Genomic DNA, 115,343 nt, shown 5'->3' with positions numbered 1-115,343 from the left:
TTTCCTCACTTGTTTCCCTCACTTGTTTCCCTCACTTGTTTCCCTCACTTGTTTCCCTCACTTGTTTGTGTCCCTCAATTGTTTTCGGATGAAGTCAAACTATCCGCAAGAGTGCTATGTCCCTCACTTGTTATGAACTATCCCCGAGAGTGCTGTGTCGCTAACTTCTTTTTTTATCCGCGAGAGTGCTATGTCCCTCACTTGTTCCGAGAGTGCTGTGTCCCTCAATTGTTTTCTGGTGTCCCTCAATTGTTTTCTGCTTGGGTGCCGTCTTGGTCTGCCGGAGTTAACAGAGCACCGAGGACGCCGACTTCGATGGAAGACGCAATGAATCGGGCGCTGCCATCAACCATCGCAAAATTAGCTCCTGCGATGTGCGCCGATCCCCAGTTGTCTCGGTAGGGAATGCCTACCAAGTCCGGCACGATGAGCTTTCCACGACGAACCGTTCCGTTGCTCCCGCCGATCCAGATCGGCTCATCCCAGTACCAGGAAGAGGGCGTTTGCACAGTGGGATCGTAGGCCTTCTCGCCGATTGCAATGGTATTGCTCAAGCCGTCTTGGACGTCGCGGAATCGCTTCCAGTGGGGGCGATCTGTCATCAACCACTCATTGCCTGCGTAATCCGTTTTCGCGAGGATCAAACCACCTGATTCGTATTCACCATGCAGGTCATTGACCGTAGCCGTGGGGGTCCGGTCGGAACGAGACGGGCACCCGTAAATGGGAATGTTCGCGACGGGGCGTGTGCCATCGTGCAGGTTTCCCAATTCGAGTTGTGGGAGAATACTGTAGGTCCATGGTCCAGTTTGCATCTGGCCGACTCGCTTCGGGTCGCCGACTCCCCACAGTAGCATCTCGCTTGCGTTGCGTTCGAACGTCGATGGTTGAATCGCCGGTCCACCCAGCAGAGACAAATCATTGCCGGACGCTGGGCCGCCGTTGGGAGGGATCAGACTGAATGACGCATGGAAATTCTGCACGGCTAAAATCTGCTGTCGCATTCGATTCAAGCAGTCCAAGCGTCGAGCTGCTTCCCGACTGCTCTGGACGGCGGACAATGTTAACGACACCAACAAACCGACAATTGCGATCACGATCAAAAGTTCGATCAGCGTAAACGCATCTCTTCGCATACACATCTCAAAAGACCTTTCGTTGGAGTCACTGTGGTGAATCTTCTTCTGGAACACGCCGAATTTCCAGGATGGCATTTAGGTTCTCTCGGCACTGCTGCCCGCTGACTTTGTAAACCAAATAGGCGCCGTGAATCGAATCGACGGGGGTTTGATGCCACAGCCATTTCTCATCACTCCTCAGGCTCAGCGATGTTTGGCTGACAATCAGCCAGCAGTCGCCATCAGGTATCGCTGGCAAAACAGAAGTCATCTGCACGGAGGCTGTCGTGTCCGAGCGCGCCCATTCATCGCGTGCCAGGGTATCGGTCACCAAAAATGCCGGCCTGTCACCAGGATGCTGGTGCAACCAATCCTCCATATCGTAGCGTGACTGCTCCCAGTCGGTGGCATCGTTGTAGAGATAGCGGAAGCCTTGCGACGATCCACCCACAGCTTGGTTGAAAAATGGCATCCAGTCCGGTGCCACGCGCACTGAGGCTGACACAGACAACAAGCAGCCGAAGATTGCCAAACCACGCATCAGGTTTGAAATCGCATGCGTTCGCCGCGATATCGTCTCGCGATCTGAGAACGCATTGGCGACCGAGACAAACAGAAACGGGTAGGCCGGGATGACATAGCGAACCTGTTGTCCAATCCCGGATTTCACCGAAATGACGAACAGGATCAACATGGCTGAGGTTGTCGCGAGCGCGATCGATTGGTCGAAATGTTGAAATCGGCGAACTGTGGCAACCAGTCCCACGCCAATCGCCAACCATGTCCCCACAGGGAGCTTGACCATCATCGAATAGAGGTAAAACCACCACCAACTTCGCGAATGATTGCTGCCCCAAGCATAGGACGAAAGACCGCGATCAAAGTCATATTGTTGGCGGTCAAGCCCCAGAAGGTACTGGGCAGGAACCAGTGTCGGCAAATTCGCCAAGAGAGTTCCGCGGAACCGATTGCCCGTCAACGACGGAACCGGTTCGCCTTCCGGGCTAAGTGTGTCCGAAAAAAACCCATGCTCTCCGAGCGGTTGCAAGACGCCAGCGAATCGATAGGGAAGACAAACAATCAGCCAGCAGATCGCGAGGCACACGCTGGACTGGTAGAGCGTCGCTTTCCATTGATTGGTACGAGTGGTGATCAGAATCCACATTGCGAAGAGCGGTACCAACAATAACGCAGTGAACTTGCAAATCAATGCGATTCCAAAGGCCACTGCCAAGCCAGCAGCATGGATGATTGTCCGGCTCTGAATCCATTTGGTGAATAAATAGGCTGATGCGACCATCATCACGGCGACGGGAACATCGTTTGTGATCAAAGATCCATGGCTCAGAACCTGAGGCTGAAAGGCCCACAAGATTGCGGCGCATAGACCTCCGATGCGGTTGCTGAGGTCCCGGCCCCACAGATAACAAACTACCGTCCCGACGAGTGCGAAAACACTGACCAGCAATCGGCCTTGAAAAAGAGTCGATTGAAAGTCGTTTGGATGTTGCAAGAACAAACGGCGACCAGCAAGAAATTCAGGACGATCGGGAGGCTCCCAGTCTGTTCGATCCAAATCGTTCAGCAAGGACGAGCGTGACGCTGGAAAAGTGCCCAGCCCGCGAATCAGCGGTGGGTTGACATTGAATAGCTGAACATCGCCGTATTTCCAATAGGCGAGGCCAGCAAAGAAGTGGCCGAATTCGTCATGCACGGGTGAAGACCGGTAGGCGTGCCATCCCAAACAAGCAGATTGAAGCGACAGCAGCACCACCATCAAAGCGACTGGCCAAGTTTGCGCGACCCACCGATTGAGTATCCCGCTAGTCGACAATCTCAACTCCAAATTGTGCCAGCATCGGAGTCCTCTGGGTCGACACTCTGCCGCTGTTGTCCCTGATGCTCACATGAATATTCAATTCGAATTAAAAATCCACGAAATTTTTCTCATCCGACGTGAGCGTACTTCGTGGTGACTTGAATTATGCCTCCAAAACCTACGGCGCATGCTTCGGTCGCATGAGTCTTAAAATGCCCGATTGACTCTCCAGTTTGAATCCAGTTTGCCCTAAAACGCATCATCATTCAGCCCGAATGCTCTTGTAGACCTTGAAACCGATCAAACTCACCAAAATCATGAGTATCAATGCATTTACCCATGTCCAGAGCGACCAGCCAATCGCCGGCAACCCTAATTTCTGGGTGGTCAGGATGTAATCTTGAATCGCCTTTCTCTCATCCGAACTAAATGGGATGCGAAGGATCTTGTCCCGGGTTCTGTCTGTGAACGACGTGCCTCGGGGCCAGTTGGGGAACCAATCTGCTGCGCGGGCCGGCGTTTCGAAATCCTCGACCGAAATCAATTCGTACTCCCACGTGCATCCGATGTCCCTCTGACTGCCCTTCGCCGGAAATCTCTGCTGGTTGTATGTCGCAATCTCGGTGACCGGCCGATATTCTTGCCTGTCGCTCGAAGCAAAGATCGTCAAGTATTCAGGAGCATCCAATGTAATATTGGTCAGGGTGCCATCGCTCTCGTCCAACGCCTTCGCCCGCGACTCAACGCAAGTTCCAAAGGGAGGGTAGTCGATTTCGCGCGAATCAATCTCATCAAACGAGTATGGAAGTTTAGGAACCGAACCTCCTGAACATCGATAACGACTCAAGCCGGTCAATAATTCAAAAAAAGGATCGAACGTAAGCAAGCGGGCTGAATTTTGGGCACTGACAGCACCATCATGGTATGAGCCCTGGCTGTGCTCGTCGAATAAGTTGTTCTCCCAACTCCGACTTTCCTTTCCGTTGAAGGCGTACCACTTCCAAATAACTTGATCGTCCTCATAGATTGGGATGCCTGGATTCTCAATCTTGTAGGCAATGTACACGGGAAAGATGCCGCTGCCGCGATAGGGCTTGCCAATGATCAGTTCGCGTTCCGTTTCCGCCAGCAAGTCTACTCGTTTCCCTTGCAGCTGAATTGGCGGCGATGTTTTCGAATCAAAGACGCAACGGACTCGATAAAGGTATCGTTTGCCCGCAAACCAGTCCTGGTGGGTCATTGCGTCGTATCGGGCTGCTTTCTCCTCGGTCGTCAACGGACGACCATTCTCGAAGTCCGTTGCGTGAACCGTTGAGCAAGCAAACACGCATCCAAAGATTGCCAATGCAAACAAGGCACAGAGCCGCGTCAAACACAAGAGATCCCGTAGCGTAGTGTTGGACATGATGTCATCCTTAAATAATTCATTGCCTAAGAACCGCAACGGGTCACTCAGCCGTATCCCGAGATCCAGCTGCTGCGGATGCCCATCCCACCCTCCACGCAAGTTGGACATTGGCGACAAGCCGAGCCACAACCTAGAAAGCGGCTCTCATCATCTTCAGTCATCCTCGGAAATGCGAATACGAGATTTGAATACGCAAACGACCGAAGCAACCTACCCCCCCCCCTGATGCGTTGTCAACAAAAATCTCTCCGGATTTTTCTCTTTCAATGTCCGGAGGAGGCGGTGCGTTTACCACCGGCTATTATCATTGAGATCCCATCGGGATGGCGGAGGCGATCCCGATTGAATGGACCAACGCAGAAATCGGCTATGCTCTGTAGCGTGGTATGACGCTCACCTAAGTCGCTCCCACCGAGAAGCAGTTTTCAGATGAGAGCCGGAGGTCGCTGCAATGCAGCGAACATTCGGTAACCGAAATCCAAATCGGAAGCGGACCCTCGGGTGGGGTCGAAGGCCAAGCTGGATCACAATGAGTTGCACACTCGCAGCAGTGCGAGCCATGCCAGCGACGGCTTGCTGGGCCGTCCAGTTAATCGCTCCAAGTAATCCGCTTTTCTGAAATGCAATTCACGCTCCGCTCGCTCATTCGTTTGACTGTGGTTGCCTCGCTGCTGTTCGCATTTGCCCAACGATGTACTCGGGACGTCCATCCCGACGCGTTGATTGTCGTCATGATCGTGTCCATCCCGCTGGCGTTGTTTGGCCTCTTGCTTCTCACGCAATCGGCGTTCTTGGCGTTTTCAATGTGGGCGACCTCGGTTGAGGACTTGCATCATCTAAGCAATGCTCGCAACTGTGCCCGCATGACCGGAGGTGGCCTCGTCGCGATCACACCTGCTGCTTATTCAGTCGCTATGTTTTTGCGTGATTTATAGAGGCTATCCACGCCATCCATACCAACATTTCCACCTTGGCCTGCGCATTCGCGTCGCGGAGTTTCCGAACAGACATCATCAACGAGTGATCCTCCACGTGGTTTTCGCTGAGCCCCACGCGTGGCGGGAGACGGGCCTTCGGATGAGCTGGATTCCGCTAAGATCACCGGTGTTCTCACTTCATCTCGTCGTCTCATAACCCTGAGCTCCACACACTCACGTAAAAGAAACTGACGTCTGCAAATATCACTGTTGAGCAGACATGAACTCATTGTTCGGTATATTAGTTGACGGGTGTCGGCCCCGGTTCCCTTAACGCATCGCGTTTCGGGGGAAGAAACCGGGGCTAGCGTCCACCGGCTGATCGAGTGATGCCAAATGACATCACCCTCCGTCTCTGTCTCCATTCGAAGCTCCTTTTCATGCGTTATCTCGCCCTCTCGGCTGGCTTGCTCTGCACCATGCTCGCCCCCACGGCGTCCGTTGTAGCGGCAACCTCTCAAAACCAATATCAATCCTATCCTGCGGTCGTCGAAATCCGCGCGGGCATTTCTTGGCCGACCGGTCAGGCATTGCCGATCTTCGCGACGCCTGCGCCGCAACTCGATGCTGTCCCGATCGGTGCCCTATCTCCCGACGAGCAGCTAACGTTCTCAGCCTTGCAAGGCTACGTCAACAAGCAGCAGCCACGGATCTACCTCGCTGATTTACGCGCCGAAGAGGGATCAAAAACCTGGCCGCAGACAAGTACCGTGGCGTTGGGGAAAATGAGTTTTTTTGATGCGAGCTCGAGATACGACCTGATTAAGAAATACGCAAGCGATTTCAATGGCGTGGTGTTGTATGACACCACACGAAGTCCACACTACCGCAATCTGGCGGGGACGGTCGCAGGCCTCTCCGGTGCACTGCCCGTGACCACGGAGGTGCTCGAGCGGATTCGCGATCAAGGCATGAACCCCAACGTCGCCGTCGACCTAACCGAACTGGAGTTCACCTCGCCGATTGAGATTTACAACTATCTTTACGATCGCTATTGGGGCGACTGCACTCGGCGACTCATCGTCAGCGCCCGCCCTGATGATGAGGGCGGAAACTTCCATCACACCCGCGATATCGCCACCGCGTGCGGTGCGGCCGTTGTTTGGTTGGACGGGCGGATCCCCGCCGAGCGTGATGTGATGCGAAAATTTTACGGCGACATGACCGCTGGAGATGCCATCGCATTGGGGTGGTATGCCAGCGAGCGTTCTGGAATTACGACCGCCTCGGAGTTTGGTATTGGCACCCTGCCTGCTGACTATTACAGCAACTCCAGCATCTTCTCCGGCACCAATCATCAAATTCAAATTCCCGCGGTCCCCTCAAAGCCGCAGCTTGAAAACAAAGTCTACATCGCAGTCTTCATTAGTGACGGAGACAACATCCAGTACACCCAGCATGCGATGCGGCGGCGCTGGGATGCGAGTTCCGACGCACGCGCACAGCTGCCATTGAACTGGACGATCGCTCCTGGACTCGTCGACATCGGACCTGGGATCTTGAATTACTATTACAGCACAGCCACTCCCAACGATTGTTTTGTGACCGGCCCGTCTGGCATGGGATATGCGATGCCCGTGAACACGCTGACCGAACCGGGTGCGCCTGTTGGGATATATTTGAAGGATTCCGATCGAATGGAGGGGTACGCCCGTCTGAGCGAAACGTACTTGCAGCGATCAGGATTGCGGGTGATTACGATCTGGGACAACGCCAACGAAATGCAACGCGCAGCCTACGAGCGCAACTGTCGCAATCTGTATGGCGCCACCGTCCAGAACTTTCGTGATGTCCCGAGCGTGCGGGGAAGCGTGGAGGGAGATCGCGTGCGATTCGAAAAACTCGTGATCCCTTACGCCGGATCGATCGAGCATCTGGAGTCTTCGCTGCAGCATGAACTAGGCGATTGGGACGGCACAGGCCCATTGTTTCTCGCCTATCAAGTCGATGTGTGGCATGAACTGAAACCCGATCGAATTGTCGAAATCGCCTCGCGTCTCGACGAACGCTTTCCGAGCGCGGTACAGTTCGTTCGGGCTGACCATTATTTCAATCTGTTTAACGAGGCCCACCAGCTACCGTGGAACCTCTGTATGTCAGCGGCCACGATGGCCAGCGATCATGGTTCCACCGACCTTGGCGGCACCGTGACCGATGGCACACCAACAACCATTTGGACCGCATCGGCTGATGCCGCCGCTGCGGCTCCACCCTGGTTGCAGCTGGATCTCGGGTCCGCGCACAGCATTCATCGCTGGGTTATCCGGCACGCGGGAGAACACGGATTGAACCGAGACAGGAACACGCGTGACTTCACCTTGCAGGTGAGTCAAGATGGCCGGGCGTGGCAGACGATTGACACCATCCGTGGCAACACCGCCAACGTCAGTGACCTGGAATACTCTCCAGTAGACGCACGTTACATTCGCATCCTGATTGATAATCCGGGCGCCGATTCGATTGCCCGGATCGCTGATATCGAAATTTATGGTCAGCGAGTACAGCCGTAGAAGCCAAATCGATCGAGTCCTATTTCTGAAGCTGCTACGCTTTGGCTTCGCAATCAGCATCATCTCTGCACGCTAACATCATGCCGCTATCATTTCGTCGGGCTCGACCTTCCCGCGATCGCGAGGTCCTGAAAAATGAATTGATTCTGAAGGAGGCTCATGTCATTGAGACAATCGCCCGCCTGCAGGTGCGGATCAGCGAACGGTTTCCCGACAGCGGACTATGCGGTCTATGTGGCGACCTACTCAATGTGGCGCGGCGAGCTTCGGAGCGTTCCACCAAGATCGGACGCCCCATTATCTGGATTCGTGTCAGCGGCTACACACTCGCTGTCTCGTCAATCATTTTGTTGATTTGGTTTGCAGCGTACTGGGCATCCGGTCACCGGATCGAAATTCGTGAAACTTCCGAATTGGTTGCGACAGTCGAAGCAGGTGCGAATGTGCTGTTGCTGTTCGGCGCGACACTCTACTTCCTGATTTCTCTGGAAAAACGGATCAAACGACGACGAGCCCTGTCGGCGATCCACGAACTGCGCTCGATCTGCCACATCATTGACATGCACCAGTTGACGAAAGATCCCGAGCGGGTGCTGCAAAAGTTTCAAGGCACGACCAATTCACCCCAGCAGCAAATGACGCCCTTGGAATTGAACCGTTATCTGGATTACTGCAGTGAGATGCTGTCGCTGACAGGCAAGATCGCGGCACTTTATGTGCGTGATTTTGACGATACCGATTCGGTTGCCTCGGTGAGTGATGTCGAGCAGCTCAGTACCGGACTGTCACGCAAAATCTGGCAGAAGATCATGATCCTCGAACAGTCAATTCATCGCCTCCCAGCGACGGGCGACGCGGCAATCAGAGGCGAGTCGGATGCAAACCACGAAGAGCCGGAAAGCGAATCCACTGAGGACAACCGCACCTCGGCCCAAGACTGTCAGTGACAAACGCGACTGATTCTAATTCAGGCAATCTTAGCTCGCGTGTTCGACGTGCGACTGCAAGTGCTTTCCAATGCCCTTGAGTCGAAATGCCAGAGTGATCATCACGACGCCAGCGATCGCGGCAAAGACACCGATAATACGCACCATCGTCAACCCGAACATGAAAGGCGCCATCAAGAGCAGTCCGCCGAAGATGATGGATAGGATACCGCTGAAAATATACCAACCGACACCGTTGATCTCGCGATGATCACGAATCGCTGCCACGATTTCGAGCACACCGCTGAAGATGGCCGAAAACGCGATCATGTAGATGATCACGACCGTGGTCATCCCGGCGACGAGCACGGGATGGGCAAACACCAGAATTCCCACCAGGACTGCGATGACGCCTCGCAGAATCGTCCACCCACGCGATGGCACTTCGCCCACAATCCCAGCGGCCACTGCGATCACCCCGTCAAAGATCAGAAAGAATCCCATGACTTGCGCGAGGGCTGCGATGGTGATTTCAGGTTGCACGAGTGCGTAGATCCCGAGCACGATTAAAAAGATACCACGCAGCAGGGGTAACCACCAAATCTTACTCAGAGCACCGACAATTTCGCGAGCAGAGGGATGGTCGCCCATCGCAGGTGACGGGGACGATGGGGGAGTTGTCGGTGGTGTCGATGAGTCAGTCATGAGAGTTGCTCTCGTAGGGATCTGGCGGCTAGAAAAGGGTCCACTCCTGAGACACTGGAGTCGAACATGCAGTGTACTTGAGCAAAGGGTAGGTCGGGAACTGGGTTGGCTGGCTTAAGAATCCTCGCCGTCACTCCGCAAAGTTTCATCCCCTCGTGAAGCAGCGTCGATCGTGTCCTGGCGAGCCTGCTCTTCCTTGCGAACATTGACACCGTGCGGATCAAGCCACAGCGGAGCAAGCATGTCGCCCTGCCATTCTTCATAGAGCGAGGATAGGCGTTGCACGCTCTCTGGATCTTGCTCAGCGAGATCATGCCGTTCCCACGGATCCGACGCGAGATCGAAGAGCAGGTGACGTCCCTTGAAAACGCTATAGACCAGTTTGTCGTTGCCATCGCGAACGGCGTATCCAAACTCATCGTCTCCACACGCGTAACGCCAGAACAGTTGCCGGTGAGGTTCCCCCCGTGCTTCGCCACGCAAATAGGGAAGCAGATTGACGCCGTCGAGCTTCGTGCCGGGCGTCGGGTTGACCTCTGCGGCGGCCAGGATGGTGGGAAAAATATCGAGAGCGGTGACCGGCTTGCCATAGTGTTGATCGGCCGCGATCTGCCCAGGCCACGCCACACAAAACGGCACCCGAATACCTCCTTCGAACAGCATCCCTTTGTGTCCGCGGTAGGGAAAGTTGACTGCATGTTCGGCGCGTCCGCCATTGTCGCTATAGAAAAAAACGAGAGTGTCCTGCTCAATCCCGCAATCTTTCAACGTGGTCATCACCCGGCCGATCCCCTCATCCATCGCCGCTACCATGGCGCCATAGACTGCCCGACCTCCATATTCAATGTGCTGTGTCTTCTCGAGATGTTCGCGTGTGACCTGATCGGGACCATGCGGAGCATTGTAGGCGAGGTATAGAAAAAACGGATCCGTTGGCTCGCGGCGAATAAATTCGACTGCGGCCCTCGAAAAATCATCCGTTAGATACGTCAATTCTGTTTTTGGGACGGGAGCTCCATTCCGCAAAACCCCCCGGAGTGGAAACCGCTTTCCGACGTCACCCCAATAGTTCATGCCTCCACCTGAGAAGCCAAACCACTCATCGAATCCTCGCTCAAGCGGCCAAAACTGCTCCTCATCGCCGAGGTGCCATTTCCCGATCGCAGCGGTGCGATACCCACTCATTCCAAGCAAATCGGAAATCAGGGTTTCAGTAAGTGGGAGACCGTCACTACCGCTATTTCTCGTCGAATTCGGGTTGCATTCGTGACCAAATCGCTGCTGATAACGGCCCGTCAGCAAACCCGCTCGACTCGGACTGCAATAAGGATGCGACGCGTAGCCCTGGTCGAAGACGACGCCTGAACTTGCCAAGGCGTCTAAGTGCGGGGTCGGAATTTCTTTACAGCCGTTGAATCCGACATCACTGAATCCCAGATCGTCGGCAACGATCACGATGACGTTGGGACGTTCCGCTGCGAACAGGTCAATGGGGAGTGCCAACAACACCGCCGACACCACTGCAAACCGCGCGAACATGCTTCGAAATACCATTGTCGTTTACCAGTTCAGTTTCGATTCGAGATTCTCTATCGTACCTGATGCAGCGTCCACGTGGTTGACGCGGTGAAGCATCTGTTCGGTCCATCCGTTGGGATCGTGTTTGGGAGGGCAGGTAACCCACTGCACACAGAGATACGGTGGCAGAGCGTTTCCCCATGGTAAACCCGGATGGACCGTAAAAGTCCGGTGGGCCGACCGCTCGTTGATCACCGAACCTATGGGCGATTTCGATATGGTAGAATTGAAGACGCGTCTTACAGGCACATCAACTTAAAAACGTCATCGACATCTCTCCTCCCATCCGCTCAAAACCAGCCAATCACGTGGCGTGAACATGCTAAAGCAACGCATCCGAGTGCATTCAACTTTGTCGGTAAAGCCACTGCTCATCCTCATCGCTGCCAGTTTGCTGACGGCTGGTCGCCCAGCAAACGCGGATTCCCAGCACGCGGATTCAAAACCCAATGTCCTGATCATCACAGTGGATGACATGAGCGCCGATTCGCTCGGTGTCTTCGGCTGCCAACTAACGGACACCTCACCAAACATCGACACGTTGGCAAAGCAGGGAATGCGATTCAGTCGAGCGCATGTCGTCGTCGGCAATTGCTTCCCGTCTCGCAATGTGATGTGGTCTGGACTCTTCCCTCACAACACCGGCGTCGAGGGTTTTTATCAGGTCCCCGACGCGAAGCATCTTCATTTGGCCGATTTGATGAAGCAAGCAGGGTATTACACTGGTATTCAACACAAAGTGTCGCACTCGACACCGTATATTCCCTACCCGTCATGGGACGTCAATCTCGACACTGATCAGGATGGCAAGAAACGCGATGTCAAGGCGGCAAGATCCTACTATGACGGAGCGAAGCAAGGAATCCAGGCAGCACACGACGCAGGCAAACCCTTCTGCCTGGTCATGAATGTGGCTGATCCTCATAAGCCATTTTATGCCGAGGGAAAAAGTGGAGCCACGGTCCCCGACGACAATAAACCCTCGCGCGTGTTCACACCGGATGAAGTGCCAGTTCCAGGGTTTCTATTTGACGACCCAGTCGTCCGCAAAGAGTTATCCCACTATTACTCAAGTGTGCGCAGAGCCGACGACTGTGTTGGAGCAATACTCGAGGCGTTGAACGAGTCGAGGAAGCGAGACCAGACCATCATTCTGTTTCTCTCCGACCACGGCATGCCATTACCCTTTGCCAAGACACAGGTATATCACCACAGTTCGCGCACGCCACTGTTCCTAATCGTGCCGGGTATGACGAAGGCAGGCACGATTGACGGGACGCACATGATCTCGGCGGTAGATCTGCTGCCGACATTGCTTGAGCTCACTGGCATTGAGCATCCAGGACGAATGGATGGTCGCTCGTTTGCGCCGCTACTGCGAGGCGAGAGCCAAGACGGTCGCGACTACGTTGTTAAAGAGTACAACGAGAATGCAGGTGGATCACGTGACCCCATGCGATCGATACAGACGGAGCAGTACCTCTACATCTTCAATCCCTGGTCCAACGGCACGCGTGTGATGGCTACTGCCACGACCGGCACGCCGACCTACCGCCGCATGGCAGAACTAGCAAAGTCTGATACGAACATCAGTGCCCGTCACGATCTCTATCGACATCGCGTCCCAGAAGAATTGTATGACATTCAGAGCGACCCCAATTGCGTGAACAACCTCATCGGGTTGGCAGAGTATCAACCCGAACTTGCTCAGCTCACCACCACACTCGAACAGTGGATGATCCGTACGGAAGATGGGATGCTTTCCGTTTTCCAACATCGTGACGACGCGAAAACGCGCGAAGCATACGTGGTCGCACAGGAACAGGAGGCTGACGCGCGCAGGTCCGGGAAACGGAAAAATGCGAAGTCAGCGTCCGCTGCGAATCGCAATGACATCAATGCGGTACCTCCACACAAGCGAGTGAACTACATTTCATTTGCTGAACCCGCAGCGGACTTCCTTGCCAAGCAAGCCACCGTTCGTATCGAACATAGGCTGCCTAGCAACCTCGGCGAACAGGTTTTGACGGTGACCTTAAAAGGTGGCCCCAATAACGCGCGTCTCGATCGGAAAACCATCAAAATCAGCGGTGAGGGAACAGCCAAAATCGAGTTCGAAGTTCCAGACAATATTGCTGGCAGGGTTAGCTTCGCGGCATTTCTCGGTGAAGAATTCCAGAGCAGCCTGCAGCATATCAAGTCGAATATCCAGGCGAGATAGACGAGTCACCGTAACGCACAGCGATCGAGTATGCTGGGATCGGCTGGCCAGTCAGATAGCGATTCAATGGTGCCGCTGGCCATACCTGCTCAGCGTTTCTTCGTCTTGCGTTTACCCACGATCGAGGACTGATTCTTGGCAAAGCCAGCTTGGTTGCGTTTGTCGACCAGTTGGCGGTGGAGCTTCTCCAGTACGGCGGCGTATGCCGGGTTCTCAGCCTGGTTCGTAAATTCTCCAGGATCATTTTTCAGATCGTAGAGCTCGGTCCCCTGATCGCCAAAGCCCCATTGAATCAATCGATATTCGGCCGTACGAATGGACTCACCCCCGCTGCGGCTAATCGTGAATGCCTTGTCCTTCGTCCACGCAGGGGAGTTCGTATCGAGCAGGAGCGGCTTCAGACTTTGTCCTTGCAAGCCTTCTGGGTCGGTGATGCCCGCTAATTCGGTGAGGGTTGGATACAAGTCAACGAGTTCCGTAATCTTGGTAGTTCCTTGGCCGTGCTCAGCCTTCAGCCAGGGCACACTGACAATGAAAGGAACACGGGTGGCTTCTTCAAATAGATGTTGCTTCTGGAATTTGTGGTGATGTCCAAGTAAATAGCCATGGTCACTGCTGAACACCACAATGGTGTTATCGTCTAATCCGTTCGCCTGCAGCGCAGCCAAAACGCGACCGACCTGGGCGTCCATGTAAGAGATACTGGCGTAGTATGCTTCCAACAGCCCCTTGTGCAGTTCGGGCGTAACGCCGTAGGTGGAGCTATTTCGTTTGTAATTACGAATGATGCCTGGAACATCATCGAGATCATCCGCAGGCACAACCGGCGCCACCATGCTCGCTCGGTCGTACCGGTCGAAATACAATTTCGGCGCGACCAATGGGACGTGCGGACGGACGAAACCAACGGCCAAAAAGAACGGCTTGTCCTTCACTCTCTCCAGCACCTCGATGGCACGGTCGGCAGCCATCCCGTCGGCATGATCACTGTCGCCACCCGAGGCGATGACCCCAGTAAAACTCTGTGATCCTTGATCTTTGGGAGACCAGTTCGTCAATTCTCCCGGAGCGTGTTGCTCGAGCGCTTGGATATTAAATACTTCGTCCCATGAAAACGGATCATCTCGCTCGGCGGTGCCGGCAATGATCTCAGTGGGAATGCCCATGTGGTAGATTTTGCTGACTCGTACGGCATGGTAGCCACTGTTGCGAAATGCCTGCGAGAGGGTCACCACGTCAGGCATATTTCCACGCAAGGTGCCGTCATTGCCCAGGGTTAAGTTTGAGTACGGATACAATCCTGACATTAACGAAGCACGCGATGCACCACAAACAGGATACTGGCAATGCATGTTCTCAAACTTCACGCCTCGCTCGGCCAGGCGATCCAGATTCGGCGTTTTACACTGCGGGTGCCCAAACGCACTCAGCGATGTATTCAAGTCATCGGCGATCAAGAATAGCACGTTCGGCTTCGCTGGCTCGGCCCTGGCAAACGCCATCAACGCCATTGCGAAAAAGGCCGTGATCGTTAGACAAAATCGAATCATCGTTCGCGCAACGTGCATTGGAGTTGGAATTGTTTAGAGCATCTCAATCCGTTTTGAGACCACGCATCAAATTTCAGCAGGTCAAACGGGACACGACAGGCTTGGTTTCGCCAGTCTATCGCTACGAGCCAACTCGCACAAATCGAGACTGAGAGTTCACTCACGCCAATCGCTTAGGGCACGAATGAAATAGAGCTTGAAATCGTCTAGAGTTTTTCGAGTTCGGCTTGAGTTAATTCACCATTTTGGTCGGTATCAAGTCGATCGAAAATTGACCCCGCTGCGTTTTCATTTTGGGGCATCCGTTGGCGGACTTCGGATTTCGTGATCACTCCATCCCGATTCACGTCGAGTCGACGCAGCATTACGGCACTGCGATTTCCTCGATCGGCCCGCTCACCTTTCAAAGCCTTCCGATCGGCCGCATCGCCTGGCGTCACGCCGGGCAAATAGTACTCGACGTAGCCAACTTGCATCTCATCATAGGTTTGAGGGCCCCAACCAACGTCTCTTGTGGGGTCCGGATTCGCGGGGTTCTTTTCACTGTTGTCGTACCACGAGGTAAATTGAATCGTATCACCGGCATGCAATTGCAATGGATCTCGATAGCGGTAGAGCAACTGCCAATTAAAATCATATCGCGGAACGTCCAACAACGTAGTCGTTTCATTGTCGCGAATAAGCTCGTAGCGGGCGGCCTTTCCGCGCAGGTGCATGTGGGGCAGAAAACCCAGCACGCGTGCGTCCGCTGGGATCGGCAACTTAGCGACCTCGGGATGATTATCGGCGCCTGCTGGAATCTTGATCTTGTCGTTAAAAATCCCGGTGACTTTGACCTCGTGCTGGGGCGGTTCCTTGGCAAAAACCAGCCCGATTCTCGTCTCGTCCGTCGTCGCCGTGCCGTTGGGCGTGTAGTGCATCTGAAACAAGAGCTTGGCATTTTTGGGAATGCGTTTTGCAAATCCGTCGGGATAGATAAGCGAGCTGTTGCCCGGGACATAGATCCCCCAAAAACCGTCGCGTTCGCTGTGCTCCTGCCCAACGCCTTGTACAAAGACGAGAACGTGGTGCACGACACTACGATTGCCCGGTTGCACTTCAATTGCCTGCACCCACTTATCCTCGCTCAGATCCGTTTGTACATCAACGTACTTGTACGGCATCACACCGGTGGCCTTGACGGACTGCGGCTCGGCGAACTGGTAGACGGCGTCTGGTTGCCCGATCTGCCAATCACTGGGGAACTCGCGAACCTGTGGCGCGTCACGCTGATCACCCTCGGGCATCGGACCAGCAAGCCATGCCAATAAATCACGCTTGTCGACTTCGGCGAGCGAGCAATCGTTCACCCATGGAGACAATGCATCGCGATCAGCGGACTCCGAATTAGCGGCGAACCAAGGGGGCATGATATCGCGCTGAACGACTTGTTCGATCATGCCCGCATGGGCATCGACATCCTCATACGTAGTCAACGAGAATGGAGCGACACCCCCTTCGCGATGACACTCGACGCAGTTCTGCTGAACGATTCGGGAGATGCGGTTGTGGTACGTCAAATCGCTGCTGGCGTGCTGGTTGGACTTACTGGCCAGTGCACAACCGGGCGCCACCGTGGCCGAAATAAGAGGCGAGACGTTGGTCTCAATCGCTGCTAAAGCGTCCGCGAGATAACGACGCCGAGGAGCTTCGAGGGAGTAACCAAATCCGTACTGATCATCGACAGCTCCGTGGTATACGACGGTGCGATGACTATCGACGACGATCACATCCGTTGTGGTCAAGGCGCCGATGCGAGCGGCGAATTCTCCTTCGGAATCGTGGCCGTAAACGACATGCTCACCGAAGCGTGCAGCGGCTGCGTTCATGTCGTTCGCTTTGTCCGTCGCGATCGGATTGACGATCATCCATGCCACATCGTCGCCTGCGTTCTTAGAGAGTTCCTCCAACGTCGGCAGATACTTCTTGCTGAGCGGGCAGCTCGTACTGGTCATCGCAATAACAGTAGCTCGGTGCTTCGCAACAATCTCACCGAGCCGATGCACGTTTCCAGAAATATCCGTTAAGCTCGCATCAGGAATCAGCTTGCCAACCCCGTGGCTTGCACCCTTGAGAGGTTGTGGCCCCTGGCGAATAGACGCCGCGTGCTGTCCAGACGCAACCGGCTCCGCCGCAGTCGTCCAATCTGTAGTTGCAATGAGAGCAATCATCGCCACCAAAAGGTTCGTGCGTGTCATCATCGTCAGTTCTTCTCGTCAGCGTAAAAAGGGAGAACACTGCTGTTGAGCTGCGTGCAACCAAGCTCGAAATCAGCATTACAGGCTACACAATATAACTCCACGACGGTTTCAGCGGACCGGAGTCCGTACACAGAGATACAAAACGATTCGGTACGATGATACCATCTGGATGTACAATTTGCAAAAAGCTACTTCGCGATACCGCGTCATCGCTGATGTCGCCTAATTGACGCGAGGAATGACTCGTGCCTAATTTGACGAAGTTCCATACGGTAGCTTTTTTTAACCCCAAAAAGGTGAAGTCATGAAAACGCACCCACGTCCCTATCAGGGATTTACACTGGTCGAATTACTGGTGGTGATCGCCATCATTGGAGTCCTCGTTGGCTTGCTACTGCCTGCCGTTCAAGCAGCACGCGAAGCGGCACGCAGGATGAGCTGCAGTAACAATTTCAAGCAACTCGGGTTGGCTCAGCACAACTATCATGCTGCGTACAACAAATTACCTCCTAACGGCACAGGCACAGGGCCTGAGGACGGAGGTACAGGCAACCAACGAGCGCTCTCAGCGTTACCTGGCTTGACGCCTTTCATGGAACAACAAGCTCTGTGGGAAATGTTTGCCAACCCACTTGCCGCCGAGCCTGGCGAGTCACCAGACAATCCACTCGCAAACGGGTCGTGGCCTCCGTTTGGCCCGCGAACATGGCTGGATTTGAACGAATACGATCCTTGGCAAACTCAGGTAGGAACCCTTCGATGTCCTTCTGATCCAGGCATGTCCGCGCTCGGACTCGGAACCACTAACTATGCATTCTGTCTTGGCGACGGTATTTTGAGGGTTGATTATTCGCCCACATCTCAATACGCGGATCGCGGAGTTTATCGAGGGCTATTCATGCGAAATGAGCCCAAAGGCTTCCGAAGTATTCTCGATGGACTGAGCAACACAATCTCAATGGCGGAGATCTGCACCGATTTGGGTGATCGGCAGGTCAATGGAAGCGTTGCTGATGGCACAAACTTCCCTTCTAGTGGCGTGACAGGGATGGGTACGTCAACCGCTTTGTGCGACGCCATTCGTGATCCCGCGCGACCAAATTTTGCCAAGGCTGGTATTTCACTGTGGAGCAACGGTGGAGGCTCTCGTGGCAGTCGTTGGTACGACTGCAAAACCATGCTCACGGGCTTCACGACCGTGATGCCTCCAAATTCACCAACGTGTGTGCTTGGTTGGGGAACAGCTTGGCGGAGTGGCATCTTTAGCGCCGCAAGTCACCACCAGGGCGGTTGTCACGTCCTAATGGCTGATGGCGCGGTTAAGTTCATCACCGAATCGATTGAGTCTGGCAATCAAGAGGCCGACAGTATCGCAAAAGATTACAACAACATTGGTCAAGCAAGTCCCTATGGATTGTGGGGTGGTTTGGGAACCATTGCGTCGCGAGAAACCGTCTCGCTACCATAATGTTTGCAACAATCAACGTTTAACATTAGCTTCACTATCATCTTGCTTATCTCCCCAATACCAAATTTATAAATTGTTGAATCAATGAAATTAGTTTTATCTTACTTCCCATTCGCACTAACACTCTCTTTAATCGTTTGCATGCTTGGATGTAGCTCATCGAATGAATCGGCCAAGCTAGAGACTCCCGATGGCATTGACTGGGAGGCGATTGAATCCCAGGGTAGTCAAATGGCTACCGACTCAGCGAAAGGTGAATAACGGGACGACCTCCATGCCGCACCTAGAAATCCAAGAATGCCCCTTGAGACGCGCGGCATATTTGCGAGCCGTCACATCACTGAAATCGTTCTCCATATGGCCGACGATGTCTTCGATCACCGCATCGTGAACGCTCCTTGGTTCCCTTGAGAGCGAGGACGTAATCGGCTGTGGCGTCGACGATTTTCGCGGCGATATTTTCTTGGCATTCCGCGGCATCAACCGTGACCACGGAATCTGCGATGGAGTTCCATTGGGGAGTTGAAGGCGATCGGTCAGTCAGTCCTCATTGCCCCCTAGCCCAAACCCCGATTACCTTGGGGCCTTCTGCACCAGCGATGACTGCCATCATGTTGATGACGATCATGTCTCCGAGAAGGTGCCGCTGATTGATACGCGACGGAGGATCAGGCAGCTCGGCAACGTCTTGAATGACAGGATCAACTTCAAACTCATGCGTATTTTCCTTGGCCAATTGAGCACTGCCTGCGATGGTTTTTGGATTAGGGAATCAACGAAACCATGATCGCAAAAGCAACCCGCTCGCGCTCCCCCAGAATGCGCAAAGTGCGAGTCCGGCCCGCTTGTATAATAAGGTGGTGGACATGTGCGTTCTTTCGAAAGATTGCTCGAGAGATATCCCTGATATAATGACATGTCAACGCTTTTCTATTCACACACGGTACTTTTAGCATCTAACAGTCCTGCGCACGCTCCAGTCGGATAATCCATTGATTTCACGATAGGCTCTCAATCGTTTCCTAGCTCAGTGTCAACGCCAATCGGGCGAGGATTTCGCCGCATTGAATGTCGCGAAGCTGCATATGCTTACGCCAAGGTGCCGGACTTTATTATAGCATGTTGATACAAAACGCTTCAGTCTGATGATGCTAATACTGTGTATCATAAGCCAAAACTTCACCCACACCGAGTCACCGCCAATGGCACTCTTCTTGCAATTTTTAGCCCTGCTGCTGTTATTGGCCATGTCGCGGTAGTACTGCGGCCAGGCTGTGACTATCGAAACCGTTTCTGCTTTCAAAGAATGAAACCACATGTACCATCGATCGAGATTTTCAAGACACTCCCTGATTGGATTGCTGGTCATGGCCAGCCTTATCTTATCGCCCGTTTTAACATTCGCCGGGCCACCGCGTGGCGTTGATTGTGAGGCTGCCGAGTTGCTGCCCAGATCGATCGTCGCCTGTGCGGAGGTGTCCGATTTGGGTGCTGTCTTGCACACGGTTATGAATCATCCGTTGCGAGCCCAACTCGACGCAATTCCTGCCTATGACGTGTTCATGCAATCGGGAGCTGCTGGGCGGTTGCAGATGGCCTTGCGTGCCTTTGAAGCGAGCATGGGAAAACCATGGCAACAGGCACTCGATACGCTGACTGATCGTGGCGTTACGCTCGCACTGGATGCTTCGGACGGTGGCGCTGCCATCCTTATTCATTCATCCGACGCAGAACTCTTGGAACGCTTTCGCGGTTTTGTGCTGGCTTTGCGGCAGATGCAAGGTGCAACTGCAAAACAGGGTGACTACCGAGGCTTCGTGGCGGATATGGTGAGCGATCAATTGAAGATGGTGCGGATGCACGACTGGATGTTGCTGACCAACAATGCGGAACTTGGCAAGACGATCATTGACCAGTATCTCGATCGAAACGGCGAGACCTTGGTGTCGAACACAGCCTATGTGGCGGCATTGAGAGATTTTGATGCGGGCGAAGCAAAGCACTGTGTTGCAGTGGCTTTTCTTGACGTCAAGACCCTACGCGACGCGGGTGTTGCCAACAAATTCAACAAAGAGAAAACTGACAATCTTGCGGGCGAAGTTGCTTTGGGCGGCGTGTTGGCAAACATTCGTCATACACCGTATCTGACGGGTCAATTGCATCTCAGCAACGATGGCTTGTCATTGCGGCTCGCCTCGCCACACCAACGTGATTGGGAACCTCCTCGCGAATACTTTTTTGGTGAGCCGGAGCTTGCTGCGGCTCCATCTCTTTTGAATGTACCCAACCGATTGTTCGCGCTGTCGACCCATCGCGACCTGTCTCAAATGTGGCTTCGTGCCGGTGATTTGGTCTCGGATCGAGCCACCGACCAACTCGCGGTTGCCGACACGACACTGACAACATTCTTCTCAGGCCGCGATTTTGGGGAAGACATTCTTGGATCGTTCGCCAGTGACGTGCAGATTGTCGGTATGGAACAAGACTTTTCGGACGTGCTTCCGCAACCGGCCATCAAGTTGCCGGCATTTGCGATGCAGTTTCGGATGAAGAATCCGGAAGAGACACAACCCGAACTTCGTCGCGTGTTCCAGAGCTTCATCGGCTTCTTAAATGTTGTTGGCGCACAAAACGGACAACCACAACTGGACCTTGGTATGGAATCGATTGGTGACACACAACTCATCACGGCCAGTTATGTGCCCGATCGAGACAAGCGAGAAAGCCTCGACGCGAAGATTCAGTTTAACTTCTCGCCGACCATGGCATTCGCTGACGAACGAATCATCCTTTCCAGCTCGCTGGCGCTCGCTCGCGAGATGACGAAGACAGACAGCACGATCGAAGCGGCGGCAGACGCAGGCGATTCCAATACGAACGGCCAGCTGGACGCAACAACGCTGCGCCGCATCCTGGACACCAATCGTTCGCAATTGGTTGCTAACAACATGATCGAAAAAGGGCACAGCAAAGAGGCAGCCGAAGGTGAAATCGGCTTGCTACTCGAACTGCTTGGGTTCTTCCGCGGCCTTCGCCTCAATCTGGACGTCGCAGAGTCTCAGATGTCGTTGAATCTGGCCGTTGATCTACTGACCGAGGCGGGTACCCAACAATGATTGGCATGCAATCGATTGACCCAGCCTGGGCGTGGCAACCGTTTATCCCAACGCCCCAGCTACCTTGGGATCGCTCATCAGTTGCGCACTTATATCGCCGGGCGGGGTTCGGTGCCGATTTGATGAGCACCGATGCAGCGGTCGAACAAGAACCAGCCGAAGTGGTCAGCGAATTGATTTCGGGAAGTCCCGATCCAACCGACTTTCGTTCCACTGCCGATGCCCTTGCACAGGCGACTCTGGCTGGCGGTGATCCAGCAAATCTGTCGGCAGCGTGGGTATATCGCCTGCTATACACCCCCAACCAACTGCTTGAGAAGACAACGCTGCTTTGGCATGGACATTTCGCGACCGGGGCGGAGAAGGTTAATGACGCCAGAATGATGTGGAATCAAAACCAGCTTTTGCGAGATCATGCATTGGGTGATTTTGGCGCGATGACAATGAAAATTTCGCAAGATCCCGCAATGCTGATCTATCTCGATTCGGCAATCAATCGCAAGGCTCATCCGAACGAGAACTTCGCCCGCGAATTGATGGAGCTGTTCTGCTTGGGGGAAGGCAACTACAACGAAATGGACGTCCAGGAACTCGCACGCTGCTTCACTGGATGGGAGATCAAGAACAAGAAGTTTCGCAAGAATCGTTACCAACATGATTCTGGCGAGAAGACGGTGCTGGGGCAGAACGGCAATTTCGACGGCGAAGATGGTGTGCGAATCGTCTTGGAGCAGCCTGCTGCCCCCCAGTTTATCGCTCGCAAACTGGTTCGGTTCTTCGTCAGTGATGAACTGAATCCGTCGGATGCGATGCTGCAACCGCTAGCGGATTTGCTGCGTGAACATGATTGGCAAGTGGCGCCGGTAGTTAAGCGGATCCTCGCCAGCAATTTGTTCTATTCGTCGGTTTCGGTCGGTCACAAAATTAAGTCACCTGTCGAATTGGTGATGGGTATGCTTCGCAGTTTTAAGGGAACGACCAATGCCCAGCTGGTCGCGAAGGGCTTGCGGAACATCGGCCAAGGCTTGTTCTACCCGCCCAATGTGAAAGGCTGGGACGGAGGCCGGGCGTGGATCAATTCGTCGACGTTGCTCGGTCGAGCCAATTTGATCGCTGATATTTTAGAAAGCGATGCGACTCGATTTGAAGGCAAGAGTCTTTCCAACTACCTACGTGGTCAGGATGTGCGAACGACCGACCAAGCCATCGATCACTTCGAGCAATGTTTGCTTGCTGTGCGATTAGACGACGCAGCCAAAGCTCAGCTGCGTAAAACTGCGGCGTCGCATCAGGGTGATGAGGAGCGGCGAATGCGTTCGCTATTGCATGCCGTGACTTCTCTACCCATTTGCCAACTCGCGTGATTTCAAAGGCGTACCGATATGCTCATTTCTACAAACCAGAATCGAAGAGAATTCCTGCGATCGTCCGTCGGCGGCACTGCCGCGATTGGGATCGGCGCGGCATTGCCAAAGTGCTTCGCTGAGGCCGCGGCCGGTGGTAATAGCAAGGGTGAAAGAATACTCGTTGTTGTCCAGATGTCCGGCGGAAATGATGGATTGAACACCATCGTTCCCTACACTGATGACGACTATCGGTCGGCTCGCCCCAAGCTCGCGATTCCCGCTAGCGAAGTATTGAAATGCGATGACGATAGTGGTTTGCATCCGTCTCTGGTTGGCATGCACGATCTATTTCAAGACGGCCAGTTCGCCGCCGTTCGCAGTGTCGGTTATGAGCAGCCAAACCGTTCCCATTTCGAATCGATGGACATCTGGCACACCTGCCGACGCAAGAACGAACCACGTCCCGACGGATGGCTCGGTCGTTTCTTGGACCAGCAACCCTTGACGGCTGGCGGTGATGTTCCTGCGCTGCATCTCGGCAGTGAGCAGCAACCAGCAGCGATTGCGTCGACTAGTACCCGCGTACCCACGGTGAAGGAATTGGCGGAGTTTCAACTACGTGGCAACAACAAGCAATCGCTTCGTGAGTTGCTGGGCAGTCGTCCGCCGACTAGCACGCCAAGTGACAACGAACTGTTGAATTTTCTGCAATCAAGTACGACATCAGCGATTGCGGCGAGCCAGCGAGTGAGCGAGGCGGCATCAAGTTACAAGAGCGAGGTGAAGTATCCTGAAACCGAACTCGGCAACAAACTCCGCGTCGTCGCTCAATTGATTGACGCGGGATTGACCACCCGTATTTACTACGTCCAACACGACGGATTCGATACGCACGCTCAGCAAGCTCAATCGCACAGCATCTTGTTGCGGCAATGGAGTGACGCGGTCAGCGCTCTGATTCGCGACCTAAACAATCACGATCACGGAGAGCGAGTTTGCGTGATGACGTTCAGTGAGTTCGGCCGTCGCGTTGCAGAGAACGCCAGTGAAGGAACCGATCACGGTGCCGCCGGCCCGATGTTCCTGTGCGGTGGCGGGGTCAAAGCGGGAATCATCGGCAAACATCCGAACTTGACTGATCTCCAGGACGGCGATCTGAAGCACGAATATGACTTCCGCCAAGTCTATGCATCCGTGTTGAAAGATTGGCTCGGCACCGATCCGGCGCCCATTCTCGGCAGACGATACAACTCGCTGCCGCTGTTTGCTTAGACGTTTCTGAACCACAGAGGCATGAAGGGACACGACATGAAGGGACACAGAGAGCTCTTCATGGCTTGAACTCTGCGTCCCTCGGTAGCTGACTTTTTCGCCGCTGCACAATCTTCGAGAATTAAACGTGGAATTAGCAATCCAAACCGAGCACCTCACCAAGATTTATAGTGGGCGTGTGATCGCGGTGAACGACATGACATTAAGCGTACCCACCGGAGCCGTCTATGGATTGCTTGGACCGAACGGTGCAGGAAAGACGACGACGCTCCGTGTGTTGCTCGGCTTGCAACGCCCCAGCGCCGGTACTGCGAAAGTGTTTGGGCATCCTTGTGGCCCCAACGCGACCAATATTCGCGCAATGATCGGCTACCTTCCAACGCACCCGGTACTGCCCGGCCATCTGTGTCCGATCGAATACCTGGAACTGCTTGGCAAGCTCTGTCGACTTCCTCGACAGATCCGCAAGCCGCGATTGACGTCACTTTTACGCGCCGTCGGATTGCTCAGTGCAACGGATCGCCGCATTCAGACGTTTTCAACTGGAATGCGAACTCGACTGGGGATCGCTGCATCGCTATTGGCCGATCCACCCTTACTGATATGGGACGAACCCACCGCCGGGCTCGACCCCGCAGCCCGGCGATTCACACTGGACTTAATCCGCGATTTGGCCAAATCTCGCACAGTCATGGTCGCAACCCATATTCTCAGCGACATCGACCAGACCTGTGACCATGTTGGTGTGATGCACGAAGGCCGAATGATCTTCAGTGGTTCGATGCAAGATATGAAACAGCGTTTGCGACGAGACGACTTTTGTTTAGAGCTGAACGGCGACAGTGAAGACATCCGGCAACTGGCAGAGGAAGCTGCGCAGGTGCATGGCATAGAGATCGAACCACATGAACAAAATACGGTGCTGGTAAAAATCACTGAGGGCTGCAGTCGCGCCGGAGTGATGGCAGAAATCCTCCGACTCGTCGATCAGAGCAAGCTCACACTCCAAGGAATTCGGTCAACGCAGAACGAAACCGAATTTGCTTACCTCCAACTTTTGCAACAGGACAGTGACAATGGGTTTCGGCGGTTTGATCTCCAATCTCCCCTCCAAGAGCATGCCGCTAAGAGCGATCTTCACGTATAAACTTCAAGGTCTATGGAAGAGCTGGCTAATTCGTTCGTGGTTGATTGCCACGGTACTGGTGACATTTTTAATTGTCACGACTAACTGGGCTGTGACTCCAACGGCACCCATGATCGCAATGCTCTTGTTCCCATACCTAGTTTTTCCCTGGTTCTTGGTTGCGTTGTTACTGGGCCTCAACCCGGTCACCGGATCTCGTTTGGAAGCATTGTCGGACGGTATCCTCAGCAGACCGGTTACGAGACTGGAGTACCTACTGGCATCATGGTCAGCACGAGTCACGGCGGCTCTGGCCGTTTTATTCGTAGGGATCGTGCCAGCGATTTTAATTGTTTCATTGGCCGATCGTCCTGCCTCCACTGACGATCCTGTGACATCGTACGGCGTCGTTGCGTCGCTCGCCGTGGTCGCGATGGTCATCACATTCTTGGTATCCATTGGCTACTTTGCTGGCACCGCATTTCGCAGTTCCATGTTTGCTGCGGCTGCACTCATTTTCATTTGGATGCCGGTAAATCTTATCTTGCACACCTTCTCTCTGGAAGAGTTTTCCCCAATCAGCTTGAACCAATCGCTACCGACACTACTGAGAACACCTTGGCATGACCATGACGCGAACGCAGAGGTGAAACTGACAGGTGGAGAAGACATGCAAGCCGCAGCGGATTTCTTGAGTGTATTGATCGGCAGTCGTCCTGCCGTGACGAAGCGAGATCCAGCATTTTACAAGCGTGGCGACTATAAGGATTTTTCGCTAGGGCGAGTGATAATGGGATATGGTCTCCCAACTCTGACCGCGCTTGCTTGTACCACGATCCTGTTTTACCGTCGTGATCTATAGGTCCGTGATCTTCAGAATCAGTTCGTCGTGTCATCGTTGGCTAACTTCAGCTAGATTCTGCGAACATTCCGCGCAGCATGTGCTTGCTCACGGGCACTGGTGACGATGAGGGCTGTCACTCGCCGGCTCAACTCATTCAATGGAAACGAGGGTACCTGTGTCACGCTTAATCACATTTGTCGGCTTTCTGCTCATCAGCATCCCTGCATTGCCATTCTTGGAGGGCGCCGAGACTGAACCCATGGCGGCCGATTCTGTCTACTTCTCAATCGACGTCGGACATCTCATCGAGAATTTTGACAAGTCTCACATCGTTTCAGACCCTAAAATGCTCGAGGCGTCGTTCCATCAAATGGAGACGACTCCCCGCGTGGTGGTGCCGCCTGGAGTGGAAGCCTATCTCTTGGAGCCACAGGATCGCAATAATGAGTATGCCGGGTATCAAATTATTGGACGCAAACCGCCGGGCGTTGCCGTCGATGGACAGTTCTACGTTTTGCGTCGACACCCAGAGCAAGCACAAAAATCGACGCTGGCAAAATTCGATTTCCATGTCGATGAGACTCCAGCGACGACGTGTGAAGCGAGTGATTTTCATCGTGCGAAAGGCCGTTACTTTCAACTACTCTGGTCCCCGGACTACGCGGGTTCGGCAATGTTTCGCCACCTTGCGATCGAGTCTTTACGGGAGGTTGGCGAGTCAGCCAGCCCGATCGGCCCCAGCTGGCCGCTGCGCCGCAGCGGTGGTGTCGACGAGACGATTCGACTGGTCAGCGGCGGCAGGGCAGTCAGCGAGAATCTGCAGTTCGACCGCGAACTCGCCATCACGGAGGGTGATGACCACGAACTGAAAAAGCTCTCGGACGTGGAGGGCATCCGTGTTCGCGAAATTGATTGGACGGGGCGACTGTCGAAGGAACCCCCGCAACTTGATCCACTGGCTCGCTTGGTGCCGCACGATCAATATGCGGTGTTTGTTCCGTCGTTCGCGAAGCTGGTTGAGATCGTCGACCGTAGCCGCGAATTCACGCGCCCGATCGCCCAGTGGTTCGAGCCCCAAAGTCGAACGACCGACGTACTTGGTTTCTATCAATCGCAACTTGGACTGTCGCTGGACATTGTCACTCGTCAGATCGGTGGCACGCTCGTCGATGAAGTCACCATCACTGGGTCGGATCCATACTTCCGTACCGGCACAGACATCGCGGTTCTGATGCAGACAAATCAGCCCACGATATTGTACCAAGCGATTCTGGCACAGATCTCAGGGCATTCCTCGCTGCATGAACACGTCGCCCAAATCGAACACCAGTTCAATGACCACAAGATTGTTGAGTGGTCGAATCCTCGTCGCGATTTCAGCAGCTTAGTCACCGTCGTCGATGATGCTGTCGTCGTTTCCAATTCAATCGCTCAGATGAAAGCGATTCTTGGAACTGTCGATTCACAAACTCAATCGATGGCAGAGCTAGACGAATACCGGTTCTTTCGCGAGCGTTATCGCCGAGAAGGTACCAACGAGTCCGCATTAATCGTCATCACCGATGCAGCAATTCGACGATGGTGTGGACCGCAATGGCGGATCAGTGCTGCACGCCGCACGCGAGCTCGCGCTTCGATCGCAGAACTAACCATGCAACATGCGGACGCGTTGATTGCTGGCGATGTCAAAGATGAAACGCAGCTGCAGATCGCCAGCAACCTACCCGACGCGGGAACGTTGATGCTGACCTCGGGCGGTGTTCGCTCCGATCGCTACGGAACGCTCGATTTTCAAACACCGATCGCCGAATTAAATGTGACCACGGCTACCACTGGCGAAGTGGAATTGTACGTGGGTTGGCGCGATCGTTACCAAAGACGATGGAGAAACGTGTTCGATCCGATCGCACTACAGCTTTCGATCGACGGGAACTCATTCTCCGGCGATTTATCAGTAATCCCCCTGATTCTGGGCACGGAGTACCGTAGCTGGCAGACGTTGATCGGCGACGTCACTTTGAAATCCAATGCTGGCGATCGACACGATGAAGAACTGCTGACGTGGTTGATGGCACTCGATGTCAACTCGCCCCAGCTACGCTTCGCATCGATGTTCCTGGGCAACGGAGAAGCGAACATCAATATGATTAGCTGGATTGATGATTCAATTCATCTCTATCTCGACAGTGACGAAACGTGGATGCGGCAATTGGCAGCCCAGCCTGTGTGGGAATCAAGCAGCGAGAAAATTCTCAAGGATTTACCCATCGGGCTGTTTGTGCCATCGAAAGACAGCCTCAAGCAAGCTCTGTTTGTGGGAGCTGTTCGAACGTTTCTTTCGCGTTCTGCTCCGAATCTCATACGCTGGGAATCGATCAAGCACAAGGACATTGAGTTTGTCCAAGCGACGGCTGCTCAGTCGACTCCCATCGGCGATCCCCAGGACATGCCCCAACTCTATTACGTGACGTTGCCCGATGGATTGACAATCAGCCTGAATGAACGCGTTATCCGCCGCGCAATTGATCGACATCTTGCTCGGAAAGAAGATACAGCTGAGTTGAAGCAGCTCGTTGATGAAGACGCAATGGCCGAGTCGGGGGCGCAACTCGAGACTCGCATCACGGGCGTCGGTGCACAGCTGGTCAATGCATTTGGGTATCAGGCGGGCTTAAACCGCATGCACCGTTTGTCGTGGGGCAATCTACCAATACTAAACTACCTACGTCATCGCTATCCTGACCGCGATCCGAAAACGGTGTATCGACAACTCTTTGGACAAACGTTGGTCGAACCGGGCGGCGGCGAATACGCGTGGGACGATGAGATCAGTTCGTACGTCTCGACACTGCAGGGCTATCACCTCGAACCGAAAGCTGGCCCCGTCCTGGGGCTGAACATCAAGCCGGACGACGTGATCGAGACAAGCCTGTCGTTTCAAGACGACGGCCTACGTGCGAAGTTACGGATCACATCTGCATCTTCGAATTAAAGGCATCGTTCTGGTAAGAGATCAGAGGTTCGGTTTCAATTCGCTGGCATGCAGAACTTGAAGGCACCGAAGCTTCGTAGACTGATCGATCGAAGCGACAGGTTCTATCGCATCCCGTAAGCGGATTCATAATCGCTTCCAATTTCGCAGGACTTCCGATTCGCAAATACACCGTGAGGGAAGGCAATTGCTCTTGGGGAGGGTCGATGCGGTCCGCATCTCAATGTTACCAATCGTTTTGTTGGGAGTTCGACCGCCACAGATGTCCGAAGTACAATGCTGGCCACGATAACTCTCTCCCTCCAGCCCCTGGAAAACTTCGATGATGCGATTTCTCTCCGCTTCGACCCGAATGCTTGTGTGCGGCGTCACTCTATGCGTCTTTGCCACGCCCACCTTCGCAGCAGACGAGTATGACTACGACCTCGTACATTCGTCGGTCAGTTTCAAAGCCCGACATCTCGATATCAGCTGGATTCATGGTCGGTTTAACGACGTCGCTGGAAAATTCTCAATCGACCGAGAGGATCCTTCCAAATCGACGTTCTCTCTGACGATCAAAACCGACAGCGTGGACACCGCCAACGAAGCCCGTGACAAACACCTGCGACAACCCGATTACTTCGATACCAAACAGTATCCCACGATCGAATTCAAAAGCACGAGCACGAAGAAGATCAAAGGTGGATACGAGGTAACCGGCGACTTTACGATGCACGGCACCACGCACAGCATCACGATCGTGCTGATGGGCGGCAAGGAGCATACATTCAAAGATGTCAAACGCGTCGCATTTTCGACTGAACTGGCACTCAAGCGGAGCGACTATGGCTTCGACAAGAATGCGATCGGACCGATCGGCGACGAAGCCTTGATCATGATCGACTGTGAAGGTGTGCGGAAATAGCGGATGCCCGATCCATTGCTCTATTGGAAAGCGATGGGTATTGCGACGGCCGCTAGCGCGGTCGTCGTACTGGCAATATTGTCGCTGAGACGGTCGGCGAGCGAAGTCTGGTGCAACGCGGCGTGCGTAATTGGAATTGGATCCGGGCTCGCCATCGGAAACGCCGTTTTGGATCTCAACCTGTCGTGGCCCCCTCGCAATGGTCTCGATCGGTTGTTGATGATTGTAATTCCTGCGGTGCTCGGGATTGAATTCATGGCAGGATTCAGCCGCGTCCCGCGTGTTGCCGCCTGGCTGTTGCGAATCAGCCTATCGCTGGCGACCCCGCGAATTCTGCTCCACGGTTCTGTCTATTTGAGCACTACGGCGGATGACACAGCCTCCCGAGCTTGGATAACAATGGTAGTCAGCGGCCTCGGGCTGACCCTCGTATGGGGCTTGCTGTCCTGGCTGGCCAAGCGAAGTGGCGGACTGTCCATCGCTTTCGCACTCTGCCTCGCCATTCAGTGCAGTGGTGTGGCGGTCATGCTGGGCGGCTATATCAAAGGAGGTGCCGCAGCGATTCCGTTTGTGGCGACGCTAATGGGTGCATCGCTCGCGCTGCGCGCGGTCACAACATACACACCCAATCGCGTCAAGATTGACCATGCAGATAACCACGTCGCGGAGGGGATTGTTGGAGTCGGCGTGGTAAGTTTGTTCAGCCTGCTGTTCATCGGTCGTTTCTTCGGTGAGATTTCGACCGGCCCAGCGATCACGATGCTGCTCGCGCCATTACTATGCTGGACAACAGAGCTCCCCCTCCTGCGAAATCGAAAACCGTGGCTGGTCGCATCCCTGCGATTGGTGATGGTCGCGATACCGCTACTGTTCGTACTCATCGCGGCAAAGCAAAAGTTCGACCGTGAGATGTCTCCATTGCTGGCGATCGTGGTAACAACTGGGTTCGCCCACGAAAAAAGGGCTCACCGAAATAGACGGTGAGCCCTTTAAAAGGCAATGAATTGCAGTCTTTTTCAAATGCGGCCGAGAGGACTCGAACCTCCACGGGATTAACTCCCACTAGGCCCTCAACCTAGCGCGGATCGTCGAGCAAACTCGATGCAGGCAATTACAATAGTGGGGCAGAAACAGGACTTCGCAGTACTGCAGGGAGGATTTCAGTTTCAACCGGAGCGAACTATTGGACCTGCTAGCGGACGTCGTCTCGCGATACGAACTGCAAACCGAGATCTCAAATTCTTACGCCTATCAACTCCGCTATGCCCTGACGCGGTTCGAGCGATTTCTGAGGCGGGCAGCGACCACGGCCGATCTCACCGAAGGTACGGTCAACCGTTGGTTGAAGCACGAACGAGACGTTGGCGAAATCGGCGATCGCAGTCGGGCCAACGTCCGAACGTCGCTGCTGACGCTCTGGAAGAAGTTCGGGCAAGGCTTGAATCGCGAGAACGTGAGATCGGTTGCGGTCACTCCCAAGAATCCCGAAGCGTGGGCGTTCGACGAACTCGAGCGTGTAGCCGAGGCCGCGAGCAAGGTTGACGGCTACCTCACAAACGGCTTACCTCGCGGCCTCTACTTTTCAACGTGCCTCTGGTTCGCGTATGAGACCGGACTCCGACGAAGCGACGTGTGGCGGTTCAACTTGAGTGAGTTCGACGGCAATCGCCTGGCTGCCATGACGCAACATAAAACGAAACGTGTTCACGTAGTAACAATCACGAGCGAAACGGAAACGGATCTCAGGCGTCTATCATCGAGGCTTCAAAGTGCAGGCGACAAACACGCCCAAACTCCGCTAAGATGGCCGCAAAGCGAAACCACGTTTTATTACTGGATGAGGCGGGCCAGGGAATTAGCCGACGTGGAACCCGAGAAGCGAAACCGTGCCCTGCAGCACGTCCGGAGAACCGGCGCGACTCAGGTCGAGAGCGAGGGCGGCTTAGCATGGCGGTTCCTTGGACATTCACGCCAAGGATTGGACCGCAAGAGCTACGTCGACCAACGCAAGGCTGTTGCCCCCATCACCCCACAGCGTCAGCGAACCCATGGACAAAGTTCAAAGAGAGCGTGAACGATGCTTGCAAATCGTCAACCAAGCAATCCAAGACAACGAGCAAAGAGCAGTCCGAGCCGTGCTTACTCGCATTATCAACGAGATTGCGAAGCCACGCCTCGGCGATGAACTTCCAACAGACGAGCTGACGTCGGGATAGTGGAACAGGCTGGTTTGCTCATAAAACGTTCGGCGTGAGAAACGGCATTGGTCTTCGAATCGTGAAAGTTTACATTTTATCTTTACTCGGTATCGTCGTCGCTATCGTTGTAATCGCGTAAATAGCGAGTCTGAAGTTCCCAAAAAGCTTCCGTCGCGCGAGTTGCACTTGGATCCATCAAACTATCCGCGAGTGCTTGTTCTAAACCGAGTTTTTCCAAGAATGATTCGAGCGAAACTGACATCTCAAATTTATGGAACATCTCTTCGGGCAAGATGTGTTCGCGGAGAGAAATTTCGCTCAGCTGGAGAAGAAACTGAATAAAGTGCTCTTGCCAGAAATTTCGAATTCTCGATTTGCGAAGTCGCTCGTGTTGCTCAGAAATGATTGCATCAGACGTTTCCGGCTGGATCGTTTTAATCATTGCCTCGCTGTACTTTCGAAGAACTGAGACGACGTTGCGTAGGTCCGAAATTTGTCCACTCAAATCCTCAATAGCTTGGTCAGTGCTTGACTTTGCTAGGTGCTCTGCAAACAGCCCTGCCCACTGATCGCGAAGCCATGTGGAGATGTCCTCGAAATTTTCGAATCCACGGATGAAATAGTTGCGGCCCGGCGAGTGAAGATTGTCAAGCAGATGAAACACATTGATGCTATCCACGTATGCGTACGCTATTGCGGTGTTCTCCCGATTGCGTTTGAACGTCTCGAACTCGGCAAGGACGTTTTTGTCGACAAAAATGAAGACAGGCACGTTTCTCCCACAGGCGGTTTCATACTCCTTGCGAGTGATTGAGATGAATCGTTTGTAGTGCTCTTCCGATTCCGTTGATTGGTTTGCGTCCTCGCCGGTCGCTGCCGAACCATATCGACCGCCGACAATCAGAACAAGCATGTGGCATGTTCCGATTTCTTGGTAGCACGATTCGTCCAATGGTCGCATTGGATTAAACGCAATATCTCCGCTTTCGAACAAGACCGAATCGTATCCCATCGACTGGATGAATGCTTCAAGGCTCGCACGAATGTGCTTGAGATCGTAATAGGTAGAGCTAACAAAAATTCTCGGCTTTGCCATGCAAAGTGTACTAGTTTGGGAAAGTAAACAACGAACAGGGAGTGCGAATGACCTCTGATTGGATTCAACCGAACTCGCCGCTCTGGGGAATTCCATCGCTCGCGAAACCGTGCGATTGGGTGGTCGGTGCTTGTCGCTCCGTGCACGATGTGGCAAACCACAGTCCAAACCTAGACAATCGAACCGACATGCGGCGTAGGTGCGTGCCTTCTGGGACCGTGGTGTCTGGATACTCTTCGGCGATGTCTCGAAAAAGAATCGTTACAATGCTCTTCGTTGCTAAGTTCTGCACAAGTGTGAGGTGGTGCGGGTATCCGTGGTAATCCTCAGGTTGATAGTTCGAACCCAATTGTCGATAAACGATTCCAGTGTTCCTGTCTTGAATTATGTCTGTGAAGTGGTCTTCGGCTGCCAGCGACGTAATCAATTTTGCTTGAAGCGGACTGAGACTTTGGATAATAGCAGGGAATTCAGGGCTCAGCTCGTCAGCTTCGTTGACATCGATAGCACGCGACATCAATTCTTCGAACATTGTCATCAGTGGACTGTCATCTCTTATGAATGCGATTGCCTCGATCACTGGTTTAGCGATTTCCGGGGGGGCATCCCTTTGCCGCTCCTTTGGTACCATGTTGCTGATTCGCTCGCAGAATGAAACTAAGCGAACTTGAAGTACGGCTCCGATTTGAAACGGCGCTGCGATAAGATGAATCGTCTTCAGGAAGTCTTCCGACAAACTGCCTAACTCACGCATAGATGGCGATAATGCGTCATCATAAATGCGTTTGGCGACTTCCGAGTTTATTACCTTGCCTGCGCCCGTCAGATCTCCAATCAACGGCCCCTTGTCGGGTTCACTTTGATCCATATTCAAATTCTCCTTTGAATGCCAGTTCCCGCCGTGCTTAGGTGTTGAGGTTTCTGAGGTGTTTTGCAAGGTTTATCAGCGAGAAGTAGCCTTGCTCTCGTACTGAGCCTAACGCAGCTCAATCGTATCCTTCGGGCATTCTACACCCCCAATCAGGTGAGGGTCTACGCAGTGAGGAGAGCTAAGCCCCAAAGCCGGCTTAGCACTCCTCGCTGCTCCGCCTGTTTTCTTGGTGGGCGGCTGGCCTCGAAACCGAGGCGTGTCCCAGGCCAGCCGCCCACGATAGAACCATACAGTGCACCGGAACACGGCCCGTCAACCGCCGCCCGGCCGCCCGATGGCTAGCGGGGCCCCCCGGCCCGAGTGCCCTGGGGGGCTTCGCCCGGCTATCGGGTCGATTTTTTGCGCACGCTCCGCTAAAATCCCGAGTAAGTAAGTTTGTTTGTGGACTCGGGGTGAGGCTTGAGTTCGGATGTAACCACCCCGAACTAGCCGGCTTGTCCGGCCAAAACACTTATGCGCGAAATGGTTCTGCGTTTGCTGGCGAACGGCGAACGTCCGGTCGAGATCGCTTCTCGACTGTCGGTCTCTTATTGGGCCGTGCGGAAGATTGCCCGGGAATCTGGCCTCAACTATGACGGCAAGCATCTGACGCCCGAGGAGAAAAAGGAGATCAAGCGGCTCCGCGAGCTGGAAGGATTGCCGATTCGGACAATCGCAACTCGGATCGGCAAGTCGAAATCCGCCGTCGGCAATGTCACACGTCGACAATTCTTGAAGGTACAGGACCAGGGCGGCACGGTCGCTCGGCCCGAATTGCTGAAGGCCCCCAAGCGATGCCCCCGGCATGGGCTCATGCGGTTGTGGCCATGCGTGGCCTGTCTGGCGGATCCGATCTGATCATCACCAACCCGGACACGCCGGGATGGGGCTACACCATCTAGAAACTATTGGTCTGTGACCGCCGCGTTTCTCGATGGGTGCACGAAGTGACAAAACAGAATTCTAGGCTGACTGGACTGCGTTCGGTTGCGATTTGCTTGCTAGCCGTCGGCTTTTGCGTTGCGGTGAGCGGTTGCGATTCTTCGGAGAGTATCCAGGAGTACCTGCCGCTTTTGGAGATCACCGAATCGCCGGTGGCGAACCTGCCGACCGAGCTGCGGCCGTACAACTGGACCGACTCGGGCGGGTCGGGGAGCTGTGTCAATGCGAGTCAGGTCTACAACCTCACGTGGGTTGGCATGCCAGAGCTCGCCCAATGGTGGCGAGACAACACCGCCGGCGGCGAGACGGACACCAGCATCCGCCGCCAAACGGACGCGGTCGGGTTGGATTACTACTCAACCAATCGAGCCGACATGGGCTTTCTGGATTGGTGCACCGCTACCCGGCGATCGGCCTTGATTTGGCATTGGCCAAGGCACTGCGTCAACTTCGTCGGGTTCGGCACCGATCCGTATCGACCAACGGATCCGACCGAATACGCCTGGCTGTGTGACAACAACCGCCCAACTCACTACATCCCCGTCGAGCGTAACAAGTTCGCGAGGGACTGGGATGGATACGGCGGATTCGGATTGGCATTGGCAGCCCCGCCGGTTCCCCCACCACTCTTCGACGCAACTCTTAGGAGCACCAAATGATTCCGAAACTGTTACTCACCGCATCGCTGTTGCTCGTCGCAGCCTTGGGATGCGACTGCAAGCAACCTCAATGTGACGGCCCTACATGCGATCCGTTCGCGCTCGGTCAAACGTTCTACTCGTCGCCCCATAACGACAGCACCACTCAGGCAAATGATACGAGCGTCAATCTCGTCGCGCTGCATGAGACCAAGAACGGAGGTTGCCCAACCTGTCCCCAGGCACGGCCGACGCCTAGCTACGCGTCCACGCAGTACTCCGGAGGATTCAATCTGAATCCCGGGGAGAGTCTGTTGTGGGTGCAGCCGTTGTCGGAATGCCGACCAACGCCACAGGCGACAATGCCACGGCCGACTGCGTCCACGCCGCCGTGCCCCAGCGGGAATTGTCCGCAGCGGCCGATCCAGAAGCCTTTTGAGCCGGACGACGTCAAGGAAGGTATCTTTCGCTGTTCGATGTGTGGGAGGGCAACCGTCGGCCGGGAGTGGCATGAACTATGGACGGATGATCGAATCTCGCTGACGTGCATGTGTGAACAATGCTGGCGAAACGCATCGCCGAAACAGATCGAATCGACCATCCGCAACTACGCATCGAAGGCGGGCATCAACGTGCGATCCGCCACCGTCCAAGCCGTTATCCGCGAAGCGAGCGCCCAATGATCCGAGCAATCCTAGCATTCGCGATCCTCGCGATCGCTGTGTCCATCGCATCGGCTCAGCAATTGCCAGATGACTCCGGGAAGTATCACCTCATCGTGGTCACATCCGAGTTTCCGATGACTGCTGACGAAACGTTGGTCGCCAACACGGAGACTCACCCGCAGCTCTCTGCGATCCGTGCGCGTTGCAAGTCCTTCCTATTCAAAGTGAACGACCCGCTCTATCAATCCCGATACGCGTCCGCTCTCGGCATCACGAGCCTGCCCAAGGTCGCTCTCGTGCGATCCGATGGCGGCGTGCTCTACAAAGCCAGCGGCCCGGCCACGTACGATCCGGATAAATTGGCGGCTGATCTGATGGCGGCCGCCAGAGCCGACCGAGCCCAGAATCCCCGGCCGGCAGACGGGCGCAACGCCACGGCAGACTGCCCGACGTGCCCCTACCAACCTCAGCCGCAGCCGTCCCGCACGCCGATCTTTCGACCTGGCGAGCGGCCAAGCCTCATCCCCGACACCGTCAACGTCAACACCGAAGTCGCAATCCCGCAGTCTGTCTATCTCGGAGCAGCCGTGATCGGCACCATCCTGATTGGCGGGATGGCGTTGGTTGCGATCGCTGGGCTCGGCGTCGGCATCACCATCCTCGTCAAGAGTTTCTCATGATAATCTTCGTTGCTGCGTTAGCGTTCTGTGTGATCGCCTGCTTGATTCTCTCAGCGTTCTTTGCGTGTATCGGCATCTACTTCACTCGCAAAGCTATCACCGGCCGCATCCAATTCATGGAAGCCAAAGATTGGAAACGCGTCCGCCGGCGTCTCAACGACTCGCACGAGGAAACGCAAGTCGCCGTGGCCACCGATCATCTACGCGGTTTGCTCGCTGATGAGTAGTGAAGCTCGATCGCACGCCTGGCCTGCACTGCAGGCCAGTGCTAACGCCCTCAGTACCGTGATTGCGATCGTCGCAATTGCGATTGCAAGCTGGCAATCGTTTGATTGCCGATCGCTCGACGAACGGATCGAGCGACTCGAAAACCAATCCCCTCAACCCATCGTCTGGCCACCCGGCCAAAACACCGACCCAGTGCCATGGTGGCGACATCAAGGGAGATTGAACCGTGGCGAAGCGAAAATCGGCGACAGCGACTAAGCCGAAGCCAGTCAAAGCCACCAAGGCGAAGGCCACCACTACACGGGCAACCGGCCGCGATCGCACACGCCGAGCGTTAACGGCCGCCCTGCGTCTGCACGATGGCGAGAAACTCACGCAAGCCGAAAAGCGTGATCTCACTGCCCATCAAAAGCAAACCCGCAACGAGATCGCTGGCGAGCTGCTCGCCGCGATCCCCAAGGGTATTTACTGCCAAATGGCCGGCCGCCAGCAACGCACTATCGACGAGCAAGCCGACCGGTACGACCTGCCGATCGACGGGCCCACAATCGATCTATTCGCGGCGATCAAGTCCTATCACGATTTGATCACCGCCAACGCCCGCGTGATCCGTGCGGCCGACGATGCCGAGGCGATCACGGCCGGCGACGTCGACGAGATGACTCACGCCGAGCTGCAAATGCTCAAGATGCGAGAGGAAATCACCAAGCTACAACGCGGCAACGAAAGTCTCGCGATCAAGGTCACCAAGGAACGCGGCGATACCATTGACCGGAGCGAACTCCGCCACCTGCTCGGCTGGCTATCGACTCGCCTCGAGGGATTCGGCCAACAACTCCGCCGATCCGACGGCGGTGAGGACGCTCAAAAGTGCCTCAACGAATTCATCGAACACCTCGCTGCCGAATGCGAATCAGGTGTCCTCCAAGTCTAATGGTCACGATCGCACAAACCGCATTCGCCGAGGCCCTGCGCAACGGCAAGAGTTCACCGCCTCGATCGTTTACCCAGTGGGTCGAGTCCGAGCTGATCATTCCCGACGGCCCCCACGCTGGCGAGCGTTTCCGCATCGAACGACAACCCGCGATCCGGCTCTGGCTCGACGCCGTCGACGATCCCCAGTGGCGATCGCTCGTGTTCACCGCCGTCACTCAGTTCGGCAAATCCCTGTTCGGCTATGTCTCGCCGATGCTTTACCACGCCTGCGAACTCGGCGAGTCGCTCGGATTCTGTGTGCCCTTCGCCGACATGGCCGACGACAAGTGGCAAGCCGACGTGAAGCCGCCGATGGTGGCCTCTCCACACCTCCGCAAGCTATTGCCCACCCGTGGCTCCGGATCATCGGGCGGTACCGTCCGCAACAGCATCATGTTGGCCAATGGAGCCATGCTCAAGATCTTTTCGGCGGGTGCCGACGATGCCGGCAAAGCAGGGTTCACCTGCCCCACGATCGCACTCACCGAGGCGGCCCGATTCAGCAGCGCGGGCGGAGCCTCCGTCGAAGCCAACCCGCTGCGCCAAGTTCGCGGCCGCCAACGATCCTATCGCCGCGAGAAACGCCGCGAGTACATCGAAGGCACGCTCACGCTGCAGCACGAACTGCCCTGGACGCTCCGCGAATCCTCCTCACGGTCCGAGATCGTCGCCCCGTGCCCGCACTGCCGCTCATTCATCGCCCCCGGCCGCGAACACCTGGTCGGTTGGCGAGACGCTCACAGCGAGATCGCAGCGGCCAATGCGGCGACGTGGATCTGTCCATCATGCGAGAAAGCGATCAGCGAGGCCCAGCGGCACAAGATGCTGCACGATGCGATCCTCCTGCATGCTGGTCAAACGGTCGATAAACGCGGCCGCGTCAGAGGCCCTCAACCCGAAACCACGCGTCTCTGGTACCACGCCAAGCCGTTCGTCAATTGTCTGCTGTCAGCATCCGACATCGCCAGCGAGGAATGGCTCGCCGCACAGATCCCCGAGGACACCTCCGAGCGAAACGACGCGGAAAAGGAACTGCATCAATTCGTCTGGTCCAAGATCTACGAACCTCCGCGCGAGGAGGGAGCCATTGAGATCAGCCGCGACACCATCACCTCACGCGGTATCGAGGTCGGCCGCGGCCAGCTCCCCGCCGACGTGCAACTCGTCGCAACTGGATACGACCTCGGAAACACCACCGGCTGGTACCTCACACTCGCCTCACGTGCCGACGGTCGCCTGCTCATTGTCGATTACGGCAGCTTCGATATTCACTCCGACAAAGCCCGCCCCCGCGAAGCGATCAGAGCCGCCCTCACCGCTCAACTTCCCTACCTCAACGCGGGTTATCCGATCCTCGGCGGAGGCAACCTCCGCGCTCATCAGGTCTGGGCCGACGCCGGCCACGAACGCAAAGCAATCTGGGATTTCACGCGTGATGCCAACGAAAAGCAATCACTAAAGCAATGGATCATCGCCTGCCGAGGCCGGGGCGAGACGCAAATGCAGGAGCGGAAATATACATGCCCAACCAAGAAGGCCGGAGCCGTACGCCAGATCGCTCACGATCGATCCTGGTACGTCGAGTTTCTCAAAGATCCTCGCTGTTTCGAAATCCACTGGGACGCCGACCGCTACAAATGGCTCGCCCAGCACGGCCTGACGCTCCCGCTCGATCGACCCGGGGCGATCGCTCTGCACGCCGGCCCCGAGAAAGGCCACCGCACACTCGCACGTCACTGCTGTAACGAGCAACTGGTTCACGAATTCGTGCCTGGCGTCGGCGCAAGCCAAAAATGGATCCGCACGGGAGCGAACCACCTGCTCGACTGCCTGGCCGAATCCTATGCCGCCCTCTGCCGCCTCGGCTATCGACCGCCCGTCGCCAAACTCGACGAACAACCCGATGCAGACAGCCCGAATTCTGAAGGAACCCCCGAGCCCCCACGACCGGCCCCAGTCCCACCGCCACTGCCGGACGCCCAGCGTGAGAAGATCCGCAACTGGTTCGCGAAACAATGATCGGCACCAACCCGGACAGGTAACCCCGACGCACAACCATACGCGTCATGCCTGACCTCTATCAAACCATCACCGACAAAGTCTTCGAGGCGATCGAAGCCGACGAAGCCGGCGACGTCGATCGCGCCCTGCAGCTCATGCAGCAGGCTCAGCTCGCGCTATCCGTGTTGCCCGATGGTAAGAACGAAGACAGCGAAATGTCATTTGATCGCGAATCGATCTCGCGAGCGGTCAGCGAACTCAAACGCAAACGCAACGCTAAATGTGGTGTTGTCACCCAGGAGATTCGGCGTGTCCGCGGCTAAACCAATCGATTCGCTGTCCTGGTCGATCGACGTCTCTCAGCACGGCGCAGTGCCGAGGCAATCCAAGTACACGGCCCCGGCGGTAGTCGAGCGTTCCCTAGACGGCTCGGGTAGCGCGGTCGCTCCCCTACCCGCCGGGGCCAATATTATTCAACGTCGTTGGGACGGCGCCCGGACCGATCGACTCAACGCCGATCACTGGGCCGATGCACTCGGCCACCCGATCGACAGCGAGCTCGCGTTTGATCTGCCTACGCTCCGGGCTCGGTCCGCTCACGAGTACCACAACAACCCCGACGTCGAAGGTATCGTCGAAACCCACTCCACCGACATCGTCGGCCCGGAAGGCCCGAGCCTCGAGGTAATCAGCGACGACGCGTCCTACAACAAGCGGCTCGAATCACGTTGGAATGAGTGGACGGAGATCTGCGACCACAACGGCGAAATGCACCTCGACGAGATCCTGCGGTTGTGGGTTCGCTCGATCTGGCATTCGGGAGGTTGGTTCGGTCAAGAAACCAACGACGAAACCGGATCCTCATTCCCCGCGATGTTGCGGTTGCACGACGTACACATCACGCGTCTCGAAACGCCCTGGCACATGCACTCCGACCGCCGCGTCTCGTTCGGCGTCCGTCGGACTCGCTCCGGCCGCCCACTCGAGTACTACGTTCGCCAGCCGGATTATCTCGGTCCCTACCAGTACGACACCGGTGAATTTGAAACGCTGCCACCGGACCGAGTATTTCACGAATTCATCCGCAGCGAATCCGGCCAGAACGTGGGTTATCCGTTGCTAGCGTCCGCGCTGCCGGTCATCGCCCAGCTCCGCGACTACGATCAGTCTGTGCTCGACGCAGCACAGCTCGCCGCAGATAAGTCCGGCTGGTTCGTCAACTTGAATCCGGACGGCGAAAAGTTCGAGCCTGAAGACGCTGCGTCGATGGAAGTCGCGTTCAAGCGTCAAGTCAGCCGCGCAGCACCTCCGGGTTGGGACTATCGCAACGCCGATGCCACGCATCCGACGAGCAACTACGTCGAGCATCGTCGCGAGCGTCTGGCCCAGCTCGGTCGCGCCGCCGCGATTCCGCTGATGCTGATCCGTCTCGATTCATCCGACCACGGCTACGCGTCCGCTCGCTTCGATCATCAAGCCTACTGCTGGCACATCAAGAGCTGGCAAAAGTGGCTGCGTAAGAAAGTGCTCAACCGTTTGGTGAAAGCACTCGCCCGCGAGCTCTCTCTCGCCGGCGATCTTCGACGCCCCCGCGGTGAAGTCAAATTCCTATGGAACTGGACACCGCCACCGCAAGGCGACCCGGTCAAGGAACGATCGGCCGAGCGGATGGGACTGCAAAACCGAACGCTCACTTTCGCCGCTGCCTGCCGCGCTCAGAACCTCCAGGAAGAGGACGTGATCGCGTCCTGGAAACGCACGCTCGACCGCTTCATTGAGGCTGGGTTCACGCGTGACGAGGCGATGGCGTTCATGCAATCCGGACCCGGCAAATCGGCTGCGCCCGGAGGCGGCAAGTCTGGCCCCGGTGCACGCGTCCCCAACGATGCACGGCCCGGCAACAACCCCGCTAATCGCCCCCAGTCGGAGAAATCCAAACGATGAGCCGAATGAACATTCTGCGTGATCACGCTCTCCGGTCGAACGCCGAAAACCTGCGACGAGCCCGACGCAGTCCCACCTGGTTCAGCCGCGCCGCGACAACCAACCTCGACACCGTCGACCGCGAGAACCGCACGATCAACGCCGTGATTGCCACGGAGAACCCGGTCGTGTTTTACGACTACGGTTCTCGACGTGTGATGCGTGAAGTACTCGTCGCCGCCGGCGGCCGCTTGTCGCCATGGGTGCCACTTCTAAACTCCCATCAATCATGGGATCTGCAGTCCTCGCTCGGCAGCGTGCTCGAATCGAAGATGATCAAGGCCGAGATCACCGCGAGACTGCAGTTCTCATCCACGGCCGACGTCGATCCCATCTGGCAGCGAGTCCGCGATGGCCACCTCCGCATGATCAGCATCGGCGGCCGCCGCCTCACCTTCACCGACATCGAGCCCGGCCAATCCGCCGAGATCGCCGGCCGCCGCTGGGTCGCCGGCAAGCAACCTTTGCGAGTCACCACGCAGTGGATCCAACGCGAAGCCAGCGTCGTGATCTTCGGCGCCGACGGTGGAGCCTCCACTGACATCTAGACGTTCACTATCCAGCACCGTGCTATTCACCTAGGAAGTATGACGAAACCGAAAGCCCCCAAGACTCACACCTCGATTCCAGCAACAACTGAAGCCCCCAACCCAAAGGACGAATGCTACACGCCCGCATGGGTGTTCGATGACTTGCAACTGCAGTTCTCAATTGACGTTTGCGCACCTGCTGGTGGCTCGCCTCATGTTACGGCCGACCAATATTTTGCATTCGCCGACGACGGTCTCACAGCCGACTGGGGCACCGGGCCGGTCTGGATGAATCCACCGTACAGCAAGCCTAGGCCATGGGTTGAAAAGTTCACGGAACATCGAAACGGCATCGCGTTGGTTCCGTTTTCCAAAGGCAAATGGTTCGAAGAATTATGGGACACCGACGCGGTCATGGTCTGCTGTCCCACCAACATCAAGTTCATTAAAGACGGCAAGCCACACGGGATATTCATGCCGACCGTCTTCGCGGCATTTGGCCAGGAGTGTGTCGACGCACTTTATCGTTTGCCTGGCCGCGCCCGCGAGTAGCCACCAACCCGGACACGCCCAAAAAGCAGCCCACCATTTCTTCCGCTTTGCAAACTCGCATCCACCACACCGCAAACGGAAGTCTCGCACATGGCCTACGCTGCCGCACAAATGAGTTACCTCGTCGACCTCGGCATGCGTCCCGATGCTGACGACGCCACCGCCGAAAACTTCAGTCGCTCGCTGTCCCCTCACGAGGAAGCGGAGTTTGAGCGTATCGGCTACGAGACCTCGGCCGATGAGGGCGACGACATCGCCCGCGGTGACGACGATGGCTCCGGAGCAGACGATGGCACGCCAGGCGATGACGACGCCGACCCAACCTCGCCGCCGATCCAACGCGATGAGAACGGCCCGCTCCCTCCCGTCGGTGGGGCCAATGGCGATAACGTCAGCGACATCGTCCGTCGCGAAATCGCCGCTCACGACGCCGCCCGCCGCGAGCGACTCGATTTCATCCGCAGCGAAGCCGGCGACGACATCCCGAACGACCTCGTTCAGCGAGCGATGGCCGAAGACTGGGACCAATCTCGCGTCAGCCGCGAATTCTTGCGGGCCCTTCGCACCCGCCCCAGTGCCGTTCCTGCTGGCTCTCCCGCCGGCCATGTTCGCTCTCACGGATCGAGCTGCACGCTCGAAGCCCTGCAGGGTGCGATTCTCTTGCGGCAAGGCTTTGAGCTCGACAGTCCCATCTTCGCCCGTCGCGAAGCCCGGGCAGTGCTCAGCCGATCGAACGTCCGCGGCGAGTGGATTACTCGCATCGCATCGGGCAACGGAACCGCCGGCGGGAACAGCACCGACGAACGGTTCCTGCGTGCTCGCGACGAAGCCCACCGGTATGAAGGCCGCTCCCTGCCGGATATCTGCCGCGAGGCCCTCCGGATCTCCGGCCGCGACGTGCCGTCCCACGATGACGACATGATCCGCCGCGCGTTGTCCACCGCCACGCTCGACGCCGTGTTCTCACCCAGCGTCAATATGCAAATCATCGCCGCTTACCTTGGCGTTGAAGATACGACCGCTGGATGGACCAATCCCACCGACGTTCGCAACTTCAAGACGAACGAACGCGGCCGCCTGACCAAAGGCAGCGGCATGAAGAAGCTCGCCCGCGGTGGCACACCGAACCCGATCGAGTTCTCCGACGAAACCGAGAAATACAAAATCGCTCGGTACGCTGGCAAATTCGAGATCTCCGAAGAGGACATCATCGACGACTCGTTCGGTGCCTTGTCCGAGCACACGCCGCGCGAACTCGGCGAAATGGCGGCCGAGCTGAAACCGAACCTCGTGTTCGCGATTCTACTGGCCAACGCCGCGATGCGTGATGGCACCGCGTTGTTCCATGCCGACCACGCCAACTTGCTCGCCTTAGCACTTGACGCTGCGGGGGTCGACGCTGCCAAGGTCGCGATGCGAACGCAGACCGAGAACGAACGGAACATCCGCAACGCCATGCGGTTCCTGATCGTCCCCGAGCAGCTCGACTTCAAGGCTCGTCAATTGATGGCATCGGCCGAACTGCGAAACGCGGCTGGCACCGGCCCCGAAGGCACGGCCAACCCACTGCAGAATCGGTTCACCGTCGTCAGCGATCCACGCCTGGACAACGGCGTCGTCGATCCCGACACCGGGACCAAATACAACGGTTCATCGACGCAGTGGTTCGGTGCTGCGGCCGCTGGTTCGAATTCGATCGAGGTTGGTTACCGAACCGGTACAGGCCGGGCCCCACGGATGACGACCTACATGTTACCGGGCGACCGCTATGGCATGGGTTGGAAGTGCGACCTCGACATCGGAGCCAAAGCAATCGATTGGCGATCGATGGTCAAGAGCACGCCTGCGTAACTCACGCGTTCATCTAGCGGCGAGCCTCACTGGCTCGCCGCCATTGTCCGTCGTCGTGACCAGTGGCGGCGGTTGTGGACCTCACGCCCACCGCCGTCACTGTCGCGACTGCTGGACCGCCGACACCCGCAACTCTCATTCCACCTCTGCCAACCACAATCCGCCTGCAGGCCCTCATCATGCTCACCGTCATCGCCACCCGCGACTTCCGATCGTCCGTTGGCCTGCACGTCGCCGGCACGATCGTCGCCACCATCGACACCCAACTCACCTCTGGCGAACTCGCGTCCCTGCTCCGCACCCGATCGGACATCGCCGTCGAATCCGACGCCGATGACGAAACCGCATCGCAGAGCGAGACACCGGATCAATCAGAGACTACCGACAACGATCAAGACGGCGAGGAACACGTCGACCCGATGGCTCGATCGCTCGCCGACCTGATCGAATCGAAACCGGCCAAACTGCTCGCCGAAAACGACCCATCGATTACGACCGTCGGCGAGCTCACCGCCTGGATCGCGTTAGGCAACCGCCCCAGCCAGATCAGCGGCATCGGCCCCACAACCGAAGCCGAGATCCTAGACGTCACCGGCATCACCCTCACATAGTCGACCGACGGCTCCGCCCATCGTGAGTCCCGCCCGATTGACGCTTCGCCCGAGGCGTCCATCACCCCTCACCACCCGCACTCATTCCCCTTCGCACTGGCCCCATGAAAGACTTCCTCCCCCTGGTGTTGTTTTGCATGGTATGTGCGTGCCTGTCGCTCGCCTGCGTGATCGGCGCTGACTACCTCGTCGCCATCGACACCCACGCGGTGCCCGAGTTCCGCGTCGATCAGCTCCCCGAACCTCCGAGCTACCACAGCCCCACTGATCACCACATGCTCTGGGAATGGCTACAAATCGCCGCCTGGGTATTCGGTGCCATCCCCGTCATCGGCTTTGTCGCCGCCGTTTGCGTCACTTGCGACGAACCCTGCAACGTCCGCTCTCCTGACCCGCCCCCCGCCCTCCTGAACCCTGTAAGGTTTGATCGATGACCAAAGTCCTTTACCCCGCCGGATCGGCCCAAATCCCATCGCCCAAAGATGCACCCAAATCGGGCGAAATGCTCAGCGACTCAGCCTACGGACCGATGGTTGTCGAAGGCCTGAACCTGAGCGACGTCAAAACCGGCGATCCGCTCTGGGTCAGCCACGGCAAAGGCAAGACGGTGGAAGTTCCCGCCGCCTCGGCCACCACGTTCGCCAAAGCCGCGACGATCGAGTTCAAGAACTCGACCGGCCTGGCCGTTGCTGACGCCGCCGGCGACTTTGACATCGGCAAGGCCGCGGCCGCGAAGACCGCCGGCCAAACGTCCGTCAAGATCGTCATGGGCTAAGCAGCCTCCAGCGAACGCCCACGAGCTGCTAGCTCTCCTCGCGACCGCTAGCAGCTATCACGAAAACCGCTTCACCAAGTGATCCAAGTCAAGTCATGCTAACTCTGCCGATCTCACCCGAGCACTTCCACGCCATCGCGATCGCCGGCAAACCGGCCGCCAAGCTACGTGATAAGCTCAAGGTGGGGAAACGTCGCATCGACTTCACCGTCCGGATCCACGGCGATCTCGTCGTCAACGCGGACGAAACGAAAGCCGCGACTAAATCCATCCCTGCCTCCGAGCTGCTCGCCGGAGTACTCGCGCACTTCGGCCCCCGCAAACGCAAATCGATCGTCGACGAGATCCTCGCCGCTCGCGCCGCCAAGGGTTACAAGATCGACGAAGCCGCCAACGATGAAGCCGCACGCCTGATCCGCGAAACCCAGATCCATGGCACCGCCACGCGGCGCGGAGCCGTCACCGGCAAGCTCACCGCCGAGATTGTCTAACCGCATGCCATTGCACTCCGCCTTCGCCGCCGTCGCCTCCACGCTGCACACCCTGCACGCCTCCCCATCGTCGGTCACGATCACCCGCATCGGAGACACCGCCACGCCCACCGACGCGACCATCTACCGCGAACGAGCCGCCCGTCAAAACGCCTCTGCTGGCGATCGCCAAACCCGCTGGACTCGCAAGATCATCCTCGCCCGCGACGCGGCCCCCGTCCCGGTCGGCAGCGTGTTTGCGATCTCGCCTCACGTTTATACCGTTGACCACGTCTCCACCTCCACGGCCAACGGCACCCAAACCGTCACCGGTTCCCGCATCGCCGCCGCCACGTCCACCCGCGACAACTACTACCGACGATAGTCGCCACCAACCCGGACACCCGCGCACCGCTGCCAACCATAGCGGCCATGCCAATCCTACCCAACGGACCGATGCACGCCGCCGTCGAAGCAATTCGCCAAGCGATCGCCGACTGCCACTACTGGACCGGCAACACTTACATCGACGCCCTCCCACGCCCGGCATCGGGCGGCCTCTACACCGTCAACGAGCTCGCCACCGCTCGGCCCTTCGCCCTCATCCAGCAAGCCCCTGGCGACGGTTGGGACTGCGAATCGAAAACCGCTGGCGGTGACTGCTACATCGCCCGCGGTCATGTCCGGATCTCGTTCGAATTCCCTGTCCCTGATTCCGTCCTCACCGACTCCGCCCTCGGCCTCTACGTCCTCACCCAAGTCGGCCGCGTCATCTGGACCGGCGACCTCAACAATCCCGGCCTGCTCGATCTCTCCGGACAACCGGGTCGCCCCTACATCCGCCGTGTCAGCGTCGGCGACTACGGCCGCGTGCCACCCGAGGACGTTAAAGACCTAGGCGATTTCGTCGCCGTCGACGTGGATCTGTACTGGGGGAACGATGGATAAGTCGCTCACCCTTCGTGCCCGCTACATGACCGTCACGATCACGAATCGTGGCAAAACACCACGCAGCGTCCGCAAAGCCTTCAACGCCGCCTCGAAAGAAGCGTGGCGTCAAACCGCCGTCTACTTTCACGAAAACCTCCGCGACCAACGATTCACCCCCGAACACGCCGAGGCTGCCGGCTACACCAAACGCAAAGGCCAGCTCCAGCCACCCGGCAGCAAATCGTTTCGCAGCTCCTACTACGGCCGAAAATACCGCAGTGAACGCGGAGGTGGCGAAGGCAAAGCCAACCCGCTGCAAAACACGGGCGAGACCCGCCGCGCTGTCGCCACCCAATATCGCATTAGCTCGACCAGCAAGGGCGGCCGCGTCTTCTACTCCGGCGCACGAGTTTTCAACTTTCGCCAACCCACTTCCCGCGTCCGCATGAACGACGAATTCTCCCACCTGCTCGAAACAGAACGCGTCCAACTCGGCCGCATCTACGACGTCGCACTCGACCGCCTCCTCAACGCCACCGAATAGCACCCGCCCGCTGCGTTTCACCCGTCACCACTCACCACTCACCACTCAAACCTCACCCATGTTGCATTCAGCCTACTCCGTCAAACTCGGTGACACCGTCCTCGCTGGCGTCACCCGTCTCGACTCGCAAACTAACCCCGAGGTCGAAGCCGAAGTCGGCATCGGATCGCAGTTCCCACAATTCGCCGTCGTCCGCGCCCTCAAACCGCGGATCGCTTTCCAATCCCGTGCCATCGCCGCCGCTCTCACCGCCCTGGGCACCACGGGCGCCGCGATCACCGCTCTGAATAAACTGCTAGCCAACTACGTCGAACTCGAGAACGGAGCCCCCAGCAGCTCCGGCATCGGCTACACGCTCGACAAAGGCCTCATCTTCCCGCGTCAGCTCACGGTATCGCATCGAAAAGACGCCGTCCTCGACATCGACTCCCGCTCGATCAGTGCCGACGGCAGCACCGCGCCGATGACCTTCGGCGCCGCCACGATCGGCACGCTCACCCGCGACAACCTCCGCCACACGCTCAAGAGCGTCACCGTCGCTGGCGTGACCTTCGACTGCAATACCGACGTCACCATCGACTTCGGCATCAACGCCGACACCCTCGGCTGCAACAGCAATATCTACGACTCCCACGTCACCCAGGAAGGCGGCGTCACGCCCACGATTACGGTCACCACCCAAGACGTCGCCAAGCTCTCGCAGCTCACCCTCGACGGCAAACGCGGCGACGTCGTCATCGTGCTACGCCAGTACGATCCCTCCGGCATCGGCTTCGAAGCCGACGACACCAACGACATCACGCTCACCGGTAAAGGCATTTCCAACTTCACGAACCTTACCGGCGACGGCAACGGCATCGCGACTGGCCCCATCAAAACCGTCTGCGACTGGGACGGCACCAACGCCCCGCTGACGATCTCTTGAGCCGATGGCCGTAAGGCCTCCGGTACCGTCCAACATCATCCATCGCCCCACTCCAACCCGAACCACCGCCATGGCCAAAGCCACCCCCGCCAAACAATCCACCCCGCCCGACGCCCCCACCGACATCGAGCTTGCCTCGACCGCGCTGCGCAACATCACCGGCTGCGGCTCCATCGAGCTCGCCCGCAAGCTCGCCGCCCTCGACGAGCCCACCATCAAGCAAATCGCCACTGCCGAGCAATCAAACAAACGCAACACCGTCCCCAACATCCTCGCCGCCCATGCGGCCAAGTCCAAAGCGGCTTCCAAAAAGGCCAACGGCAAATAATTCATGCCTGTGTTCGACAACCTCATCGCCCGCTATTGCCCCACGATCGACGACTCCCCGTCTGATCTCGTCGGCTCGTTCGATGGCACCTACATCGGCAGCATGGGGACGGTCGTCGACACAGGGCACGGTGGCGAACGCGTCTACTTGTTCGACGGCTCAAACGATCGCATTCAAATCCCTGGGTTGTACACGTCCGACGGCTCAGACGACTTTCCATTCACCGTTGCCATGTGGATCAAAGCCGCCTCGCCATCGTCCTCACAAACCTGGTTTGGAAACTACAACGGATCCGGCAGTGGGTTCTCCATCGGCACGTACGCCAGCCTGCTGTACGCCGGCATGCGGAGCACCGACGGCGGCTACGCGAGCATCCGGGTCAGCGTCCCCTACGCGTTCACAACCTGGAAACACGTCGCGGTCTCCTACGACGGTTCCACCGATGCCTCTGGCATCAAGGTCTACATCGACGGCGTCCGTCAAACCGAGACCGACGCCAGCGAGATGAGCTATGTGAAAATGTCGGCGATCGCGGCCAATATCAACATCGGTTCGCGAGCCTACGACCAACGCTTTGCCGGTCGTCTCGACGACATCATGGCTTTTGACCTCGATAAATCTGCATCCGACCTCGCCGACATCTACTCCGCCGGCCCGGGATACATCGACCCCGCCCCAGACCCACCTCCGTCCGTCCCCACCTCCACACCCCGATCACTCTTCAATCTCGGGAGGCTTTTCGCAGCATGATGATCGACGCTATCCAGTCCATCGCCGGTTACGACTCCATGACGCCGGCCCAAATCGCCGATGCTCTCGCCGAAATCGTGCTCCGCGCTGAATCGTTTGAGACATTCAACTCGCTCACGCTATCTCTCGACAACGACGTGATGCTCGTCGAGACGATGGTCGCGGCGATGCGATTGGCGGGGCTGAATGCCTCGGCCGATTCACTGACGACGCGTGGAATTGATTTCGGCTTGCCCGCCGTGCAATCGATGGTCGACGTCCTCGCGACCAGTGCGCCGGAGACTTTCACCGCCCCGATCGTCGCCACACTCAAATCGCTCGGCCAGCAAACACGCTGGGCCAGTCACGGCGGGACTGGCGAGCCACCGACCGCGCAGGCTGTGACCGACGCCATGGCGGAAAACGCGGCCAGCCTTCGCGAATCGTCTCGGCTCGCGGCGCTCAATGATGCGATCGATGCGGTCCGGGTAAGCGTCAATCTATCGGACGAATCACTGACAATCGCTGAGCTGCAATCCGCGGTCAACGATGCTCTTGCTAATGGCTGGAGCGAATAATGGCCACCGTCACACTTGCTGCGAATGCGAACTACTCGGCACTGACGGTAGCCGATGGCGACACCATCGAGTTAGCCGGGTACACACTTACGCTGGACGTCAACCCGGCGGAAATGGATGTCACCGTACAAACCCCCGGGGCGGCCGGTAAAATCGCTCTTGGGGCTCCCCTAGTGTACGACCTGCCCGGTTGGTCACTCATTGCAGGCACTGGCCACATGCTACCCACCCTCGCAGTAGATAAAACGGTAGGTGGCCAATGGTACGGGGGCACCAACGGATCCAATTCCTGCGGAGTCTACGTGTGTCAGGGTACCATCCGGGGTGGGGTGACCGGGGGACCGAGTCCGGGTTCTAGTGGTTGCTACGTCACACAGGGGACCATCGAGGGCGATGTGCGTCCAAACGACACCGTAGGGGGGAGTTACGGTATCTACGCCAGCGACGGGGTCGTATTGGGTGATGTATATGGCGGAAGCATCCCAAACGCCCAAGGGATATCGCAAAACAGATCCGTGGTGACCGGGAAGCTGGTAGGGGGCTCCGCCGCAAGCTCCTATGCGATAGGAAACAACTCGGGGTCAATTTTAGGCCCAGTGTTAGACGGCGTCGCCCGTGCAATAGGGTACAGCCCGGGTAGGGTACTGGTATTAAATGGGCGGGATTGTGAGGGGATCATCCCATCCACTGTCAAAACCATTTACAGCATCCTGGGCCCCATCAACCCTCTAGCATACGTCACCCCCGGAACTGAAATCATCGTCCTAAGCGGTAACGCTGACGCCGCTTTGCGTCTCGGCAACCGACTCGCCCAACGCGGGGTAAACCTATGATCATTGCACCATCCATTGCCCCCCGCCTCTGGTTCCACGTCCTTGACGCCGACAGCCTCCCCGTCGACGACCTGGCCACCGCCGACATCAGCGCGGCGGCATACGTCACGATCACCGCTGGCGTCCGCTCGTCCGCCGCGACGATCACCTTGGGAGCCAAGGTCGCCGACACCGCCGCCCACGCGACCGGCCAGCTCGTGACGATTCACGCGGACGACGGTTGGTACGCGATCGATGCCCCAGCAGGGGCTGCCCTCGCGACTGCCGACTACGCCGAGCTCGTCGTTACGCTCGACGACGGCACGCGGTTGCTCTATCCAACATTGCACGCAATCGAGTCTGCTGTGATTGTGCCCGGATCGTCGCCCGCCTGCTCACTCTACCCGGTCCCGAAGACCGGTCACTCCATCGTTCCGATCCACATTACCGGCGGCAATGGCGCACCCATCACCGATCTCGACTTCGAGACGCCTGGCCTGTCGATCGAGTACAAACTCATTACCGAGACGAGCTACACCGCGATCACCCTCGCCAATGCGATCGAGGGCACCTACACCGATGGCGGATTCGTGGCCGAGGCGGCCGGCGGTGGATGGTATCAACTTGGACTGCCCGACGATGCCAAGGTCGAAGGCAAAACGACACGTCTGCGAGTCAAAACGGCCGGTAACGAATACGTGTTCGGCACGATCTACACTCCGATCACTGTCGCCTCCGGCTCTCCCGCTTCCCCCGACTTCACCGGTATCACCGCCACCGGTGGCCGCATCACCCTCGACGTCAAACAACGCGACGACTACTCCGCTACCGACGGTCGCGCGTTCACTTGGACCGTCACCCAACCCGGCATCGACTTCACCGACGGCGACGTCGTCATCGGGGCCGCCGGCGGCCGAGCTGCCGGCTACAGCACCGACGAAGTCGCCGCCACCATGACACTCCGCGACAAAGCCGTCGGCTCAGCCACCGTCCAGATCGAATTCACCTCCGCCCAACTCGACGTCCCCGCAAAGACCTACCCCTTCGACGCCCACGTCCTCGTCGACGGCCGCCGCGTCACCACCACCGAAGTCACCCTCAACGTGCTGCCCAAATACGCCGACGCCGCCCCATAGGGATTTCCAGCCCCGATAGGGCCGACACGCCCACTCCACCAACCCGGACACTCCCACGCCGCCCTCAACCATAGGCGGCCATGCCATACCTCTACTTCATCGCGTCCTGCAAATTCGCCACCCCCGCGATCCTCCGCGCGTCCGGCCTCGACACCCTCTTGCGCAAACCGCTCACCCGCGAGACCCTCGCCGGTCCCGACGGCAAAGCCGGCCTGTTACTCAAACAAGCCGAACTCGGCGCGGACCTGACCGCGTCCGGTGACATCAAATGGCACCCGCGAAATGGAGAAAACACCTACGTCGCCATCGACCCCAAATCGCCACCCACCCCCGCCGATCTCGCCCGCGACACCATCCTTCCCGGCATCAAGCTCCGCCTTGGCGATGGTCACGACTACGTCATCCCCCAGCTCCGATCCTTCGACGCCGACCAACTCGACGGCCCCTTTGGTTACGCCTGCAACCTCGACCGCGAACTCACCCAAGACGCGAACACCGGCGACCTTGTTCCTGGAACAGTCGTCCCCGAATACCGCGACGTCTGGGAGACCGCCACTCGCATCGGCGACAACCTCCTGCAGCAACTCACCGCCCCCGGCACGGCCGCTGCCGCCAACATGCGCGACAGCGACATCTACCAATTCGCTGCCCAAATCCTCGGTCTCAACTATCGCCTGCAGGCCCCCGAGATCGCCCTCTCGAAACTGTTACGAACCAACACCGCCATCCAGATCATGCACATCGCGATCGACTGGGAAACCCTGAGGCAGAACCTGGGAAACCGCCTACGCCGAGCCAACCTGCTCGGCACCCACTCAACCGACTCCACAGCATCCGAAACACCCAATACCGAATCTGGTGCAACGCCGCCGACCGAGGCCTCACCCATCCCTACCGCCCCACCATCGCCGAGCTAATCCTCTGGCACCTCACCTGACTCGCCACCGATAGCAGCAACCACAAAAACACGAACGACACGAAAGTAAAACCGGCACTCGCTTTCGTACAGTTCGTGTTTTTCGTGGTCAAACTCCAACTATCAACACGACATGACAACAGTCATCACCCTCACCGGAGACGAAGCCGGCCTCCTGCGAGCGCTCGACAACGCGATCGCCAAAGAGAAAAAGCACGAAGACCAACTCAGCAAAACTGCCGCTACCGGCAAGAAGACCGGCGACTCCCTCGAGCACGATTTCGACCAAGTCGCCGCGTCCAACGATAAAGCCTTTGCTGGCATCCTCCGCGACCTCCGCCGCGCTGGTCCGGAAGGCCGCAAAACCGCCGCCGAGCTGCAAAAGCACTTCGCCGCCACCGGTACCGCCGGCTACAGTTCTGTCAGCAGCATCATCGACCGCCTCGGCGATCTCGACCCCGCTGCCGCGGCCGCTGCCGAAGCGATCACGCAGGAACTCAGGGAGGCCGACGAGAAAACCAGGTTCGACAAATCCGAGGCCGAACTCAAAAAGCTCGGACCGGCCGCCGACGACGCAGCCAAGGCTGGCGAGCAATCCTTCGCAAACTTCAGCAAGAATGCAATCGCGTCCATCGGCGCCGTCGCCTTGTCCTACGTGGGAATCGACAAAGCCGTCCAGAGCGTCACCGCGTACCTCAAAGATCAGGAGGATATTCTCGACAGCGCACTCGCCAAACAACTCCAGCTGGCGAAATCTCAACAGGAAGCCGCCAAGAACCTCGCCGGCCTCTCCGTCGTCCAGCGCGATGAACTCCTGCAGAAATCCGTGCCCCAGATTGCCGCCCAAACCGGTTTTTCCGACCTCTCACAAATCACCACCGCGATCGGCGCCGCCGTGTCCCGTGGTGCCACATCCGAGCAGGCGGCCGAGGCGGTCAAGCAAGCCGCCCGGATCGACATCAACACCCCCGACAGTCTCGACGAGACCACCGCCGGTGCCGTCGCTCTGCAATTGCAAACCGGCTTGACGGACATTCGCCAAGCGATCGCTCTCATCGAAACCACGGGCACCCAAGCCGCCATCGTGGACCCCGGTGCCCTGATTGAATCCCTCCCCAAGGCCGTCGGCTCCGCCGTCGCCACCGTCCGCAATCAGGATCGCGAGGAGGCATCCCGCGAGGCGGCCGCGTTGTTCGCACAGGTCACCCAGGGCGGCAACGATGACAAGGGAAACTCCTCGGCCACGTTCGTCACCGATCTGACCAGCCGCCTCAGCAAATTCTTCACCGGATTTGAAGACGAGCTAATCGACGCCCGATCGCGTATTCAAAACTTCGATAAGAAGATCGCCAAGGGCAGCGACACCGAGGCCGATCGCCGCGACCGTCAACGTCTCGTCGAATTCGTCGAGGTCGGACAACGCGTCCAGCAACGATCCGCTGGCACGTCGGCATTCGAAACGCTCTCCGGACGAATCCAAACGATCCAAGCCAACCCGGAACTCGAACGCCAGCTCGTCGGTGAAGGCTTCGGCGAGAAACAATTTCAAACCGTTCTCACGGACATCTTCAACGCCCAGAGCGACCTTGCCCAAAACTTCAACAAGTCGTTCGAAGTCATTCAAGCCAATACGGATTTCTTCGAACGCGAAGCCGCCCAGATCGCCAGTGGCACGCCGCAACTCGTCCTAGCCAACTTCCTCAACAAATCGGAGGCCGGCAAGGCATCGTTCGAAGCCACCAACGTCGAAGGCGCGACACTTGCCGCAATTCGCGATCAGGTCGCCACCACGCTCAAGGAAACCCGCGACGGCGGCATCGGTGACTTCGTTTCATCATTCACCGACGAAACCGGCATTCGCTCCGGAGCACAGTTCCGCGGATCCACGGCCGCCGAAGAATCCGTCGACGCGATCAACACGCTGCTGGGCCGTCTCAAATTCATCGAACGAGACGGCATCACCACTGCGGAGCAACCGCGAGCCGATCGGATCAACCAACAAATCCAATCAGTCGTTGACATCATCGAAACACAGGGCGCCAACCTCGCCGATGGCTCACTCGGTGCCGCTTCCAATCGTGCCGACGAGCTCGCCACCACCTTCGCTCGAGCAGGCGCTGAATCCAACGCCAAATTCTTCAACGACCTCGCCCGCAAATTCGATCGAGTGGCCGACGCCATCGAGAAACAAAACGCCCTCGCCACCCGCACTGCCGACGCCACCGAATCCACCGCCACGGCCACCGACACCACCGCCAAGAACACTAAACCCAAACCCACCGACCCCAACGCCGCCCAACGCGCCCTCATCGCTGCCGACAACTCCCGCAGCCTCGCCCCCTGATCCCCAACTACGAACGACACGAAAGCACCCCGGCACTCACTTTCGTGTCGTTCGTGTGTTTCGTGGTCACCATCCGAAACCGCATGAATCACTGATCGCCCCATGTCCGCCCTCATCGGCAACATCGTTTTCGACCTCGTCGACCGCCCGTTCGAGCTCCCCAAGTGGTCGACCGCTGTGTTCGTGCAACCCGGCACGCAATTCACCGGCGTGCAAATGCTGCCGCCCACCGGTCGCCCCTTCACGCGCATTCTCACCCTCATCGACGCCGCGTTCGTCCTGCAGGCCAACCAGGACATCCAGACCAGCAAGGTCGGCTTCGCGCTCCCCGTCACCGCCTTCGGCGTCAACTACAGCCTCACCTACCGCCGCCTGTTCTTCGTCGCCAACGTCGAGATCCTCCAAGCCGAAATTCTCCCCCACGCATCCGGCCAAAAATTCGGCGTCCCCTACATCCACACCCCCGCCTCCCGAGTCACCTCCGCCTGGACCTTCATCACCGTCCCCCGCGACTAACAAAAACGTTAACCAAGAACCACACGAATCACACGAATCACACGAAAAATCCAGCACTCACTTTCGTGTAGTTCGTGTCTTTCGTGGTCCAAAAAAATGCCCAATCTCAACAACCGCACCGCCTACCCACTCACCCGCGTCGCCACCCCGATCCGCGTCTGGACCCGCGCGACCTGGACTGACGCCTGGACGCTCCGCCCCGACCTGCAATGCACGCAACTCGTTTGGTCGTCCTACCCCGAAATCTCCACCGCCAGCCTGCACTACCGCTACGGCTTCGTCATGCAGCCTGGCCAATCCGCCCCCACAATCCACCCACCGATCACCGCCCGCGGCTACTGGGTACTCGTCGCCATGGACACCGACGACGGCCCACCCGCCGTCTGGCTCGGATACGCCGAGAACCCGATCACCCGCCCCCTCGCCGCCGCCTCCGACACCTCACCGGCCACCGGTGACCAAACCATCCCCTGCTATGGGCTCGAACGCATCTGGGACCACTGCTACGTCGAATCCACTGTCTGCCTCACCGAGGAGGAAACCGACGAAGAACCAAATCGATTCGCCCGCCGAGGCAACGTCGCCGCCGTCTTCAACGGCCCCGATCACACCGGCTATCGGTCCCGCCAATTCGGCACCCTCGACGACGAACGCGACTGGACCGCCGCCGGCTTTGCCCGCCCCACCGACGACGGCCGGCACGTCTGGAATACCGCTGACATCGTTCAACACCTCCTCGGCTTCCACGCCCCCACCGCCTCTCGCATCCTCGCGACCAATCCCGACCCCGCCGTCGAGATCCCCTGGCGGATCACCGGCATCGGCAATCTGCCCGGCTACGACACACCCACCATCGACACCGCCGGCCGCAGCATCGGCGACATCCTCCGCAGCATCATCACGCCCGGCCGCATGCTCGGCCTCACGTTCTCCGCCGCCGCCACGATCCCCGCCCACGGCTCCGACGACTCCCCGCTCATCACCGCCGTCAACATGGCATTCGCCACCCGGCTCACACAGCCCACCACGATCCCCGACATCGGCCCACTACCCTACGATCCCACCGGCGTCACGCTCACCTGCGCCACCGATCCGCTCACCACCGTCGACTACCGCCTGGACGACTCCGACGTCGTCGACCAAATCATCGTCCAAGGCCCCCGCGAGATCTCCGTCTGCACCATCGAACACAGCGAAACCCAGTGGCAGAACGATTGGGATGAAGACGACGCCGACGAGTACGACATCGGTGGTAGTGAAACCGACGGCTGGGACGATCTCACCAATAGCCAACGCCGCGACCTCAACGCCGACAAGCGAGAGAACGCACTCTCGCACCGTCGCACCTACCGCAACCTTCGCCTCGGCGATTCCTTCGACGGCAAAGTCCGCGGGGGCAAATCGATGTTCCCCGACGCGAGCACCGGAGGTAACGCGACCGGCGACGCGCTCCACGTCCCCCACCTCGACAACGTCGAGATCCTCCCCGATCTACCACTCTATGACGGCGTCGACTACATGGGCGCAGCCGACGAAGTCGACGAAACCGAAGGCAGCCGGACACGCCTACCAATCCTCACCTCATTCGAGATCCCCGACAGTGCCGATGCACGCATCCACTCCAGCGTCATGGCGGGCCTCGGCGTCTTCATTACTTCGCAATTTCGCGTGTTCCGGACCGACATCCGACCCAACAACGAACGCGGACCCGGTATCGAAATGAATGTGATCGGTGCCCCGCAATACATGCTGATCGACCCCGCCAACGGCACGCCCAACGCAGCCGACGGCGTCCTCTTGACCGCCTACGATCACACCACCATCGAAACCACCGTCGCGGTACGTGGCGATCGCCGCCCCTTCTGGGCCCAGCCCGCCGAGCTCCCACCGCTCGACGTCATCCGCCGCCGCGTCTACACGTACGAAGACCCACCACTGCAACAGGTATACATCGTCCCCGACACCGTCCTCGCCATCACCGGCCCTGGCATTCGCACACTGGCCGACGGCGGCATGCTCCGCAACCCACTCCCCCGGCTCCGGGCCCTCGCCAACCTCATCGCCACTTACGCCCACGCCCCGCGATACCGCGTCCAGATCCAAACCGCCCGCATCCTCTCCACGCTCCCCGTCGGCGCGAACCTCCGCACCGTCGACGTCATCGGAACCGACGTCCAATCCCCCATCGTCGAGATCCGCATTGACGCCCCCCTCGCCGAAACCATCGACCGCACCGACATCACCCTCACCATCACCGCCGCCTCCCACCGCTTCGACGTCCTCTCACTCTTGTAACGTCCCACCCGGAACACACCACCCACACGAAACACACCAGCACTCACTTTCGTGTCGTTCGTGTTTTTCGTGGTCAACCCCCATCCACCGCCCATGCGTTTCCTCGAAGGCCTCTTCACCGCCGATGTCACCGTCGACGCCGCCGCCTCGGCCGCCACGACCTACGACGCCACGGAAGTCACCATCCGCATCTTCGACCCCAACGACTCCGACGGCAAACACTTCATCGACACGCTCGTCACCGTCACCGCCCTCTGCTCCGTCCCCGGCGATTTCAGCAAAGGCTGCTACGCCGCCATGCTCGAACTCCCCGACGGCACCTTCCGAGTCATCGCCGCCTCCTGCGACCCGATGATCCCCGACTTCTCACCCGCGAGCGAAGAGTAAATCTCATGTGTGGATTCGCCACCTTCAGCTGTTGCGGATGCAACTGCGTTGGCATCTACCTCAATACTGCCTCCAATGGCGAAGGCGGCCTGCAACACTGGCTGCCAACGTCGGAACTCAGCGTCGACCAAGTCTCGAATTTGCCTAGCATCGATTCCGACATCGAACTCGTCTCGAAACACGACGTCTTCTGCAAAGGGCCCATAACGCCGTTCTATGTCGGCTTCGACATCAACGATCTCACCTACACCGGCATCGGCGACGCGGTGATCCGCATCATGGCCCGCGTCGAAACGGTCGACGTCGACGGCTTCCCCGTCATTGGCGACCACTGCTTTTGCGAAATCCGCCAACACCCCGACCTCGACGGCGTGATCAGTGACAACGGACAACCGGCCCTCTGGATCCGCATCGGCGTCTGCATTGACGGCGTCGATACGATCCTCAACTCCGGTACCGCGATCTCCACGGTGGAGGTTTTCGATAACAGCCTCGAACTCAAGTTCGGATCCGGCCTGGCATCGTCCACCGGTCAAATCAAATTCCGCTACGGATCCGACATCCCACTAACCTACATCGCCGGCCTCACCAATTTCCGCGAAGGCGACTACTTCCTCGCCGAGGCCAACATCACCCTCACCGGCGACACGTCGGACCTCGCCGCCAAGAAAGGCAAACTGTACCGCCTCGACAATGCCGCCGACGCTGGCAATCCCGCGAGCTGGATCGAGGCACCACCATCGGAGCTCGACGATCCATACCTGTTCGCCGGCAGTGGCGAACCCTCCGCCGGGACGACGCTCAGCATCGGCACATCGATCTATCAATCCGACGCCGACGCCGCATTCGGAAGTCTCCCCGGCCGCAAAGTCGCGATCCGGGTGACCAACATGTCACCCTCGCAGCACTTCGAACCCGCCCAACTCACGATCAACAACGCCATCTCGACCAAATCGATCGCTTGCCCATTCACCGCCCCATCTTGGCAAGACGCCCCGGTCAAACGCATCACCCCGCTACCCGTCTACACCGGATCCATCACCGGCAGCGTCACGGGCCTGATCTATCCCGGCTGGTCGACGAAGGTCGGAGCCAGCTACCCCACCGTGTACCCCGATATGCTCTACCTGGGCTCCGGGCCCGCCGAGTCAATCACGCCGCCGCTCTCGACCCAAGGCATCATCCGGCAAACGTCGTTCTGCAAATACGGACCCATCGCCGACGGCACCATCTACGGCACTCCCAACTGGCTCTACGCACGGATCACTGCCGAGATCAAAATCACCTGGTCTCAAACGACCGAGCGACGTTTCACCTACACCGTCGCCGCCGACGTCAGCTACCGCGTCGACAACAGCGAAACGTCCTGGACGCTCGCCCAGCTGCTCGCCGGCGACTATGACGACATGACGTTCACCTACCGCGCCGACACCGCCCACGGCGGTCACGCCGAAACCGGCCCCATCACCGTGGAATCCCACCTCGCCCCCGACATCAGCGTCACACTCGATCCCGATCCCACCGGCCCGGCCGAAACCAACCGCGACCGCCTGGACGTGTTCGAGTTGACGATTGCGAGTACGTGAACTAGCGTTGGTGTCCGGAAAAGCCCATGCCTGTTCCGGCGTCGGCCACGAATGGCACGTAGTTATTTCCTAAGTCCTGCCAGGATCTGGCGTTTCGCTTCGTGGCGGTGAACGTGCAAGTAGTCATGATGTTTTCGATGAGGTTGTTTTATCTTCCTCGGCTCAAAGCGGTCCGTGGAAACGATCCTCGCATCGACTCAACAGAAAACATCATCTCCGGATGAGACTCTATCACCTTCTGGTCTACGAAGACCCAGCTTGGCTCGTCGCCTGCCAAGCTGGGTTTTTTCGTGCGCGCATCGAAGCGGCCAGTGATTCTGCCGCCCGTGTAGGGCCGGTTCCACCGGCCGTATGCGCTGGTTGTTCGCATCTCGACGACACGCTCGAGGGCACGGCCGGTAGGAACCGGCCCTACTTTGACGGACACGGTCCTCAATTGCAAAATGTACGCTGCAAATTGACAAGTGATTTTAAGCTGTCAGAGCAATTTTCCATTCGCACTGATCAATTTGAGTTTTGCAATCACCATGGCGATTGGGTATGTGGAGCGACTTGCGGCACGTAGGGCCGGTTCCCACCGGCCGCATGCGATGGTTGTTCGCATCTCGACGACACGCTCGAGGGCACGGCCGGTAGGAACCGGCCCTACTTTGACGGACACGGGCCTCAAATGCGAAATGTACGCTGCAAATCGACGAGTGATTTTAAGCTGTCAGAGCAATTTTCAATTTGCACTGATCAATTTGGATTTTTCAATCACCATGGCGATTGGGTATGTCGAGCGACTTGCGGCACGTAGCACGTAGGGCCGGTTCCACCGGCCGCATGCGCCGGTTGTTCGCATCTCGACAACACAACTGACGGGCATGGCCGGTAGGAACCGGCCCTACTTCGACGGACACGGTCCTCAATTGCAAAATGTACGCTGCAAATTGACGAGTGATTTTATCCTGTTTTCAGAGCAACTCACAATTCGCACTGATCAATTTGAATTTTGCAATCACCATGTCGATTGGGTATGCGGAGCGACTTGCGGCACGTAGGGCCGGTTCCCACCGGCCGCATGCGCCGGTTGTTCATTCTCGGGGGCATGGCCGGTAGGAACCGGCCCTACTTTGACGGACACGGTCCTCAATTGCAAAATGTACGCTGCAAATTGACGGGTGATTTTACGCTGTCAGAGCAATTTTCAATTCGCACTGATCAATTTGAAAGTTGCAATCACCATGGCGATTGGGTATGTGGAGCGACTTGCGGCACGTAGCACGTAGGGCCGGTTCCCACCGGCCGTATGCGATGGTTGTTCGCATCTCGACGACACGCTCGAGGGCACGGCCGGTAGGAACCGGCCCTACTTTGACGGACACGGGCCTCAAATGCGAAATGTACGCTGCAAATTGACAAGTGATTTTATGCTGTCAGAGCAATTTTCAATTCGCACTGATCTATTTGAAAGTTGCAATCACCATGGCGATTGGGTATGTGGAGCGACTTGCGGCACGTAGGGCCGGTTCCCACCGGCCATCCGCGTTGGTTTTCCGTTCTCGGGGGCGCGCCTGAGTTCATGGCCGGTGGGAACCGGCCCTACTTCGACCTAGAATTGAGGAATGCCTAATTGGAGACGTGCTTTGGTTCCGGGGGGGACCTATTTCTTTACGGTCGTCACGGATCGTCGTCGACCGATCTTTGAGTCAGAGGTTGCGCGGGCGATCTTGGGAAATGTGATTCGCGAGTGCCGACATTCTCATCCCTTCGAGGTCCGCGCAATCGTCTTGATGCCCGATCACCTCCATTCGATTTGGTGCATGCGTCCCGGGGACGCCGATTACTCCGGTCGTTGGCAATGGATCAAAACCCAGTTTACCAAGCGTTGGTTGGCATCGGGTGGATCGGAATGTGCGGTGACAGTTGGGCGGAGGATGGATGGTCGACGTGGGGTTTGGCAACCGAAGTTTTGGGAACACGCGATTGAAGAAGAAGCTGATTTCGAAAGCCATTTCAATTACATCCATTACAACCCCGCGAAGCACGGATACGTGCGTTGCCCAGTCGATTGGCCGTGGTCGACGTTCCATCATTGGGTGCAGCAGGGCGTTTATTCTGCGCATTGGGCATGCGGCGACCGCGATCCAAGATTGAATTTCGATCCTATCGAAAAGACAGTCGGCGAGTAGGGCCGGTTCCACCGGCCGTATGCGCTGGTTGTTCGCATCTCGTCGACACGCCTGAGGGGATGGCCGGCAGGAACCGGGCCCTACTCGACTGTTAGGCCGAGTACGGCGACGGCGACGCAAGCGAGCGCTAACCCCGCGAACAAGGCAGAACCGTTATCGCCCCAGACCATCAACCATCCGCCGACGCGATTGGTGCGACGATCAGCTTGCAAGTCGAGCCTCGGACGTCGATCGTGTCACCTGGAATGAAACGTAGCGACAGAGCTGTTTGCTTCGACACCGTTCCAGAGGTGCAGCATCGCCATCGCTAGCGGCCAAACCGCCGCTTCCAAAATCGCACCGCGTGTGACACCGGACGAAATGGATCGTTTGGTCCACTTCACATTGAGGTCCGCATTTGCATCTTCATCCGTGGAGTCCTGTGTAGACATGTGCAAACCCGCGATGGGAGTGGGTTGTTAGACTGCTCCTTTTAACCACGAACGACACGAAGCACACGAAATACAGCGTAGTCTTGCTTTCGTGTCATTCGTGTCATTCGTGTGTTTCGTGGTGAAGTTAGCTGCCCTTGGCTCGCAGGGCGAGCGGATGCTTGGGGCTCGCCGGTGTGGCGCTTGCGGATTTATGGCTAGCGTTTATCTTACGCGTTGATTTTCTGGTTCCAGTTCCCTCTGTTTTTTCGGTTTCCTCGTCGTGCTTCGTACCCATACCTGCGGCCAACTCCGCAAATCCGATGTCGGTTCGCCTGTCACCCTCTGCGGTTGGGTCGAAAGCAAACGCGATCACGGCGGCGCTGTTTTCATCGACTTGCGGGATCGCTACGGCTTAACCCAAGTCGTGATCGGGCCACCCGAAGCTGGCGAGGCCATGATTGACGCCGCCGGCCACGTACCCAACGAATCTGTCGTGCTGATCCGAGGCCAGGTCGCTGATCGGCTCGAAGGAAAAACGAATGCCAAGCTTCCGACGGGTGACATTGAAGTCCGCACGGAGCATTTCGAAGTTCTATCCGTCTCGCAGACGCCGCCCTTCACGCCGGGACAATCGGTGTTGCCGGGCGAAGACCTGCGACTGAAGTATCGCTATCTCGATCTCCGCCGCAAAGAAATGCAGAACGCATTGATCCGCCGTAGCGAGATCATCAAGTGCATGCGGGATTACTTTGCCGAACACGACTTCATCGATGTCGAGACCCCGATCCTGGGACGCAGTACGCCCGAGGGAGCTCGCGACTATCTCGTCCCCAGCCGCGTCCATCCAGGGGATTTTTATGCGTTGCCGCAGTCGCCGCAGTTGTACAAGCAGATCCTGATGGTGGCGGGCTTCGATCGCTACGTGCAGGTCGCCAAATGTTTTCGTGATGAAGATCTGCGGGCCGACCGCCAGCCTGAATTCACACAGCTTGACATTGAAATGTCATTTATCGATGCCAATGATATTATTGAGCTGATTGATGGGTTGGTTGCCAAAACAGCCAAGCAGGTGCTTGGCAAAGACATCACCTTGCCGCTGCCACGGATGACGTACGAAGAAGCGATGCGGCGTTTTGGCAGCGACGCGCCGGATCTGCGGTTTGGGTTGGAAATCGTCGACGTCACCTCCGTGGCGGCGAAGACCGAATTTCGGGTGTTCCGAGGTACGGCGGACGCCGGCAATTTTGTTCGCGGCATTCGTGTTCCCGGCGCAGCCACGTTGTACTCGCGGCGTCAAATCGACGATCTGACCAAGTACGTGCAGCAGGATTTTGGTGCCAAGGGGTTGGCCTGGTTCCGGGTGGAAGACGACCAGACCCTGTGGAGCCCGATCGCCAAAAACTTCACTCCTGAACACCTGGCGGAAATTCGTGAATTGATGGGCGGAGAGCCTGGCGACTTGCTGATGTTCTTGGCCGACTCTTGGGAGGTGACCTGCAAGGGTCTGTCGGGGCTTCGCAAGCGACTTGCGGCGGAACTCAAGCTGTATGCTCCGGGTGAACTCAATTGCAGCTGGGTAACCGAGTTCCCGATGTTCGAGCGAGATGAAGAGAGTGGTCGCTACGTCGCGATGCACCACCCCTTCACTGCACCGCTAGCCGAGGACCTGCCGCATTTAAAGGAGTCGCCTGAAAAATGTCGAGCCCAAGCTTACGATCTTGTGATCAACGGGAGTGAAGCGGGCGGGGGTACGATTCGGATCCACGACAGTGAAATTCAATCGCAAGTTTTCGAATTGCTGGGTATGGACGAGGCGACTGCCCAGGACCGTTTCGGCTTTTTGCTCGATGCACTTCGTTTTGGGGCTCCGCCGCACGGGGGAATCGCCCTGGGAGTCGATCGCTGGGTAATGCTTTTCGCAGGGCTGGACAATATTCGGGAGGTGATCGCGTTCCCGAAAACGCAAAAGGCTGCCGATTTGATGACCCAGGCACCCGGCGAAGTCGATGCCGCCCAGCTCAACGAGCTGCAGCTGCGGACGGTGTCGGTCAAGACCTAGTTGGGTTGGAACCGACCCGGGCGATCTGGTAAATAGGGGGACTGTACGACAGTGCGGTCTCAATTTTTGGGATCGCAGATTTCACCCCTCCCGGAGACATGTCTTAAGATGGTTTACCGTAATTTCACGTTCGTGCTGGTCGCGTTGTTCGCATCCGCATCGTCGTTCTGCTCGGCTCAGGTGCCCTCGAACCCGGCCGTTGCTGTGGATCCGGCTTCCGATGCCACCCAAGCGGAAGTGACCAAAAAGGTCTATTTTGACATCTCGATCGGCGGTAAGCCGGCCGGACGCGTCGTGATCGGATTGTTCGGGAAGGACGTTCCCAAGACGGTCGAAAACTTCCGTGCGTTATGCACCGGCGAAAAGGGTGCAGGAAAGGCAGGCGTGCCGCTGGATTATGAAGGCAGCGCATTTCATCGCGTGATTCCCGGATTCATGTTGCAGGGTGGTGACTTCACCGCTGGCAACGGAACGGGCGGCGAAAGCATCTATGGGCGCACGTTCCCCGACGAAAATTTCAAGTTCAAGCATTCCGTCCCCGGCTTGCTCAGCATGGCAAACGCGGGACCGAACACCAACGGTTCGCAGTTCTTCATCACGACCGTACCCACCCCCCATCTCAATGGTCATCACGTTGTCTTTGGTCGTGTGATTGAAGGCATGGATGTGGTGAAGAAGGTCGAAGCCCAAGGTTCGGACTCCGGCCGGACCCGCAGTTTGATCAAGATCACTGAAGCGGGCGAGCTGAAATAGTCGCCCTATGAAGCCAGCATCGATCAGCGAACTCAAACGCGCGCTGGCCCCGTTGCCGCGTGAGGACTTGCTCGATGCCTGTTTGCGATTGGCGAAGTTCAAGGTCGACAACAAAGCGTTGTTGACCTATTTGTTGCTGCAGTCTGGTGACGAGGCGGGCTATATCGACGAGGTTTGCGCGGAGATCGACGAACAGTTGCCCGCCAACCGGTTGATCCACAAGAAAACGTTGCGAAAAATCATTCGCACCATGGACAAATGCATCCGCTTTTCTGGTGACAAGGAAACCGAGCTCCAAATCCGCATTCACTTTTGCCGACAAGTGATCGACCGTGATCTGCATTGGGGCCGCTGCCGGGTGAGCGAAAATATGTATTTCGGTCAGCTCAAGAAGATCGAAAAAGCTCTCGAGAAATTGCACCCGGATCTGCAATACGATTTTCGCCAGCAAATGCAGGGATTGGATCGAGCGTAGCTGGGGACTGTCATCCCGAGCGAGCACGTCTGTTTCGCTCTGGCTCTCCAGCGAATGCTTGCTGTATTGAATAGGCGAGGCTCTTCAAGACCCGCGTCGTGCCCGGTTGAAACTCCTGCCAAGTTTCGCGACAGCATCTCGGAGTGGCTCGACTAGTTTGCGCGTGTGCCCCCAGCCCTGGCAACGGATATGCCTTCCACAATAACAATTGCTGCGACGCTTTCATCGGTAACAGAGAGAGGAGTGGTCCGCACTCCCCACGGGCATCTGCGGCGAGCGATGCCGGTACCGACGCCGCACTTTGCGGGCATTGATGCGCTGCGTGCGGTGGCGGCAGTGGCAGTGGTGCTCCTGCACGCTTGCGTTCCGTACGCTCGACCCTCGATGGCTGGTTTGAGTTGGAGCGTGCACGACACCACCAGTTCAGCGATCACGGTTCTGTTCTGGGCCATCGAGCTGGTGATCATGCCGATATTTTTGGTGATTGCGGGCTTCTTCGCCGCTCGCAGTATCACAGCGCGGGGAGGTTGGTCGGTAACCATAGACCGGCTACGGCGGTTGGGCCGACCCTTGTTGTTAGCCATGGTTTTCCTGCTGCCGGTTGAATTCTACATCTGGATGCTGGGATGGCTCGCCGACGGCGTGGTCTCCTGGCGCAGCGTCCGCCGAATCAAATTTGAGGCTGGGATCGATCGCAATCTGTGGGGGCTGAGCCATCTCTGGTTTCTACAGTATCTGATGACCTATCTCGTGATTTTGGCAGTGGTATGGCCACGGCTCCGCAGCTGGTCAGGTCGTTCCATCGCTCGCTATGGATTGCCATGCTTGTTTGCTGCCGCGGTAATCTCCTTAGCGATGCGTCCAGAGGTGGTGTGGGGGTTCCAGCACTCGTTTCTACCAGTGCTGTCGAAATGGATTTATAGTGGGGCATTCTTCGCGACTGGAGTGCTGTGGTTTCAACTCGACCCGCAGCTGACTCGCATCGCGGCGGGTGGACAGCGGCTCCTCGGTCCCGGCGCACTGCTGGGCGTGGCGGCTGTGAGCATGGGAATTTGGTGGTTGGATGCCGCCGGCGAGCCGCAGGCGTGGCTGCATGGTGGCTGGGGTGATGCATCGATGACGGAGGGTATCCCAACGCGATTAGGTGGATTTCCAATTGGCGGTGTGTGGATGCGCAGCGGCTTGGCATTTTTAACAGTGACGGCGGCAGCCGTATTGACGTTTGCCTTTATCGGCGTGGCATCGACGCGCATCCGGCCCCTCGGACCGCTGATGTCGTCGTTAGCGGCCGGTTCCTTTCTGATCTACCTGCTACATCACCCCGTTGTCAGCTTGGTGCATATCGCTAGCAAGTTTGGTCTGCCGGGCATTTCGCCGCTGGCGAAAGTCACGCTGGCGACAACACTGGGTGTGGCAGCAGGTTGGTCGGTCAGCTGGCTAGCGGTCCGCCGTCGCTTGGAAACGGAGGAGCGGACTGATGCCACTCGCTCGATCCCATTCCCGCGTGCCGATGAGGCAGGTGAGCAATCGACGAAGGCGGCGTAGTTTGAGACCTTCGTCAGACGAGCGAGATTTCGGGCAACGGCGAGCGAAAATAATGCCTCGGGTAGAGCAACGATCTCACCTTAGGTTCAGATCGCTATTGTAACGAAATCTGAGTTTTGTCTAAAGTCCGTTCGTGTTTGAGTTTCTCCTTCCCAGCCGGCTCGCAGTCATGCGTTTGAATCGTCCGCGCAAAACGATACTTCCAACGATTGATCGGTCACCTCGCGTGCACCGTTCCAAGGAAGTCTTGATTATGTTCGGACTCTCTGCGCTGTCATTTGCCATGCTCGCAGGATGCAGTCAAAACCCCTATCTGGCCACCGGTGGTGGAACATCGGTTTGGCAGGCACCGCCCACAGGGAATCAATTAACGGCTGTGCAATCGCAGGTCGCGGAATTGAATCGGCGTGTTCAGTTACTCGACGACAACAATCGGCAGTTGACGACGCAGTTAGCGCAGAGCGAACAACAAGCTCAGGTGTACCGCGACGAACTGAAACTCGTCCGGAATCAGCTCGCCGATACCGCTCAGCAGTATGAAGCGGCCAGGATCGCAGCAAACAATGCCCAAAGCTCGGCACGGAATTATCAAGCTTCCGCCCAACTTCGCGGTGGCGCCACGATTCGCGCCAACACGAATTTGACGCAGCAGGCCGGTCGTCTTCAACTCGGCAATTTGCAAGTCCAACCCGACGGTGAGGTCATCCGAGTCATCGTGCCCTCGGACCAATTATTCGCTCCGGGCACCGCCCAACTGCAGCCTCAATCCAGTGCGGTTCTCGATCCAGTTGCGGCTCAACTAAGATCGGTCTTCCCACGACAACGTATCGGGATCGAAGGTTATACCGACAATTCACCTATGTATGGCGGTGCCGTCGGCAGCCCCCATCAACTTACTTCTGCGCAGGCCTCTGCTGTGCTCGATTTATTGACCCGTCGAAATGGCATGCCGACCGACCAATTGTTCATTGTCTCGCAAGGGGCAAACAATCCACGAGGTGATAATTCCAGCCCTGCAGGCCGGGCGACCAACCGTCGAATTGAGTTGGTCATCTATCCTGAAACCTTTTGAAGTGACACGCTGAGTAGTCGCGTCTCTCCAAGACACGCTTGTCCCAAACAAGCATCTCCAAGCGTCGCAGACCATAGGAATGCCGTCGCGAGGGCGACTCGCCAGGCGGTTGGTTCCTCAGGGTTAAGTGAACCGCAGAACGCTGTAGGTCTCAAGGGCTTGCTCGAGTTGCCTCAGCGGCTTCGTCGCGTGATGTGTGCACAGTACCAACGGCAGCATGGGAAGCTGGGCGGAGATCAGTCTCGATAGAATCTGTTCGTGCGATTCGTCACTGTCGGGCTGGGGATGGCGGAGCTGCACGATAGCAGCATTGAGCGTCGGGCCGAAGGGACCATAGGGCAGTTCGCCGATCCGCTGTTGGCGAGCGGTGTAGTATGCCGCCGCGCTTTGCGTGGGTTTCCAATTCAGTTTCGCGTCAAGACGTGCAGCAGCGGCGTGGTCATCAGCTTGTTCATAAATATCAATCAACAAGCCGCGGGCAACCATGTCGTCTTCTTTGGCAATCTTTGCCAAGGCTAATAAATCCGCTGCTGCATCGCTTGCGCGGAGGGTATTGTTTCGAAACCACTCTGCACGAGCCCATTCGGATTTCACAAACAAGGAAGTGGGATGCAAGTTGACGGCTCGCCGCATGAAATCCAATGCCTGAGTATGTTGGGAGCTGATCATGCTCAACCAGGCGGCTTGTTGGTAGACCTGCCACTGGTTTAGCTCTTTGCGAGTAAGTGCAGCGAGGATGTATGCAGCGCGGTCAAAATCAGCGAGGACTTGATAGTCCAACATGGCTTGGGCTAACAGTGCATCAAGATTATCCGGTGCCAACGCCAGCGCCCGCTCGGTTGCCTTTTGGCTTCGAGCGATCAGTTCGGAGGCGCGCTGATCATTGACGCGAGCGGCGAGGCTAATCGCGGTCAAGGCAACGCCGCCCTGCCCATCCGGATAGGTATCATCTACCGAGACGGCATGTTCAAAGCATGCCAATGCCGTCTCCATCGCTTTCACCGTGTCGGGATTCGACTGCGTGCGGCCCTTGATCAAACAGGTAAATGCATCAGGATCCGCGGGATTGGAGCGTTCATCGCGGAGTGCCAATTCAAATCCGACCTCTTCTGCGATTTTCTGGGCGAGGCCGGCTTGCTCGATCAGGTTGTCCCCAGCAGCAGCCGAAACGACAAAGCCGTTAATTAATTTTCCGGTCGTCCCCGAAACAATCTCGACGTTCACTGCGAGTTTCTCGGACTCATCGGTTTCTCCCCACTCCGGCGCTAGTGGAGTTGTGGTGAAGGTCCCTGAAATCAACGCGTCGACCTCGAGCCGTTTCGCCACTTCGCGAAATTCCTGCGGTTCCGCTGCTGTTATCGAGTCGTACTTAGGAACCGTGATACCTTTGAGACGCGAGAGTTCATTGGCGAGCATACCGGAGAGGAGATCGGCTTGATCCAGTTGGCGATCGACCAGTTGGCGGTTCTCGTCGGTGCCCTCATGCGCACCGCCGGGCTGAAAACGCAGCACGGCGATCGAGCGAATTGATCGTAGCTCGTCGCCGTGGAGTGGCGGCAAGAAGGTGGCACCGATCGCGCCTCCAGCAACGGCACCGCCGACCATTTCAATCAGTCGCCGCCGGCTGATCACGACAGAATCGCTCTTCGTGGAGCCGGAAGTACCGGTGGGGGACACACCCGCTTGCAAAGTCGCCAGCACATCGGCGGCGACCGGCCGAGATGCCGGCTCCTTGGCCAGCATCGCCAGGATAAGATCGGACAGGGCCGGATCGTCACGCAGAGCCAACGAATCGACGGACGGTTGTTTTTCCAACACAGCTGCAAACCGCTGTGTCGCCGTTTCACCGGAGAATGCAGGTTGAAAACACATGGCTTCGTACAACACGCAGCCAAGGGAAAAAATGTCTGCTGCAGGCGTGATCACGCCACCGCGTGCCTGTTCGGGCGCCATGTATCCCGGCGTCCCTAGAATCATTCCGAAGCGAGTCGACGAATCGCCGTCGGACAACAACTCAGCCAGATCGACGCTCGACTCGCTCGACTGCTCCGTTTCGTTCTCAAATCGGCTCGAACCGACCCGGGAGAGTCCAAAATCAAATAGTTTTAAACTGGAATCGCTCTCGCTAACGCTTCGCTTGTCCCTATCACCAGCTCGTTGCGAGCGAGGTCGGTCCATCACCATCACGTTTTCCGGCTTGATATCTCGGTGGATCACGCCTTGGCCGTGGGCAGTTACCAGCGCATCGGCTAACTGAATCCCCCAATTACGGACTTGCTCGGTCGAGATAGGATCGTCCGCAATTCGCTCGGTGCGGATCCGCTGGAGCAGTGTTTCCCCGCGGAGGTGCTCCATCACAACATATGGCATCCCGTCGAACACCCCAATATCGAATAATTCGACGATATGCGGGTGCGTTAGCCCGGCAACTGCTTTGGCCTCGCGTTGAAACCGTTCGATCAAGGACTGTGACTGACGGCCGTGGACCGACAACATTTTGATTGCAACGCTGCGTTCCAACCGGGTGTCCGTGGCCCGATAGACGATCCCCATCCCACCGCGACCGAGTACGCTCGTGATGATGTAGGGTCCAATCCGATCACCCATCGTCGGCAGAGGGATGGTTTCCTTTGTGGAATCTGGAACTCTGTCGAGCACATGTGTGAGGGCCGCATGGGTCGGCTCATCGCCGGCGACGAGGGGCACGGTGCTTTGGTGGGATCTCACCTGCCGTGATTGACTGCGCCGCACTTTGGCTTCTTGCTCCCGCTGCACCTCTTGCGTAATCGCATCGAGCTCGCGGCGTAGCAGCACGGTGTGATCACCGCCGTAATTCTCAACGAGGATATCGATTTCGTCGGTGACCTGCTGGCAACCATGACCCCCGTGCAGTGACTCCCGCAGCCGAGATTCAAACTCGAGACAAATCGCATCGAGCCGCGCCAGTTCACGGGCGGGTAAATCACTAAGTTCCATCATTGTCCTCGGCGGATTGACGCTGTTCGGACCACGTCTTGCGAATCAACTGAAGGCGTCTCTCGACAGCCCGTTTGCTGATTTCCAAGCGTTCTGCGATTTCGTCGACGAGATATCCATCCATTCGCATTACGGCAATTTCTCGGAGTTGAGCATCAGGCAGGTCATCGAGCAATTGCTCACAGGCTTCGGCCAACTCCGCCCGTACATCGGGACGCATGGCATCCTCGCCACCACCATGGACGCCCATTTGTTCCAAACCACCGGCAGCCAGTTCACCCTTGGCGTCAAGGAAAACGGACTCACCGCGCACATTGCCACCACCGCGTTTTTGGCGGGTTTGACGACGTAAATGCGCGTGCACCTTGCGGCTGGTCAATGTAATCAGCAATCCCCACAAGTTGTCGGGACCCGCTAGGTCCGGAAATTGATCGCGTCGCACGCCGGCGATGAAACTATGGAACGCCGACAAGGCAATATCCTCTTCGTCACTGGTGCGTCGCAGGTTTTTAGGGAGTCTTGCGCCAGCCAAACGCACGAGCGGATGGAAATAGCGTTCCCACAAAATGGTTGTCGCCTGCTCGTCTCCGCCGCGAACGTCGTCTAGTAAACCCGCGAACTCTTCGAGTGATAGTTCCGTGGACATTATGTTCTCTCGACTCTCGCAACGAACGTCTTGTCAGCGACCGCGCCACTCGCTTCGCTCCCCACCTCGAAATGGCTGCGACGGGCAAACCCCAATGCTAGCACACGGCCTCCCCGTGCCCCCTCGCGTGTCTCTACATGATCGCTCGTGCCGCCCCAGGGCAGCTCGCGGGCCACACTGGTTAGCCGCCCCACAGCTTTCTCGCCGCCGGCAAACAGCTTCGTATCGACCGCTGGCAGCGGTTCGCCGGTCAAATCCTCGCTGGACCACAGCACCAACTTTTTTTGAACTTGACCGAGCGCATCCAAGCGAGCGATCGTTTCTTGACCAAGATAACAACCCTTGGTGAAGGAGATGGTTTCGGTTTCGCGGTTGACTTCCTGAGGCAAATGCGAGTCATTGAAATCGGTTCCGTACCAGGGATACCCAGCCGTCACTCGCAAATCATGAAACACTTCCATTGCCTGGTCACGCTCGATTTGCGGGTCCTTTTCAGCCTTGTCCACGATCGCGTTTAGGAGCAATTTGCCAGCGATGTCTGCCCCTGACAGGCTCGTCGTCGTGGGCGCCAAGAGCAATAGTCCGCGTCTGCCCTGGGGCGTATCGACCCACGGAACACGATAGGTTGGCAGGCTCCCGGCCTGATCACCCAAGTCTTGAAACCCGAGTTCCTCGCCGGCCAGACTGCCGACGACCAAGTACGCGTGGACGTTGTCATCGACAATCTGCGGCTCAGCTTCTTCGCGGATGGTGTAACGATCCATTTGGGCAGCGATGGCCTCGGACTGGCCGGGCGCTCCGATCAAACGGTATCCCTGCTCGGACCGAAACGCCATAACATGCCCGATGCATTTCCCTTTCACATTGGTGACAAAGGTTTCGACCCCGGGCCCGCCAATTTCCAGCGATTTAATCTCGTTGGTCGTCAAATTATGCAGGATCGCCGCGGCGTCTTTGCCCACGAGATCGAGCACACTCAGCGATGGCAATCGTAACAACAGAGGGGTGTTGGTGGAGTTGATGCTCATAGCGATTAGCGAGAAGAAGTTGGCAGAGTACTGGTTTCGGGCCGCCCATTGATGTCATCGATAAGCATCCTCAGCCGCCCGAGCGCTCGGCGATTGAAGCGGAAGACCAACCGAGGATAGGCGGCGAGCTCTTTCTCGCCGGACTCCTCGGGCAGGGGTCCACGCAGTTCAAACTTCCCTGAGACAAGAATGTCAGCGAATTCAATTTGCAGGTGCTCCATATGCTCATCACTCAAGGAGGTTCGCAAGCGGAGCACCAATTCATCGCGGACATACCGCATCGAGTGATAGACATTGTAGAACGTCAGCAATTCATTGACCGCTTCGTCGACCGAGTTGGTCACTTTGTACAGCGCTCGATCCTCTGGGCTGATCATCCCGTTGCCCAACAGCTGCTTTTCAAAAAACTTCCCAACGTCACTCCAGTAACTGCCTTCGGGATGATCCAACAACACCAGTGGGATCATTGTTTGTTTGCCGGTTTGGATGAGCGTCAGTGTTTCACAGGCTTCATCGAGTGTCCCGAAGCCGCCGGGCAAGCAAACCACACCGCTGCATTCTTTGACGAACATCAATTTGCGAGTGAAAAAGTACTTCATCGTCACGAGTTTTGGGTCGTTGTCGATGTACTGGTTGGCTCCCTGTTCGAACGGCAACATGATATTCAGCCCCATCGAGGCATCGCGTCCGGCACCTTTGAGCCCAGCTTCCATGATACCGCCACCGGCACCTGTGATGATCATCCAACCGTGTGCGGCCATCCGGCGGCCGAGATCAACGGCAGCTTGATAGCCGGGGTGATCAGGCGCGGTGCGGGCGGAGCCAAATACCGTGACTTTCCGCCGCCGCCGATAGGGACGAAACACTTGGAAGGCATAACGCAGCTCACGGAGGGTGCGCGAGAGAATTTTGATGTCGCCGCGAGCCGTTTCGTCTTTCTCAAGCCGATTGATCGTGTTCCGCATGAGCTTGAACAAGTCTTGCGAATCGATCCCCGAGATCGGCTCGTCCGCCGGTTGGGGGCGGTTGAGCTCGTCCTCGCCAATCGCCTCACTCGGCAAGCGATCAATCTCCTCCTGGGTCTCCTCTTCCGCAGAGAGACCACTCTTTTTGTCCGGCCTGGATCCGCCGTGGGAGGGAGATGGGTCTGGCAAGCGATTCATGGGCATTCCTTTTCAAATTCGTCTGCATATTCAGTTGTCCCCAGGGGATTCTACCGGGATTGCCGCACTAACTACAGACGCACGCGCGGACTTTCACGTTCAGGTCAAAAGTAGTGGATACGCAGCCCAGCGGAGAATGACCCGACAAAAACCCCGATTTTCCCAACTTTCACTGGACTTCTCCAAACTTCAATCCGAGGCTCAAGTTCGACTGAAATTGGTGCCGATGGAGCATAGCAGTGCCAATGAGGAGGGAAATCTCAGCGGTGCTACCGAGCAGCGAGGAGGGAACCTCGCTGACGCACCCTCACCCCACGGGAATGATAACCAGGTATGGGATCAAGCAAGGACGCTGCGGCGGCCACCACGATTGGCTTTTTTACGACCGTGCAGTCCGAACGCGCAGGCTGGACAGGGGGTCTGCTCGTACTCAACGGGTCCGGCCGACCGTTGGAATTTCAATGCACCTTACCTATTCGCCCCTCCCGGGCCCACGAAATCCTGTTCGGAACGACACTTCGCCAACATCTGATCAGTGAGGTCATCGGCCCCACCCTGCTACAGAAGTGCCGTACACCGATATCGTTGTTGTGCTGCACCCAAGCCGAGGCCATCTCGCTGCAGGAACATCTGCCCGAACGAACAGATCCGGCGCGCGGGACGAGCGATCCGTCGACGATCGTCGCGATCGTGCAAGATGACGACAACGAGGCGCCTGATCGTACCCTGCGGCAGGGACTATCGGGTCATGATCGAATCACGCTCGGAAATGCCACCCTGTGGGTCGCCGCCGAACTCGTCGAAGCCGCAGAGTGCATCGCCGCGGGCCTCACCGACATTGTCGATACTTGGGAGCCCTTTGAACGGATCACCGAAGCGATCCGGGAAGCTCAGAGCCAGATGGCGAGGGCTGCCTGAATGTGGTTTTCGACGACGAAATCGGCTGCCGCTCGCACCCCCCCCAGCCAAACCGAATCAGGTTTAACAGCGGGGGTCAGGGCCGAATCCTCCGTGGCGCACACCTCAGTAGCACGCCCCACGCTGACGTGCGAGATCGACACAACGCTCAGCTGGTGCCAAACCCGCGATCGCCCGTTGATAGGAAACGATTCGTCAGACCAGTCCGAATTGTTTCATGCCGGTGGGTTTGCTGTCCAGACTCAGACGCTCATCTGCCCTCCGCTGCAGACGACACGCGTACCGATCAAACTGCCGCCTCTACGAGCCAAGGCCAACGGGTTTCTCTTTCCCGAAGCTGCGTCATGGATCCCAGCCACTCCGCCAGCAGAAAAGGCGGCGATTGCGGGACGGGTTGGAGCGAGCGACCAAGTCGTCGATCGAGACGTGAAGTCGCGCAAACGTAAACCGGGAAAACACACACGGATTAAGCCGCCTAACGACATCGTCAAACTCCAAGACCGCCTGTATTACCTCCTCCAGCCACCACTGGATCTGCTCGTCGGTAGTGGTCAGCTGAACTTCCCATTTGAACCGTTTCCCTATCAACTCGATGGGATTGCGTTCTTGTTTCCGCGGTACGCCTGTGTGCTCGCCGACGAAATGGGGCTTGGGAAAACCATGCAGGCGATCAGTACCATGCGGATGTTGCTGTGCAGTGGTGAGATGCGCAATATCTTACTGATTTGCCCCAAACCCCTGGTCAGCAATTGGTTGCGCGAGTTCGGTGTGTGGGCGCCCGAAATCCCGGTGATGGCCATTGAGGGCAACGCCGCAAAACGCGAATTTCAGTGGCGTGCGACCAACGCCCCTGTCAAGATCGCCAACTACGAACTCTTGATGCGAGATAAAGATATCGTGCTCGAGGGCGGACTGCACTTCGATCTCGTGGTGCTTGACGAGGCTCAGAGGATCAAGAATAGCAACAATACGACCAGCGAAATTGTCCGAGCGATTCCTCGTACTCGCTCGTGGGCACTGACTGGCACGCCCGTTGAAAACTCTCCCGATGATCTCGTCGGTATCTTCGACTTCCTCTCGCCGGGATATCTATCCGTCGGGATGCCGTTGCCGCAGATGGCCAGAGCCGCCAGCGACTATATCCTTCGTCGTACCAAGGATATGGTGCTCGACGACATGCCACCGAAACTGTTTCGCGATGCGGACATTGACCTCACGCCCGAGCAATGGTCACGCTATGAAGCTGCCGAGTCCGATGGCATCATTCATTTGGAAGAACTCGAGGAGTCTCTGACGATCCAGCACGTTTTCGAACTCGTCCTGCGGCTCAAACAGATTTGCAACTTTGACCCCGTCACCGGCGCGAGTGCGAAACTGCAACGACTCGAAGCCGATATGGAGGAAGTTGCCGCCAGCGGACATAAGGCGATTTTATTCAGCCAGTGGACCAAGACGATCGAGAAGATGAGACCAGCGATGGAACGCTTTGGTGCTCTGGAGTATCACGGCAAAATCCCGCACAAGAAACGCGAGACAGTGATCGATCAGTTCAAAAACGATCCCAACGCTCGCATCATCTTGATGAGCTACGGGGCCGGCAGCGTGGGATTGAACTTGCAGTTCTGTCGCTATGTGTTCCTGTTCGACCGCTGGTGGAACCCCGCGATTGAAGACCAAGCCATCAATCGGGCCCACCGCATCGGTGCCGCTGGCAGCGTCACCGTCACGCGGATGATGGCCGCGGGCACGATCGAGCAGCGCATCGCCGCCGTGCTCGATCAAAAACGTGAGATGTTTGACGCCCTGTTCGCCACCCAGCACGGTGATGACGAACGCATCACTGCGCCCGCCAGCAACAGCCCGCTGGCGAGAACCGGTGGCCTCAGCCGAGACGAAATCTTCGGCCTCTTCGACCTCCGTGCTCCCGGCGGCAAGAAAGTCGCGTAGGCAGGGCCAGGCGACAGGGTTCTGGCAGCCTTCTCATCGCCCCGAAAGCGTGCGGAGAACTTGCCCGCAGAGCGACGTACCTTCCCCGTTCAATCCGAAGGGCCCGGCTAATTCGGAGGCCCCATTCAATCCGGAGCGACTACCATGGCAGCGGCAAGATCTACTATAAATTGATGGCGTTATCCAATCGAATCTTCCCCACGCAAAAAGTACCCTCATGAGAGTTGCCCTACTCACTGTCGCTCTGTGTTTCGCATTTGCCGGCACCGTCCACGCTGACTCAGCTGACTACAAACCACTCGTCTATCAAGGCACTGAAGGTATTGGGCAGGGCAAGCACATCGTGTTTCTCGCGGGCGATCATGAATATCGCTCCGAAGAATCTCTGCCCGCGCTCGCCCGCATCCTAGCCAAACGCTATGGATTCAAATGCACCGTGCTGTTCGACATTGATCCCGATACTGGCGAAATCGTAGCTGGAACACCCGCGAACATACCGGGCATGGAGGCCCTCGACACCGCCGATCTGGCTGTCGTGTTCCTCCGCTTTCAAAATCTTCCTGCTGCGCAAATGCAGCACTTCGAGGACTATCTTCAACGCGGTGGCCCCGTCGTCGGACTGCGAACGTCCACCCACGGTTTTCGTATTCCTGCGGACGGTGAGTTCGCTAAATACTCATTTGACTCCAAAGTCGAAGGCTACGAGCTCGGTTTTGGGCACCAAGTCCTGGGGCAAACCTGGGTCGGACATTACGGAAAAAATCACGTGCAAAGTACCCGCATCGACGTCATCGAGGCGATGAAAGACCATCCCATCCTACGAGGTGTTGAGGACGTGTGGGTGCAAGCAGGTGGCTATGTCGGCGAACCCACCGATGGCGAAATCCTGACGATGGCGCAGCCGCTCGACGGCATGACTGCCGATTCGCCAGCGTCAGAGACTCAGCCGCCGATGCCGTCGGAATGGACCCGGACCTATCAGGGCGAATCCGGACAAGAAGGACGTGTGTTCACCTCGCTCTACGGCACCCCGGAGGACCTGACCAATGACGGATACCGACGGCTGATCCTCAATGGCATCCTCTGGGCCGTCGGACTCGAAGACGACATCACAGCTGATCTGAACATCGAACTGGTCGGCCCCTTTCAGCCAAACACGTTCGGCAACCAAACGCACGCTCGTGGCATCCGTCCCCAAGATTATGCGGGTTTTGAGAGTCCGATCCCCGCTCATAACAACAGCGGGAAGGCTGAGAAAAAGAAATCGAGGAAAAAATAAACAGGGAAGCGTGTACATCTATCTTGGCGAGCCGTTCAGGGGTGGTTGGGACCACTCCCCCAACCCTGCTAAGCTGGAAGGGTAGACAATCGATCCCACAGCTAGGTTAAGGTGGTGATTTCGCGCCTGAGTTTCCATCCGGCCCCTCAATTCGAGGGGCGGCTGGAGAGTTTTGGCATCAATTCATCGTCTGCGTTCGTTTGTTTCAGCCATTTCGCCGCCATGCGTCCCCTTTTTTTCCTCGTCGCGATTGCGATCCTCGCCTTGGGCCATTGCGCCGAGGCGGGCATCATCATCAATGCTTTGGCGATGATCGGAAACGCGCAGAGCGATGACGACACGCTATTGGCGTTCGCCAGTGCGGCGGAAGGCCCCGTGGATGCTCCGATCCAGGTCGAGCCGAGCGAGACCAACTCGCTCCAAGGACTGGCAGGGAACACCAATTCCTCGGTCGCCCCTGAGGCAACACTCTTGTATACCGTCACACCGCCAGCCCACCCGCGTTTGCAGTGGCGAGTGGAACTGGCCAATGCCACGCTACCACCGTCGCCTGATTTAGACGGTCACCTGAAGCCTTCGTAGGGCTGAATCGTCAACTCGATTCAGTTTATCGGGATGGTTTCCGCGATCGGAAACCAAGATTCATCCCCCCTACATTTGAAGACTTTTAGGAAGATTTTTTAGATATGAAGACATTTTTTAATGTTAACGGCGCAGCCGTTTTATTAGCAGGTTTGTGCGTTTTGCTGTCTGCTGGCGTGGGTAATGCTGGAGTGCTTAATCCCAAGTTTGACGACTTTGGATCGTTGCCTGCTGCCACCTTTGGTGGCAGTGGAATTCCCAATAACGCCGTTGCGATCACGACGATTTCGAACAGTGGGAAGACGATAACCTTGGGGCTGACTGCAACTCAGCGTTACAGCAATCCGCCCGTTACCAATAATGGAGCAGGTGTTTTTTCAGCTGAATTGGGAGAAGATTCAAGTAATGCAGGATACGCCCGGTGGAACTTCAACTATTACATCAACGTCACCCCTGGGGCTGCAGGTGACTACCGGTATCGATTGTTCTACGATATGGATCCGGGGGTTGGCACTAGTGACGACGAACTCGGAGTTATTAATATTCCCAGTCTTTCGGCACTTCAGTACCAGAACTCGTTGAATCTAGGGTTTGGATATCTGAGTACTGGAACCGGTATCTTTGGGGTATCTGAACCTACTTACAACTCCTTTAACCCAAACGCTAGTGGCCAGTACACGTTCTCCCTGGTTGCCTACGAAAAGGTTGGCGGATTTGGGTATGGCGAGGAACTGGGACGCTCGACAATCATCGTCAACACAGTTCCCGAGCCCGCAACTCTAGCGATGTTCTCGCTGCTGGCGATTGGTGCTGCGGGTGCCTATCGTCGTCGTAAGAGCCGCGTTGCGGTTTGCTAAGGTCGGAATGGACAACCGCTGATCGCTCCACGATCAGAACATTGGTTTGCGGAGGACACCCGCGAAACCACGCCGCAGGCATCACACAGCCGAAGTCCCGCTAAGGGACGGCGCGTTCCCTGGCTTTTGCCAGGGAACGCCGCTCATGCCGAGACTCCGGTGCAGGTCCGGCAAGCTCACCGGGGTCCACGGGATGCGGTCCAGGGTGCGGGCAAACCCGCCGTGCTCGGCGTCCATTGCAAGTGAACTCCGCATTTTTGGGGTTGACTTGGCTCGGTCAGTCCAAAGAATCGGGCAGCTTCAGAAATCGGCTGAAATTTGAGTTCATTCTCCCCATGCGGGTGAGTTTTGGCTATGATGCAGGTATCCCGCCTGCGGTCACCCTGTCCCGCAACGACTCCCGCCTTCATTCCACGCGTCAAAGCATTCGGCTTGGCGTCGTGCCCCACCCCAGATCGGCGTTATCGCTTTCGTTCGTCACGAATGATGAGCATCGCCGTCGCAGAATCTGATTAAATCCCATGATCACACTCCAACTTGCTAATGCGGTTGTGTTCCTTCGTGGCAGTCTCGGTCGCGCCGTCGCTCGTCTGCTCCCGCTGTGCGGTGGGACGGCGTTGCTGGTGGCGGCATTCCCGGCGACAGCCCAAGAAACCGCAACACCGACGAGCCAGGCTCCCGCAATGGAGTCCCACGCTGATCGCGAGGCTCGGCTTGTCGGTGAAGCAGCTCCTGCTGCCTTGACCAGTGACGCGACGGAGTCGATGGAAACGGCGACTGCGGTCGGGCCAGCCTCCGAATTGCGATTTTCTTTCAATGCCGCCCCGTGGCGAGACGTGATCGAGTGGGTGGCCGACGAGGCTGGACTGGCGCTACAGTTTGGTGAGTTGCCACCGGGCAGTTTCACCTATAACGACAAGGGATCCTTCAGCCCCGAGCAGGCGCTCAACCGCATCAACTTGTTTTTGATTCCTGAAGGGTTCGCGCTGGTTCGATCGGGCAATTTGCTATCGGTAGTCAACTTGAGCGACCCTCGCAGCTTGGCCCAACTCGACGCGATTGCCGAAATGGTCACTCCTGAACAGCTGCCATCCCTGAGTGACCAAGACGTTGTCAAGTGCCTGTTCCGTCTCGAGAAGTTCGATGCCGAGGAGGCCGTTGAGGAATTGTCGTCACTGCAATTGATGACAACACCCTCGGTGCTTGCCAAGACAAATCAACTGCTGATCACGGACACGGCGGCCAAACTGCGGAGCGTGCAACGGATTCTGGATTCCTTCCAGCCCGCCGCTATGAGTAACGGCACGGTGGTCAAGAGTTTTAAACTCGACCATGTCAGCGCCGAAGACGTCTTGGAAGTCGCCCGTCCCCACTTGGGACTGGCCACCGGCGAAATGATTGGTATCGACGTCAGCCTCTCCGCCGACGTGCTCGGCAAGCATCTGTTCGTTACTGGTGTCGAAGACAAGGTCAAGGTGATCGAGGGATTGGTTGAGGCGATTGATCAACCAGATCCGGAGGCAGAGAAGATGCAAGCGGATTCGGTCTTGAAGTCTTACGTCGTCGAGGGTGGCAATGTCGAAATGGTGTACGACGTGTTACAGACGCTGTTGTCGGGGCGTTCAGTGCGATTGTCGATCGACGAGAAGGCCGGCAGCATCGTCGCATTGGCGGACGCCAAAACTCAGCATGAAATCGAGATGACCGTCCAGCAATTGCAAGCCTCCGACGCGGCGTTCGAGGTTATCCCGCTGAAGAATATTGATCCCTATTACGCGGTCAATCTGCTCGAACAGATGCTGGATCTGTCCCCCACGGCATTTGATGATGACGATGAATCCGCTGCCGACCAACCTAAAATTGATGCTGACGCAGGCAATCGCCGATTGTTTGTTCGCGCCAAGCGTCCTCAAATCGAGCAGATCAAACAGATCATCGCTGATCTGGAGGCTTCCGAATCGGTGAGCGTCGGCGGCAACGTCCGCGTGTTGCCAATTTCAACCGGTCAAGCTGAACGCGTGCTGCAGACGGCAGCTCAGTTTTGGCGGGGCGACAACCCGATATCGCACCTACCCGCTGGCGATGATGAGACGGTCCCCACTGAGCGGGTGCCGTCGCAATCGACGTCCAGCCCGCCCTCTGCTCCCAATATCGCCCCCAGCGAAGACGATTCGCCGTTCGATTTGCAGCCATCCCGATCGGCACAGCACTCCGAGTCGTTTACCAAGGTCAATCGACCGCATCTGAGAGCGGACCAGGTCGACTGTGTCGTGTCGGCTGAAACGGCTCCGATCCAGTGCCAAATCACTCCGCGAGGCTTGCTGCTGCAGTCGAGCGACCCCGAGGCACTCGATCGCTTTGAAGAATTGGTCCGCGTCATCTCAGGTCCCACTGACGTCGCGACGACGAAGCCCATCATGTTTTACCTTCAGTACATGAAAGCCGATGACGCTTTGCGGATGTTGACCAAACTGATCGACGGGGGCGAATTTGCGAAGGAATCCGATGCCGGAACACTAGTCAATGGCTACATGTCGGCCCAGTCGTCGTTCTTGTCAGGTAGCTATCTATCCACCGCAGAGGGCACGCTGACACTGACCAGTGGCGCGATGACCGTCGTCGCTGACACCCGCCTGAATCGCTTGATCGCCCAGGGCCCGATCGCCGACATCACGATGGTGGAAGACTACCTGCGGATCATCGACAAAGAGAACGGAATCGCCGATGTCTTGACGCACGGTCACGCTCGCGTCATCGAACTGGTGAATATCAAGGCCAGTGAAGCGGCTGATGTGATCCGACAATCCTTCGGCAGCCGTGTGGCATCGAATGACAAGGATTCCGGCAATGGGAGCAACCAGGCCAGCAGTCGGCCCTCCAATGATGCCCGGTCATCCAAAGAAGACGCCCAGGCGCAGAAGCTGGCAGCAATGGCCAAGGCGTCGCAGCCTAAAGACCTCGCACCCACCATGACAGTGGCGGTTCACGAAGCGAGCAATTCATTGGTTGTGACCGCTCCTGAGCGACTCCTAGAAGAAGTCCAATCACTCATCAGCTTGATCGACTCACGCGGTGAACAAGCCATTGAGGTCATCGTGCCCACCAACGTATTGGCTGTCGAAGCAGCGCTCGAAGGTATGCTGATTGAAACATCAAGAAGTCGTTCGTCTTCGTCGAGCCGTTCGCGGTCGGAGCGCTGATCTGATGTCGATTGCAAAAGCATTTTCTGCTGCGACCTTGATGGTGGTCGTCTCCTGTGGTTGTTGCCAGTATGCATCCGCACAGGCGGGTCTCCGCGAGTCACTCGAAAGGCTCGACACCAACGGCAACGGTGAGATCGATCCCAGTGAAATCACGCCTCTGGCCCGGCCTTATCTGGAGCGAATTGCCGAGGCGCGGCGGATGTCGCTGGAGCGTTCCAACGATATTGATAAACTACAAGAAGCCGCGAGAGTTTATTATGCGATGCAAAACGGCGTATCTCGTAAGGAGGTTCGCCCTGAACGCGAAGGGCAACTCCGTACCTTTGGCGTTGATCGCGGTGATCCTTTGGTGCCGGAGTTTGGCACGGGTGACTTAAAGTACCCCTATACCGAGTCTGATCTCGAGGATGCTGATCGAATCCTGCGGCGGTTGGACCGTGACCACAGTGGGTCGATTGATCGGTCTGAGGCACGCCGCGGCGATTGGTCGTATCGGGATCCGTTTGCAGACGACCTCAATCAAGACGACCGGCTCAATCGGCTCGAACTTGCGCAGCGATACGCTCGGCGGCGGATGCTATCGAGTGACTCGGACGAACTGATCCAGAAAGCGCGGCGGACGGGCAATGGTATAAAACCATCAGACCCAGATCGCAGCCGTGATTCGCGCGAGGAGCGCTCATGGCGGCGGGGCGGCACCAGCCACTGGCTGGCATCGGGCATCATGGGCCGATTTGACCGAAATCGAGATGGGCACCTCGATCGGTCTGAATCTATCGAACTGGGAATGCCGGTTTCCCAAATCGATATCGACCGCGACGGCAACATCAGTCGTGACGAACTACTCAATCATGTGGTTGGACTCCAGGACGAGGCCGGCGGCATCGACAACGGCTTGCCAGGTTGGTTCTATGAACGCGACATCAACCAAGACAAACAAGTCTCCATGATCGAGTTCGCTCCCGAACCAACGCCGGAGGCAATCGCTGAATTCGGTGCCTGGGATGCCAATAGTGATGGGTTGTTAACGGCCAGTGAGTTGGCGGGATCTCGTGCTCTCGTCGGCGGCGTGTTTCGCAACTCCGAGGCGAAAGCATTGCCTCCTGGTCAAACCGTTATCTCGGAGATTGATGTCAAGGAAGACTTCTCAATTGCTGACTTGAACGTGCAGTTGTCGATCACCCATACCCATGCTGGTCAACTCGATGCCTATCTCACTGGCCCCGGTGGCGAACGCATTGAACTATTCACCGAGGTAGGCGGTCACGACGATAACTTTGATGAAACAATCTTTGACGATCAAGCGTCCGAGCCGATCGTCAAGGGACGCCCGCCTTTCGAGGGTAGCTATATCCCTGAAGGCTTGGTCAAGCATCAGCCTGGTCTGAGTGTCTACAATGGCAAATCGATTCAAGGGGTTTGGCAGCTGGTTATTCGTGGCACGCGCAGCGAGCGATTCGGTATGCTGCATAGCTGGAGCCTACAGGCCCGTCCGGTCGAGAACTAAAATCCCTGATCCCATCTAGCTGCTAGTATTTCCATCGCCATGAGGACCTCTCGAGTGACATTCAATCGGCGAGCGACGTCCCGCCGCGTCTTGCTGGGCATCGTGTCGCTAGCCGCTCTTCTGCTTCCCTGTCCAGATCGCTCAGGGGCGGACGAGATCGCGACGACGCCCCAGAGCGTTGCAACTTCCCAGCCCACGCGCCCGAATGTCGTCTTGATTTTGGTCGACGATCTCGGCCTTCGTGACCTGGGCGTCGAGGGCAGTACGTTTTACCGCACGCCTCACATCGATTCGCTCGCCGAGAGTGGCATGCGGTTCACGTCCGCCTACGCGAACTGCCGGGTGTGTAGCCCATCGCGGGCCAGCATCCTGCTTGGGCAGTTTCCGGCTCGCCATGGGATCACGCAGTGGATCGGTGGCGCGACGGGCACGCAATTCAATCGAAACGAACCATTGCTGCAGCCCGAATACGGTCGACGATTGCCCAGTGACGATGAGACGCTTGCCGAAGCACTCGCCGGGGCCGGTTACCGCACCTTCTTCGCTGGCAAATGGCATCTGGGCGGGGAGGGTTCGCGGCCGACCGATCACGGATTCGCGATTAACTTCGGTGGTCACTCCAAGGGTTCGCCTCCAGGTGGTTATTTTTCTCCATACAACAATCCCAAACTCAAGGACGGCCCAGCGGGTGAATCGCTGACCCTGCGGCTGGCTGACGAAACGGCCAATTTCATTTCGCCATCTGCCCCCGCAGCGGCGCCTTCGCCGTACTTTGCAATGTTGGCGTTCTACACGGTGCACGGTCCCATCCAGACATCGCAGCCCCTGTGGAAAAAATACCGCGATGCCGCGCCCGCACCGCCGGCCGACGGCAACCGGTTCCGCATCGATCGCACCCTGCCGGTGCGTCAGATTCAAGACAATCCGATTTATGCCGGGATGATTGAGCTGCTCGATGACGCCGTCGGTCGCGTGCTCGATGCCATCGATGCCTCGGGGCAACGAGATAATACGATCGTGATTTTCACCAGCGACAATGGCGGTGTTTCTTCGGGCGACGCCTACTCCACGTCCAACCTGCCGCTGCGTGGTGGCAAAGGCCGGCAATGGGAGGGAGGAATCCGCGAACCGTTGTACATTCGCTATCCCGCGTTGACGCACGCCGGCATGACTAGCGACGTGCCAGTCACTGGCGCAGATCTTTATCCAACCGTGCTCGAATTGGCAGGATTGCCGCTGCGACCACAACAGCATGCTGATGGTCAATCGCTGGAAAAGCTGCTCGCGGGCAAACCGGATGAGCGGCTCCGCGAGCGGCCTCTGATTTGGCACTACCCTCATTACGACAATCAGGGTGGTGAGCCCTCCTCGTTGATTCGATTGGGAGACTACAAACTGATCCACTACCATCTCGACGCGCACGACGAGCTATACAACCTGCGAACCGATCCATCGGAGCAACACGATATCGCCGCAGATCACCCTAGTCGGGTGAACAGCATGCGAGACATCCTGCTGACGTATCTACAATCCGTTGAAGCTCAATTTCCAACACCTGATCCACGCTACGACGCTGAGCAGGCCAGGACACGTCAAGCTCAGATCGAGGGTCCCGGCAAGCACCGCCTGGAGCAAGCTCACGCTGAGATGCTGGAGCCCGACTATCAACCCAACCCCACCTGGTGGGGAAGCGCCGTTGACTGATGGACGCGGTTTTTTCAAGGCCAGAGTCGCCGGAAGGTTGAAAATCGCATCCATTTCAGTAGCCATGCTCGGGCGAGCGTAGCAATCGGTTTCAGGGGCTACTTGAAGGCGGTGACGGATTCGTCGACGATGATCCCTGTTTTGCTCCGAATTCTCGCTTTCAACGGATTGCCCACATGACCGCGACCACCGCTCCAACAAAATTGCCACTCCGCAGCGACGTACCCGCTGAAGATTGCTGGGATCTGGCGAGTCTATATGAGACCGAAGCGGACTGGCAGGCTGACTTTGACAAAGTCGCCGGTCAGATTGATCGTTTTGCTGACTATCAAGGTCGATTAGGAGAAAGCGTCGATACACTATTGGAATTTCTCACCTTTGATCTCGCGATTGATCGCATCGCTGAGCGGTTGGGAACCTACGCGTTCTTGCGGACGAGCGAAGACCAGGGCGACAGCGACCACCAAGGGAGAAAGCTGCGGTTTCAAAACCTGGTCGTCAAAGCTTCTCAAGCCGCGAGCTTTGTGCGGCCTGAGCTACTGGCGATCGAAACTGAAACCATGGATGCGTTTTTGAACGATCCAAAACTCGCTCCGTTCCGACTGCAACTCGAGCGAGTTGTGCGTTATCGACCGCATACGTTGAGCGATCGCGAAGAACGACTATTGGCGATGCAGGGGGAGATGTCCGGAGCCGCTGGCAATGCATTCCGACAACTCAACGACGCGGATTTGAAGTTTGGTGACATCACCGACGACAGCGGCCGGTCCATCGAGTTGTCCCATGCCACATTCAGTCAGTTTCTGCTCAGTCCCAACCGTGACGTTCGGAAGGCCGCATTTGATCAGTATTACGGTGTTTTTGACGACCACCGTAACACACTCGCCGCGACACTCAGTGGAAGCATCCAGCGTGATGTCTACTATGCACGGGCCCGCAACTACACCAGTAGCCTCGAGGCATCGCTGTTTTCCGACAACGTCCCCACGACCGTCTATGACAACCTGATTTCAGCAGTGCGAGACTCGCTACCAGCCGTACATCACTATCTCGATGTGCGGCGGCGGAAGATGGGTTTATCGGACCTGCACCACTACGATACGTACGTACCAATCCTCTCCGGTATTAAGAAGCACCATACCTGGGACCAAGCTGTCGAAGTAATTTTGAAGTCGCTCTCGCCGCTGGGCAATGAGTACGTTGGTACACTCGAAGGTGGCCTGCGTGGCCGTTGGTCCGACCGCTATCCCAATCGGGGCAAGCAGAGCGGAGCGTTCAGTTGCGGATCCTTCGATGGCGATCCCTTCATCCTGATGAATTTTAAGGAGGAGGTGCTCAACGATGTGTTCACATTGGCCCACGAGGCAGGACACTCGATGCACAGCTGGTATTCCGCTTCGCACCAACCTTTCCAGTACTACAACTACACCATTTTTGTCGCCGAAGTGGCCAGCACGTTCAATGAACAATTGTTGACGGCTCACCTACTCGAGAATGCCCGAGACGACACCGAGCGGGCGTACCTGATCAACAACGAACTCGATGGCTTGCGAGCCACGGTGGTGCGGCAAACGATGTTCGCGGAGTTCGAGAAACGCACGCACGAAATGGCCGAAGCGGGTGAACCGCTGACGGTCGCTTCGCTACGTTCGGCTTACCGCGAACTGCTCGACGCGTATTTTGGTCCAGAGTTTGTGGTCGATGAGTCGCTGGAGCTGGAGTGTTTTCGCATCCCACATTTCTATCGAGCATTCTATGTCTACAAGTACGCAACTGGATTGAGCGCCGCGGTAGCACTCAGTCGCCGCGTCCTCAGCGGTGGGCAAGCCGAGCTTGACGACTATTTGGGTTTTCTGCGTGGAGGTTGTAGCCAGGACCCGCTCGATTTGCTCAAGGGAGCGGGTGTTGACATGACACAACCTGGCGCTGTGAAAACCACGTTAGACCACTTTGCCGATCTCACCAAACAACTTGATGAGCTCATCTAGAGATCCTGCTACCGAAAAAGCATCTCCGTCTTCCCAAACGATGTAAGACGGAATCGGCATCACGATACTTTGGACATCACATTCTGTGAGGCACTCACCGAATTGGGAGTGCCAGGTGATTTCGCTAGCGCGCGACGTTTGAACTCTTCGATCTGTTTCACGACATGCTCAACCTGAATTTGCAACTCGGCCGCATGCTCTAGAAAATCAGACAGGCGGTTCAAGGAGTCGGGATTCGATGAGGCGATGATTTCCAGGCGACCGATCGGAACTCGCTCTGACTGCCCACTGTGCTCGCGGGCGGCAAACAAGGGGATCCGCACGATGCTTTGGAATGCGGGTTCAGGTAACTGAACGCTCCGCCAAGTTGCGTGATAGCTCTCTTGCAACCATGCCATGTTAACGTCGATGATGACACTGGCGAGATTCTGACGAACGGCAAAGTCGATCAAAGGCTCCCACACATCATGCCACGGTCCGTCACCTTGGAGTTTCAAAACTCGCTCGTGTTTTTGCTGCTCGCAAACGGCTGGTCGCAGCGAAAATGAAATCAGCAGATGCCGAGCGCGGCCGGCGACCAATCGCAGTTCAGAATATCCAAAAGTCCGCGTGCCGACAAACACGGTCAAGACGATCAGTGCTCCCACGGGGGCCAACCACGACTGCTTCAACCATACCGAGGCAATCGCGGTCGAGGAACTCAACAGGCATGCCGCCGCGACAACCCACAGCGTTCCAACGCGGCCAAATCTCTCGTTGAGTAAATGGTGCATATGACCACGGTCAGTCGCATACAGGCTGCGCCCAGTCAGCCATCGACGGAGGATAGCTGCCACTGAATCAAACAGCGGCAAGACCAAAATGGCCAGGGGTGCTGCGGCAAAGGCTGTCGTCTCTTTGTGTTGGCACCACATTGACAGCACGCCGATGAGCAACCCCACCATCATACTGCCCGCATCGCCCAGAAAAATCGATGCCGGAGGGCGATTGTAAACAAGGAAGCCCACCAGAGCACCACACAGCGCAAACGCCGTCATCGTGATCAACGGCAGACTACCGTGTAAGAAACTAATCATTGCCAGCGCGCCCGATATAAAAATGCCGACCGTGGTCGCCATGCCATCAGCACCATCGAGCAAGTTCAACGCGTTGATGCAGAGCAGCAACCACAACACGCTAAAGGGCAACGCAAACACTCCCAACGGAATACTCAGCCCCAATAAACTGATCTCATCGAGCGACGTACCGCTCCCCACAACCACCATGGCAATGAGACATTGGGCCAATAGTTTTTGCCGACCGCGAAGAGACCATTTGTCATCGATCAACCCCACGATCAATATTGCAATTAACGCCCCCAACAAAACAAACCAACGTTGGGCGTCCATGTTCACGGGAATGGCATACTGCCAGCGCATTTGCAGGCCGAGCGGTACCCAAATTCCAATCAATAGGCTCGCGAACACTGCCACCCCCCCTGCGAGGGCGATGGGCTGTCCATGCAGCTTTCGCTCCGCATCCGGACGATCGACCAACCCAATGCGGACAGCAATGAACCGAACGATCGGAACGAGCAGTACCGCAGCGAATGCCGAAGCGAAGAATGCGAGAGAAAGAGGGAACATTATCTCAATGGAAAACCACACCCTACGAATTATGGGAAAAAGACACGAAGGATCGATTAGCTCGACGTTGCATTAATATCGTCATTCCTGGACACAAACGACCGTGCATCTATTCAACTTAGCTCGTGAAACCTCGAGTGGTAGCGAAAAACCGGTAGATTTACGGAACCTGCCCGTGCTCTGGAGACGAGCAGATTCCATGACGCATGGTCCGTGGGGCACCCAGCGTCTCTCTTGAGCAATATCCTAAGGGGTGCCGAACTCTACTCACGCCCGAGGCTATCTTAACCGGTCCCGCAGGGACATTCGGCGTCCCCGGCATGAACGCCACAATAGCCCAGGCCAGCATTTTCGGACTTTTAGGCTAAACCGAACAGTGAGAACGGGCGATAAAGAAGGCAAGGAAGACACTTGCTGCGGTACCACCGCTCAAGCGTTAGGTTCTCAATTCTGAACGCCGTTGCAGCCTGTGGGGGGCGAGATGGTGGCAGGAGACGTATCGCGTGATTGACACGCGGAGTCGACCAATCCACCGCGAGGGGAACTGGCATGATGCCCAAACTAGATAATTCGACATCGGAACCCGCCGCCGTCCAAGCTGCACCCAATCCAACTAGCCGATATTGGAAACGATGTGCTCTCGGGCTGGTACTGGGCATCGCGACAACGGGGCTCTCCGGTTGTACGGTCCTAGGTGGTCTCCAACAAAAAATCCAGCATTGCGATTGCATTGATGATTTCATGATCAGCCATCGCAATCAGGTGATGGCAACCCGAGCGTGGTTTCGCGTCAAGCACCACTACCGAGGACACTGCTACCTCAAAGACTTCCGGAACGGCTTCATTGCGGGGTATCTCGATGTCGCCAACGGTGGCGCGGGCTGCACACCGACGGTTGTCTCGTCCGAATACTGGGGTTGGCGTTACCAAAGTGGTACGGGCCAAGCCGCCGTCAATGCCTGGTACGAAGGCTTTCCGCTCGGTGCGAAGGCAGCCGAACAAGACGGCATCGGTAATTACAACTTGATCCAATTGAATGGTGCGCCCCAAGCGGGAACCAACATGACCGGATCAGCTTCGCCGACGCCAGCCATGGCTCCCATCCCACCAACGACCTCCCACACCTTACCGCCGGGCATCGTGCTCGATGAAGGTGAAACATTGGTGCCAGATGGGGTCACCGTTGAAGACAGAAACGCTGGAGCGACAAGTCCCAAACGGGCACCGGCGGAACGAAACCTCGAACCATCGCCCATCGAACGATCAGTCGAACCACCCGAAAAGGTCCCACCACCGGTGCGATCAAGACTCGAGGAGCTCGATGACGTATTTGACGACGAGAAGCCCGCTGAAGTCAGCATCGCTCCGTTTTCAAACGAGCTGAGCGAAGCGGTGCTCTCCGCCCCAAAGCCACGAGCGACTCAACCGGAGTTTGGCCTATGGGATGAGACGCCCAAGAGCGGACCAAGATCGTCCATCGGCAGCTCCCTAGGTCCAACGAATACACCCGCCCCCAGCGATCGAATAGAGCTGGTGCCGCGTGAAACCACACCGGTCTCGATGTCAAAGACATCCGGTCCTGCCGGCATCAACGACGTTGAACTCCCCTATGGCGTCAGTGAGCCCAGCCAAGCGGAAATTGACGCGGTTATCGAAGAGATCTTCGGAAAACAAGCCGGCGGATCACGCTAACAACTCGGTTCTGCGACCGAAAAACACATATCAAGTTCTGGAGAGTTCGAATATGAACACCACCGTTTTTCAATCCCCAGTCGGGCGACTTTTCCGCTCGGCCATCGGGTGCAGTCTTGCTGTCGCAGTGGCCACATCCCTGACCGGTTGTACGAGCTTAACTCAGCCTATCAATGGCATTCCTGCCAATCGATTGTCGCCAGAATTTTTCCCGCCGCCCAAGAACGATTTGGTTCCGGTCGACATCGCGATCTTGTCACGCGAACCGCCTCGCGACTATCAGATCGGCCCCGATGATATTCTCGGGGTGTATATCGAAGGTGTGTTACCATTCAACGCCCCTAACGCGCCGCCACAACCACCGCCGGTCAACTTTCCTGCCGAGAACAGCACCCTGCCGCCTTCGATTGGTTACCCCATCGCAGTGCAGAATGACGGTACTTTGGCTTTGCCGCTTATTGAGCCGCTCAAGGTCAGTGGGCTGACCCTCGATCAGGTGCGTGAAAAAATACGCCAGGTGTACATCAAAGAAGAGATTTTGCGTGAAGAGAAGGCGCGACCGATCGTCACGTTGATCAAGGAACGCACGTTTGATGTGATTGTGGTGCGGGAAGATGCCATCGGCGGAGGAAGCCGCGGTGGCGACGCGACCATCCTTGGTAGCGATCGCTCCGCCTCGGGCGGATTGGTGAAACTCCCCGCCTACCAGAACGATGTGCTGCATGCCCTGGTGGAAACCGGCGGATTGCCAGGGCTCACCGCTAAGAATGAAGTCCTCGTGTTGCGAGCGTCGGAAGCGGACAAACGTAAACGCGCTGATTTTCTTCGCGAGTACTGGGCCGCCCAACGCGCAGCGGAAGTCGACCCGTGCTACTGTGCACCGGAGTTACCCGATGATCCTTCGATCCTCCGCATCCCGTTGCGGGTGAGCCCAGGCGTCATTCCGAATATTTCCGAAGAGGACATCACGCTGCAAGATGGCGATATCGTGTATATCGAAAGCCGAGAAACGGAGGTCTTTTACACCGGTGGATTGCTGCCAGGTGGTCAACACTTGCTACCGCGAGACTATGACCTCGACGTGCTGGGCGCGATGGCATTAGCCGGCCAAGGGATCGGATCCGAAGCTCGGGGAGGTGGTGGTGGTGGAATCGGGGGTCTGCGAAGCATGGGTGTGGCTCCGGGTATGCTCTACGTCCTTCGCAACACGCCGTGCAAGGGGCAGGTTGCGATCGAAGTCGACCTCGCCAAAGCGATCAATGATCCCCGCAGTCGCCCCCTGGTCCAACCTGGTGATACGCTAATCCTGCAGTACAAGTGCGAAGAAGAAGTCATCAACTTCGGTTTGGGGACGTTCTTCACCTATGGGATTCGCGAGCTGTTTAACAACCGCTAGTGATCCCGCCGCCAGGACTGCTCTCAGGCGTCACGTTACAGGCTAACGTGAGCCGAGAGTGTTAGACGGCCGTCCAGGCGACTTTCCCAGTCGCTCAAGAAAGCATCGAGAGCCGCAGGTTAGACAACCTGCGGCTCTTTTTTCGCTACCGACTCACGAGCCGGCTTTCGGCAGGTCCGAATGGGCGTCGGGTCCAAAGTAGCGGAGGCCGACGAGTGGCTCGCTACCAAGATTCTCGATTTCAACGCCACCTGTCGCGGCCACGTGCGAAATGAAGACTTCGTCTGTTGTATTCTCACCAAAATGAATCATGGCGGGCGTTTGCAAATCGAGAGAACCGATTCGCCCCCGACCTTGCACGGTGATCCAGCTACTTGTGGCGCCGTCCTTCAGCGTGCATTTCGCGCCGGGCTGGATCGTTAACTCCTTCGCACTGAAACACTGTTTGCCATCAACGGTTCCATAAACGATCCACAAATCTTCGAAGCCATCGCCGCTGCGTTTCTCATCGCGGATCGGTTCGAGATAATTGCTGTTCTTGAAATGGGTGTCAACGTTCTTGTCCCAGTCCAATTGGCCGACAATGAAGTCGAGGTCTTGGTGTTTTTCCTCAGGCATGTCTTTGACCAACAGCGACCACGGTACATAGCGACCTTCGACGATGGATTGGTACATACCGAACACGTCGCTGCCCCACTGAGGTTCGTACGTGCACAGCGATCCGGGGGCATGCAGGACTCCCGGCGGGATCAGCCACCCGGTGCCCCGCTTCAGACGGTAGGCGCGGCTGAGGTCGAGAATGCCATTGTCACCCGCGTTCCAGTTTTCCAGGCAGCGCCGCACATCCTCAGGCTGAGTTCCTGGCTCAAGTCCCATGAACGTGTACGCAAAGTTATTGTCGACATTATTCAGTTGGGGCGGGAAATAATAGCTTTCCGGTTTGCCTTCCTGGCCGACGAGTTTGGCATCCTCGAACGTTTGATGCATATGATGCGGGATCGGGCCCATGTTGTCAAAGAATTTCGAGTACACCGGCCAGCGATCGTATTCATTGAAAATTGCCTCGCCGACCAGGTCAACGCCCCGCTCGGCGACAGCATCTTTGAGCATGAACTTTTTGCCTTCGAACAGACAGAAGCTCTGGCCTTCGTGCCACACGCGACCTTCATTGGCAGCGTCGGTCGTGCTGCCGAACCAGCGTTCGTCGATACCTCCTCGGTCAGCACCAAACCGGTAATAATCGCCGGGATGCAGTTTGATACGACGCCCGGGGTGCAAAAATGAGCGTGGCACCCAAGTGGGCGTCAATCGCAAAACCCCCTCCCCCGCATCGAGTGCTGAATCGAGTAACTTGGTGACACTGTCGCCTCGCACAAGGCCTTCGTCTAATTTCACGTTGCTCATCGAAGTAGGTCCGCTTACGGATTGGCTGGGAAGGTGGGAAAATGGGTGAACGCTGGCTGCGGCGGAGCCCGAGGCCCAGAATAGTCGTCGATCGCACCAGCAGCCGTTGTTTTACGCTGATTGCGGTACCATTACAAGAAAGCATTGGACCGTAGCGTCGTCGACAATCGATCCTTGATCTGTCACCCCTGCCGCATTTTTTTCTTCCTTCCAACCTTCCGTTTTTGTTATGCCGACTGAAACTATCGTCCTGCGAACCACCGAAGACCGTGAAGATCGCATTGAATGGGATGAATCGAGCGTATTGCACCTGACCATCGAAACCCGTGTCGGGGAGCTGAGAGTTCGCCGCGGTGTGTTTCGCGGCGGCGTCAGTGAGGGGGTGGAGATCATCCGACTGGCCAACGAACGGATGCATGTCGATATTTTGCCGACCCGGGGTATGTCGATTTGGCGGATGCAAGCCAATGGGGTCCGCTATCAATGGCAATCGCCGGTGGTCGGCCCTGTTCACCCGAACTACGTCGACATCGGGGAGCCGAGCGGACTGGGATGGCTTTCCGGTTTCGACGAACTGGTGGTGCGCTGTGGTCTTGAAAGCAACGGGGCTCCCGAGCACGACTCGTCCGGGCGGCTGGTCTATCCGCTGCATGGTCATATCGCCAACACCCCCGCGGACGCGCTCTCGGTGGAGTTTGACGAAGCATCCGGACGGGTCGAATTGGTTGCTGAAACGATCGAAGCTCGATTGTTCTTCAAACGCTGGCGAATGCGCACTCGAGTCCGTATCCACGCTGATCGCGACGACGTGGAGCTGCTCGATGACGTGACCAACGAACTTTCCACGCCAGAGTCGATGCAGTTGCTCTATCACATCAATGTCGGCTCTCCACTGCTCGGCGAAAACGCGACCCTGAGCATGGCGTTGGATGAACTGGCCCCACGTGACGACCACGCGGCCGAACAGATTGATCAGTGGAACCGGGTGGAAGGCCCCACCTCGGCCTATCAGGAACGTGTCTATTTTGCTCGTCCGCTGCCAGACGATTCCGGCATCGCCCGGGCGTTGCTCGCCGACGCAGAACGCAAACGTGGATTGGAGGTTCGCTTTAAAACCTCAACCCTCCCCTGGTTCATCCTCTGGAAAAACGCTGCGGAGACAGGCGACGGATATGTGTGTGGCCTCGAGCCGGCGACCAATTTCCCAAACCAACGTAGTTTTGAACATGAAAACGGACGCACGCTGAAACTTGACGGCGGGGAAACAGCTTCCTTCCGCGTGACGCTGTCGCCACTGACCACGCAGGCGGCGGTCCAACAATCCGAAGATGTTATTCGCAAGCTGAGCAATGATCAGTCCGTTCGCATTTCACGCACGCCGCACAGCCGCTGGAGTGCCGGAGCGAACGAATCAACCGACGCCAACGGAGCATCGCCATGAGCGAATTCGAGTGCCTCGGACCCTATAAACTGGGAAAGGTCATCGGTCGGGGTGGAATGGGCTCCGTCTACGAGGCGACGCATGTCACCTCCGGCGATCAAGTTGCTGTCAAATTGATCGCACAACATGTCGCCGACGATATGCGATTCCGCCGCCGTTTTGACGCCGAAGTCGAAACGCTCCGCCGCCTTCGCCATCCTGGCATCGTTCATTTAATCGGTTATGGCGAAGAATCAGGTCGCTTGTTCTATGCGATGGAACTGGTCCGGGGTGAATCACTGCAACAGCGCATCCGTGATGTTAAGCGTATGAGTTGGCTGCCCGCGGTCGACATTGCGATTCAGATCACCTCTGCGCTCAAACATGCCCACGATATGGGTGTGATTCATCGTGACCTCAAACCGGCGAATTTGCTGTTAACAGCAGCGAATGAAGTCAAAATTGTGGATTTCGGTATCGCTAAACTGTTTGGGTACGGTGACCAGACGCTCGCCGGTTCTGTACTCGGTACCGCCGACTACATGGCGCCCGAACAAGCTGGTGATGGACCGATCACGCCACGGACAGATTTGTACGCCTTGGGCAGTGTGATGTACGCCATGATGGCGGGTCGGTCCCCGTTCGCAGGCAAGAAACTGACGCAGGTCATCGAGGCACTCCAACAGGACCAGGCCGTGCCGCTGGATTTGATCAATCCAGATATCCCGCACGAAGTCGTTGAGATTGTTCACGATCTGCTCGAAAAAGATACTCGCGATCGACCGCCAACGGCGATTGCGGTCAATAAGCGACTCAAAGCGACGCGGGCAGGGCTGCAGAGGGGACAGACGGTATCCGTGCAGGATCAAACGACTCGAAACGAGTCCGACAGGCACAATGGCACAAACGCTAGTGTTGATAGCGGGTCACCCGATCTGACTGGTGGGCTGCACGGCGATGAGCTCAATATCGCCGGCAGCGGTACGGCACAAAAGAACTTGGACGACGCCCGTGACGGATCTTCCGTTTCAAATTCGAGCGGCGTCTTTTTAAGCCGTGGCGACGATCGTGCCACCGCAGGTACCGACATTCCCAATAACACCGGCAGCCGAACGGATGACAGCGAGACCGCGTCACCCACGCAGTCACCGACCAGTTTTCAGACCGTGGAGCAGGACCATTCCAATGATGGCTATTTCCATGGCGACGTCACTCCCGCGCCCACGCACCATTGGTTACAGATCGCGTCCTTCACAGCAATGCTTGCAATTCTGGCGGGCGGCGTCTATCTGTTCCTGCGTGCTACTCGCGTTCCTTCGGCGGATTCAATGTACGCCACGCTACAGACCGCTGCGCGAGAGGACGAGCTGACCTTGAATGAATCGCTGATGGATCGATTTCTCGTACACTATCCTGACAGCGAACACGTCCACCAGGTCGAGCGGTGGAAACAGCAAGCTGACCTCGAACGAACTCTGAAACGCTTCGCAACGCGTTCGCGAAGACTCGGAGGCGTGGAGAAGCTCAATCCAGCGGCCCAGACGTTCATCGAGGCAATGGAACTGCGGACGACCTCGCCTGTCGAGGCGAAAAAAAAGCTCCTCGCCTGGCAGGTATTGTTCACGGACGACCAAGCAACGCCGAGCGCCGCGGATGATGAACTCGAACAGGTTGATCCATTGCTCGCTATCGACCACTTGGCCAAGCTCGTCCGCGAAGAATTGCTACGACTGGACGATCAAGACGCCCCCCTTCTGGAAACGGATCGGCGAGTTGAGATGCTGCAAAAACGGATCCAGGCCAGCGGGCAGATGAGCCCTGAAAAACGCACCAAATTGTTGCGTAGTGTCATTGAGCTATACGGCAATCACAGCTGGGCTCGACCCGTCGTCGATCAGGCCGCCGCGATGCTCGCGACTCCTGCGGAGAATGTGGAACTCATCCCCAGCGACCCCGATATGCAGTGATCTGTGGCGAGCTGAGATTGAGTGGGCGGCAGCCCGCCGTCCATTCGCCCAACGCCTGATTCCGGCCCAACGCCTGATACCGGCTCGACGGCTCATTCAGGCTCGATGCCGAAGTCTCGAATCGTCAGGAGGGAATGCAGTTGCAGCCCCTTGGCGGCAAACGCGGCCTCCCCCCCGGCCAGACGATCGATAATGGCGAGAACATACATCACGTTGAGCCCAAACGCCTGAGCTGCCTCGGCAGCTTGGATCGCACTACCGCCGCTGGTGATCACGTCTTCGACGATGACTACGTTCTGGCCAGGCTCAACGGGCCCCTCGACTTGGCGGCCCATCCCATGGTCCTTGGCCTCCTTGCGAACCATAAACCCGTACAAATCGATTTCTTGGCCGCCGGCGATGGTGACAATCGAAGCGGTGATCGGGTCAGCACCAATGGCCATCCCGCCGACCGCATCGGGCATATCGCCACTGACCGTGCCCTGTTTTCCAATGAAGTTCAACATCGCGTTGCCAATCAACCCAGCACCCTGGGGATGGAGCGTCACGCGACGACAATCGAGGTAATAACTTGCCGTTTTTCCACTGGCAAGCGTGAACTCACCGCGCTGAAGTGCCTCTTTCTGCATGAGATCGATCAAGGGTTTTAGGCTAGCGTCGGCAGGCATCGGCAAGTTTCACAAAACGAAGGAATAGTGGATGGGACGGTGAATACTTTCGTATCAGAACTTCTCGCATTGTAGCAGTTCGGGCGTTACCCGTTGGGCAACGCTGCGCAGCATGATTGTGCCGCGATTCGGCAGCCAGGGAAAGACATCGCACGACCTTTTTTAATTGATCCCACTGGCTTAGACTCAATACGACTCCCGCGTGGATGGTTAGGTATTTTATGGACGCGCGTTGGAAGTGGAGCAAGGATGCGAAATGCGCTCCTTCAATGAGCTCCATCTTTCGAGCAACCTAAGCCACTTCAGACCGCCGGGAATCCACACCACACTCTACAGCCAATCACATGATTACCATTGTCGACTATCAGATGGGGAACCTGCGGAGCGTCCAGAAGGCGGTCGAGCGGGCCGGCGTGCCAGCGACGATCACCAGCGACCCCATGGAGATCGCGTCCGCCGAGCGTTTGATTCTGCCCGGCGTGGGAGCATTCGGTGACGCGATCGCGGAAATCCGCAGCCGCGATCTGGAGTCACCGATTAAAGATTTTCTGGCAGCGGACCGACCCTTCCTCGGCATTTGCCTGGGGCTGCAGATGCTCTTCGAACAAGGCTACGAGCACGGTACCCACGAGGGTCTTGGCGTGATTGCGGGTGACGTCGCTAAATTCTCACTGCCGCCGCATTTCAAGGTACCCCACATGGGCTGGAATACCGTCGATATCGGCCCTGCCGGAGTGGATCTAGACATCTCCGCACAAACACACTTTTATTTCGTGCACTCTTATTTTGTGCGGCCGACCGACGCCAGCGTCGTAGCCCTGACATGCGACTACGGCGGTCCATTCTGCGCGGCGATTCGCCGAGGCAATCTGCTCGCGACTCAGTTTCATCCGGAGAAGAGCCAACAGGCCGGATTGCAATTGATCGAACGTTTCGCCCACGGCAACCTGACCTCTCCATCAACCGCGACCAGCTCATGACCGCCGACAACGACACCGCTATCGATCCAGCGATCGCTGCCCGCATGACAACGCCCACCGATCATCGCCTCGGCAGCGACGATGGACTCCGTGTCGTTTTCACATGGCAGACCGATCGTTATGCCCACACGATTTACGCCGCCGGCGGCCGTCAGCTGATCGGTTACGAAGGCTCCGCGCAAGACGACTGGCCAGCGTCAGCTGCCCTCTCGCAACTTTCCACTGAAATCATTGATGGCCGGCCGACCATCTTAGGCGTTGGCTGTAGTGGCACCACTCACTTCAGTGTCAGCGTGCAACTCAGCGATACCGACGGCGGGCAACCCTTCATTCAGTTTGATTGGGCTGCCCGACTTGCCAAGCCACTTAGCGCCATCGATATCGCCGAAACCCCTTCAGACCAAGCTGAGCCGCCCTTGGCGTGGCTGGGTAGTACCTATCGGCTGCCTGCCGACTATCCATCGGATTGGTGCATTGAGACCCGAGGCGCGACCTTGCTCAAGCGCGCCGGCGGCGAGAGTCCCAATCGCCTGATCCTGCAGCCGACTCGCATGGATCAGGTGCGCACCGTGGAGTGGTCGTATCGCATCCAAGCCAGCTGAGTTCCCGTGGCGAGAACATGCTGGTTGTCGTTCAGCGATCTGAGCTGATAGCGTTTCCGCGTTGGAGTAGAATGCGTCGATCCATTCGAGACACTCCCTGCATTCTGGACCCGCCATGTCAGCTATCCCCCGCCGTCACTTTCTCTCCGCCGCCGCTGGGGCGGGTGTACTCAGCGCCACGGTCCGCTCTTCGTCGGCAATCGACCAGGCCGGAAACCCTGTCGAGAAGCTCGAGAAACAACACCCACAAACGCCTCCACTCTCGCTCAATACGAGCACGATTCGCGGCCACAAGCTCTCCCTGCCTGAACAGATTCGCGTCACATCGGCTGCCGGTTACGACGCGATTGAGCCCTGGATCGGCGACATACGTAGCTACGTCGACGGCGGCGGAACGCTCGGGGAATTGCGGCGGCAACTCGACGATGCGGGGCTCGAACTCGCTGGCGCTATCGGGTTTGCTAAATGGATTGCCAATGATGACAGTGAGCGTGCAGCAGGACTCGACGAGGCCCGGCGTGACATGGAAATGGTCCGCAGTCTGGGCGGCGTCCGCATGGCCGCTCCGCCGATTGGTGCGCACACGGCGCAGGCGCTTGCCGCCTCCGGCCCGATCGAATTGCAGGTCGTCGGCGAGCGGTATCGAGCGTTACTGGAGGTCGGCGATGAACTGGGCGTGACGCCACTGCTCGAACTGTGGGGATTCTCGCCAACCCTCAGTCGTCTGGAGGAACTCGCCTACGTCGCCACGGCGACAGCGCACCGGCGCGCCGCGGTGCTGCCGGATTTCTATCACATCTACAAAGGCGGCAGCGACATGGCGTCGCTAGGCATGATCGAAGCGTCTCGGATGCCACTGTTTCACATCAACGACTACCCCAGTGATCCACCCCGTGCCACCATCAGCGACAAGGACCGCGTCTTTCCCGGTGACGGCGTTTGTCCCTTGGTGCCCACCATCGCAATGCTACTGACAAATGGTTTCACTGGCACATTTTCGCTGGAACTGTTCAACCCCGGCTACTGGAAACGCCCCGCTGAGCAGGTTGCCAAGGAGGGCTATGAGAAATCTCGCGCGGTCATTCATGAGGCCCTCCAGGTGGTCTCTAACGCGTGAGCACGACTGCGTCCATCGATGCCCAATGGCTCGGTGCGTTAGCCATCATCACCCCTGATTCGGCCCTGCTGTTTGACGAAACGTGTGACGCCGACAACAAACAGAGCCACGCCTATGATCAGCAGCGTGATGCCGAGGGCAATTTTGTCGCGGCTGTCACCAAAAAACTTAATCACCGTAGCGCCCGTCCCAGCAATCATCAGCGACGTTCTCGCGTATGCAAGCAACGTCCGCTCATTGGCCAGATCGGTGCGGATCAATGCCAGTTCATTGCGACGGTCAGGGATGGTCGGTTCCGGTGCAGACGGTGACATAGGGACTCAGAACAGACGGTTGATGCCGTTGAGCGCCGCGACGCGGTAGGCCTCGGCCATGGTGGGATAATTGAAGGTCGTCTCAATGAAGTATTCAACCGTGTTATGTTCATCGGGTTGATTCATAATCGCTTGACCAATATGGACAATCTCAGACGCGTTGGCCCCGAAACAGTGCACTCCCAACAGGCGTTTCGTCTCACGGTGAAAGAGCAGCTTGAGCATACCAACTGTTTCACCGGTGATCTGTGCGCGGGCGAGAGAGCGAAACTGTGAGTGCCCAACTTCGTATGGCACGCATTGCTCGGTGAGTTCCCGTTCGGTACTGCCGACGGAACTGATCTCGGGGCTGGTGTAGATTCCAGCGGGAATGTCGTTCAAACGCAGATTTCCACTTGTGTGACCGAGCATGTGCATGCCTGCGGCACGGCCCTGCGTGTAGGCGGCACTCGCCAAGGAGGGAATGCCGATAACATCGCCGACGGCGTAAATATGCGGCAGGCAGGTTTGAAACTGCTCGTCGACTTGTATCTGCCCACGCCGATCCGCTTCAATTGGTAAATGCTGCAAACCAAGATCGTCTGTGTTGCCTTGCCGCCCGTTGGCCCAGAGGAAGACGTCGGACTTCAATACCTTGCCGCTCTTGAGGTGTAAGACAACGCCGTCGTCACGGCCCTCAATGCGATCCATGGTTTCGTTGTGCCGAATGATGACGCCTTGATCGCGCAAATGATACGATAGCGCGTCGATAATCTCATCGTCGAGAAACTCGAGCAGCTTTTCGCGAGTGTTGACGAGATTGACTTTGATGCCGAGGTTGCGGAACATCGATGCGTATTCGGTGCCGACAACGCCGGCGCCGTACACGGTGATCGTAGTCGGTTTATCCTCCATATCGAGGATGGTATCACTGTCGAAGATCCGCCGGTGAGTAAAGTCGACATCGGAGGGACGATAGGGTCGTGACCCTGTTGAGATTACAAAATGCGCCGCTGTGATCGGTTCTCCGTTATCGATAGAAACCGTGTGCTCATCGAGAAATCGAGCCTGCCCTCGATGGATCGGCACATTATTGCGATCGTAGAACGACTGTCGCATGGTGACCTGACGCCCGATGATCGCTTGGGTTCCCCGGCGGAGTTGCTCCATCGTCGGCGAGACGGTGAAACCGAGTTCCCGCATCACCGGATTGGATAACGCTTTCATCGTACTGGTGACTGCGTAGCGAAGGGCTTTGCTAGGGATGGTGCCCCAATGCGTACAACCACCACCGATTTGGCGGTATCGCTCGGCGACGCCCACTCGCCAACCACCTTTGGCAACTTGCATGGCTGCCCCTTCGCCGCCTGGGCCCGTGCCGATCACGAACAAGTCGTAATCGTATTTCGCACGTTCCGCATGCGGCATCGGTTGCGTTATCGGGGCAGAGACTGCAGACTCACGAGCGTCGTCACTCGCGGCGGTCTCAACGTTGTCGATCGGTGTGCTGGTCGAGCTCAATTTCGATCTTTCTGTTTTCGGAAGTCTTGAAATTATGAAGTACGGGACGTGTCCATCGCCAGCCGATTCTGGTTGAATCACCGGTGAGAGAGGATGATTCTCAAATTCCGCCAACCCCCAGGTTTTACGATGTTGCTCGCCTGCGTCCAGACCGACGTCCAATTTGCCTCCGTAGAGGCGAATTTGAAGACCGTGACCGACACGCTTGATCAACTGGCGAACCAACACGTGGAATTGGCCGTTTTTCCTGAATGCATGTTAACCGGATACGCGTTCGAGAGTCGATCCGACGCCAGTGCTGTAGCCGTACGGGACAATGGTCCTGAAATCGAAAAAATCGTCGCAACTGCCAAACGGACTGGCGTTGCGCTGACCGTCGGCACGCTACTGGCCGAGGGCGAACAGCTCTACAACGCCGCCCTTTTGATTGACGGCAGCGGCATCGTGGGACGTTACCACAAGGTACACCTGCCGCATCTCGGTGTGGATCGCTTTGTCGACCGGGGTAAGATTCCCTATCAAGCCTACACTCTCGACCAGAGCGGCGCGCGTGTCGGGATGGCGATCTGCTACGACAGTTCCTTTCCCGAGCCCATGCGAGTGCTGGGACTCCAAGGCGCCGACATCATTGCCCTGGGGACGAACTGGCCGGTTGCCGCTTCCCGCACGGCCGAGATCGTTCCGCCTGCCCGGAGTATGGAAAATCACCTGTTCTTCGTCGCCGCCAATCGCATCGGCTCAGAACGAGGCTTTGATTTTTGCGGACTCAGCTCGATCTGTGGCCCCGATGGAGTGGAACTCGCCCGGGCCGCCGGCGATGAGCCCACCATTCTGCTGGCAGACGTTGACCTGCAGGCGGCGAGAAACAAGCGAATTGAACGCACCCCGGGGAAACACGTCATCGATCGCTTTGCCGATCGTCGCCCTGAATTCTACGATATGATCACGACGTCTCTCGATAAGCCCGGCAGCCGGTAACGATACATCCCACTTTGTATGATAGAAAGCGAAAGCATGAGTGATTCTGAACAACTGGCGATCGAAATTTCTGTGAACCAGCTCCATGAAATGAGGCAAGCGAACGAAGAATTCATCCTGCTCGATGTGCGTGAACCGGCGGAATATGAAACAGCTCGAATTGACGGCTCGCGATTGCTGCCGATGAGCGAATTGCAAGCCCGCTTCGGAGAGTTACTACCTCACCGCGACGACCATGTTGTTGTGCAGTGCCACCATGGGGGGCGAAGCATGCAAGTCGTCCAAGCCCTGCGGCAGGCCGGCTTTTCACGCGTGCAAAACCTCGCTGGCGGAATTGATCAGTGGTCGCTCCAGGTCGATGACACGGTGCCTCGATACTGAATGCCCTGCGGCGACCAACGGACTCCGGGTTTCTGCGTGGCTCGCTGCCTTCACGAGGGCGGCATTCCCGCGCGGAACAAGGGAATTTTCGCAAGCAGAAAAACCGCTACACCCATCGCAACAAGCACGTCTTAATGGAGTCCCTCTCCACCACGAGGTCGGGGTAACCGAGTTTGGGCTTGCGGCTGAGCACAAAATCGCCATACTGCCGTGCTTCTAAAAAATCCACAACTCACCTACCATTTTTGTCAGACCGGTTCCCGCCATGACGGACGTCATTCAAGCCACCAAAAGAGACTCTACCGGTACCGCAGCGACGACTCGCCTGCGACGCGAAGGAAACGTCCCCGCCGTCCTTTATGGCCACGGGGAAGCTAACGAGCACCTGGCTATTTCGGCCGTGCAAGTCAAGGGATTGCTGCGACACCACTCCAAGACCGTGACCTTGACCGGCGATGTCAACGAGACTGCCTTGGTCAGCGACATGCAGTGGGATCCGTTGGGTATCGAAGTGCTGCATCTCGACCTGATCCGTGTCAATCTGCAAGAAAAAGTCGAAGTGACTGTCGCCATCGAGACGCACGGCGAAGCAGCAGGGACCCGCGAAGGCGGCATTTTCCTGGAAAATCTTCGTGAAGTTGACGTGCGATGCTCGGCCGGATCGATTCCAGAGAGCCTCGTCCTGGATGTCAACGACCTGCACCTCGGCGACCAAGCCACTGCCGCTGATCTGCAACTGCCCGAGGGTGTCGAATTGGTAACCGATCCCGAAACGGTGATCGCCCACGTCGAAGCACCACGCTCCGAAGCAGCTGTCGAAGAAGAAGATGCCATCGGCAGCGAACCCGAAGTCATCAGCAAGGGTGGTGGCGAAGAAGAAGACGAGGCGTGAAATTGGTTGTGGGACTGGGGAATCCCGGTCGCAAGTACGAACAAACACGCCATAACATCGGATTCATGGTCGCCGCCCAGTTGTGCCGCGAGCATGGTGGGTCGACTACCAGTAAAAAATTCGATGGCGAAATCTGCGAAATCCGCATCGGCTCCGAAAAGACGTTGGTGCTGTGCCCGCATACTTACATGAACGCGAGTGGACAGAGTGTCCGTAAGGCGTTCGATTTTTATAAACTTAATCCTGAGGATGTAATCTTAATTTGTGACGATTTGAATCTGGCCAGCGGGCGAATTCGCGTCCGTCGCGGCGGTTCAGCAGGAGGCCAAAAAGGTCTCGCCGATACGATCGCTCATTTGGGGACAGAACAATTCCCCAGGCTGCGCATCGGAATCGACCGCCCACCGGCCAAATGGCAAGTCACTGATTATGTTCTTGGTAACTTTAGCGAAGAGGAAAAACCGAATATCGATCTCGCGGTCATGCGATCATGCGACGCGATATCATGCTGGATAACTGAGGGCATCGGCGAAGCAATGAGCCGGTTTAACTCCCACGCAGCATAACGTTTTTCACCTTCCATTTGCGTTCTTTACTTCCACCCACCTTCCGATTTCCCCGCGATCTGACCCGTGGCTAACGTCAAAACCTACGAAACATTGTTTATCCTCGACAGCAATCACTACGCCCGTGATCCGGGTGGCGTGAGCAAGCAGTTGGAGGAGCTCGTCGCCGAAGCCGGTGGCGAAGTGCTCGTCAGCCGGATGTGGATGGAGCAAAAGCTCGCCTATCCAATCGACAAGCACCAAAAAGGTACTTACTACCTCATCTACTTCAGCATGGATGGACCGAACCTGCCGAAGCTGGCCCGTTCGCTCACACTCAATGAGTCCGTCATCCGCGAATTGACCATTCGCTTGGATCCACGACTGGTCGAGCCTATCCTTGCCAATGCACGGGGCGAGCACTTCACAGGCCCCCATGGCGACGATGCCGCTGACCTAGATGGTGACGACGGTAGCGATGCCGCTGACGAAAGCTCCGACGAGCCTGCCGTCGCCGACGCCTGAACCTAACTCGCTGCTGGATGCTCTCAACAACAGCGAGTTGTTCCAGTTTTGATGTGAGATGACCTGAGGAGACCACCGCCATGGCAAGTTATAACCGCGTAATGTTGATGGGGAATTTAACCCGCGACATCGAGCTGCGCTATTTGCCCAGCGGCATGGCGGTCTCCGAATTTGGCTTGGCAGTCAACGATAAACGCAAGAACAGCGAGGGGCAGTGGGTTGAAGATGTCAACTTCTTCGACATCACCCTCTACGGACGTACAGCGGAAGTCGCTAGCGAGTATCTGTCCAAAGGCAGTCCTATTTTCATCGAAGGTCGGTTGAAGCACGACACGTGGGAAAAAGACGGCCAAAAACGCTCGAAAGTCAAGGTGATTGGTGAGCGGATGCAGATGATCGGCGGTCGTGGCGAGAGCGGTGGCCACGGTGGTGCGGTCCATGAGTCGAGCCCCGCCCCACAACGCTACGTCAATGCAAACAATGACTCCGGTGCGCCGCCAGCGTCACCGGCCCAACAACCACGCGACGCCCAGCCAACCGGTAACGGACCTGGCTACGACGAACCCGAAATTCCATTCTAAGAGTACCCGCCCCACTACGGCCTGACCACTCTTCGCTTTCAATACTTAATCTCATTTAACCAACCCATTCGCAGTCACCCCGTTTTTTAGCCATTCGCCATGTCCAAAGCTGCTACTCGCCGGTCCAACAGCCACTTCAAACGTTTGCCCAAAGGAAACAATGGCGGGATCCAATTGCTGTTGATCCACAACGTCGAACACCTCGGCAAGCAAGGTGACTTGGTCGAAGTCAAACCTGGCTTTGCGATGAATTTCCTGTTGCCACAAGGCCTTGCCACCATCGCCACCGACCACCACAAGCGGATGGTCGAGAAGCACCGCGAAAAACTTCGCGAAATCGAAATCCAAAAGCTCCAAAGCTACCAAGATCAAGCCGACGAATTGGCCAAGCAATCGATCACCATCGAAGCCAACGCCAACGACGAAGGTCACCTCTACGGCAGCGTTGGACCTCACGAAATTGTCGACTCGCTCAAGGCAGCTGGCGTTCATTTGGCTCAAGACCAAATCCGCCTCGATGGCCCGCTGAAAGAGCTTGGCTTGTACACCGTCAAGGTGCACCTGCACAGTGAAGTCCAAGCCAGCCTCAAGGTGTGGGTCGTGCCGACCGTCGCCTCTGAAAGTGGCGAACCCGGTGCTGAGTAAAGTACGAAATACCTGATAACTAGCTGGCCACGGGGCTGTGGCGGAACTGGCAGACGCGCTGGATTTAGGATCCAGTTCCTTTACTGGAGTGCAGGTTCGATTCCTGTCAGCCCTACTGTTTAGCAACGAAAGGACCCCGGACGATTTCGTCCGGGGTCCTTTTTTCGTAGCAGGCACGACAGCAAACGGTAACCTCACTGCTTGTCGATCAATACCGAAAGATGTCGCCAGAACCAGATGTTGTACAATTGTCGCTCAGCACTCCACGTCAGTCAGCTACATGAAGCCGTCTATGAGTAATTCCATTCAGATATCGCCAGAAAATCGAGCCACAACACTGAGCAATACGAAGGGGACCAAATTTGCTCAGGATTCTTCCCCTCTTTTTTGGCCCGCTTTGTCCATGATGACCTGCACGTTGTTGATCTGCAGTGCATGCACCAGCCTACGTACCGTGATTGCCGAGCAACCCGGAGGCCCAGCGACCGCATCTTGGCCTCGATTCCTCAATATCGATTTCAGTGGTGCCGCTAAACTCGAGGACGGCGTCGGTAGCGCTGCCAACTGGCAGTGGCAACAGCCGACTGCTTGCCGCTGGAGTCTCTCCCTCGGAGATGGCTATGGCCTCGGGGTGATTGATCAAGGTGCCTACTTTCACTTCGACGCATTCGAGAGCCAAGAACGCTTGCGAAAAATTGAGATGCGATCGGGCAAGGTGCTGTGGTCAGTGTCAGACCCCTTGTCCTATCGCGATATGTACGGCTACGAAACTGGCCCACGATGCGCCCCGACGATTGACGACGATCAAATCTTCACCCTCGGCGTAGCGGGTGGTTTAACCGCCAGGAGCATTGACGACGGTAAGATCCAGTGGCGAGTCGAAACGAACGAGCAATATCACGTCGTGCAGAATTTTTTTGGTGCTGGCTCCGCACCGCTTGTACTTGGTGACGCGGTGCTCGTGATGATTGGGGGCAGTCCTGAGATTGACCAACGAATCGCCCCAGGTCGACTGGAGCGGGTTTCCCCCGATGGCTCACTCGTGGTAGCGTTTGATCGTCACACTGGCAAGGAACTCTGGAAGTGTGGCGACGACCTAGCCAGCTACAGCAGCCCGCGGACGGTTCACTTGAACGATCATGACTATGTCTTATTCTTCGCCCGCGAGGGCTTGCACGTGATCGATCCACAAAACGGCAAATCGATTGGCAGCGTTCACTATCGCTCCAATCTTGTTGAAAGCGTCAACGCGATGGTGCCGGTAGTCGATGGCAATCGAGTCCTGATCAGCGAATGCTACGAAATGGGTGCGAGCCTCTTCGAAATCACAATCAGCCATGGCGACGCCAAGTTCGAAGTCGTCTGGGCAGATGAAGCAGGCAACCGTCGCGCCCAGAGTCTGAGGTCGCACTTATCGACGCCGGTGCTGCAGGATGGTTACTTATACGCCTGCAGTGGTCGCAACGCTCCCGACAGCGATTTTCGTTGTCTTGAATTCTCGACAGGAGAGGTACAGTGGACCTCGCTGGCGCGTCGCCGCAGCACGGCTTCGCGAATTGGAGATGTGCTGATAATTCTCCAAGAGGATGGTGAATTGCATCTTGCTCGTTGCACACCGGAGCGTTTTGATCAGCTTGGCGTATGGCCACTCGACATCGCCACCGACGAACGGCCAGCAATCACCTACCCCTGCTGGTCGGCCCCAATCATAGCAGGCAACTGTTTTCTAGTCCGAGGCAACGACACGTTGTTGTGCCTCGAACTACCCGCTCTCCCCTGAACCTCTGAACCGTCACGGACCTCTCTCATCCTGAACCATGAACTTCCTGTTGCCCTAACTGCCTGTTGATTTACGAACCAGGCGCACCAGCGAGATAGTCGATCTCGTCCCTCGCCTGCGTTTCGGATTCGTATTTGCGCATTCGGACAGCGAACGCAACTAACTCACCAAGCTGCTACCCCCTCGCTCTCATGTCTGCTCAATCCGCTCCCGTCCGCCTCATTCCCACCGGTGAAGCGACAGCGATGTTGCCGACCGCGACGACCAAACCGATCACGGTGATTGGAACGCAGGCAATCCGCGAGACATTTGATGAAGTCTGCTTGCAACAAGCGATCAATTCGATGCAGGCACCGGGGGTGACAGATGTCATTTTGAACCCCGACGCGCACTTGGGATACGGTGCTCCGGTAGGCTGTGTGATGATCTCACCGACTCACATCTATCCCGGACCTGTGGGTGTCGACATCAAATGCTCGATGAGTTTGTTGCAACTGGACTTGCCCGCCGAGGCAGTCGATGATCGCAAAACTCGGCGGGCGTTGATTTCTGCGATCTGCCAACGCACGCCTACCGGCGCCGGGAAGGGCCAACGTAACGTCACCAAGTCGCGATCAGTCAACCGTACGCTGGGCAAGCAGTTGGTTGTTGAGGGCGCTAGCCAAAGCGTGTGTGAACAGCTCGGCATTCCATCGGAATGGGCAGAGTATTGCGAGGATGCATTTCATGTCGGCCACGACGAATCGCAATCGGCGTTGGAGGCACGCTTGGACGTATTGCTCGAACAACGACACATGAGCAACTTTTCCGACAAGATGTCACAGCTCGGTTCGTATGGTGGTGGTAATCACTTTGGCGAATGCGAGGTCGTTTCCGTCGACGATAGCAATCTCGCTCGCGAAGTCGCCGACGTATTCGGGCTGCGCGATAACCATGTTGCGTTTCTATCTCACTGTGGATCTCGTGGCTTCGGACATAATTTGGCATCGGGCCAATTCAAGACCCTCCAGGCCAAGTTCGATCGCTGGGGGATTCCACTTCCCGGACGGGATCGCGAACTGGTCTATGCGCCCTTGGGAACGTCCGAAGCGAATGACTATCTCGACGATATGGCATTGGGTGCAAACTTCGCGACGGTGAATCATTTGATGATCAATGCGCTTGTTCTCGAAGCGTTTCAGGAAGTGATCCCCGGCACGACCGGTCGGCTCGTCTACTTCATCAGTCACAACATTGCCAAAAAGGAAATTGTTGACAGCCAACCGGCATGGGTCCACCGTAAGGGCGCAACCCGAGCTTACCCAGCTGGGCACCATGCACTGCGTGGGACACCCTTTGCTAATTCAGGACACCCCATTCTGTTGCCCGGTAATCCGCGAGACGGCTCGGCGGTGATGGTCGCGGATGCTGGTGCGTCGAAGTCTCGGTTTAGCGTCAATCATGGTGCTGGACGTGTGCTCGGAAGGAGACAAGCCAAACGCACGCTCAATCAATCGACCATCGACAGCGAGCTGGATCAACACGACATTCTGAGTAACTGCCGACAATATCCAATGGATGAAGCACCTGCAGCATACAAGGATTTCGAAGAGGTATTGCGATCCGTCAAGACAGCAAACTTGGCCAGCGAAGTAGCGCGTTTGAAAGCACGCTTTGTCATCAAAGACTCCAGCAAAGCAGACGACTGAAAAGATGACACCACAGCCGCCGTCGGTTATGCTGCTCAGTCAGCCTATCAGCGTCAACAGGCTGTTTCAAAGTGAACCGATCAGTTCTCGCACAAGGTGTTTCTTATGCAGCGTCGTGATTTTCTTGTTGGGCTTGCTGCTGCGTCGGCCACTGCTTCGTCTGCTTTCGGCCGTGGGCCGTTTCAACGAACCGGTCCGCCTCGACTGAGTATTGGATTGGCTGCCTATTCCCTACGAGAGTACTTCGGTTTTTCCCGTGGCAGGAGACAGGAAGTTCCGCAGGGCAGTCAAGAAATCGACATGTTGGATTTTCTTGATTACTGTGTCGCCCAAAACTTTGATGCCGCGGAACTGACCAGCTACTTCTTTCCCCCAGCCTGTGACCAAGCCTATTTGTTGTCGTTGCGACACGCGGCGTTCCTGCGGGGCGTAGCGATCTCAGGAACAGCAATTGGAAATAATTTCACCGTCGGACGAGGCCAACGACTCGATGACGAAGTCGCTGCGGCGAAGCAGTGGATCGACCGCGCCGCCGTCCTCGGAGCACCCCACGTGCGGTTCTTTGCTGGCACCGCTAAGGATCTCAACGAAGACACGAATCGGCTTGACGAGGCGATTGCGGCACTCAGCCAATGCGCTGCCCACGCAGCGACCCAAGGTGTCTTCATCGGCGTGGAGAACCATGGGAATCTCACAGCCGCAAACATGCTAGAAATCATGCGGCGAGTGGACAGCCCATGGATCGGCATCAATCTTGATACCGGTAACTTTCACAGCGAGACCCCCTATGCTGATCTCGCCGCTTGTGCCCCCTACGCAGTCAATGTGCAAGTCAAAGCCAGCATGAAAACGCCCGCTGGAAAAATCTATCCGGCCGACTTGCCACGGATTGGAGACATTCTCAAAGACTCTGGCTATCAAGGGTACGTCATCCTCGAATATGAGGATGAGTCCCCCTATGAAAACATACCTAAGTTCCACGAGCAATTGCGAACAGCTTTGGGCGTTTAGGAACGCTACCGAGGCCGGCCTTGCAACCACTCGTTGCACCACACTAGACCTCGTAACACTTCAGCAGCGGTCCTCGTTCGATTCGAAAGAGATCGCCAAGCGAGGTCTTCGCGGGCGAACCTCATCAGGCACTCGAACCGGCTGTTTCCTCTAAATATCGTTTTGCGAACGCATTGGCACGGCGGTTGCTACTACAGCTCTTCGTTCAGTCCGCGTGTTACTTCAACGCGGATTCTATTAACCCTTGCGGAGAGATTGAAATGTATATTGGCGGTGGAATTCTAGGAACGATTTTGTTAATTCTCTTGATCCTGTTCGTTGCCCGACGCGTTTAAACTCAATTTGTCGGTGCATGGTTAGCTGGCTGTTGATTCACTAACCCGAAGCGCCAGCGAGACCGTCCATCTCGTCCCTCGCTGGCGCTTCGGGCTGGTATTTGTGTATTTGTTTTCGTTCGGACAGCGAAACCAACTCACTCAATATGCTGCTAGCTCACCCGCCGACTGTACAGCCACCATTCGCCGAGCAATACGGCGAGCGCGAGCATCAGAAGCAGACGCCAATACTCGCGGCGTGACTCGATGCCCGCGCTGGTCGCGGTTACCCTCTGGTATCCGATTTCAACGTCCGGTTTGGTGGAAACGCTGCTTTCTTGAGTATCAAACAGGTTGACCGCAAAGCGATCAACGACGTTTGTCCGAGGGTCCGTGCGAGTGTCGCTTGGCAGCGGAAGGCGGCTCTCGACGCTGGTAAGCTGGTAGTTCCCTGGTAGATCCGTATCGACGATTTCGAGGCTGCCTCCTTCACCAACAGCCAGGACCTCTAGCGAGGTATCGCGATCGGCATCGTCGGTGCGCACCAACTCCACCTCGTTAACGACGCCTTCCAGACGCACAGGAACGGTATCGCCTGGCTGGTAAGTGGGTGCCGATGACGAGTCGGCCGCCCCGGCAAGATACCGTAACACGTTCAGTAGAAAGACGGGCCAGGATCGCTCGGCATACCAGTTCGTGTTCGCTTGCGGGACACCGTCGGCATCTTCGTCGACCATCGCAAAGCCTAGGACGAGGTCGCGGTAGCCCCCACGTGGTGCGACTGCCATGACCGTGCCAAGATCAGATTCGACCAACGTCGACGTGCCTTCAGGGCCCTCGATCCCACGCCCCGAAAATACTAGTAGCGAATACATTTCCAAGTAACGCAATATGGGGTGGCCGCGATCGATATCGATTAGTGTCAGACCGCCCGTCGGAGTTGTCCATTTCCAATCCTCACTGGGCAGTTCGCCGATTGTGAACGTATGGGTGGCTGGCAACTTCGGCGGTTTGCAGCGATCGAAGATCATCAAATCGTCGCGACCGGTGGTAGCACGTTTTGCATATGCATCGCTCGTCAGATAATCAGGAGTAACGAATTCGCAACTGGCAATTCGTTTCGCTTTGTCGGTCGTCAGCCCCAGCTCCAAAGGACGATTTCCTGCGGTAACAACCAGGACCGAAACGAGACCCGCCGGAGTGAGGGCGGCGTAGGCAGTGTTGTCCAGAGAGAGGTCATCGTCGACATTGATACTGAAACGCAACCGGATCGCGTCTGCCGCTTCGACGGTGAAGGACATGCCGCTCTGTTCCCCGGGTGCGAGTGATATCTCAGTAGCATCGACGAGCCGACCTTCGAGAAACAAGGACGCCTCAGTCGCCACGGCCTCACCACCGGTGTTGACGACCGTGGCAAAGGCTTCGACCTGTGTCGGGTCTTGCAAGTTTCGTGTAGCGGAAAACGAGGTGATAGCAAGATTTTTAGTCTGCTCCGACCCGATCGCGTGATACACCGGCTGCAAGTTACCGAGATCAATGTCGAGCGTCGCAGCAAAATTGCCATCGCTGTAAAGCTGCAACTCCGCAGGGATCGCGTCGGCCCCCGACTCGCCATCCGAGCCATCCGAGCCATCCGAGCCATCCGAGCCATCCGTGTTGGAAACCCGCCGCGCATTGGCGAGCCCATCGGCAGCGCGAAGTGCGGCGAGAATATCAGTCGGTCGATTGGTCACCTGGCATCGAGCAAGGGCATCACGAAGGCGGCCGCGATCAGA

At 57.1% G+C, this 115,343-nt stretch carries 101 protein-coding genes and 1 tRNA gene (1 of these 102 cut by a window edge); 80 read left to right on the top strand and 22 right to left on the bottom strand.

Annotated elements, in window-relative coordinates:
• Nucleotides 1–245 precede the first annotated feature (245 nt).
• The 3 genes from Poly21_RS14900 to Poly21_RS14890 form a co-directional block, all read right to left on the bottom strand.
• Nucleotides 246–1,142 (bottom strand): DUF1559 domain-containing protein, encoded by an 897-nt coding sequence (locus Poly21_RS14900; protein WP_302118993.1) that lies wholly within the window; start codon nucleotides 1,140–1,142, stop codon nucleotides 246–248.
• Between the two features lie 22 nt (nucleotides 1,143–1,164).
• Nucleotides 1,165–2,832, bottom strand: a complete 1,668-nt coding sequence (locus tag Poly21_RS14895; protein WP_302118991.1) for an ArnT family glycosyltransferase — start codon at nucleotides 2,830–2,832, stop codon at nucleotides 1,165–1,167.
• A gap of 367 nt (nucleotides 2,833–3,199) precedes the next feature.
• Nucleotides 3,200–4,342 carry a hypothetical protein gene (locus tag Poly21_RS14890; protein WP_302118990.1) on the bottom strand — a complete coding sequence of 381 codons (1,143 nt, stop codon included), beginning with the start codon at nucleotides 4,340–4,342 and terminating at the stop codon, nucleotides 3,200–3,202.
• A gap of 623 nt (nucleotides 4,343–4,965) precedes the next feature.
• On the opposite strand from Poly21_RS14890, the gene Poly21_RS14885 reads away from it, so the two are divergent.
• The 3 genes from Poly21_RS14885 to Poly21_RS14875 all read left to right on the top strand — a co-directional run bounded on the left by Poly21_RS14885 (nucleotide 4,966) and on the right by Poly21_RS14875 (nucleotide 8,779).
• Nucleotides 4,966–5,280, top strand: coding sequence for a hypothetical protein (locus Poly21_RS14885; RefSeq protein WP_146407747.1), 315 nt, complete (start codon nucleotides 4,966–4,968; stop codon nucleotides 5,278–5,280).
• 422 nt (nucleotides 5,281–5,702) lie between these two features.
• On the top strand, nucleotides 5,703–7,832 hold the full coding sequence (locus Poly21_RS14880; RefSeq protein WP_146407746.1) for a galactose-binding domain-containing protein: 2,130 nt from the start codon (nucleotides 5,703–5,705) through the stop codon (nucleotides 7,830–7,832).
• An 80-nt stretch (nucleotides 7,833–7,912) separates the two neighbouring features.
• Nucleotides 7,913–8,779 (top strand): hypothetical protein, encoded by an 867-nt coding sequence (locus Poly21_RS14875; RefSeq protein ID WP_302118987.1) that lies wholly within the window; start codon nucleotides 7,913–7,915, stop codon nucleotides 8,777–8,779.
• A 30-nt stretch (nucleotides 8,780–8,809) separates the two neighbouring features.
• On the opposite strand, the gene Poly21_RS14870 is transcribed toward Poly21_RS14875, so the two are convergent.
• Entirely contained in the window at nucleotides 8,810–9,463 is a 654-nt protein-coding gene (locus tag Poly21_RS14870) for an HdeD family acid-resistance protein (RefSeq protein ID WP_302118985.1), read from the bottom strand.
• Between the two features lie 114 nt (nucleotides 9,464–9,577).
• Nucleotides 9,578–11,017 carry a sulfatase-like hydrolase/transferase gene (locus Poly21_RS14865; RefSeq protein ID WP_146407745.1) on the bottom strand — a complete coding sequence of 480 codons (1,440 nt, stop codon included), beginning with the start codon at nucleotides 11,015–11,017 and terminating at the stop codon, nucleotides 9,578–9,580.
• A 343-nt stretch (nucleotides 11,018–11,360) separates the two neighbouring features.
• On the opposite strand from Poly21_RS14865, the gene Poly21_RS14860 reads away from it, so the two are divergent.
• Nucleotides 11,361–13,262, top strand: a complete 1,902-nt coding sequence (locus tag Poly21_RS14860; RefSeq protein ID WP_146407744.1) for a sulfatase family protein — start codon at nucleotides 11,361–11,363, stop codon at nucleotides 13,260–13,262.
• An 89-nt stretch (nucleotides 13,263–13,351) separates the two neighbouring features.
• Here the strand turns inward: Poly21_RS14860 and Poly21_RS14855 are convergent, their stop codons facing one another.
• Together Poly21_RS14855 and Poly21_RS14850 are read right to left on the bottom strand one after the other, a co-directional pair.
• Nucleotides 13,352–14,830, bottom strand: a complete 1,479-nt coding sequence (locus Poly21_RS14855) for a sulfatase (protein WP_146407743.1) — start codon at nucleotides 14,828–14,830, stop codon at nucleotides 13,352–13,354.
• 188 nt (nucleotides 14,831–15,018) lie between these two features.
• On the bottom strand, nucleotides 15,019–17,052 hold the full coding sequence (locus tag Poly21_RS14850; RefSeq protein ID WP_146407742.1) for a redoxin family protein: 2,034 nt from the start codon (nucleotides 17,050–17,052) through the stop codon (nucleotides 15,019–15,021).
• Nucleotides 17,053–17,356: 304 nt separating this feature from the next.
• Between Poly21_RS14850 and Poly21_RS14845 the strand changes: the two genes are divergently transcribed.
• Together Poly21_RS14845 and Poly21_RS27575 are read left to right on the top strand one after the other, a co-directional pair.
• On the top strand, nucleotides 17,357–18,520 hold the full coding sequence (locus Poly21_RS14845) for a DUF1559 domain-containing protein (protein WP_146407741.1): 1,164 nt from the start codon (nucleotides 17,357–17,359) through the stop codon (nucleotides 18,518–18,520).
• A gap of 84 nt (nucleotides 18,521–18,604) precedes the next feature.
• Entirely contained in the window at nucleotides 18,605–18,781 is a 177-nt protein-coding gene (locus tag Poly21_RS27575; protein ID WP_302118981.1) for a hypothetical protein, read from the top strand.
• A 286-nt stretch (nucleotides 18,782–19,067) separates the two neighbouring features.
• On the opposite strand, the gene Poly21_RS14840 is transcribed toward Poly21_RS27575, so the two are convergent.
• A complete protein-coding gene (locus Poly21_RS14840) occupies nucleotides 19,068–19,256 on the bottom strand; it encodes a transposase family protein (protein WP_146407740.1) in 189 nt (62 codons plus the stop codon).
• 631 nt (nucleotides 19,257–19,887) lie between these two features.
• Here Poly21_RS14840 and Poly21_RS14835 point away from each other — a divergent pair.
• From Poly21_RS14835 to Poly21_RS14795, 9 genes are all read left to right on the top strand, one after another.
• A complete protein-coding gene (locus tag Poly21_RS14835; protein WP_146407739.1) occupies nucleotides 19,888–21,636 on the top strand; it encodes a hypothetical protein in 1,749 nt (582 codons plus the stop codon).
• A gap of 5 nt (nucleotides 21,637–21,641) precedes the next feature.
• A complete protein-coding gene (locus Poly21_RS14830; RefSeq protein WP_302118978.1) occupies nucleotides 21,642–23,000 on the top strand; it encodes a DUF1800 domain-containing protein in 1,359 nt (452 codons plus the stop codon).
• Nucleotides 23,001–23,018: 18 nt separating this feature from the next.
• Nucleotides 23,019–24,254 (top strand): DUF1501 domain-containing protein, encoded by a 1,236-nt coding sequence (locus Poly21_RS14825; protein ID WP_146407737.1) that lies wholly within the window; start codon nucleotides 23,019–23,021, stop codon nucleotides 24,252–24,254.
• Between the two features lie 127 nt (nucleotides 24,255–24,381).
• A complete protein-coding gene (locus tag Poly21_RS14820) occupies nucleotides 24,382–25,401 on the top strand; it encodes an ABC transporter ATP-binding protein (protein ID WP_146407736.1) in 1,020 nt (339 codons plus the stop codon).
• Complete coding sequence (locus Poly21_RS14815; protein ID WP_302118975.1) at nucleotides 25,373–26,242, top strand: ABC transporter permease; 870 nt, start codon at nucleotides 25,373–25,375, stop codon at nucleotides 26,240–26,242. Before Poly21_RS14820 ends, Poly21_RS14815 begins: the two co-directional genes overlap by 29 nt.
• A 157-nt stretch (nucleotides 26,243–26,399) precedes the next feature.
• Nucleotides 26,400–29,216 carry a hypothetical protein gene (locus tag Poly21_RS14810; protein WP_146407734.1) on the top strand — a complete coding sequence of 939 codons (2,817 nt, stop codon included), beginning with the start codon at nucleotides 26,400–26,402 and terminating at the stop codon, nucleotides 29,214–29,216.
• A 322-nt stretch (nucleotides 29,217–29,538) separates the two neighbouring features.
• A complete protein-coding gene (locus tag Poly21_RS14805; protein WP_146407733.1) occupies nucleotides 29,539–30,123 on the top strand; it encodes a YceI family protein in 585 nt (194 codons plus the stop codon).
• A 3-nt stretch (nucleotides 30,124–30,126) separates the two neighbouring features.
• Entirely contained in the window at nucleotides 30,127–31,107 is a 981-nt protein-coding gene (locus tag Poly21_RS14800; protein ID WP_146407732.1) for a hypothetical protein, read from the top strand.
• A gap of 199 nt (nucleotides 31,108–31,306) precedes the next feature.
• Nucleotides 31,307–32,197: a site-specific integrase gene (locus tag Poly21_RS14795; protein WP_146407731.1), complete on the top strand. Its 891-nt coding sequence runs from the start codon at nucleotides 31,307–31,309 to the stop codon at nucleotides 32,195–32,197.
• Between the two features lie 224 nt (nucleotides 32,198–32,421).
• On the opposite strand, the gene Poly21_RS14790 is transcribed toward Poly21_RS14795, so the two are convergent.
• Both Poly21_RS14790 and Poly21_RS14785 read right to left on the bottom strand, forming a co-directional pair.
• Nucleotides 32,422–33,417 carry a DUF4062 domain-containing protein gene (locus Poly21_RS14790; RefSeq protein WP_302118970.1) on the bottom strand — a complete coding sequence of 332 codons (996 nt, stop codon included), beginning with the start codon at nucleotides 33,415–33,417 and terminating at the stop codon, nucleotides 32,422–32,424.
• A 64-nt stretch (nucleotides 33,418–33,481) separates the two neighbouring features.
• Nucleotides 33,482–34,285: an Abi-alpha family protein gene (locus Poly21_RS14785; RefSeq protein WP_146407729.1), complete on the bottom strand. Its 804-nt coding sequence runs from the start codon at nucleotides 34,283–34,285 to the stop codon at nucleotides 33,482–33,484.
• A gap of 516 nt (nucleotides 34,286–34,801) precedes the next feature.
• Here Poly21_RS14785 and Poly21_RS14780 point away from each other — a divergent pair.
• The 32 genes from Poly21_RS14780 (at nucleotide 34,802) to Poly21_RS14630 (ending at nucleotide 61,254) form a co-directional block, all read left to right on the top strand.
• A complete protein-coding gene (locus tag Poly21_RS14780; protein WP_146407728.1) occupies nucleotides 34,802–35,185 on the top strand; it encodes a helix-turn-helix domain-containing protein in 384 nt (127 codons plus the stop codon).
• 89 nt (nucleotides 35,186–35,274) lie between these two features.
• A complete protein-coding gene (locus Poly21_RS14775; RefSeq protein ID WP_146407727.1) occupies nucleotides 35,275–35,928 on the top strand; it encodes a hypothetical protein in 654 nt (217 codons plus the stop codon).
• Nucleotides 35,925–36,590 carry a hypothetical protein gene (locus tag Poly21_RS14770; RefSeq protein WP_146407726.1) on the top strand — a complete coding sequence of 222 codons (666 nt, stop codon included), beginning with the start codon at nucleotides 35,925–35,927 and terminating at the stop codon, nucleotides 36,588–36,590. Before Poly21_RS14775 ends, Poly21_RS14770 begins: the two co-directional genes overlap by 4 nt.
• Entirely contained in the window at nucleotides 36,587–37,252 is a 666-nt protein-coding gene (locus Poly21_RS14765) for a hypothetical protein (protein ID WP_146407725.1), read from the top strand. Before Poly21_RS14770 ends, Poly21_RS14765 begins: the two co-directional genes overlap by 4 nt.
• Nucleotides 37,249–37,479 carry a hypothetical protein gene (locus Poly21_RS14760; RefSeq protein WP_146407724.1) on the top strand — a complete coding sequence of 77 codons (231 nt, stop codon included), beginning with the start codon at nucleotides 37,249–37,251 and terminating at the stop codon, nucleotides 37,477–37,479. Before Poly21_RS14765 ends, Poly21_RS14760 begins: the two co-directional genes overlap by 4 nt.
• Complete coding sequence (locus Poly21_RS14755) at nucleotides 37,472–37,738, top strand: hypothetical protein (protein WP_146407723.1); 267 nt, start codon at nucleotides 37,472–37,474, stop codon at nucleotides 37,736–37,738. Before Poly21_RS14760 ends, Poly21_RS14755 begins: the two co-directional genes overlap by 8 nt.
• Nucleotides 37,707–38,414 carry a hypothetical protein gene (locus Poly21_RS14750; protein WP_146407722.1) on the top strand — a complete coding sequence of 236 codons (708 nt, stop codon included), beginning with the start codon at nucleotides 37,707–37,709 and terminating at the stop codon, nucleotides 38,412–38,414. Before Poly21_RS14755 ends, Poly21_RS14750 begins: the two co-directional genes overlap by 32 nt.
• Complete coding sequence (locus Poly21_RS14745; RefSeq protein WP_302118966.1) at nucleotides 38,414–40,474, top strand: terminase gpA endonuclease subunit; 2,061 nt, start codon at nucleotides 38,414–38,416, stop codon at nucleotides 40,472–40,474. Before Poly21_RS14750 ends, Poly21_RS14745 begins: the two co-directional genes overlap by 1 nt.
• A 47-nt stretch (nucleotides 40,475–40,521) precedes the next feature.
• Complete coding sequence (locus Poly21_RS27570) at nucleotides 40,522–40,779, top strand: hypothetical protein (RefSeq protein WP_302118965.1); 258 nt, start codon at nucleotides 40,522–40,524, stop codon at nucleotides 40,777–40,779.
• Nucleotides 40,766–42,400, top strand: coding sequence for a phage portal protein (locus tag Poly21_RS14740; protein ID WP_302118963.1), 1,635 nt, complete (start codon nucleotides 40,766–40,768; stop codon nucleotides 42,398–42,400). The genes Poly21_RS27570 and Poly21_RS14740 overlap by 14 nt, the downstream gene beginning before the upstream one ends.
• Nucleotides 42,397–42,987: a hypothetical protein gene (locus Poly21_RS14735; protein WP_146407719.1), complete on the top strand. Its 591-nt coding sequence runs from the start codon at nucleotides 42,397–42,399 to the stop codon at nucleotides 42,985–42,987. The genes Poly21_RS14740 and Poly21_RS14735 overlap by 4 nt, the downstream gene beginning before the upstream one ends.
• Before the next feature lie 39 nt (nucleotides 42,988–43,026).
• Nucleotides 43,027–43,521 (top strand): DNA N-6-adenine-methyltransferase, encoded by a 495-nt coding sequence (locus Poly21_RS14730; RefSeq protein WP_146407718.1) that lies wholly within the window; start codon nucleotides 43,027–43,029, stop codon nucleotides 43,519–43,521.
• 90 nt (nucleotides 43,522–43,611) lie between these two features.
• Nucleotides 43,612–45,372: a phage major capsid protein gene (locus Poly21_RS14725; RefSeq protein WP_146407717.1), complete on the top strand. Its 1,761-nt coding sequence runs from the start codon at nucleotides 43,612–43,614 to the stop codon at nucleotides 45,370–45,372.
• Nucleotides 45,373–45,551: 179 nt separating this feature from the next.
• On the top strand, nucleotides 45,552–45,983 hold the full coding sequence (locus Poly21_RS14720; RefSeq protein ID WP_302118960.1) for a hypothetical protein: 432 nt from the start codon (nucleotides 45,552–45,554) through the stop codon (nucleotides 45,981–45,983).
• Between the two features lie 104 nt (nucleotides 45,984–46,087).
• A complete protein-coding gene (locus Poly21_RS14715; protein WP_146407715.1) occupies nucleotides 46,088–46,417 on the top strand; it encodes a hypothetical protein in 330 nt (109 codons plus the stop codon).
• Nucleotides 46,414–46,758, top strand: coding sequence for a capsid cement protein (locus Poly21_RS14710; protein ID WP_146407714.1), 345 nt, complete (start codon nucleotides 46,414–46,416; stop codon nucleotides 46,756–46,758). Before Poly21_RS14715 ends, Poly21_RS14710 begins: the two co-directional genes overlap by 4 nt.
• Before the next feature lie 95 nt (nucleotides 46,759–46,853).
• Entirely contained in the window at nucleotides 46,854–47,249 is a 396-nt protein-coding gene (locus tag Poly21_RS14705) for a hypothetical protein (RefSeq protein WP_146407713.1), read from the top strand.
• A gap of 4 nt (nucleotides 47,250–47,253) precedes the next feature.
• Complete coding sequence (locus Poly21_RS14700; RefSeq protein ID WP_146407712.1) at nucleotides 47,254–47,613, top strand: hypothetical protein; 360 nt, start codon at nucleotides 47,254–47,256, stop codon at nucleotides 47,611–47,613.
• 47 nt (nucleotides 47,614–47,660) lie between these two features.
• Nucleotides 47,661–48,176: a hypothetical protein gene (locus Poly21_RS14695; RefSeq protein WP_146407711.1), complete on the top strand. Its 516-nt coding sequence runs from the start codon at nucleotides 47,661–47,663 to the stop codon at nucleotides 48,174–48,176.
• The gene (locus tag Poly21_RS14690) at nucleotides 48,169–48,702 is read left to right on the top strand and encodes a hypothetical protein (protein ID WP_146407710.1); all 534 of its coding nucleotides are present in this window, start codon (nucleotides 48,169–48,171) and stop codon (nucleotides 48,700–48,702) included. The genes Poly21_RS14695 and Poly21_RS14690 overlap by 8 nt, the downstream gene beginning before the upstream one ends.
• 58 nt (nucleotides 48,703–48,760) lie before the next feature.
• A complete protein-coding gene (locus Poly21_RS14685) occupies nucleotides 48,761–49,627 on the top strand; it encodes a hypothetical protein (protein ID WP_146407709.1) in 867 nt (288 codons plus the stop codon).
• Between the two features lie 70 nt (nucleotides 49,628–49,697).
• Complete coding sequence (locus Poly21_RS14680) at nucleotides 49,698–49,955, top strand: hypothetical protein (protein WP_146407708.1); 258 nt, start codon at nucleotides 49,698–49,700, stop codon at nucleotides 49,953–49,955.
• A 3-nt stretch (nucleotides 49,956–49,958) separates the two neighbouring features.
• Nucleotides 49,959–50,705 carry a LamG domain-containing protein gene (locus Poly21_RS14675; RefSeq protein WP_146407707.1) on the top strand — a complete coding sequence of 249 codons (747 nt, stop codon included), beginning with the start codon at nucleotides 49,959–49,961 and terminating at the stop codon, nucleotides 50,703–50,705.
• On the top strand, nucleotides 50,702–51,262 hold the full coding sequence (locus Poly21_RS14670) for a hypothetical protein (protein ID WP_146407706.1): 561 nt from the start codon (nucleotides 50,702–50,704) through the stop codon (nucleotides 51,260–51,262). The genes Poly21_RS14675 and Poly21_RS14670 overlap by 4 nt, the downstream gene beginning before the upstream one ends.
• Nucleotides 51,262–52,095: a hypothetical protein gene (locus Poly21_RS14665; RefSeq protein ID WP_146407705.1), complete on the top strand. Its 834-nt coding sequence runs from the start codon at nucleotides 51,262–51,264 to the stop codon at nucleotides 52,093–52,095. The genes Poly21_RS14670 and Poly21_RS14665 overlap by 1 nt, the downstream gene beginning before the upstream one ends.
• A complete protein-coding gene (locus tag Poly21_RS14660) occupies nucleotides 52,092–53,210 on the top strand; it encodes a hypothetical protein (RefSeq protein ID WP_146407704.1) in 1,119 nt (372 codons plus the stop codon). Before Poly21_RS14665 ends, Poly21_RS14660 begins: the two co-directional genes overlap by 4 nt.
• Before the next feature lie 80 nt (nucleotides 53,211–53,290).
• A complete protein-coding gene (locus Poly21_RS14655; RefSeq protein ID WP_146407703.1) occupies nucleotides 53,291–54,127 on the top strand; it encodes a hypothetical protein in 837 nt (278 codons plus the stop codon).
• A gap of 132 nt (nucleotides 54,128–54,259) precedes the next feature.
• Nucleotides 54,260–56,470, top strand: coding sequence for a hypothetical protein (locus Poly21_RS14650; protein WP_146407702.1), 2,211 nt, complete (start codon nucleotides 54,260–54,262; stop codon nucleotides 56,468–56,470).
• Between the two features lie 102 nt (nucleotides 56,471–56,572).
• On the top strand, nucleotides 56,573–56,986 hold the full coding sequence (locus Poly21_RS14645; RefSeq protein WP_146407701.1) for a hypothetical protein: 414 nt from the start codon (nucleotides 56,573–56,575) through the stop codon (nucleotides 56,984–56,986).
• Nucleotides 56,987–57,082: 96 nt separating this feature from the next.
• Nucleotides 57,083–59,281 (top strand): hypothetical protein, encoded by a 2,199-nt coding sequence (locus Poly21_RS14640; protein WP_146407700.1) that lies wholly within the window; start codon nucleotides 57,083–57,085, stop codon nucleotides 59,279–59,281.
• Between the two features lie 93 nt (nucleotides 59,282–59,374).
• The gene (locus Poly21_RS14635; RefSeq protein WP_146407699.1) at nucleotides 59,375–59,668 is read left to right on the top strand and encodes a hypothetical protein; all 294 of its coding nucleotides are present in this window, start codon (nucleotides 59,375–59,377) and stop codon (nucleotides 59,666–59,668) included.
• A 140-nt stretch (nucleotides 59,669–59,808) separates the two neighbouring features.
• Nucleotides 59,809–61,254: a hypothetical protein gene (locus Poly21_RS14630; RefSeq protein ID WP_146407698.1), complete on the top strand. Its 1,446-nt coding sequence runs from the start codon at nucleotides 59,809–59,811 to the stop codon at nucleotides 61,252–61,254.
• 1 nt (nucleotide 61,255) lies between these two features.
• Here Poly21_RS14630 and Poly21_RS27565 read toward each other — a convergent pair whose 3' ends face one another.
• The gene (locus tag Poly21_RS27565) at nucleotides 61,256–61,381 is read right to left on the bottom strand and encodes a hypothetical protein (RefSeq protein WP_302118953.1); all 126 of its coding nucleotides are present in this window, start codon (nucleotides 61,379–61,381) and stop codon (nucleotides 61,256–61,258) included.
• A gap of 1,480 nt (nucleotides 61,382–62,861) precedes the next feature.
• On the opposite strand from Poly21_RS27565, the gene Poly21_RS14625 reads away from it, so the two are divergent.
• Nucleotides 62,862–63,428, top strand: coding sequence for an REP-associated tyrosine transposase (locus Poly21_RS14625; protein WP_146407697.1), 567 nt, complete (start codon nucleotides 62,862–62,864; stop codon nucleotides 63,426–63,428).
• A 236-nt stretch (nucleotides 63,429–63,664) separates the two neighbouring features.
• Here the strand turns inward: Poly21_RS14625 and Poly21_RS14620 are convergent, their stop codons facing one another.
• Complete coding sequence (locus Poly21_RS14620; RefSeq protein ID WP_146407696.1) at nucleotides 63,665–63,859, bottom strand: hypothetical protein; 195 nt, start codon at nucleotides 63,857–63,859, stop codon at nucleotides 63,665–63,667.
• 262 nt (nucleotides 63,860–64,121) lie between these two features.
• Here Poly21_RS14620 and aspS point away from each other — a divergent pair, with 262 nt between their 5' ends.
• From aspS to Poly21_RS14595, 5 genes are all read left to right on the top strand, one after another.
• Complete coding sequence (aspS, locus tag Poly21_RS14615) at nucleotides 64,122–65,900, top strand: aspartate--tRNA ligase (RefSeq protein WP_146407695.1); 1,779 nt, start codon at nucleotides 64,122–64,124, stop codon at nucleotides 65,898–65,900.
• Nucleotides 65,901–66,008: 108 nt separating this feature from the next.
• Nucleotides 66,009–66,653, top strand: a complete 645-nt coding sequence (locus tag Poly21_RS14610) for a peptidylprolyl isomerase (protein WP_146407694.1) — start codon at nucleotides 66,009–66,011, stop codon at nucleotides 66,651–66,653.
• Nucleotides 66,654–66,660: 7 nt separating this feature from the next.
• Nucleotides 66,661–67,128, top strand: a complete 468-nt coding sequence (locus tag Poly21_RS14605; RefSeq protein ID WP_146407693.1) for a hypothetical protein — start codon at nucleotides 66,661–66,663, stop codon at nucleotides 67,126–67,128.
• 189 nt (nucleotides 67,129–67,317) lie between these two features.
• The gene (locus tag Poly21_RS14600; RefSeq protein WP_302118950.1) at nucleotides 67,318–68,673 is read left to right on the top strand and encodes an acyltransferase family protein; all 1,356 of its coding nucleotides are present in this window, start codon (nucleotides 67,318–67,320) and stop codon (nucleotides 68,671–68,673) included.
• A gap of 253 nt (nucleotides 68,674–68,926) precedes the next feature.
• Nucleotides 68,927–69,745 (top strand): OmpA/MotB family protein, encoded by an 819-nt coding sequence (locus Poly21_RS14595; protein ID WP_146407692.1) that lies wholly within the window; start codon nucleotides 68,927–68,929, stop codon nucleotides 69,743–69,745.
• A gap of 123 nt (nucleotides 69,746–69,868) precedes the next feature.
• Here Poly21_RS14595 and Poly21_RS14590 read toward each other — a convergent pair whose 3' ends face one another.
• From Poly21_RS14590 to Poly21_RS14575, 4 genes are read right to left on the bottom strand one after another with little or no spacing between them, the layout of a single operon-like run.
• Nucleotides 69,869–72,724, bottom strand: coding sequence for a serine/threonine-protein kinase (locus Poly21_RS14590; protein ID WP_146407691.1), 2,856 nt, complete (start codon nucleotides 72,722–72,724; stop codon nucleotides 69,869–69,871).
• On the bottom strand, nucleotides 72,711–73,367 hold the full coding sequence (locus tag Poly21_RS14585; protein ID WP_146407690.1) for an ECF-type sigma factor: 657 nt from the start codon (nucleotides 73,365–73,367) through the stop codon (nucleotides 72,711–72,713). Before Poly21_RS14585 ends, Poly21_RS14590 begins: the two co-directional genes overlap by 14 nt.
• On the bottom strand, nucleotides 73,367–74,395 hold the full coding sequence (gene ygfZ, locus Poly21_RS14580) for a CAF17-like 4Fe-4S cluster assembly/insertion protein YgfZ (RefSeq protein WP_302118947.1): 1,029 nt from the start codon (nucleotides 74,393–74,395) through the stop codon (nucleotides 73,367–73,369). The genes Poly21_RS14585 and ygfZ overlap by 1 nt, the downstream gene beginning before the upstream one ends.
• Before the next feature lie 5 nt (nucleotides 74,396–74,400).
• On the bottom strand, nucleotides 74,401–75,558 hold the full coding sequence (locus Poly21_RS14575) for an LOG family protein (protein ID WP_146407689.1): 1,158 nt from the start codon (nucleotides 75,556–75,558) through the stop codon (nucleotides 74,401–74,403).
• Between the two features lie 333 nt (nucleotides 75,559–75,891).
• On the opposite strand from Poly21_RS14575, the gene Poly21_RS14570 reads away from it, so the two are divergent.
• The 9 genes from Poly21_RS14570 to pepF all read left to right on the top strand — a co-directional run bounded on the left by Poly21_RS14570 (nucleotide 75,892) and on the right by pepF (nucleotide 89,543).
• Nucleotides 75,892–76,476 carry a hypothetical protein gene (locus Poly21_RS14570; protein WP_146407688.1) on the top strand — a complete coding sequence of 195 codons (585 nt, stop codon included), beginning with the start codon at nucleotides 75,892–75,894 and terminating at the stop codon, nucleotides 76,474–76,476.
• Nucleotides 76,477–78,423, top strand: coding sequence for a DEAD/DEAH box helicase (locus Poly21_RS14565; RefSeq protein ID WP_146407687.1), 1,947 nt, complete (start codon nucleotides 76,477–76,479; stop codon nucleotides 78,421–78,423).
• Between the two features lie 217 nt (nucleotides 78,424–78,640).
• The gene (locus Poly21_RS14560; protein ID WP_146407686.1) at nucleotides 78,641–79,702 is read left to right on the top strand and encodes a ThuA domain-containing protein; all 1,062 of its coding nucleotides are present in this window, start codon (nucleotides 78,641–78,643) and stop codon (nucleotides 79,700–79,702) included.
• Between the two features lie 222 nt (nucleotides 79,703–79,924).
• Nucleotides 79,925–80,284, top strand: coding sequence for a hypothetical protein (locus tag Poly21_RS14555; RefSeq protein WP_146407685.1), 360 nt, complete (start codon nucleotides 79,925–79,927; stop codon nucleotides 80,282–80,284).
• Between the two features lie 104 nt (nucleotides 80,285–80,388).
• Nucleotides 80,389–81,141 (top strand): PEP-CTERM sorting domain-containing protein, encoded by a 753-nt coding sequence (locus Poly21_RS14550; RefSeq protein WP_146407684.1) that lies wholly within the window; start codon nucleotides 80,389–80,391, stop codon nucleotides 81,139–81,141.
• A 521-nt stretch (nucleotides 81,142–81,662) separates the two neighbouring features.
• Entirely contained in the window at nucleotides 81,663–84,341 is a 2,679-nt protein-coding gene (locus tag Poly21_RS14545) for a secretin N-terminal domain-containing protein (RefSeq protein WP_146407683.1), read from the top strand.
• A gap of 4 nt (nucleotides 84,342–84,345) precedes the next feature.
• The gene (locus Poly21_RS14540) at nucleotides 84,346–85,851 is read left to right on the top strand and encodes a proprotein convertase P-domain-containing protein (RefSeq protein ID WP_302118942.1); all 1,506 of its coding nucleotides are present in this window, start codon (nucleotides 84,346–84,348) and stop codon (nucleotides 85,849–85,851) included.
• Nucleotides 85,852–85,890: 39 nt separating this feature from the next.
• A complete protein-coding gene (locus Poly21_RS14535) occupies nucleotides 85,891–87,555 on the top strand; it encodes a sulfatase (RefSeq protein WP_146407682.1) in 1,665 nt (554 codons plus the stop codon).
• Nucleotides 87,556–87,731: 176 nt separating this feature from the next.
• The gene (gene pepF, locus Poly21_RS14530) at nucleotides 87,732–89,543 is read left to right on the top strand and encodes an oligoendopeptidase F (RefSeq protein ID WP_146407681.1); all 1,812 of its coding nucleotides are present in this window, start codon (nucleotides 87,732–87,734) and stop codon (nucleotides 89,541–89,543) included.
• Between the two features lie 59 nt (nucleotides 89,544–89,602).
• On the opposite strand, the gene Poly21_RS14525 is transcribed toward pepF, so the two are convergent.
• Nucleotides 89,603–91,168 carry an MraY family glycosyltransferase gene (locus tag Poly21_RS14525; RefSeq protein ID WP_146407680.1) on the bottom strand — a complete coding sequence of 522 codons (1,566 nt, stop codon included), beginning with the start codon at nucleotides 91,166–91,168 and terminating at the stop codon, nucleotides 89,603–89,605.
• A gap of 549 nt (nucleotides 91,169–91,717) precedes the next feature.
• Between Poly21_RS14525 and Poly21_RS14520 the strand changes: the two genes are divergently transcribed.
• Together Poly21_RS14520 and Poly21_RS14515 are read left to right on the top strand one after the other, a co-directional pair.
• Nucleotides 91,718–92,860, top strand: a complete 1,143-nt coding sequence (locus Poly21_RS14520; RefSeq protein WP_146407679.1) for a hypothetical protein — start codon at nucleotides 91,718–91,720, stop codon at nucleotides 92,858–92,860.
• A gap of 52 nt (nucleotides 92,861–92,912) precedes the next feature.
• Complete coding sequence (locus tag Poly21_RS14515) at nucleotides 92,913–94,256, top strand: polysaccharide biosynthesis/export family protein (RefSeq protein WP_146407678.1); 1,344 nt, start codon at nucleotides 92,913–92,915, stop codon at nucleotides 94,254–94,256.
• A gap of 153 nt (nucleotides 94,257–94,409) precedes the next feature.
• Here Poly21_RS14515 and Poly21_RS14510 read toward each other — a convergent pair whose 3' ends face one another.
• Nucleotides 94,410–95,660: a cupin domain-containing protein gene (locus Poly21_RS14510; RefSeq protein WP_146407677.1), complete on the bottom strand. Its 1,251-nt coding sequence runs from the start codon at nucleotides 95,658–95,660 to the stop codon at nucleotides 94,410–94,412.
• A gap of 229 nt (nucleotides 95,661–95,889) precedes the next feature.
• Between Poly21_RS14510 and Poly21_RS14505 the strand changes: the two genes are divergently transcribed.
• Together Poly21_RS14505 and Poly21_RS14500 are read left to right on the top strand one after the other, a co-directional pair.
• Nucleotides 95,890–97,101 carry an aldose 1-epimerase family protein gene (locus tag Poly21_RS14505; protein ID WP_146407676.1) on the top strand — a complete coding sequence of 404 codons (1,212 nt, stop codon included), beginning with the start codon at nucleotides 95,890–95,892 and terminating at the stop codon, nucleotides 97,099–97,101.
• Complete coding sequence (locus tag Poly21_RS14500) at nucleotides 97,098–99,047, top strand: serine/threonine-protein kinase (protein ID WP_146407675.1); 1,950 nt, start codon at nucleotides 97,098–97,100, stop codon at nucleotides 99,045–99,047. The genes Poly21_RS14505 and Poly21_RS14500 overlap by 4 nt, the downstream gene beginning before the upstream one ends.
• Nucleotides 99,048–99,139: 92 nt before the next feature.
• Here the strand turns inward: Poly21_RS14500 and pyrE are convergent, their stop codons facing one another.
• Nucleotides 99,140–99,715, bottom strand: a complete 576-nt coding sequence (gene pyrE / locus Poly21_RS14495) for an orotate phosphoribosyltransferase (RefSeq protein WP_146407674.1) — start codon at nucleotides 99,713–99,715, stop codon at nucleotides 99,140–99,142.
• A 344-nt stretch (nucleotides 99,716–100,059) separates the two neighbouring features.
• Between pyrE and hisH the strand changes: the two genes are divergently transcribed.
• From hisH to Poly21_RS14480, 3 genes are all read left to right on the top strand, one after another.
• Entirely contained in the window at nucleotides 100,060–100,695 is a 636-nt protein-coding gene (gene hisH, locus Poly21_RS14490; RefSeq protein WP_146407673.1) for an imidazole glycerol phosphate synthase subunit HisH, read from the top strand.
• Entirely contained in the window at nucleotides 100,692–101,297 is a 606-nt protein-coding gene (locus Poly21_RS14485) for a hypothetical protein (protein ID WP_146407672.1), read from the top strand. Before hisH ends, Poly21_RS14485 begins: the two co-directional genes overlap by 4 nt.
• Nucleotides 101,298–101,412: 115 nt before the next feature.
• Entirely contained in the window at nucleotides 101,413–102,414 is a 1,002-nt protein-coding gene (locus tag Poly21_RS14480) for a sugar phosphate isomerase/epimerase family protein (RefSeq protein ID WP_146407671.1), read from the top strand.
• Between the two features lie 38 nt (nucleotides 102,415–102,452).
• Here Poly21_RS14480 and Poly21_RS14475 read toward each other — a convergent pair whose 3' ends face one another.
• Together Poly21_RS14475 and sthA are read right to left on the bottom strand one after the other, a co-directional pair.
• Nucleotides 102,453–102,728 carry a YidH family protein gene (locus Poly21_RS14475; protein ID WP_146407670.1) on the bottom strand — a complete coding sequence of 92 codons (276 nt, stop codon included), beginning with the start codon at nucleotides 102,726–102,728 and terminating at the stop codon, nucleotides 102,453–102,455.
• 6 nt (nucleotides 102,729–102,734) lie between these two features.
• A complete protein-coding gene (gene sthA, locus Poly21_RS14470; protein WP_302118933.1) occupies nucleotides 102,735–104,228 on the bottom strand; it encodes a Si-specific NAD(P)(+) transhydrogenase in 1,494 nt (497 codons plus the stop codon).
• 129 nt (nucleotides 104,229–104,357) lie between these two features.
• On the opposite strand from sthA, the gene Poly21_RS14465 reads away from it, so the two are divergent.
• The 11 genes from Poly21_RS14465 to Poly21_RS14415 all read left to right on the top strand — a co-directional run bounded on the left by Poly21_RS14465 (nucleotide 104,358) and on the right by Poly21_RS14415 (nucleotide 113,254).
• Nucleotides 104,358–105,206: a carbon-nitrogen hydrolase family protein gene (locus tag Poly21_RS14465; protein WP_146408707.1), complete on the top strand. Its 849-nt coding sequence runs from the start codon at nucleotides 104,358–104,360 to the stop codon at nucleotides 105,204–105,206.
• Between the two features lie 36 nt (nucleotides 105,207–105,242).
• On the top strand, nucleotides 105,243–105,587 hold the full coding sequence (locus Poly21_RS14460) for a rhodanese-like domain-containing protein (protein ID WP_146407669.1): 345 nt from the start codon (nucleotides 105,243–105,245) through the stop codon (nucleotides 105,585–105,587).
• Between the two features lie 265 nt (nucleotides 105,588–105,852).
• Entirely contained in the window at nucleotides 105,853–106,479 is a 627-nt protein-coding gene (locus Poly21_RS14455; protein ID WP_146407668.1) for a 50S ribosomal protein L25, read from the top strand.
• Nucleotides 106,476–107,045 (top strand): aminoacyl-tRNA hydrolase, encoded by a 570-nt coding sequence (pth, locus tag Poly21_RS14450; RefSeq protein WP_146407667.1) that lies wholly within the window; start codon nucleotides 106,476–106,478, stop codon nucleotides 107,043–107,045. The genes Poly21_RS14455 and pth overlap by 4 nt, the downstream gene beginning before the upstream one ends.
• Before the next feature lie 66 nt (nucleotides 107,046–107,111).
• On the top strand, nucleotides 107,112–107,549 hold the full coding sequence (rpsF, locus tag Poly21_RS14445; RefSeq protein ID WP_146407666.1) for a 30S ribosomal protein S6: 438 nt from the start codon (nucleotides 107,112–107,114) through the stop codon (nucleotides 107,547–107,549).
• A gap of 80 nt (nucleotides 107,550–107,629) precedes the next feature.
• A complete protein-coding gene (gene ssb / locus Poly21_RS14440; protein WP_146407665.1) occupies nucleotides 107,630–108,130 on the top strand; it encodes a single-stranded DNA-binding protein in 501 nt (166 codons plus the stop codon).
• 99 nt (nucleotides 108,131–108,229) lie between these two features.
• Nucleotides 108,230–108,775 carry a 50S ribosomal protein L9 gene (rplI, locus tag Poly21_RS14435; protein ID WP_146407664.1) on the top strand — a complete coding sequence of 182 codons (546 nt, stop codon included), beginning with the start codon at nucleotides 108,230–108,232 and terminating at the stop codon, nucleotides 108,773–108,775.
• A gap of 31 nt (nucleotides 108,776–108,806) precedes the next feature.
• A tRNA-Leu gene (locus tag Poly21_RS14430) sits at nucleotides 108,807–108,890 on the top strand.
• 288 nt (nucleotides 108,891–109,178) lie between these two features.
• Nucleotides 109,179–110,555 carry an outer membrane protein assembly factor BamB family protein gene (locus tag Poly21_RS14425; RefSeq protein WP_146407663.1) on the top strand — a complete coding sequence of 459 codons (1,377 nt, stop codon included), beginning with the start codon at nucleotides 109,179–109,181 and terminating at the stop codon, nucleotides 110,553–110,555.
• A 191-nt stretch (nucleotides 110,556–110,746) separates the two neighbouring features.
• On the top strand, nucleotides 110,747–112,243 hold the full coding sequence (locus Poly21_RS14420) for an RtcB family protein (protein ID WP_146407662.1): 1,497 nt from the start codon (nucleotides 110,747–110,749) through the stop codon (nucleotides 112,241–112,243).
• A gap of 300 nt (nucleotides 112,244–112,543) precedes the next feature.
• Nucleotides 112,544–113,254 (top strand): sugar phosphate isomerase/epimerase family protein, encoded by a 711-nt coding sequence (locus tag Poly21_RS14415; RefSeq protein ID WP_302118930.1) that lies wholly within the window; start codon nucleotides 112,544–112,546, stop codon nucleotides 113,252–113,254.
• A gap of 487 nt (nucleotides 113,255–113,741) precedes the next feature.
• Here the strand turns inward: Poly21_RS14415 and Poly21_RS14410 are convergent, their stop codons facing one another.
• A protein-coding gene (locus Poly21_RS14410) for a vWA domain-containing protein (protein WP_146407660.1) crosses the window boundary here: on the bottom strand, nucleotides 113,742–115,343 show its 3' portion. Its footprint extends 501 nt past the window's final position; the window shows 1,602 of its 2,103 coding nt (coding positions 502–2,103); its start codon lies beyond the right edge, outside the window; it ends in the stop codon at nucleotides 113,742–113,744.

Source organism: Allorhodopirellula heiligendammensis (assembly GCF_007860105.1).
Classification (GTDB): Bacteria; Planctomycetota; Planctomycetia; order Pirellulales; family Pirellulaceae; genus Rhodopirellula; species Rhodopirellula heiligendammensis.
Note: the sequence above shows the minus strand (reverse complement) of the source record. Positions and strands in the feature narration are given on the sequence as shown.

Bases quoted from the DNA above. Each gene is read 5' to 3' on its own strand.
- Poly21_RS14570 (WP_146407688.1), top strand. From the start codon at position 75,892: ATGGGATCAAGCAAGGACGCTGCGGCGGCCACCACGATTGGCTTTTTT.
- Poly21_RS14540 (WP_302118942.1), top strand. From the start codon at position 84,346: ATGTCGATTGCAAAAGCATTTTCTGCTGCGACCTTGATGGTGGTCGTC.
- Poly21_RS14610 (WP_146407694.1), top strand. From the start codon at position 66,009: ATGGTTTACCGTAATTTCACGTTCGTGCTGGTCGCGTTGTTCGCATCC.
- ygfZ (WP_302118947.1), bottom strand. From the start codon at position 74,395: ATGAGCATCAACTCCACCAACACCCCTCTGTTGTTACGATTGCCATCG.
- Poly21_RS14860 (WP_146407744.1), top strand. From the start codon at position 11,361: ATGCTAAAGCAACGCATCCGAGTGCATTCAACTTTGTCGGTAAAGCCA.
- Poly21_RS14555 (WP_146407685.1), top strand. From the start codon at position 79,925: ATGCGTCCCCTTTTTTTCCTCGTCGCGATTGCGATCCTCGCCTTGGGC.
- Poly21_RS14560 (WP_146407686.1), top strand. From the start codon at position 78,641: ATGAGAGTTGCCCTACTCACTGTCGCTCTGTGTTTCGCATTTGCCGGC.
- Poly21_RS14705 (WP_146407713.1), top strand. From the start codon at position 46,854: ATGCTAACTCTGCCGATCTCACCCGAGCACTTCCACGCCATCGCGATC.
- Poly21_RS14685 (WP_146407709.1), top strand. From the start codon at position 48,761: ATGTTGCATTCAGCCTACTCCGTCAAACTCGGTGACACCGTCCTCGCT.
- Poly21_RS14825 (WP_146407737.1), top strand. From the start codon at position 23,019: ATGCTCATTTCTACAAACCAGAATCGAAGAGAATTCCTGCGATCGTCC.
- pyrE (WP_146407674.1), bottom strand. From the start codon at position 99,715: ATGCCTGCCGACGCTAGCCTAAAACCCTTGATCGATCTCATGCAGAAA.
- Poly21_RS14790 (WP_302118970.1), bottom strand. From the start codon at position 33,417: ATGGCAAAGCCGAGAATTTTTGTTAGCTCTACCTATTACGATCTCAAG.
- ssb (WP_146407665.1), top strand. From the start codon at position 107,630: ATGGCAAGTTATAACCGCGTAATGTTGATGGGGAATTTAACCCGCGAC.
- Poly21_RS14845 (WP_146407741.1), top strand. From the start codon at position 17,357: ATGAAAACGCACCCACGTCCCTATCAGGGATTTACACTGGTCGAATTA.
- Poly21_RS27575 (WP_302118981.1), top strand. From the start codon at position 18,605: ATGAAATTAGTTTTATCTTACTTCCCATTCGCACTAACACTCTCTTTA.
- Poly21_RS14650 (WP_146407702.1), top strand. From the start codon at position 54,260: ATGACAACAGTCATCACCCTCACCGGAGACGAAGCCGGCCTCCTGCGA.
- Poly21_RS14765 (WP_146407725.1), top strand. From the start codon at position 36,587: ATGATCCGAGCAATCCTAGCATTCGCGATCCTCGCGATCGCTGTGTCC.
- Poly21_RS14640 (WP_146407700.1), top strand. From the start codon at position 57,083: ATGCCCAATCTCAACAACCGCACCGCCTACCCACTCACCCGCGTCGCC.
- Poly21_RS14620 (WP_146407696.1), bottom strand. From the start codon at position 63,859: ATGTCTACACAGGACTCCACGGATGAAGATGCAAATGCGGACCTCAAT.
- Poly21_RS14585 (WP_146407690.1), bottom strand. From the start codon at position 73,367: ATGTCCACGGAACTATCACTCGAAGAGTTCGCGGGTTTACTAGACGAC.
- Poly21_RS14415 (WP_302118930.1), top strand. From the start codon at position 112,544: ATGTTGGATTTTCTTGATTACTGTGTCGCCCAAAACTTTGATGCCGCG.
- Poly21_RS14535 (WP_146407682.1), top strand. From the start codon at position 85,891: ATGAGGACCTCTCGAGTGACATTCAATCGGCGAGCGACGTCCCGCCGC.
- Poly21_RS14885 (WP_146407747.1), top strand. From the start codon at position 4,966: ATGCAATTCACGCTCCGCTCGCTCATTCGTTTGACTGTGGTTGCCTCG.
- Poly21_RS14455 (WP_146407668.1), top strand. From the start codon at position 105,853: ATGACGGACGTCATTCAAGCCACCAAAAGAGACTCTACCGGTACCGCA.
- Poly21_RS14505 (WP_146407676.1), top strand. From the start codon at position 95,890: ATGCCGACTGAAACTATCGTCCTGCGAACCACCGAAGACCGTGAAGAT.
- Poly21_RS14805 (WP_146407733.1), top strand. From the start codon at position 29,539: ATGATGCGATTTCTCTCCGCTTCGACCCGAATGCTTGTGTGCGGCGTC.
- Poly21_RS14815 (WP_302118975.1), top strand. From the start codon at position 25,373: ATGCCGCTAAGAGCGATCTTCACGTATAAACTTCAAGGTCTATGGAAG.
- Poly21_RS14855 (WP_146407743.1), bottom strand. From the start codon at position 14,830: ATGCACGTTGCGCGAACGATGATTCGATTTTGTCTAACGATCACGGCC.
- Poly21_RS14670 (WP_146407706.1), top strand. From the start codon at position 50,702: ATGATGATCGACGCTATCCAGTCCATCGCCGGTTACGACTCCATGACG.
- Poly21_RS14890 (WP_302118990.1), bottom strand. From the start codon at position 4,342: ATGTCCAACACTACGCTACGGGATCTCTTGTGTTTGACGCGGCTCTGT.
- Poly21_RS14595 (WP_146407692.1), top strand. From the start codon at position 68,927: ATGTTCGGACTCTCTGCGCTGTCATTTGCCATGCTCGCAGGATGCAGT.
- Poly21_RS14465 (WP_146408707.1), top strand. From the start codon at position 104,358: ATGTTGCTCGCCTGCGTCCAGACCGACGTCCAATTTGCCTCCGTAGAG.
- Poly21_RS14480 (WP_146407671.1), top strand. From the start codon at position 101,413: ATGTCAGCTATCCCCCGCCGTCACTTTCTCTCCGCCGCCGCTGGGGCG.
- Poly21_RS14600 (WP_302118950.1), top strand. From the start codon at position 67,318: ATGCCTTCCACAATAACAATTGCTGCGACGCTTTCATCGGTAACAGAG.
- Poly21_RS14605 (WP_146407693.1), top strand. From the start codon at position 66,661: ATGAAGCCAGCATCGATCAGCGAACTCAAACGCGCGCTGGCCCCGTTG.
- Poly21_RS14500 (WP_146407675.1), top strand. From the start codon at position 97,098: ATGAGCGAATTCGAGTGCCTCGGACCCTATAAACTGGGAAAGGTCATC.
- Poly21_RS14725 (WP_146407717.1), top strand. From the start codon at position 43,612: ATGGCCTACGCTGCCGCACAAATGAGTTACCTCGTCGACCTCGGCATG.
- Poly21_RS14780 (WP_146407728.1), top strand. From the start codon at position 34,802: ATGCGCGAAATGGTTCTGCGTTTGCTGGCGAACGGCGAACGTCCGGTC.
- Poly21_RS14690 (WP_146407710.1), top strand. From the start codon at position 48,169: ATGGATAAGTCGCTCACCCTTCGTGCCCGCTACATGACCGTCACGATC.
- Poly21_RS14645 (WP_146407701.1), top strand. From the start codon at position 56,573: ATGTCCGCCCTCATCGGCAACATCGTTTTCGACCTCGTCGACCGCCCG.
- pepF (WP_146407681.1), top strand. From the start codon at position 87,732: ATGACCGCGACCACCGCTCCAACAAAATTGCCACTCCGCAGCGACGTA.
- rplI (WP_146407664.1), top strand. From the start codon at position 108,230: ATGTCCAAAGCTGCTACTCGCCGGTCCAACAGCCACTTCAAACGTTTG.
- Poly21_RS14880 (WP_146407746.1), top strand. From the start codon at position 5,703: ATGCGTTATCTCGCCCTCTCGGCTGGCTTGCTCTGCACCATGCTCGCC.
- Poly21_RS14710 (WP_146407714.1), top strand. From the start codon at position 46,414: ATGACCAAAGTCCTTTACCCCGCCGGATCGGCCCAAATCCCATCGCCC.
- Poly21_RS14735 (WP_146407719.1), top strand. From the start codon at position 42,397: ATGAGCCGAATGAACATTCTGCGTGATCACGCTCTCCGGTCGAACGCC.
- Poly21_RS14575 (WP_146407689.1), bottom strand. From the start codon at position 75,558: ATGAATCGCTTGCCAGACCCATCTCCCTCCCACGGCGGATCCAGGCCG.
- Poly21_RS14475 (WP_146407670.1), bottom strand. From the start codon at position 102,728: ATGTCACCGTCTGCACCGGAACCGACCATCCCTGACCGTCGCAATGAA.
- Poly21_RS14715 (WP_146407715.1), top strand. From the start codon at position 46,088: ATGAAAGACTTCCTCCCCCTGGTGTTGTTTTGCATGGTATGTGCGTGC.
- Poly21_RS14695 (WP_146407711.1), top strand. From the start codon at position 47,661: ATGCCAATCCTACCCAACGGACCGATGCACGCCGCCGTCGAAGCAATT.
- Poly21_RS14635 (WP_146407699.1), top strand. From the start codon at position 59,375: ATGCGTTTCCTCGAAGGCCTCTTCACCGCCGATGTCACCGTCGACGCC.
- Poly21_RS14770 (WP_146407726.1), top strand. From the start codon at position 35,925: ATGATTCCGAAACTGTTACTCACCGCATCGCTGTTGCTCGTCGCAGCC.
- Poly21_RS14800 (WP_146407732.1), top strand. From the start codon at position 30,127: ATGCCCGATCCATTGCTCTATTGGAAAGCGATGGGTATTGCGACGGCC.
- Poly21_RS14425 (WP_146407663.1), top strand. From the start codon at position 109,179: ATGATGACCTGCACGTTGTTGATCTGCAGTGCATGCACCAGCCTACGT.
- Poly21_RS14745 (WP_302118966.1), top strand. From the start codon at position 38,414: ATGGTCACGATCGCACAAACCGCATTCGCCGAGGCCCTGCGCAACGGC.
- Poly21_RS14730 (WP_146407718.1), top strand. From the start codon at position 43,027: ATGACGAAACCGAAAGCCCCCAAGACTCACACCTCGATTCCAGCAACA.
- Poly21_RS14755 (WP_146407723.1), top strand. From the start codon at position 37,472: ATGAGTAGTGAAGCTCGATCGCACGCCTGGCCTGCACTGCAGGCCAGT.
- Poly21_RS14675 (WP_146407707.1), top strand. From the start codon at position 49,959: ATGCCTGTGTTCGACAACCTCATCGCCCGCTATTGCCCCACGATCGAC.
- Poly21_RS27570 (WP_302118965.1), top strand. From the start codon at position 40,522: ATGCCTGACCTCTATCAAACCATCACCGACAAAGTCTTCGAGGCGATC.
- Poly21_RS14700 (WP_146407712.1), top strand. From the start codon at position 47,254: ATGCCATTGCACTCCGCCTTCGCCGCCGTCGCCTCCACGCTGCACACC.
- Poly21_RS14520 (WP_146407679.1), top strand. From the start codon at position 91,718: ATGATGCCCAAACTAGATAATTCGACATCGGAACCCGCCGCCGTCCAA.
- Poly21_RS14515 (WP_146407678.1), top strand. From the start codon at position 92,913: ATGAACACCACCGTTTTTCAATCCCCAGTCGGGCGACTTTTCCGCTCG.
- Poly21_RS14525 (WP_146407680.1), bottom strand. From the start codon at position 91,168: ATGTTCCCTCTTTCTCTCGCATTCTTCGCTTCGGCATTCGCTGCGGTA.
- Poly21_RS14835 (WP_146407739.1), top strand. From the start codon at position 19,888: ATGGCCAGCCTTATCTTATCGCCCGTTTTAACATTCGCCGGGCCACCG.
- Poly21_RS14625 (WP_146407697.1), top strand. From the start codon at position 62,862: ATGCCTAATTGGAGACGTGCTTTGGTTCCGGGGGGGACCTATTTCTTT.
- Poly21_RS14485 (WP_146407672.1), top strand. From the start codon at position 100,692: ATGACCGCCGACAACGACACCGCTATCGATCCAGCGATCGCTGCCCGC.
- Poly21_RS14850 (WP_146407742.1), bottom strand. From the start codon at position 17,052: ATGATGACACGCACGAACCTTTTGGTGGCGATGATTGCTCTCATTGCA.
- Poly21_RS14900 (WP_302118993.1), bottom strand. From the start codon at position 1,142: ATGTGTATGCGAAGAGATGCGTTTACGCTGATCGAACTTTTGATCGTG.
- Poly21_RS14665 (WP_146407705.1), top strand. From the start codon at position 51,262: ATGGCCACCGTCACACTTGCTGCGAATGCGAACTACTCGGCACTGACG.
- Poly21_RS14660 (WP_146407704.1), top strand. From the start codon at position 52,092: ATGATCATTGCACCATCCATTGCCCCCCGCCTCTGGTTCCACGTCCTT.
- Poly21_RS14655 (WP_146407703.1), top strand. From the start codon at position 53,291: ATGCCATACCTCTACTTCATCGCGTCCTGCAAATTCGCCACCCCCGCG.
- Poly21_RS14720 (WP_302118960.1), top strand. From the start codon at position 45,552: ATGCTCACCGTCATCGCCACCCGCGACTTCCGATCGTCCGTTGGCCTG.
- Poly21_RS14870 (WP_302118985.1), bottom strand. From the start codon at position 9,463: ATGACTGACTCATCGACACCACCGACAACTCCCCCATCGTCCCCGTCA.
- Poly21_RS14760 (WP_146407724.1), top strand. From the start codon at position 37,249: ATGATAATCTTCGTTGCTGCGTTAGCGTTCTGTGTGATCGCCTGCTTG.
- Poly21_RS14420 (WP_146407662.1), top strand. From the start codon at position 110,747: ATGTCTGCTCAATCCGCTCCCGTCCGCCTCATTCCCACCGGTGAAGCG.
- Poly21_RS14875 (WP_302118987.1), top strand. From the start codon at position 7,913: ATGCCGCTATCATTTCGTCGGGCTCGACCTTCCCGCGATCGCGAGGTC.
- Poly21_RS14565 (WP_146407687.1), top strand. From the start codon at position 76,477: ATGTGGTTTTCGACGACGAAATCGGCTGCCGCTCGCACCCCCCCCAGC.
- Poly21_RS14830 (WP_302118978.1), top strand. From the start codon at position 21,642: ATGCAATCGATTGACCCAGCCTGGGCGTGGCAACCGTTTATCCCAACG.
- hisH (WP_146407673.1), top strand. From the start codon at position 100,060: ATGATTACCATTGTCGACTATCAGATGGGGAACCTGCGGAGCGTCCAG.
- Poly21_RS14865 (WP_146407745.1), bottom strand. From the start codon at position 11,017: ATGGTATTTCGAAGCATGTTCGCGCGGTTTGCAGTGGTGTCGGCGGTG.
- Poly21_RS14785 (WP_146407729.1), bottom strand. From the start codon at position 34,285: ATGGATCAAAGTGAACCCGACAAGGGGCCGTTGATTGGAGATCTGACG.
- Poly21_RS14590 (WP_146407691.1), bottom strand. From the start codon at position 72,724: ATGATGGAACTTAGTGATTTACCCGCCCGTGAACTGGCGCGGCTCGAT.
- Poly21_RS27565 (WP_302118953.1), bottom strand. From the start codon at position 61,381: ATGACTACTTGCACGTTCACCGCCACGAAGCGAAACGCCAGATCCTGG.
- Poly21_RS14510 (WP_146407677.1), bottom strand. From the start codon at position 95,660: ATGAGCAACGTGAAATTAGACGAAGGCCTTGTGCGAGGCGACAGTGTC.
- Poly21_RS14680 (WP_146407708.1), top strand. From the start codon at position 49,698: ATGGCCAAAGCCACCCCCGCCAAACAATCCACCCCGCCCGACGCCCCC.
- Poly21_RS14460 (WP_146407669.1), top strand. From the start codon at position 105,243: ATGAGTGATTCTGAACAACTGGCGATCGAAATTTCTGTGAACCAGCTC.
- Poly21_RS14550 (WP_146407684.1), top strand. From the start codon at position 80,389: ATGAAGACATTTTTTAATGTTAACGGCGCAGCCGTTTTATTAGCAGGT.
- Poly21_RS14545 (WP_146407683.1), top strand. From the start codon at position 81,663: ATGATCACACTCCAACTTGCTAATGCGGTTGTGTTCCTTCGTGGCAGT.